Source organism: Azospirillum doebereinerae, assembly GCF_003989665.1.
Lineage (GTDB): Bacteria > Pseudomonadota > Alphaproteobacteria > Azospirillales > Azospirillaceae > Azospirillum > Azospirillum doebereinerae.
Genome location: NZ_RZIJ01000008.1, coordinates 57,672 through 168,387, shown reverse-complemented (window position 1 = coordinate 168,387; position 110,716 = coordinate 57,672). Strand labels below are relative to the sequence as shown.

110 protein-coding genes (2 of these 110 only partly in view) are annotated in these 110,716 nt (G+C 69.5%); 52 read left to right on the top strand and 58 right to left on the bottom strand.

Features of this window, described 5'->3' with window-relative positions:
- On the top strand, positions 1–1,085 hold the 3' portion of the coding sequence (locus EJ913_RS12465; RefSeq protein ID WP_126998241.1) for a TRAP transporter large permease. 199 nt of this gene lie to the left of the window's left edge; 1,085 of the gene's 1,284 nt are visible here — the last part of the coding sequence; its start codon lies beyond the left edge, outside the window; its stop codon occupies positions 1,083–1,085.
- Positions 1,086–1,182: 97 nt separating this feature from the next.
- The gene (locus EJ913_RS12460) at positions 1,183–1,515 is read left to right on the top strand and encodes a cupin domain-containing protein (RefSeq protein WP_126998239.1); all 333 of its coding nucleotides are present in this window, start codon (positions 1,183–1,185) and stop codon (positions 1,513–1,515) included.
- Positions 1,516–1,705: 190 nt separating this feature from the next.
- On the opposite strand, the gene EJ913_RS12455 is transcribed toward EJ913_RS12460, so the two are convergent.
- The 12 genes from EJ913_RS12455 to kduI all read right to left on the bottom strand — a co-directional run bounded on the left by EJ913_RS12455 (position 1,706) and on the right by kduI (position 11,709).
- Positions 1,706–2,422 (bottom strand): FadR/GntR family transcriptional regulator, encoded by a 717-nt coding sequence (locus tag EJ913_RS12455; protein ID WP_126998237.1) that lies wholly within the window; start codon positions 2,420–2,422, stop codon positions 1,706–1,708.
- Between the two features lie 160 nt (positions 2,423–2,582).
- Complete coding sequence (locus EJ913_RS12450) at positions 2,583–3,338, bottom strand: GntR family transcriptional regulator (protein ID WP_126998235.1); 756 nt, start codon at positions 3,336–3,338, stop codon at positions 2,583–2,585.
- The gene (locus EJ913_RS12445) at positions 3,338–4,267 is read right to left on the bottom strand and encodes a sugar kinase (RefSeq protein WP_126998233.1); all 930 of its coding nucleotides are present in this window, start codon (positions 4,265–4,267) and stop codon (positions 3,338–3,340) included. Before EJ913_RS12445 ends, EJ913_RS12450 begins: the two co-directional genes overlap by 1 nt.
- 4 nt (positions 4,268–4,271) lie before the next feature.
- Positions 4,272–5,198, bottom strand: a complete 927-nt coding sequence (locus tag EJ913_RS12440) for a 2-hydroxyacid dehydrogenase (protein ID WP_126998231.1) — start codon at positions 5,196–5,198, stop codon at positions 4,272–4,274.
- Between the two features lie 4 nt (positions 5,199–5,202).
- Complete coding sequence (locus tag EJ913_RS12435; protein ID WP_126998229.1) at positions 5,203–6,045, bottom strand: fumarylacetoacetate hydrolase family protein; 843 nt, start codon at positions 6,043–6,045, stop codon at positions 5,203–5,205.
- Between the two features lie 35 nt (positions 6,046–6,080).
- Positions 6,081–6,821 carry an SDR family oxidoreductase gene (locus tag EJ913_RS12430; protein WP_126998227.1) on the bottom strand — a complete coding sequence of 247 codons (741 nt, stop codon included), beginning with the start codon at positions 6,819–6,821 and terminating at the stop codon, positions 6,081–6,083.
- A 156-nt stretch (positions 6,822–6,977) separates the two neighbouring features.
- Positions 6,978–7,778, bottom strand: coding sequence for a transporter substrate-binding domain-containing protein (locus EJ913_RS12425; RefSeq protein ID WP_126998225.1), 801 nt, complete (start codon positions 7,776–7,778; stop codon positions 6,978–6,980).
- A gap of 47 nt (positions 7,779–7,825) precedes the next feature.
- Positions 7,826–8,554 (bottom strand): amino acid ABC transporter ATP-binding protein, encoded by a 729-nt coding sequence (locus EJ913_RS12420; protein WP_126998223.1) that lies wholly within the window; start codon positions 8,552–8,554, stop codon positions 7,826–7,828.
- Entirely contained in the window at positions 8,529–9,194 is a 666-nt protein-coding gene (locus tag EJ913_RS12415; protein WP_338019092.1) for an amino acid ABC transporter permease, read from the bottom strand. The genes EJ913_RS12420 and EJ913_RS12415 overlap by 26 nt, the downstream gene beginning before the upstream one ends.
- A 14-nt stretch (positions 9,195–9,208) precedes the next feature.
- The gene (locus EJ913_RS12410; RefSeq protein ID WP_126998221.1) at positions 9,209–9,892 is read right to left on the bottom strand and encodes an amino acid ABC transporter permease; all 684 of its coding nucleotides are present in this window, start codon (positions 9,890–9,892) and stop codon (positions 9,209–9,211) included.
- A 204-nt stretch (positions 9,893–10,096) separates the two neighbouring features.
- Entirely contained in the window at positions 10,097–10,876 is a 780-nt protein-coding gene (kduD, locus tag EJ913_RS12405; RefSeq protein WP_126998220.1) for a 2-dehydro-3-deoxy-D-gluconate 5-dehydrogenase KduD, read from the bottom strand.
- Positions 10,873–11,709, bottom strand: coding sequence for a 5-dehydro-4-deoxy-D-glucuronate isomerase (gene kduI, locus EJ913_RS12400; protein ID WP_126998218.1), 837 nt, complete (start codon positions 11,707–11,709; stop codon positions 10,873–10,875). Before kduI ends, kduD begins: the two co-directional genes overlap by 4 nt.
- 248 nt (positions 11,710–11,957) lie before the next feature.
- Here kduI and EJ913_RS12395 point away from each other — a divergent pair, with 248 nt between their 5' ends.
- Positions 11,958–12,857, top strand: coding sequence for an SIS domain-containing protein (locus EJ913_RS12395; protein ID WP_126998216.1), 900 nt, complete (start codon positions 11,958–11,960; stop codon positions 12,855–12,857).
- Complete coding sequence (locus EJ913_RS12390; protein WP_126998214.1) at positions 12,857–13,513, top strand: bifunctional 4-hydroxy-2-oxoglutarate aldolase/2-dehydro-3-deoxy-phosphogluconate aldolase; 657 nt, start codon at positions 12,857–12,859, stop codon at positions 13,511–13,513. The genes EJ913_RS12395 and EJ913_RS12390 overlap by 1 nt, the downstream gene beginning before the upstream one ends.
- 77 nt (positions 13,514–13,590) lie before the next feature.
- Here EJ913_RS12390 and EJ913_RS12385 read toward each other — a convergent pair whose 3' ends face one another.
- From EJ913_RS12385 to EJ913_RS12350, 8 genes are all read right to left on the bottom strand, one after another.
- The gene (locus EJ913_RS12385) at positions 13,591–14,271 is read right to left on the bottom strand and encodes a Fe2+-dependent dioxygenase (protein ID WP_126998212.1); all 681 of its coding nucleotides are present in this window, start codon (positions 14,269–14,271) and stop codon (positions 13,591–13,593) included.
- A 131-nt stretch (positions 14,272–14,402) separates the two neighbouring features.
- Positions 14,403–16,529, bottom strand: a complete 2,127-nt coding sequence (locus EJ913_RS12380; protein ID WP_185909761.1) for a TonB-dependent receptor — start codon at positions 16,527–16,529, stop codon at positions 14,403–14,405.
- A gap of 197 nt (positions 16,530–16,726) precedes the next feature.
- The gene (locus EJ913_RS12375) at positions 16,727–17,578 is read right to left on the bottom strand and encodes an energy transducer TonB (RefSeq protein WP_126998208.1); all 852 of its coding nucleotides are present in this window, start codon (positions 17,576–17,578) and stop codon (positions 16,727–16,729) included.
- Positions 17,575–18,003, bottom strand: coding sequence for a TonB system transport protein ExbD (gene exbD, locus EJ913_RS12370; RefSeq protein ID WP_126998206.1), 429 nt, complete (start codon positions 18,001–18,003; stop codon positions 17,575–17,577). The genes EJ913_RS12375 and exbD overlap by 4 nt, the downstream gene beginning before the upstream one ends.
- A gap of 6 nt (positions 18,004–18,009) precedes the next feature.
- Positions 18,010–18,957, bottom strand: coding sequence for a tonB-system energizer ExbB (gene exbB, locus EJ913_RS12365; RefSeq protein WP_126998204.1), 948 nt, complete (start codon positions 18,955–18,957; stop codon positions 18,010–18,012).
- Between the two features lie 407 nt (positions 18,958–19,364).
- A complete protein-coding gene (locus EJ913_RS12360; RefSeq protein WP_126998202.1) occupies positions 19,365–19,826 on the bottom strand; it encodes a hemerythrin domain-containing protein in 462 nt (153 codons plus the stop codon).
- A 70-nt stretch (positions 19,827–19,896) separates the two neighbouring features.
- Positions 19,897–20,166, bottom strand: coding sequence for a hypothetical protein (locus EJ913_RS12355; protein ID WP_126998200.1), 270 nt, complete (start codon positions 20,164–20,166; stop codon positions 19,897–19,899).
- A gap of 106 nt (positions 20,167–20,272) precedes the next feature.
- Complete coding sequence (locus EJ913_RS12350) at positions 20,273–21,139, bottom strand: universal stress protein (RefSeq protein WP_126998198.1); 867 nt, start codon at positions 21,137–21,139, stop codon at positions 20,273–20,275.
- A 480-nt stretch (positions 21,140–21,619) separates the two neighbouring features.
- Here EJ913_RS12350 and EJ913_RS12345 point away from each other — a divergent pair, with 480 nt between their 5' ends.
- The 3 genes from EJ913_RS12345 to EJ913_RS12335 all read left to right on the top strand — a co-directional run bounded on the left by EJ913_RS12345 (position 21,620) and on the right by EJ913_RS12335 (position 23,928).
- Positions 21,620–22,192: an acyloxyacyl hydrolase gene (locus EJ913_RS12345; RefSeq protein ID WP_244939338.1), complete on the top strand. Its 573-nt coding sequence runs from the start codon at positions 21,620–21,622 to the stop codon at positions 22,190–22,192.
- Positions 22,193–22,310: 118 nt separating this feature from the next.
- Positions 22,311–22,877 (top strand): DUF2934 domain-containing protein, encoded by a 567-nt coding sequence (locus EJ913_RS12340; protein ID WP_126998196.1) that lies wholly within the window; start codon positions 22,311–22,313, stop codon positions 22,875–22,877.
- Between the two features lie 154 nt (positions 22,878–23,031).
- Positions 23,032–23,928 (top strand): DMT family transporter, encoded by an 897-nt coding sequence (locus EJ913_RS12335; RefSeq protein WP_244939337.1) that lies wholly within the window; start codon positions 23,032–23,034, stop codon positions 23,926–23,928.
- Between the two features lie 89 nt (positions 23,929–24,017).
- Here the strand turns inward: EJ913_RS12335 and EJ913_RS12330 are convergent, their stop codons facing one another.
- On the bottom strand, positions 24,018–25,187 hold the full coding sequence (locus EJ913_RS12330; RefSeq protein WP_274390034.1) for an acyl-CoA dehydrogenase: 1,170 nt from the start codon (positions 25,185–25,187) through the stop codon (positions 24,018–24,020).
- 332 nt (positions 25,188–25,519) lie between these two features.
- Here EJ913_RS12330 and EJ913_RS12325 point away from each other — a divergent pair, with 332 nt between their 5' ends.
- The 10 genes from EJ913_RS12325 (at position 25,520) to EJ913_RS12275 (ending at position 39,019) form a co-directional block, all read left to right on the top strand.
- The gene (locus tag EJ913_RS12325; protein WP_244939336.1) at positions 25,520–27,163 is read left to right on the top strand and encodes a VTT domain-containing protein; all 1,644 of its coding nucleotides are present in this window, start codon (positions 25,520–25,522) and stop codon (positions 27,161–27,163) included.
- Between the two features lie 16 nt (positions 27,164–27,179).
- The gene (locus EJ913_RS12320; RefSeq protein WP_126998191.1) at positions 27,180–27,830 is read left to right on the top strand and encodes a DUF1345 domain-containing protein; all 651 of its coding nucleotides are present in this window, start codon (positions 27,180–27,182) and stop codon (positions 27,828–27,830) included.
- A gap of 38 nt (positions 27,831–27,868) precedes the next feature.
- Positions 27,869–28,966 carry a serine hydrolase domain-containing protein gene (locus tag EJ913_RS12315; RefSeq protein WP_126998189.1) on the top strand — a complete coding sequence of 366 codons (1,098 nt, stop codon included), beginning with the start codon at positions 27,869–27,871 and terminating at the stop codon, positions 28,964–28,966.
- A gap of 121 nt (positions 28,967–29,087) precedes the next feature.
- Complete coding sequence (locus EJ913_RS12310) at positions 29,088–30,578, top strand: efflux RND transporter periplasmic adaptor subunit (protein WP_280531377.1); 1,491 nt, start codon at positions 29,088–29,090, stop codon at positions 30,576–30,578.
- Positions 30,575–33,691: a multidrug efflux RND transporter permease subunit gene (locus EJ913_RS12305; protein ID WP_126998187.1), complete on the top strand. Its 3,117-nt coding sequence runs from the start codon at positions 30,575–30,577 to the stop codon at positions 33,689–33,691. The genes EJ913_RS12310 and EJ913_RS12305 overlap by 4 nt, the downstream gene beginning before the upstream one ends.
- Before the next feature lie 6 nt (positions 33,692–33,697).
- Positions 33,698–36,787 (top strand): efflux RND transporter permease subunit, encoded by a 3,090-nt coding sequence (locus tag EJ913_RS12300; protein WP_126998185.1) that lies wholly within the window; start codon positions 33,698–33,700, stop codon positions 36,785–36,787.
- 234 nt (positions 36,788–37,021) lie between these two features.
- The gene (locus tag EJ913_RS12290; RefSeq protein WP_126998181.1) at positions 37,022–37,573 is read left to right on the top strand and encodes an RNA polymerase sigma factor; all 552 of its coding nucleotides are present in this window, start codon (positions 37,022–37,024) and stop codon (positions 37,571–37,573) included.
- Entirely contained in the window at positions 37,570–38,013 is a 444-nt protein-coding gene (locus EJ913_RS12285; RefSeq protein WP_126998179.1) for a hypothetical protein, read from the top strand. The genes EJ913_RS12290 and EJ913_RS12285 overlap by 4 nt, the downstream gene beginning before the upstream one ends.
- Positions 38,010–38,489, top strand: coding sequence for a periplasmic heavy metal sensor (locus EJ913_RS12280; RefSeq protein WP_126998177.1), 480 nt, complete (start codon positions 38,010–38,012; stop codon positions 38,487–38,489). The genes EJ913_RS12285 and EJ913_RS12280 overlap by 4 nt, the downstream gene beginning before the upstream one ends.
- A 275-nt stretch (positions 38,490–38,764) precedes the next feature.
- A complete protein-coding gene (locus tag EJ913_RS12275; RefSeq protein ID WP_126998175.1) occupies positions 38,765–39,019 on the top strand; it encodes a hypothetical protein in 255 nt (84 codons plus the stop codon).
- A gap of 7 nt (positions 39,020–39,026) precedes the next feature.
- Here EJ913_RS12275 and qhpR read toward each other — a convergent pair whose 3' ends face one another.
- The 4 genes from qhpR to EJ913_RS12255 all read right to left on the bottom strand — a co-directional run bounded on the left by qhpR (position 39,027) and on the right by EJ913_RS12255 (position 43,903).
- The gene (qhpR, locus tag EJ913_RS12270) at positions 39,027–40,022 is read right to left on the bottom strand and encodes an AraC-like transcriptional regulator QhpR (RefSeq protein WP_126998173.1); all 996 of its coding nucleotides are present in this window, start codon (positions 40,020–40,022) and stop codon (positions 39,027–39,029) included.
- Positions 40,023–40,295: 273 nt separating this feature from the next.
- Entirely contained in the window at positions 40,296–41,702 is a 1,407-nt protein-coding gene (gene eat, locus EJ913_RS12265; RefSeq protein WP_126998171.1) for an ethanolamine permease, read from the bottom strand.
- A 33-nt stretch (positions 41,703–41,735) separates the two neighbouring features.
- Positions 41,736–42,512 carry an ethanolamine ammonia-lyase subunit EutC gene (gene eutC, locus EJ913_RS12260; RefSeq protein WP_126998169.1) on the bottom strand — a complete coding sequence of 259 codons (777 nt, stop codon included), beginning with the start codon at positions 42,510–42,512 and terminating at the stop codon, positions 41,736–41,738.
- On the bottom strand, positions 42,509–43,903 hold the full coding sequence (locus EJ913_RS12255) for an ethanolamine ammonia-lyase subunit EutB (protein ID WP_126998167.1): 1,395 nt from the start codon (positions 43,901–43,903) through the stop codon (positions 42,509–42,511). Before EJ913_RS12255 ends, eutC begins: the two co-directional genes overlap by 4 nt.
- 262 nt (positions 43,904–44,165) lie before the next feature.
- Here EJ913_RS12255 and EJ913_RS12250 point away from each other — a divergent pair, with 262 nt between their 5' ends.
- The gene (locus EJ913_RS12250; protein WP_126998165.1) at positions 44,166–44,354 is read left to right on the top strand and encodes a hypothetical protein; all 189 of its coding nucleotides are present in this window, start codon (positions 44,166–44,168) and stop codon (positions 44,352–44,354) included.
- Positions 44,355–44,360: 6 nt separating this feature from the next.
- Here EJ913_RS12250 and EJ913_RS12245 read toward each other — a convergent pair whose 3' ends face one another.
- Positions 44,361–44,804 carry a hypothetical protein gene (locus EJ913_RS12245; protein WP_126998163.1) on the bottom strand — a complete coding sequence of 148 codons (444 nt, stop codon included), beginning with the start codon at positions 44,802–44,804 and terminating at the stop codon, positions 44,361–44,363.
- A gap of 43 nt (positions 44,805–44,847) precedes the next feature.
- Positions 44,848–45,594 (bottom strand): DUF1194 domain-containing protein, encoded by a 747-nt coding sequence (locus EJ913_RS12240; RefSeq protein ID WP_238521571.1) that lies wholly within the window; start codon positions 45,592–45,594, stop codon positions 44,848–44,850.
- Positions 45,595–45,875: 281 nt separating this feature from the next.
- Here EJ913_RS12240 and EJ913_RS12235 point away from each other — a divergent pair, with 281 nt between their 5' ends.
- Positions 45,876–46,511 (top strand): LysE family translocator, encoded by a 636-nt coding sequence (locus tag EJ913_RS12235; protein ID WP_126998159.1) that lies wholly within the window; start codon positions 45,876–45,878, stop codon positions 46,509–46,511.
- A 19-nt stretch (positions 46,512–46,530) separates the two neighbouring features.
- On the opposite strand, the gene EJ913_RS12230 is transcribed toward EJ913_RS12235, so the two are convergent.
- The 7 genes from EJ913_RS12230 to EJ913_RS12200 all read right to left on the bottom strand — a co-directional run bounded on the left by EJ913_RS12230 (position 46,531) and on the right by EJ913_RS12200 (position 54,723).
- Positions 46,531–47,973, bottom strand: coding sequence for an aldehyde dehydrogenase family protein (locus tag EJ913_RS12230; protein WP_126998158.1), 1,443 nt, complete (start codon positions 47,971–47,973; stop codon positions 46,531–46,533).
- Between the two features lie 169 nt (positions 47,974–48,142).
- On the bottom strand, positions 48,143–49,753 hold the full coding sequence (locus EJ913_RS12225) for a 5-guanidino-2-oxopentanoate decarboxylase (RefSeq protein ID WP_126998156.1): 1,611 nt from the start codon (positions 49,751–49,753) through the stop codon (positions 48,143–48,145).
- Positions 49,750–50,805 (bottom strand): agmatinase, encoded by a 1,056-nt coding sequence (gene speB / locus EJ913_RS12220; RefSeq protein ID WP_126998154.1) that lies wholly within the window; start codon positions 50,803–50,805, stop codon positions 49,750–49,752. The genes EJ913_RS12225 and speB overlap by 4 nt, the downstream gene beginning before the upstream one ends.
- Before the next feature lie 20 nt (positions 50,806–50,825).
- Entirely contained in the window at positions 50,826–51,641 is an 816-nt protein-coding gene (locus EJ913_RS12215) for an ABC transporter permease (protein ID WP_244939335.1), read from the bottom strand.
- Positions 51,638–52,492: an ABC transporter permease gene (locus tag EJ913_RS12210; protein ID WP_126998152.1), complete on the bottom strand. Its 855-nt coding sequence runs from the start codon at positions 52,490–52,492 to the stop codon at positions 51,638–51,640. The genes EJ913_RS12215 and EJ913_RS12210 overlap by 4 nt, the downstream gene beginning before the upstream one ends.
- A complete protein-coding gene (locus tag EJ913_RS12205) occupies positions 52,489–53,526 on the bottom strand; it encodes an ABC transporter ATP-binding protein (RefSeq protein WP_126998150.1) in 1,038 nt (345 codons plus the stop codon). Before EJ913_RS12205 ends, EJ913_RS12210 begins: the two co-directional genes overlap by 4 nt.
- Positions 53,527–53,628: 102 nt before the next feature.
- Entirely contained in the window at positions 53,629–54,723 is a 1,095-nt protein-coding gene (locus tag EJ913_RS12200) for an ABC transporter substrate-binding protein (protein WP_211098939.1), read from the bottom strand.
- A gap of 241 nt (positions 54,724–54,964) precedes the next feature.
- Here EJ913_RS12200 and tenA point away from each other — a divergent pair, with 241 nt between their 5' ends.
- On the top strand, positions 54,965–55,648 hold the full coding sequence (gene tenA, locus EJ913_RS12195) for a thiaminase II (protein ID WP_126998148.1): 684 nt from the start codon (positions 54,965–54,967) through the stop codon (positions 55,646–55,648).
- A 23-nt stretch (positions 55,649–55,671) separates the two neighbouring features.
- On the opposite strand, the gene EJ913_RS12190 is transcribed toward tenA, so the two are convergent.
- The 10 genes from EJ913_RS12190 to EJ913_RS12145 form a co-directional block, all read right to left on the bottom strand.
- A complete protein-coding gene (locus EJ913_RS12190; protein ID WP_126998146.1) occupies positions 55,672–55,908 on the bottom strand; it encodes a hypothetical protein in 237 nt (78 codons plus the stop codon).
- Complete coding sequence (locus tag EJ913_RS12185) at positions 55,908–58,082, bottom strand: chemotaxis protein CheA (protein WP_126998144.1); 2,175 nt, start codon at positions 58,080–58,082, stop codon at positions 55,908–55,910. The genes EJ913_RS12190 and EJ913_RS12185 overlap by 1 nt, the downstream gene beginning before the upstream one ends.
- Entirely contained in the window at positions 58,079–58,501 is a 423-nt protein-coding gene (locus EJ913_RS12180) for a response regulator (RefSeq protein ID WP_126998142.1), read from the bottom strand. The genes EJ913_RS12185 and EJ913_RS12180 overlap by 4 nt, the downstream gene beginning before the upstream one ends.
- Positions 58,498–59,373 (bottom strand): CheR family methyltransferase, encoded by an 876-nt coding sequence (locus EJ913_RS12175; protein WP_126998140.1) that lies wholly within the window; start codon positions 59,371–59,373, stop codon positions 58,498–58,500. The genes EJ913_RS12180 and EJ913_RS12175 overlap by 4 nt, the downstream gene beginning before the upstream one ends.
- 8 nt (positions 59,374–59,381) lie before the next feature.
- Positions 59,382–60,026 (bottom strand): HEAT repeat domain-containing protein, encoded by a 645-nt coding sequence (locus tag EJ913_RS12170; protein WP_126998138.1) that lies wholly within the window; start codon positions 60,024–60,026, stop codon positions 59,382–59,384.
- Positions 60,027–60,060: 34 nt separating this feature from the next.
- The gene (gene cheB, locus EJ913_RS12165; RefSeq protein WP_126998136.1) at positions 60,061–61,197 is read right to left on the bottom strand and encodes a chemotaxis-specific protein-glutamate methyltransferase CheB; all 1,137 of its coding nucleotides are present in this window, start codon (positions 61,195–61,197) and stop codon (positions 60,061–60,063) included.
- Between the two features lie 20 nt (positions 61,198–61,217).
- The gene (locus tag EJ913_RS12160) at positions 61,218–62,843 is read right to left on the bottom strand and encodes a chemotaxis protein CheW (RefSeq protein WP_244939334.1); all 1,626 of its coding nucleotides are present in this window, start codon (positions 62,841–62,843) and stop codon (positions 61,218–61,220) included.
- Entirely contained in the window at positions 62,840–64,822 is a 1,983-nt protein-coding gene (locus tag EJ913_RS12155) for a methyl-accepting chemotaxis protein (protein WP_126998134.1), read from the bottom strand. Before EJ913_RS12155 ends, EJ913_RS12160 begins: the two co-directional genes overlap by 4 nt.
- 99 nt (positions 64,823–64,921) lie before the next feature.
- Positions 64,922–65,587, bottom strand: coding sequence for a chemotaxis protein CheC (locus tag EJ913_RS12150; RefSeq protein ID WP_238521307.1), 666 nt, complete (start codon positions 65,585–65,587; stop codon positions 64,922–64,924).
- Positions 65,588–65,594: 7 nt separating this feature from the next.
- Positions 65,595–65,981: a response regulator transcription factor gene (locus EJ913_RS12145; RefSeq protein ID WP_126998132.1), complete on the bottom strand. Its 387-nt coding sequence runs from the start codon at positions 65,979–65,981 to the stop codon at positions 65,595–65,597.
- Positions 65,982–66,191: 210 nt separating this feature from the next.
- Here EJ913_RS12145 and EJ913_RS12140 point away from each other — a divergent pair, with 210 nt between their 5' ends.
- Positions 66,192–69,929: a tetratricopeptide repeat protein gene (locus EJ913_RS12140; RefSeq protein ID WP_126998130.1), complete on the top strand. Its 3,738-nt coding sequence runs from the start codon at positions 66,192–66,194 to the stop codon at positions 69,927–69,929.
- Here the strand turns inward: EJ913_RS12140 and EJ913_RS12135 are convergent.
- The 5 genes from EJ913_RS12135 to EJ913_RS12115 all read right to left on the bottom strand — a co-directional run bounded on the left by EJ913_RS12135 (position 69,901) and on the right by EJ913_RS12115 (position 73,496).
- Positions 69,901–70,692, bottom strand: coding sequence for a MetQ/NlpA family ABC transporter substrate-binding protein (locus EJ913_RS12135; RefSeq protein WP_126998127.1), 792 nt, complete (start codon positions 70,690–70,692; stop codon positions 69,901–69,903). The two genes, EJ913_RS12140 and EJ913_RS12135, sit on opposite strands and share 29 nt — an antisense overlap.
- Before the next feature lie 12 nt (positions 70,693–70,704).
- Positions 70,705–71,370 carry a methionine ABC transporter permease gene (locus EJ913_RS12130; RefSeq protein WP_126998125.1) on the bottom strand — a complete coding sequence of 222 codons (666 nt, stop codon included), beginning with the start codon at positions 71,368–71,370 and terminating at the stop codon, positions 70,705–70,707.
- Positions 71,351–72,400: a methionine ABC transporter ATP-binding protein gene (locus EJ913_RS12125; RefSeq protein WP_126998123.1), complete on the bottom strand. Its 1,050-nt coding sequence runs from the start codon at positions 72,398–72,400 to the stop codon at positions 71,351–71,353. The genes EJ913_RS12130 and EJ913_RS12125 overlap by 20 nt, the downstream gene beginning before the upstream one ends.
- A gap of 43 nt (positions 72,401–72,443) precedes the next feature.
- On the bottom strand, positions 72,444–73,226 hold the full coding sequence (locus EJ913_RS12120) for a MetQ/NlpA family ABC transporter substrate-binding protein (RefSeq protein ID WP_126998121.1): 783 nt from the start codon (positions 73,224–73,226) through the stop codon (positions 72,444–72,446).
- Between the two features lie 66 nt (positions 73,227–73,292).
- Positions 73,293–73,496, bottom strand: coding sequence for a hypothetical protein (locus EJ913_RS12115; protein WP_126998119.1), 204 nt, complete (start codon positions 73,494–73,496; stop codon positions 73,293–73,295).
- Positions 73,497–73,995: 499 nt separating this feature from the next.
- On the opposite strand from EJ913_RS12115, the gene hisG reads away from it, so the two are divergent.
- From hisG to EJ913_RS12070, 9 genes are all read left to right on the top strand, one after another.
- Positions 73,996–74,718: an ATP phosphoribosyltransferase gene (hisG, locus tag EJ913_RS12110; RefSeq protein WP_425321110.1), complete on the top strand. Its 723-nt coding sequence runs from the start codon at positions 73,996–73,998 to the stop codon at positions 74,716–74,718.
- Complete coding sequence (hisD, locus tag EJ913_RS12105; protein WP_126998117.1) at positions 74,702–76,027, top strand: histidinol dehydrogenase; 1,326 nt, start codon at positions 74,702–74,704, stop codon at positions 76,025–76,027. The genes hisG and hisD overlap by 17 nt, the downstream gene beginning before the upstream one ends.
- A complete protein-coding gene (locus tag EJ913_RS12100) occupies positions 76,024–76,506 on the top strand; it encodes a UPF0262 family protein (RefSeq protein WP_126998115.1) in 483 nt (160 codons plus the stop codon). The genes hisD and EJ913_RS12100 overlap by 4 nt, the downstream gene beginning before the upstream one ends.
- 16 nt (positions 76,507–76,522) lie before the next feature.
- Entirely contained in the window at positions 76,523–76,996 is a 474-nt protein-coding gene (locus EJ913_RS12095; RefSeq protein ID WP_238521312.1) for an arsenate-mycothiol transferase ArsC, read from the top strand.
- A 189-nt stretch (positions 76,997–77,185) separates the two neighbouring features.
- Complete coding sequence (locus EJ913_RS12090) at positions 77,186–79,498, top strand: hybrid sensor histidine kinase/response regulator (RefSeq protein ID WP_126998113.1); 2,313 nt, start codon at positions 77,186–77,188, stop codon at positions 79,496–79,498.
- 72 nt (positions 79,499–79,570) lie between these two features.
- The gene (locus tag EJ913_RS12085; protein ID WP_238521313.1) at positions 79,571–80,629 is read left to right on the top strand and encodes a lysozyme family protein; all 1,059 of its coding nucleotides are present in this window, start codon (positions 79,571–79,573) and stop codon (positions 80,627–80,629) included.
- Positions 80,630–80,741: 112 nt separating this feature from the next.
- Positions 80,742–80,960: a translation initiation factor IF-1 gene (gene infA / locus EJ913_RS12080; RefSeq protein WP_126998111.1), complete on the top strand. Its 219-nt coding sequence runs from the start codon at positions 80,742–80,744 to the stop codon at positions 80,958–80,960.
- A gap of 28 nt (positions 80,961–80,988) precedes the next feature.
- Complete coding sequence (locus tag EJ913_RS12075; protein ID WP_126998109.1) at positions 80,989–81,591, top strand: Maf family protein; 603 nt, start codon at positions 80,989–80,991, stop codon at positions 81,589–81,591.
- On the top strand, positions 81,588–82,784 hold the full coding sequence (locus tag EJ913_RS12070; protein WP_126998107.1) for a ribonuclease E/G: 1,197 nt from the start codon (positions 81,588–81,590) through the stop codon (positions 82,782–82,784). The genes EJ913_RS12075 and EJ913_RS12070 overlap by 4 nt, the downstream gene beginning before the upstream one ends.
- A gap of 10 nt (positions 82,785–82,794) precedes the next feature.
- Here the strand turns inward: EJ913_RS12070 and EJ913_RS12065 are convergent, their stop codons facing one another.
- Genes EJ913_RS12065 through ftsE form a run of 3 tightly spaced genes read right to left on the bottom strand, consistent with a single transcriptional unit; the run spans position 82,795 to position 84,983 of the window.
- The gene (locus EJ913_RS12065) at positions 82,795–83,406 is read right to left on the bottom strand and encodes a YdcF family protein (RefSeq protein WP_280531376.1); all 612 of its coding nucleotides are present in this window, start codon (positions 83,404–83,406) and stop codon (positions 82,795–82,797) included.
- On the bottom strand, positions 83,403–84,299 hold the full coding sequence (locus tag EJ913_RS12060) for a cell division protein FtsX (RefSeq protein WP_126998105.1): 897 nt from the start codon (positions 84,297–84,299) through the stop codon (positions 83,403–83,405). Before EJ913_RS12060 ends, EJ913_RS12065 begins: the two co-directional genes overlap by 4 nt.
- A gap of 3 nt (positions 84,300–84,302) precedes the next feature.
- A complete protein-coding gene (gene ftsE / locus EJ913_RS12055) occupies positions 84,303–84,983 on the bottom strand; it encodes a cell division ATP-binding protein FtsE (protein ID WP_126998103.1) in 681 nt (226 codons plus the stop codon).
- Between the two features lie 132 nt (positions 84,984–85,115).
- On the opposite strand from ftsE, the gene EJ913_RS12050 reads away from it, so the two are divergent.
- The 14 genes from EJ913_RS12050 to EJ913_RS11985 all read left to right on the top strand — a co-directional run bounded on the left by EJ913_RS12050 (position 85,116) and on the right by EJ913_RS11985 (position 96,943).
- A complete protein-coding gene (locus EJ913_RS12050) occupies positions 85,116–85,937 on the top strand; it encodes a lysophospholipid acyltransferase family protein (protein ID WP_126998101.1) in 822 nt (273 codons plus the stop codon).
- Positions 85,938–86,294: 357 nt separating this feature from the next.
- On the top strand, positions 86,295–86,915 hold the full coding sequence (locus EJ913_RS12045; RefSeq protein WP_126998099.1) for a HyaD/HybD family hydrogenase maturation endopeptidase: 621 nt from the start codon (positions 86,295–86,297) through the stop codon (positions 86,913–86,915).
- Between the two features lie 11 nt (positions 86,916–86,926).
- A complete protein-coding gene (locus EJ913_RS12040) occupies positions 86,927–87,250 on the top strand; it encodes a HypC/HybG/HupF family hydrogenase formation chaperone (RefSeq protein WP_126998097.1) in 324 nt (107 codons plus the stop codon).
- A 6-nt stretch (positions 87,251–87,256) separates the two neighbouring features.
- Entirely contained in the window at positions 87,257–87,697 is a 441-nt protein-coding gene (locus tag EJ913_RS12035; protein ID WP_126998095.1) for a thioredoxin domain-containing protein, read from the top strand.
- A 13-nt stretch (positions 87,698–87,710) separates the two neighbouring features.
- Entirely contained in the window at positions 87,711–88,583 is an 873-nt protein-coding gene (locus EJ913_RS12030; protein ID WP_126998093.1) for a hydrogenase expression/formation protein, read from the top strand.
- Entirely contained in the window at positions 88,580–89,449 is an 870-nt protein-coding gene (gene hybE, locus EJ913_RS12025; protein ID WP_126998091.1) for a [NiFe]-hydrogenase assembly chaperone HybE, read from the top strand. Before EJ913_RS12030 ends, hybE begins: the two co-directional genes overlap by 4 nt.
- Positions 89,442–89,783, top strand: coding sequence for a hydrogenase maturation nickel metallochaperone HypA (hypA, locus tag EJ913_RS12020; RefSeq protein WP_126998089.1), 342 nt, complete (start codon positions 89,442–89,444; stop codon positions 89,781–89,783). The genes hybE and hypA overlap by 8 nt, the downstream gene beginning before the upstream one ends.
- Entirely contained in the window at positions 89,783–90,763 is a 981-nt protein-coding gene (gene hypB, locus EJ913_RS12015; protein WP_126998087.1) for a hydrogenase nickel incorporation protein HypB, read from the top strand. Before hypA ends, hypB begins: the two co-directional genes overlap by 1 nt.
- A 5-nt stretch (positions 90,764–90,768) precedes the next feature.
- Complete coding sequence (locus EJ913_RS12010; RefSeq protein ID WP_126998085.1) at positions 90,769–92,253, top strand: sigma-54-dependent transcriptional regulator; 1,485 nt, start codon at positions 90,769–90,771, stop codon at positions 92,251–92,253.
- A 45-nt stretch (positions 92,254–92,298) separates the two neighbouring features.
- Complete coding sequence (hypC, locus tag EJ913_RS12005) at positions 92,299–92,577, top strand: HypC/HybG/HupF family hydrogenase formation chaperone (RefSeq protein ID WP_126998083.1); 279 nt, start codon at positions 92,299–92,301, stop codon at positions 92,575–92,577.
- Between the two features lie 187 nt (positions 92,578–92,764).
- On the top strand, positions 92,765–93,898 hold the full coding sequence (gene hypD, locus EJ913_RS12000) for a hydrogenase formation protein HypD (RefSeq protein ID WP_238521323.1): 1,134 nt from the start codon (positions 92,765–92,767) through the stop codon (positions 93,896–93,898).
- Positions 93,895–94,956, top strand: coding sequence for a hydrogenase expression/formation protein HypE (gene hypE / locus EJ913_RS11995; protein WP_126998081.1), 1,062 nt, complete (start codon positions 93,895–93,897; stop codon positions 94,954–94,956). The genes hypD and hypE overlap by 4 nt, the downstream gene beginning before the upstream one ends.
- Before the next feature lie 38 nt (positions 94,957–94,994).
- Positions 94,995–95,549 carry a HupE/UreJ family protein gene (locus EJ913_RS11990; protein WP_126998079.1) on the top strand — a complete coding sequence of 185 codons (555 nt, stop codon included), beginning with the start codon at positions 94,995–94,997 and terminating at the stop codon, positions 95,547–95,549.
- 443 nt (positions 95,550–95,992) lie between these two features.
- Complete coding sequence (locus EJ913_RS11985) at positions 95,993–96,943, top strand: hypothetical protein (RefSeq protein ID WP_126998077.1); 951 nt, start codon at positions 95,993–95,995, stop codon at positions 96,941–96,943.
- Between the two features lie 321 nt (positions 96,944–97,264).
- On the opposite strand, the gene EJ913_RS11980 is transcribed toward EJ913_RS11985, so the two are convergent.
- The 3 genes from EJ913_RS11980 to EJ913_RS11965 all read right to left on the bottom strand — a co-directional run bounded on the left by EJ913_RS11980 (position 97,265) and on the right by EJ913_RS11965 (position 100,713).
- Positions 97,265–97,936, bottom strand: a complete 672-nt coding sequence (locus tag EJ913_RS11980; RefSeq protein ID WP_126998075.1) for an MJ0042-type zinc finger domain-containing protein — start codon at positions 97,934–97,936, stop codon at positions 97,265–97,267.
- A gap of 98 nt (positions 97,937–98,034) precedes the next feature.
- The gene (locus EJ913_RS11975; protein ID WP_126998073.1) at positions 98,035–99,264 is read right to left on the bottom strand and encodes an ABC transporter substrate-binding protein; all 1,230 of its coding nucleotides are present in this window, start codon (positions 99,262–99,264) and stop codon (positions 98,035–98,037) included.
- Between the two features lie 171 nt (positions 99,265–99,435).
- Positions 99,436–100,713, bottom strand: coding sequence for a hydroxymethylglutaryl-CoA reductase, degradative (locus EJ913_RS11965; RefSeq protein ID WP_126998071.1), 1,278 nt, complete (start codon positions 100,711–100,713; stop codon positions 99,436–99,438).
- A gap of 188 nt (positions 100,714–100,901) precedes the next feature.
- Here EJ913_RS11965 and EJ913_RS11960 point away from each other — a divergent pair, with 188 nt between their 5' ends.
- Positions 100,902–102,281, top strand: a complete 1,380-nt coding sequence (locus EJ913_RS11960) for an aminotransferase-like domain-containing protein (protein ID WP_126998069.1) — start codon at positions 100,902–100,904, stop codon at positions 102,279–102,281.
- A gap of 4 nt (positions 102,282–102,285) precedes the next feature.
- Here EJ913_RS11960 and EJ913_RS11955 read toward each other — a convergent pair whose 3' ends face one another.
- Positions 102,286–103,461, bottom strand: a complete 1,176-nt coding sequence (locus EJ913_RS11955; protein WP_126998067.1) for an MFS transporter — start codon at positions 103,459–103,461, stop codon at positions 102,286–102,288.
- Positions 103,462–103,795: 334 nt separating this feature from the next.
- Here EJ913_RS11955 and hemP point away from each other — a divergent pair, with 334 nt between their 5' ends.
- Positions 103,796–103,999 (top strand): hemin uptake protein HemP, encoded by a 204-nt coding sequence (hemP, locus tag EJ913_RS11950; protein ID WP_244939333.1) that lies wholly within the window; start codon positions 103,796–103,798, stop codon positions 103,997–103,999.
- Between the two features lie 40 nt (positions 104,000–104,039).
- Here hemP and EJ913_RS11945 read toward each other — a convergent pair whose 3' ends face one another.
- Positions 104,040–104,240, bottom strand: coding sequence for a heavy-metal-associated domain-containing protein (locus EJ913_RS11945; protein WP_126998065.1), 201 nt, complete (start codon positions 104,238–104,240; stop codon positions 104,040–104,042).
- 138 nt (positions 104,241–104,378) lie between these two features.
- Here EJ913_RS11945 and EJ913_RS11940 point away from each other — a divergent pair, with 138 nt between their 5' ends.
- The gene (locus EJ913_RS11940) at positions 104,379–105,641 is read left to right on the top strand and encodes a multidrug effflux MFS transporter (protein WP_126998063.1); all 1,263 of its coding nucleotides are present in this window, start codon (positions 104,379–104,381) and stop codon (positions 105,639–105,641) included.
- 139 nt (positions 105,642–105,780) lie between these two features.
- Here EJ913_RS11940 and infC read toward each other — a convergent pair whose 3' ends face one another.
- Entirely contained in the window at positions 105,781–106,320 is a 540-nt protein-coding gene (gene infC / locus EJ913_RS11935) for a translation initiation factor IF-3 (protein ID WP_126998367.1), read from the bottom strand.
- Positions 106,321–106,783: 463 nt separating this feature from the next.
- Between infC and EJ913_RS11930 the strand changes: the two genes are divergently transcribed.
- The 5 genes in view from EJ913_RS11930 to EJ913_RS11910 are tightly spaced (at most 55 nt apart) and all read left to right on the top strand, a layout consistent with a single transcriptional unit that may run on beyond the window.
- Positions 106,784–107,197 (top strand): SRPBCC family protein, encoded by a 414-nt coding sequence (locus EJ913_RS11930; RefSeq protein ID WP_126998061.1) that lies wholly within the window; start codon positions 106,784–106,786, stop codon positions 107,195–107,197.
- 55 nt (positions 107,198–107,252) lie between these two features.
- Positions 107,253–108,644 (top strand): GntP family permease, encoded by a 1,392-nt coding sequence (locus tag EJ913_RS11925; RefSeq protein WP_126998059.1) that lies wholly within the window; start codon positions 107,253–107,255, stop codon positions 108,642–108,644.
- 2 nt (positions 108,645–108,646) lie between these two features.
- A complete protein-coding gene (locus EJ913_RS11920; RefSeq protein WP_126998057.1) occupies positions 108,647–109,306 on the top strand; it encodes a CoA transferase subunit A in 660 nt (219 codons plus the stop codon).
- 17 nt (positions 109,307–109,323) lie between these two features.
- Complete coding sequence (locus tag EJ913_RS11915; RefSeq protein ID WP_126998055.1) at positions 109,324–109,977, top strand: 3-oxoacid CoA-transferase subunit B; 654 nt, start codon at positions 109,324–109,326, stop codon at positions 109,975–109,977.
- A 5-nt stretch (positions 109,978–109,982) separates the two neighbouring features.
- A protein-coding gene (locus tag EJ913_RS11910) for a 3-hydroxybutyrate dehydrogenase (RefSeq protein ID WP_126998053.1) crosses the window boundary here: on the top strand, positions 109,983–110,716 show its 5' portion. The gene runs 55 nt beyond the window's last position; the window shows 734 of its 789 coding nt (coding positions 1–734); the start codon lies at positions 109,983–109,985; its stop codon lies beyond the right edge, outside the window.

The following is a 110,716-nucleotide window of genomic DNA, read 5'->3' as shown; positions in this document are numbered from 1 at the left end:
TGATGCTGCACGGCGGCATCGCCGACAAGATCGTGACGCTGGCCCGCAACATGGTCGGCCACATCCGGGGCGGGCTGGGCATGGCGAACGTCGTCGCCTGCACGATGTTCGGCGGCGTCTCCGGCTCGCCGGTGGCCGACGTGTCGGCCATGGGATCGGTGATGATCCCGATGATGAAGCGCGAGGGCTACCACACCGACTACGCCGTCAACGTGACGACGCACGCGGCGCTGGTGGGCGCGCTGATGCCGACCAGCCACAACCTGATCCTCTATTCGCTGGCGGCCGGCGGCAAGGTGTCGATCGGCTCGCTGATCGCCGCCGGGTTGATGCCGGTGGTGGTGATGACGGTGTGCATGCTGGCCGCGGCCTATTTCGTGGCGGTCAAGCGCGGCTATCCGGCCGGGCGCTTCCCCGGCTGGGCGGAGGTCACCCGTTCGCTGCTCGCCGCCCTGCCCGGCCTGTTCGTGGTCGCCATCATCCTCGGCGGCATCCTGCTGGGCATCTTCACGGCGACGGAGGGCGCCTCGGTCGCGGTGGTCTATTCGCTGGTGCTGACGGTCTTCCTCTACCGCACGCTGAGCTGGAAGAAGTTCGTGCTGGCGACGACCAAGGCGGTGAAGACCACCGGCGTGGTGCTGCTGCTGATCGGCGTCTCCACCATGTTCCAGTACCTGATGGCCCTCTACGGCGTCGCCGAGCTGACGGGGGAGATGATGTCCAATCTCTCCTCGAACCCGTGGGTTATCTTCCTGATGATCAACGTCATCCTGTTCGTGCTGGGCACCTTCATGGACATGGCGAGCACGATCCTGATCTGCACGCCGATCTTCCTGCCCATCGCCCAGGCCTACGGCATGGACCCGGTGCAGTTCGGCATGGTCATGCTGATCAACTGCGCGCTGGGCCTGAACACCCCGCCGGTCGGCACCACCCAGTTCGTCGGCTGCGCCATCGGCGGCATTTCGGTGGGCGAGGTGATGAAGACCATCCTGCCCTTCTACGCGGCGCTGATCCTGGCCTTGGGTCTGGTCACCTACGTGCCCGACTTCTCCATGTGGCTGCCGCATCTGCTGATCAACTGAGGTTCGGGCGCGCTTCCAAGGCGTTCCTTCCTTGGCCCGGCCCGTCGACGATGGGCCGGGCCTTCTTTTCCACCCGACTCATCGAGGATACTGTTTCATGAAGATTCTGGCCGAAGCGGCGCAAGAGACGCCGGTCGTCACGCCCGAGGGCGCCGAACGCCGCGTGCTGAGTTACGGCCCCGGCCTGATGCTGGTGGAGTTCACCTTCAAGCCCGGCATCGTCGCGCCCATGCACAGCCACCCACACGAGCAGGTCGGCTACATCGTGTCGGGCGCGCTGGAGCTGACGATGGACGGCCACGGCACCACGCGGCTGGGCGCCGGCGGCAGCTATTACGTGCCGCCGGGCACGATGCACGGCGTGACCATCCTGGAACCGACCGTGCTGGTCGACGCCTTCACCCCGGTGCGGGACGATTTTCTGGGGTGACTTTGCCGACACGCTGATTGAGCCCCTCTCCCCTTGCGGGAGAGGGGTTGGGGTGAGGGGGGCGCCGGCGTCAGCCGGCCGGGAATGTTCTCCTCCTTTTCCGCCTTTCAGGCGGAATACCCCTCATCCCAACCCTTCTCCCACAAGGGGAGAAGGGCTCTGTCAACGTCTCCGCAGCCTCTGGAAACGCTCACACATCCGACTGCTGTTCGGTGATCCGCTGGCGGGCGCGGTTGATGTGGTAACGCATCGCGAGGTTCGCGGCGTCGGAATCGCCGATGGCGATGGCCTCATAGATGCGGCCGTGCTCGTCCAGAACGCGGCGGCTGCGCTCGGCGGAGCCCTGGGCGGTGATGTTCAGCGCCAGCGTCATCGAGTTCTCGACGGCCGCGTGCAGCGTCTCCAGAATCGAGACGAACATGTCGTTGCCGCTCGCCTCGGCCACCGCGCGGTGGAAGGCGAAATCGGCGGCGGCGGCCGAGGCGGGGCTCTCCAAGGCGCGGGTCAGTTCGTCCAGCGCGGTCTTGATCCGCTCCAGCTGCTCGGGCGAGCGGCGCTTGGCGGCGAGCGCCGCCGCCTCGCCCTCCAGCGGCACGCGCAGCTCGTAGCAGCGCAGGATGCCGGCGACGTCCGACGCGCCGGCCAGCGCGATCAGCCCCTGCGGAGGGCGGCGCTGGACATAGGTGCCGGAGCCCTGGCGCGCGACGACCAGACCGTCGGCCTGGAGCAGCATCATCGCCTCCCGCACCACCGGGCGCGAGACCTCGAACATCAGGCAGAGTTCCTTTTCGGAAGGCAGCTTGTCCCCTTCCGTCAAGGCGCCGGAGACGATCTGCTCCAGGATCTGTCCGTAGAGCTGGTCGCCCAAACGTTCCTTCCGCTTGGGCAGCAACTTCAGACCGGCCATCTTCGCGATTCCTCACACCGAATTTTATCCGCCCCAAAGTCATGTTAGCAGACAAGTTGACATATGGGAAAGCCGCAATTCGGGCGCACGAACGCCGAGCGGGCCGGCGCGCTTGCGTGCGCCCGCCCGATCAAGCCAGAACCCTGCCGGAGAGGAAGCGTTATGAGGCGGGTGGCGCCCCCCGGTCGTCGATGAACCAGTCCGGCTCCCCGATGCGGAAGGCGTCGATGCCGTCCCGCAGGTTGCCCAGATGGTGCCGGATGGCGCGCGCCGCCGCGTCCGGGTCGTGCGCGGCGATGGCGGCGACCACCGCCGCGTGCTCCTCGACCACCCGCTCCATCCGGCCGGGTTCCGGCAGGGTCAGGCGGCGGTAGCGGTCGATCTGCACCTTCACCTGCTGGATCAGCGTCCAGATGCCGGGAAGCCCGGCGGCGTCCGACAGCCCGGCGTGGAACTCCTCGTCGGTGGCGTGGAAGCCCTCGCGGTCACCGGCCGCCGTCACGACGCGCTGGCGGTCGATGATGGCGGTGAGGCGGGCGATCTGGTCGGGGGTGGCGCGCTCGGCGGCGTGGCGGACGCTGGCCTCCTCCAGGGCGGAGCGGATGATGATGCTCTGCGGCAGGTCCGACAGCGGGATGCGGGCGACGAAGGTGCCGGATTGCGGGAACACCTCGACCAGCCGCTCGGCGGCGAGCTTCAGCATCGCCTCGCGCACCGGCGTGCGGCTGATGCCGTGGGCCTGGGCCAGTTCCTTCTCGCTCAGCGGCTCGCCCGGTTTGCGGCGCAGGCCGACGATCTCGGCCCGGAGCTGCTGGTAGACCTGCTGCGCGGCGGTGATGCCGCGCTCCCGGCTGGCCGACGCCGGCTTGGGCACGCGACGCCGCACGGGCGCGGAGCCGTTCGCCGGCGCCTCCATCACAGCGCCTCCTTCAAGCCGGCGGTCGCCTCGGCCGGAACGATGGCGCCGGGATGGCCGATGACGATGCCGGCCAGCCGGTGGCCCAGCTTGGCCGACGCCTCGATCCCCTGCCCGGCTCGGCGCGCGGCGAGGTAGCCGGCGCAGAAGCTGTCCCCGGCCGCCGTGGTGTCCACCACGCGCTCGACCGTCGTGGTCGGCACGCTGCGGATGGCGTCGTCGCCGCTCTCCCAGACCAGGCAGTCGTCGCCGCCGCGCTTGACCACCACCTCGGTCGCCCCGGCGTCGCGCCAGCGGGCGACGATGGCCTCCGGCGCTTCCACGCCGTAGAGCAGCGCCTCGTCCTCGACGCCCGACAGCACGATGTCCACCCGCCCGGCCAACGCCTCGTAGGCGGCGCGGGCAGCGTCCAGGCCGGGCCAGCCGCGCGGGCGCAGGTTGGTGTCGAAGGCGACCTTGGCTCCCGCGGCCCGCGCGCGGTCGAGGGCGCCGTGCAGTTGGACGCGCCCCTCCTCGCCGTACAGCGACAGCGAGATGCCGGACAGCATCAGCAGCCCGTAGTCCGGCAGCGCGTCGACCAGGGGCTTGGCGTCGGGGTGGGTGAACAGTTCCCGCGCCGGGGCGCGGTCGCGCCAGTAGGAGAAGGAGCGCTCGCCCTTGTCGTCCGTCTCGATGGCGTAGAGGCCGGGCAGCCGCCCCGGCAGCCGGACGACGCGGCCGGTGCCGACGCCCTCCGCGTCCCAGGCGGCCAGCATGTCGGCGCTGTAGGGATCGTCGCCCAGCAGCGTGACGTAATCGACCGTCTCGCCCAGCCGGGCGAGGTACAGCGCGCAGTTCAGCGTGTCGCCGCCGAAGCCGAAGCGGGCGGCGCCGAAGCCGCTGCTGCGCAGCTCCAGCATGCATTCACCGATGGCCGCGATGCGTTTCATCGTCTCAAACTTCCTTGATGCCAAAATGGGCCAGCAGGTTGTCCCGCATGACGTGGCCCATGCGCGCCCGCGTCTCGACGGTGGCGCTGCCGACATGGGGCAGCAGCACGATGTCGGGGTGGCCGATCAGCTCCGGGCGCGGGTTCGGCTCGTTCCGGCAGACGTCCAGCCCGGCCCCGCCGATGGTGCCGTCAGCCAGCGCGGCCAGCAGCGCGTCCTCGTCCACCACGCTGCCGCGCGAAACGTTGACGACCACGCCGCCGGCCCCCAGCGCGCGCAGCACCTTGGCGTCGATCAGGTTCAGCGTCTCCGGCCCGCCGGGGCAGCAGACCGCGAGAATGTCGGACTCGGCCGCCAATTCCTCGGCGGTCGCGTGGTAGGCGTAGGGCACCTCGGGCTTGGCCCGGCGGTTGTGGTAGGCGATGGACAGGCCGAACGCCGTGGCCCGCGCCGCGATGGCCTCGCCGATGTGCCCCAGCCCGACGATGCCGAGCCGCCGCCCCTTCAGGCCGCGCGCCAGCGGGAACGGCCCCTCGGCCCATTTCCCTTCCAGCACATGGCGCTCCGCCGCCGCGAAGCGGCGGACCGTCATCAGGATCAGCGCGATGGCGGTGTCGGCGACCTCCTCGTCCAGCGCGGCCGAACTGTTGGCGACCACCAGCCCCAGCCGCCGGGCGGCGTCGAGGTCGATGTTGTCCAGCCCGGCGCTGTAGGAGGAGATGATCTCCAGATTGGGCAGCGACTCCAGCAGCGCCGCGTCCACCCTGGCCGGCTCGCGGCTGGCCAGACCGCGGATGCGCGGGGCCAGCTCCGCGAAGCCGGGGGACCCGATGACCTCGGGTCCATGCAGGGTGAAATGCTGTGCCAGATCCTCGGCCAAGCCGGGCGGCATGGTCGTGGAGAGCAGGATGTCGATGCCCGATCGGTTCATGTCTTCAGCCTTGGATCACGTTCTGGCGCTGGCTGCCCAGCCCCTCGATGCCCAACGTAACCACATCGCCGGCCTTCAGGTAGACCTGAGGCTTCTGCCCCAGACCGACGCCCGGCGGCGTGCCGGTGGAGATGATGTCCCCCGGTTGCAGCGACATGAACTGCGACAGGTAGGAGACGAGATGGCGCACGCCGTACACCATCGTCGCGGTGCTGCCGTTCTGGTAGCGGTGGCCGTTGACCTCCAGCCACATCGGCAGCTTCTGCGGGTCCTCGACCTCGTCGGGGGTCACCAGCCAGGGGCCGGTCGGGCCGAAGGTGTCCGCCGACTTGCCCTTGGTCCATTGCCCTTGGCGCTCGGCCTGGAAGGCGCGCTCGGACACGTCGTTGACGACGCAATAGCCGGCGACGTGGTCCATCGCCTCGCCTTCCGAGACGTATTTGGCGGTCTTGCCGATGACCACGCCCAACTCGACCTCCCAGTCGGTCTTCTCGGAGCCGCGCGGGATCTCGATGTCGTCGTTGGGCCCGACGATGGCGCTGGTCGCCTTCATGAAGATGATCGGCTCCGGCGGCACGGTGGCCCCGGTCTCCGCCGCGTGGTCGGAGTAGTTCAGGCCGATGCAAACCATCTTGCCGGTGCCGGCGACGCAGGGGCCAAGGCGCGGATTCCCCTCGACCAGCGGCAGGGAAGCCGGATCGATGGCCTTCAGCTTGGCGATGCCGTCGGGCAGCAGGACGGCGCCCGCGATGTCGGCGACATGGGCCGACAGGTCGCGGATGCGGCCCTCAGAATCGAGGAGGCCCGGCTTTTCCTGGCCCGGCGGGCCGTAGCGAAGCAGCTTCATGGCGGATGTGTCCGTTTCGTGTGTCGTTGGCGTCTTCAGGCGGTCCAGCCGCCGTCGATCACATGGATGGCGCCGGTCGTGTAGGCCGCCGCGTCGGAGGCAAGATAGACGACCAGTTCGGCGATTTCCTCCGGCTTTCCGAAGCGGCCAACCGGCTGGCGGGCGACGAAGGCGGCGCGGGTCGCCTCGTAGTCGCCCTGGGCGCGCAGCCGCTCCTCCAGCGAGGGGGACTCGACGGTGCCGGGGCAGATGGCGTTGCAGCGGATCCCCCGCGCCACCGTGTCGGCGGCGACCGACTTGGTCAGGCCGATGACGGCGGCCTTGGTGACGCTGTAGGCGAAACGGTTGGGCACCGCCTTCACGCTGGAGGACACCGAGGACATGTTGACGATGGCGCCGCGCCCGCGCTCCAGCATGCCGGGCAGCACGGCGCGGATCATCCGGTGCATCGACTTGACGTTCAGGTCGAAGCTGAAGTCGAGCGCCTGCTCGTCGCAGTCGAGGATGCTGCCGCTGTGGACGAAGCCGGCGCAGTTGAACAGCGTGTCCACCGGGCCGATCGCCGCCACCGTCGCGGTCACGGCGGCGCCGTCCAGCACGTCGAGCCGGCGGGTGGTGATGCCGGGAAGGCCGGCGAGGTCGGCCAGCCGCTCCTCGTTGATGTCGAGCGCCCAGACCTGGGCGCCTTCCCGCGCGAAGGCCTCCGCCGTGGCGCGGCCGATGCCTTGGGCTGCGGCGGTGACGATGGCGGTCTTACCGTGAAGTCTTCCGGGCATGATGGGGTCCTGTCGATGGAGGCGCTTGCCCCCTCCCTCCCACGCTGGCGCGCGGGTCCCTCCCTCCCCCGCTGCGCGGGAGAGGGCCTGGATCCCCTCTCCCGCACAGCGGGGGAGGGTTAGGGAGGGGGCACCGGCGCGCGGCTGTTCAAACGCTCACTGGCGGGTCAGCAGGTCCTGCGGCAGGTCGCGGTCGTGGAAGGTGGCGAAGATCGCGTTCATCTTGCCGTTCTGGAAGTTGGTCTTGATCCAGGTGTTGACCCACTCCTTCAGCCGGTCCTCGCCCTGCGGCAGGGCTATGCCGAGGTTCAGCTCCTGCTGCACGAACTTCACCTTCAGCGGGCTCTGCGGGCGCTTCTCGTTCATCGCGGCCAGCACGGCGGTCTGGGTGGACACCACGTCGAGCTGGCCGGAGACCGCCGCCGTGATCAGCGTCGCGTCGTCCTCGAAGCGCACGACCTCGGCGCCCTTGGCGCCCTTGGTCACCATGCTGTCGTTCACGGTGGCGCGGGTCAGGCCGATCTTCTTGCCGTTCAGGTCGTCATAACCCTTGATGGCGTTGCCTTCGGTGCCCGCGACGATGATGTCCAGCGTCGCGTAGGGGATGGTGAAGTCCACCACCTTCTTGCGCTCCGGCGTGATCGCCAGCGTGGCGATCAGCAGGTCGGCCTTGCGGGTCTGGATGGTCGGCACGCGGGCGGCGTTGGTGATCTCCACCAGCTCCAGTTCCACGCCCATGTCCTTGGCGATCAGCCGCGCGGTCTCCACGTCCGACCCGGTCGCCTTGACCTCCTTGTCGACGAAGGCGAAGAGCGGGATGCCCATGGCGACGGCGATGCGGATCTTCTTCGCCTTCATGATGTCGTCGAGCTGGTCGGCGTGCGCCACCGGGGCGGCGGCCAGCCAGAGAGCGGCGACGGCGGTCGCGGTGGCGGCGAGAAGCTTCTTGATGCGCATGGTCCGGTTTCCTCCTGGGTTTGTTTCTTTGAAAAGCGTGGGACGCGTTACAGGCCGTTCGAGATGAAATCCCGCAGCTCCGCCGTCTTGGGGTCGGCCAGCATGTCGCCGGGGCCGGTCTCCCAGACCTTGCCCTGGTGCATGAAGATCACCCGGTTGGCGACGCGGCGGGCGAAGGCCATCTCGTGCGTCACCACCGCCATGGTCATGCCGCCTCGCGCCAGCGTCTCCATGACGCGCAGCACCTCGCCGGTCAGTTGCGGGTCGAGCGCCGAGGTGACCTCGTCGAACAGCATCACCTTGGGCTGCATGGCGAGCGACCGCGCGATGGCGACGCGCTGCTGCTGGCCGCCGGAAAGCTGTTCGGGATAGGCGTCAATCTTCTCGGCCAGCCCGACCCGTTGCAGCGATTCCAGCGCCAAGGCGCGGGCCTCGCGGTTGGGCACTCCCTTCACCCGGCGCGGCGCGAGCGTGATGTTCTGCTCCACCGTCAGGTGAGGGAACAGGTTGTAGCTCTGGAACACCATGCCGACGTCCTGGCGCAGCGCGCGCAGATCCAGGCTCTGGTCGTCGACGCGGTGGCCGCAGACCTCCAGCGTGCCGGACTGGATGGTCTCCAGTCGGTTGATGCAACGCAGCGCCGTGCTTTTGCCCGAGCCGCTGCGGCCGATGATGGCGACGACCTCGCCCTTCTCGATCTCGAAGGAGACCCCCTTCAGCACCTCGACGCTGCCGAAGGATTTGTGGATGTCATGCAGCTTGACGACGGCCGACATTGAGCTTCCTCTCAAGCGAACGGCTCCAGCGCGACAGCGGGTAGCACAGGGCGAAGTACAGGACGCCCGCGATCCCGAAGACGAGGAACGGCGTGAACAGCGAGTTGTTGACGACCTGCGCGGCGCGGGTCAGCTCGACGAAGCCGACGACCGAGGCCAGCGAGGTGCTTTTCATCACCTGGACCAGGAAGCCCACGGTGGGGGGCGTGGCGATGCGCGCGGCCTGCGGCAGGATCACGTCGACCAGCGTCTGCCAGCGAGTCAGCGCCAGGCATTCCGACGCCTCCCACTGGGTGCGCGGCACCGATTCGACGCAGCCGCGCCAGATCTCGCCCAGGAAGGCGCTGGAGTAGACCATCAGCGACACGCCGGCCGCCAGCAGCGGCGGCAGTTCGATGCCGACCACGCCCAGGCCGAAATAGACCACGAACAGCAGGATCAGCAGCGGCGTACCCTGGACTAGCTGCACGAAGACGAAGGAGATCTGCCGCAGCAGCCGGGTGCGCGCCGTGCGCATCAGCATCACGCCGAAGCCGGCGACCCCGCCCAGCACGAAGGCCAGCGCGGACAGCACGACCGTCCACATCATGCCCTGCAGCAGGTAGACGAAGTGGTTGAAGGTGAAGGCTCCGCCCATCATCGCTCAGATCCTTTTCAAAGCGGCGTGCCGAGCCGGCGGCGGCGCGGGAAGATGGCTTGGCCGAACAGGTGGAAGGCGAATTTCAGCAGCATCGCCATCGCGAAATACAGCACCGCCACGACGATGAAGGTCTCGAAGGAGCGGAAGCTCTCGGACTGGACCGAGTTGGCGACGCCGGTCAACTCCTCCGCCGAAATCTGCGAGGTGACGGACGACGACAGCATCATCAGCACGAACTGGCCGCTCAGCGACGGGTAGACCCGTTCCAGCGAGGGGCGCAGGATCACGTCCCAGTAGATCTGCGGGGTGGACAGGCCCAGCGCCTCGGCCGCCTCGATCTGGCCTGGATGGATGGTGTCCATGCCGGCGCGCACGATCTCGGCGGTGTAGGCGCCGACGTTGAACACCATGGTCAGCACGGCGGCGGCGAAGATCGGCAGCTTCAGTCCGGCGCTCGCCAGCCCGAAGAAGATGAAGAAGATCTGGATCAGGTAGGGCGTGTTGCGCACGATCTCGACGTAGGCGCCGCACAGCGTCGCCAGCCATTTGCGTTTGCCGCGCCGCCCGATGGCGCAGAACACGCCGATCACCAATCCCAGCACGCAGGCGATGACCGTCATTTCCAGCGTCATCAGCGCGCCGCGCAGGAATTCCGGCCAGTATTCCTGCAGACTGGCGAAGTCGAAGTTGTATCTCACGAGGACGCCTCCCGATGCGTTCGGCTTTTCGCCGTTTTTTGTTTGTGTGAAGTCATGGCCCGGCCGCCCCCTCCCCATCCCTCCCCCGCTTCGCGGGAGAGGGGGGCAGGACTCTTGTCGGCGTTCGGCGGCAGTCCCCTCTCCCGCCAAAGGCGGGGGAGGGTTAGGGAGGGGGCAACCGCACACCCCCTCCCCCGAAAACCCTCAGCGCGCCAGCCATCCCCCATCGACCGGCAGCACGATGCCGTGCACGTAGTCCGACGCCGCCGAGGCCAGGAACACCGCGGCGCCGCCCAATTCCTTCGGCTGGCCCCAATGGCCGGCGGGGATGCGGGCGAGGATGTCGGTGTTGCGCTTGGGATCGGCCCGCAGCGCCTCGGTGTTGTTGGTGTCGAAATAGCCGGGCGCGATGGCGTTGACGTTGATGCCCTTGCCCGCCCATTCGCAGGCCAGCAGCCGGGTCAGCCCGGCCAGCCCGCTCTTGCTGGCGGTGTAGGACGGGATGCGGATCCCCCCCTGGAAGGACAGCAGCGACGCGATGTTGATGATCTTGCCGCCAAGCCCGTCCGCGATCATCGCGCGGCCGACCGCCTGGGTCAGGAAGAAGGTCGTCTTCAGGTTGACGTTCATCACGTCGTCCCAGTCGGCCTCGGTGAAGTCGATCGCGTCGGCCCGGCGGATGATGCCGGCGTTGTTGACCAGGATGTCGATGCGCGATCCGGTCGCCGCCGCCTGCTCCATCACCGCCGGAACGGCGTCCATCCGCGACAGGTCGGCGCGGATCTCGTGGAAGGGCACGCCGGCCCCGGCGACCAGCGCCGCCGTCTCCGTCATCGCCGAGCGGCCGACCGCGACGATCCCCGCCCCGGCCTCGGCCAGGGCGACCGCGACGGCCTGCCCCAGCCCGGTGTTGGCGCCGGTGACCAGCGCCGTCCTGCCGGACAGGTCGAACAGAGCGTTGCCGCTCTTCGGCCCATTGCTCATCGCAGCGTCTCCATGGGGATCCAGTCCATGTCGGTGTAATCGACGTTGTCGCCGCCCATGCCCCAGATGAAGGCGTAGTTGCTGGTGCCGACGCCGGAATGGATCGACCAGCTCGGCGAGATCACCACCTCGTCGCTCTTCATCACCATGTGGCGGGTCTCGGTCGGCTCGCCCAGCAGGTGGAAGACGCGGGCGTTGTCGGCGAGGTCGAAGTAGAAATACACCTCGCAGCGGCGGCCGTGGCTGTGGGCCGGCATGGTGTTCCACATGCTGCCCGGCTCGAGCTGGGTCAGGCCCATCACCAGTTGGCTGGTCTCGCAGACGCCCGGCAGGATGTACTGGTAGATCACCCGCTTGTTGGAGGTGGCGGTGTCGCCGACCGCCATCGACTTGGCCTGGGCCTGGGTGATGACGCGGGTCTCGTAGCGGGCGTGGGCCGGGGTGCTCATCAGGTAGAACTTGGCCGGGTTGGCCGGGTCGGCGCTCTCGAACCGCACGTCGGCGGTGTCCTTGCCGATGTAGATGGCGTCGCGGTTGCCCAGCTCGTGGGACGTACCGTCCACCACCACGCGGCCGGGCGCGCCGATGTTGAAGACGCCCAGTTCGCGCCGCGCCAGGAAGGTCGGCGACCCGATCTCCTTCGGGGAGGTCAGCGCCACCGACTCCGTCGTCGGCAGCACGCCGCCCACCACCACCCGGTCCACCGTGCTGTAGGTCAGCACGATCTCGTTGGGCTGGAAGATGTCCTGCATCAGGAAATGCCGGCGCAGAGTCTCGGTGTCGTAATGCTTGGCGTCGTCCGGGTGCGGTGCGTAGCGGAGGTCGATCTTCATGTTCTCTCCCTGGGGACGCTCTGGTTCCCGTGGCCGTCGATCCCGTCCCTTCGGCCGGGCGGCCGGAGCGGGTTTTCGGTTGGGTGCGCGGAGGCACCGTGTCTCGGATCATCAATAGGACGTACTAGTATATCAGTCAAGCGGGAAACTGTGCGGACCGCAAACCTTTCGTAGCTCCGTTTCATCGAGGGTCGACGCGGGAGTCTTTATGTAGTAAAACTACAAAATCGTTTTTCCCGGACGCCGCCATGCTCGCCGCCATCGAAGCCTCCCTCGGCCATCTGCGCCGCGCCGAAACCGCCGTGGCGCGCGTCGTGCTGGCGGCGCCCGACGCGGTGCTGGGGGACAGCATCGGCCAGCTCGCCGCCAAGGCCGGCGTCAGCGAGCCGACCGTGCTGCGCTTCTGCCGCGCCGCCGGTTTCGCGGGTTTCCAGGACTTCAAGCTGCGCTTGGCCCAGCATCTGGCGGCGACGGCGGCGCGGGCCCAGGCGGCGCGCGGAACGGTGGCGCTCGCCCGCGACCTGGAGCCCGGCGACAGCGTCGGCGGCGCGGCGGAGAAGGTGCTGAACCGCGCCATCGACGCGCTGACCCGCCTGCGCGACACGCTGGACCCGGCGGCACTGGAGCGGGCGGCGCGCGCGCTGGTGAAAGCCGGACGGGTGGAGATCGTCGGGATGGGCGCGTCGGGCGCCGTGGCCCAGGACGCCTACCACAAGCTGTTCCGCCTGCTGCGCTCGGTCGCCGCGTCGTCGGACGCGCATCTCCAGGCGATGGCGGCGGCGACGCTCGGCCCCGGCGACGTGATGCTCGCCATCTCGAAGACCGGCACCAGCAACGAGATCCTGGAGGCCGCCGCCATCGCCCGCGAGGGCGGCGCGACGGTCATCGCCATCACCGGGGCCGGCACGCCGCTGGCGGCGCTGGCCGGCACGCTGCTGGTCGTCGACGTGGACGAGGACACCGCCGTCCACACCCCGATGGCCTCGCGGCTGGCCCAGCTGGCGCTGATCGACGCGCTGACCGTCGCGGTGGGCCTGCTGTCGCCGCCGGACCTGAACCAGCGGCTCGCCCGCATCAAGGCCGCGCTGCGCGGCCGTCACCGGACCGGGGACGCCACGCCCCCCGCCCGCCACCTTGAGGAAACCTGATGTCCACCACCGCCATCCTGGACCAGCTCGTCGCCTACGGCGTCGTCCCCGTCATCCGCAACAGCTCCGCCGATCTGGCGCGGACCGCCGTGGGCTGGCTGCGCGAGGCCGGCTACGGCACCTTCGAGATCACCATGACGACCCCCGGCGCCGTTGGCCTGATCGAGGAGCTGGCCGCCGAGGGCGGCGCCCCGTCCAACAGCATGCTGATCGGCGCCGGCACGGTGCTGACCGCCGCCGGAGTCGCCGAGGTGGTGAAGGCCGGCGCGCGCTACGTGGTGTCGCCCTGCGTGGTGCCGGAGGTGGCCGCCGCCTGCCGCGACCACGGCGTCGCCTGCCTGATGGGCGCCCTGACCCCGACCGAGGTCCACGCGGCGATGCTCGCCGGGGTGGACGCGGTGAAGGTCTTCCCGGCCTCCACCGTCGGCCCGGCGCACATCAAGGCGCTGAAGTCGGTGTTCCCCTCGGTCCGCTTCGTGCCGACCGGCGGCATCGACGCCGGCAACGTGGCGACCTACATCGCGGCTGGGGTCGCCTGTGTCGGGGCCGGCGGCAAGCTGGTGGACGAGACCTTGGTCAAGCGCGGCGACCGCGACGCCATCCTGGCCGCCGGACGCCAGCTGCTCGACGCCTACCGCGCCGCCAAGGGCGCCTGAGGGCATTCAAGCGCGCGGGCGCTCCTTCCGCCCCCCGACGGAAAAAGCGCCCGCACCGCCGCCGTGTGGGCCGCCGCTCAGGTGTCGGCCCAGTGGCGGAGCAGGTTGTGGTAGAGGCCGGTCAGCTGCACGACGCCCGGATGGTCGGGAACGTCGGCGCCGATCTTCTGGATCGCGGTGTCGAGGTCGAACATCATCGTCCGTTGCCCGTCGTCGCGGATCATGCTCTGCATCCAGAAGAAGGAGCAGACCCGCGCACCGCGCGTCACCGGACGGACCTGATGCAGGCTGGTGGACGGGTAGAGCACCATGTCGCCCGCCGGCAGCTTGACCATATGGACGCCGTAGGTGTCCTCGACCGTCAGCTCGCCGCCGTCGTACTCGTCGGGGCCGGTGAAGAACAGGGTGGCCGACAGGTCGGTGCGCACGCGGTGCGCCGTGCCGGGCACCTGCCGGATCGCGTTGTCGACGTGGACTCCGAAGGTCTGGCCCTCGGTGTAGCGGTTGAACATCGGCGGGTAGACCTTCAGCGGCAGGGCCGCCGACATGAACAGCGCGCTGCGTTCCAGCGCCGCCAGGATCATGTCGCCCAACTGCCGGGCCGCCGGGTGCTGCTCGGGAATCTGCATGTTGTGTTTGGCCCGCGCCGACTGGTGGCCGGCGGTGACCGAGCCGTCCACCCAGTCGGTCTCGTCGAGGACACGGCGCGCCTCGGCGACCTGTTCGGCCGTCAGGACGTTGGGAATGTGCAGAAGCATGCGCGTCTCCGTGCCGGCAGGGTCGGGTTTGATTAAGAAGGCTCGATGGAGAAAATGGCGCCGGAACCGCCGTTGCAAAGCGGAACGGCCCCGGCGCCGAGTTTGGATGGACCTGGGAACCAGATGCTGGCTTAGAACTTGACGCTGGTGGTCAGCAGCGCCGTGCGGCCGGCGCCCGGAACGGCGTGGCCGCCGCCGGCGTGGACGCGCTCGATGTAGAACTTGTCGGTGATGTTGTAGACGTTGAGCTGGAGATCGACGCCCGGACGGATCGTGTAGGCCGCCATGGCATCGAACACGGCGTAGTTCGGGATCTTGCCGAGGTTGGCGTCCGACCAGTAGCGGTCGGCCACCACCTGCACGCCGCCGCCGACCTTGAGGTTCCACGGCAGCTCGTAGGTGGTCCACAGGCTGAAGGTGTGCTTGGGCGTGCTCGCCAGCTCGTTGCCCTTGTTGGCCGCCGTGAAGGTCTCGACGATCTCGCTGGTCTGGTAGGTGTAGCCGCCGAAGACCTGCCACTTGCTGGTCAGCTGCCCGGCGACGCCCAGCTCGATTCCGTCCACGCGGCGGACGCCGTTGAGCACCTGGATGGTGCCGCCCGGCAGGGTCTCGCGCGCGTCGGTCTTCTCGGTGCGGAACACGGCGCCGGTCAGCGACAGCGTGTCGGCCAGCACGTCCCACTTGGCGCCGACCTCGTAGGTCATGTTCTTTTCGGGCGGGGTGTCGGCGGTGGTCGCCGACAGCGCCAGCCCCTCGGCCGACGGGTTGTAGGAGGTGGACGCGCTGACGTAGACGCTGGCGTTGGGCACCGGCTTGTAGATCAGGGCGCCGCGCCAGCTCACCAGATTGTCGGTGCGCTCGAACCGGCCGCCGGTCGAGGGGATCTTGGTCTCGGCGTTGAAGCGGTCGTAGCGCAGGCCGCCGGCGATCTCCCACTGCTCGCCGATCTTGACGGTGTCCATCAGGTAGAAGGCGACCGTGTTGCTGTCCGTCTCGGTCTTGGCGCCCAGCGTGCGGGTGCCGGTGTAGCGGGCGAACGGGTTGGGCGTGAACAGCCGGTCGGTGGTCGAGGCGTTGGCGGAGAAGGTGTAGGGCTGGTTGTCGTAGCTTTCCGCCGCCAGTTCCACGCCCGTCACCACGCTGTGGTTGAGCGCGCCGGTGGCGAATTTCAGCGTCACGTCGGTCTGGTTGTCGAGCGACTTCAGGGTGGCGTCGCGGGCCGTCGGCACCTTGGTCATGCTGTTGGCCAGCACGTTGGCGGCGCGCGGAACCGAGACGTTGGACTGGCGCCGGGCCTGGGAGGCGCGCAGGGTGTTGCGGACGGTGACGGCGTCGTTGAACTCGTGCTCGAAACGGGCGGTGCCGATGTCGACGCGCGTGTTCTCGGCGTTCAGATCCTTGAAGCCGTAGTAGTTCTCCCGCTTCACGTTCGGCAGCGAGGTCGCGCCGACGACCGGGATGCCGTAGTCCGGCATGTTGTCTTCCTGGATGTGGAAGTAGCTGAGCGTCAGCTTGGTCGGCCCGGTCACGCCGAAGGTCACCGACGGGGCGAAGGCCCAACGGTTGTTCTCGACCACGTCGCGCCCGGCGATCCCCGAGGTGTGGCCCATCACGTTCAGGCGGACGGCCGCGTTGTCCAGCCCCAGCGCGGTCAGCGGCTGGTTCAGGTCGGCGGTGATCCGCTTGGTGCGGTCGGTGCCGAGCGCCACGGTGCCGGCGGTGATCGCCTCCTTGACCGGCGCCTTGGTGACGAGGTTGACGGCGCCGCCGGTGGCCCCCCGGCCCGCCGACGTCGCCGATCCGCCCTTCACCACCTCGACCTGTTCCAGGTTGAACGAGTCGCGGCTGTACTGCCCCTGGTCGCGCATCCCGTCGATGAACAAATCGGTGTTCGCCGCGAAGCCGCGAATCTTCAGGTTGTCACCTTGCGGCCCGCCCCCCTCGCCGGCCGAAATGGTGACGCCCGGCACCGTGCGCAGAACGTCGCGCAGCGAGTTGGCGCCGCGATCCTCGATCACCTCGCGCGGGATGACCGTGATCGTCTGCGGCGTGTCGAGCAGCGGCTCGCTCGTCTTGGGCGAGGACGCGCGGTCGACCTTGTAGTCGGTCTGGGGCTTGGCGCCCTCGACCGAGATGGCCGGAAGCTGCTGCGACGGCTGGGCCGGCGTCGCGGTCTGCGCGGCGGCCGGCAGCAGCGAGGCGCAGGACAGCGCCAAGCCCAGGGCGGACGAGGTCGCGACCTGCCGGGACACTCTCATGGAAACCAGAACGGCGTTGGATGACACGTGTAACCCCCCAAAGGTCGTACGCAAAAAATCTGTGTGCGAATTGTTCTTAAAATCACTTAGGGGTTGAAGCAACGCAAAACTGCAAACGATTCTTAGTCTCATCACAACGAAAAAGGCCTGTGTCCGTTTGGACACAGGCCTTTTTCAAAGAGAGGCGAAAGTATGGTTTATTTCAGGAAAAACTGAACCGGGACAACGAGTTCGATGCGGTCCTGCGCCATGTCGTCGGGTGGGGCCGGCAGTGGCGAGGCGCGGCGCACCATCTCCACCGTCTCTTCGTCGAGCACCCCATGCCCCGACGTCTTGTCGAGTTGAACCGACAGCACGTTGCCCTGACGGTCGATGGTGAAGCGGACCTGCGACACCCCTTCCTGGCGGCGGGCCTGGGCGGAGCGCGGGTAGCGCTTGTGTCGTTCCAAGTGACCGAGGACCCGGCCCTGCCAACTGGGCATCGACCGGCTGGGCGCCACCGAGGGCGCGGGCGCCGCGGCGACGGGGGCCGGAGCCTGGGCCGGAGCCGCGGGCGCCGTCGGCGCGACCGTGGTCTGGGGGACCGGACGCGGCGGCGGGGGCTTCGGCTTCTCGGGCTTGGGCTTGGGCGGTTCCTTCTTGGGTTCCGGCTTGGGCTTCGGCGGCTCGGGCGGCGGCTTGGGGATCACCACCTCCGGCTCGACCACCGGGGGCGGTTCGGGGGGCGGGGGCGGCTCCTCGATGACCGGCTCGGGCGGGGGCGGCTCGACGATCGGTTCCGGGGGCGGGGGTTCGACCACCGGCTCGGGCGGCGGGGCTTCCACGGCCGGGGTCGGCTCGGGCGGGGCGACCGGGAGCGGGGCCAGTTCCAGCATCACGGCGGGCGGTTCGGCGTCCATCGGTTCCAGCGGCACATGCCACGCCACCATGGCGAGCGCCGCCGCCCCGTGCACGCCGAGCGCGATCAGAAAGCTGCCGCCCCACCGGGTCGCACCCGAAGGCGGAGCCTCGTCGACCTCCAGATTTGGGTCGTAGGCGGACACGCTCATGGCGACGGTGCCGATTCCAGACCGACCAGCCCGACCTTGAGATAGCCGGCGCCGCGCAGCGCGTTCATCACCTCGGTCAGTTCGCCGTAATCGACCGTCTTGTCGGCGCGCAGGAAGACGCGCGTGGCCTTGTCGCCGTGGGTCACGGCGTCGAGCGCGGCGCCCAGCCCCTCGCGCGTGGTCTTGGTCTCGCCCACCGCCAGGGTCTTGTCGGCCTGGATGGACAGGAACAGCGGCTTGTCCGGGCGCGGGGTCGGCGTCGCGGTGGAGGCCGGCAGGTCGACCGGCACGTCCACCGTGGCCAGCGGCGCCGCCACCATGAAGATGATCAGAAGGACGAGAACGACGTCGATGAAGGGCGTGACGTTGATCTCATGGGTTTCGGTGAGCTCGTCGTCACCGCCGGAACCGAGACGGGCACCCATGCTCCGTCACTCCGCCGCGCTGGACGCGCCGGTCGCGCGGGGCAGCGCGCGGCGGTCGATGTCGCGGCTCAGCAGGCGCAGCACGGCGGCCGACGCGTCGGTCAGCTGCGCCTTGTGGCCGCCGATGGCGCGGGTGCAGGCGTTGTAGACGACGACGGCGGGGATGGCCGCGACCAGACCGATGGCGGTCGCCAGCAGCGCCTCGGCGATGCCCGGCGCCACGACGGCGAGGTTGGTCGTCTGCGCCTTCGAGATGCCGATGAAGCTGGTCATGATGCCCCACACCGTGCCGAACAGGCCGACGAAGGGGCCGGTCGAGCCGATGGTGGCGAGCATGCCGGTGCCGCGCGCCATGCGCCGGCCGGCCGCCGCCTCGATCCGCTCCAGCCGCGAGGCGGCGCGGTCCATCAGGCCGTCGCGCGACGGCGCGTCGGCGGACAGGTGGGTCTCGGCGATGACCGCGCGGACCAGCGTCGCCGCCGTGCCCTGGCTGAAGCCGACCCGCTCGGCCGCCTGGCCCAGCGAACGGGCGTCCTCCAGCATGGCCAGCGCCTCACGGGCCTTGCGCTTGGCCGAGGACAGCTCGATGGCCTTGGCGATGGCGATGGTCCAGGTGGCGACCGAGGCGAGCGCCAGACCGATCATGACCGCCTGCACCACCGGGCTGGCCGCGACGAACATGCCCCAGGGGGACAGGTCGTGCGGCAGGATCGCGGCGGTCGCGGCCGCGGCGGCGGCGGCATCGGCGGCCGGCACCACCGCCGAGGCGGCGGCGCCCAGCGCCGGAGCGGCGGTCGCAGCGGCGTCGGCGGCCGGGGCGATGGCCGGAGCGGCGGGCGCGGCACCGGCGGCGGCGCCTCCCTCCTGCGCCCAGACGGCCACGGTGGTCAGCAGCGTGGCCAACCCAGCGGACGCGGCAACGGCGACGCGATGGCGGTGAAGCGGTGTCGGCATTGGCGGTCGAACTCCCCCAGAACGCGTATCCAAAACGCGCAAGATGCGAAATCCCGATGAACCCCAGAGCAAAGCCCCGAGCGGTCTTATAGTGCGAATGAATATCAATCGCATCCAAAATCGACCGAAGTCAGGGTTGATTTCTGGGGTTTCCGCTCCCTAGGGGTGCTTTTTTGTTCGTTGCACCAACTGTTTACACGGATCGTCGCGCGTTCGGCGCGGTGGAATTTTCTTGCGAGTGAGTTTCAATACCATTTCTGCGCGTGGCTGTCCCGTGGAAAAAACGCCGCACCGCCCACGCACCGTAGCGGGGAAACGCAAAAAGCCCCTCTTCCACAGGGGAGGAGAGGCTTTCCGGTCAAGGTCCCGTCATCGAACCGGCATGGGGCGCCGGCCCGGCCGGATCGTCATTTCGGCAGCGGCGCCAGACCGGCCAGGACGTGATCCTTGCGGTCGGCGTAAAAGCCGCCCAATTCGGCGGCGCGGCCGTCGTCGAGATACTCCTTGGCTTCCTCGAACAGCTCCTCCTCCTCCTCGTCGAGGTGGTGGCGGACCAGCTCGCCCAGAACCTGGAGCTTCTCCTTCCAGCCGCTGTCGGTCGTCTTCATGGCGTTCAGCTCGTCGAGCAGCCCGTTGATCAGGTGGTGCTCGTTCAGACCCTCGATGGTTTCGGACTTGGCGTCCTTGGCCTTGGAGAGCGAGGCGTAGAAAATGCCCTCCTCAACCTTTGCATGCGCCCACAGCTCGCGCTGAAGATCCTCGAAGACGGCGCGGCCGTTCCCGTTGGCCTCCTCGGCCTTGTCCAGCAGGGCGCGGATGGTGTCGTGATCGGTCTTGATGCGGGCGAAGATGTCGGTCTTCCGGGCCATCGCGGGGTCCTTCCTGATGAAATCATTGCCAGGAAAACCCCTGTGACCGGCGGGTGTTCCACCCCCCTCCTTATGCACGCCCCTCGGCGGGGTGGGTGGCGACGAAGTCGGTCAGCACCGCCACCAGATCGGCGGCGTGGCCGGTGCGGCCATGAGCGCGCGCCTCGGCGATGTCGTCGGCGAGGATTTGGACGATGCGCGCGACGCCGCCGGGGCTGTGGGCCAGGCAGCAGCCCAGTTCCACCGCAACCATTCCCGGCAGGTGCTCGTGTTCGGCGATCGCGTCGATCTGCGCTTCGGTCAGATCGGTGAAGGCGATGCAGTCGTTGATCGTCAGCATGGCGGGTTCCTCCCAGAACCGCCGGAGCCCCTTCGGCTTGGGGTCCATCCGGCCGCTCCGGGAGGCGCCCCCGCGAAAAGCGCGGCGGGGGCGCGGCCGGAACGGCCTAATGGACCATCAGCACCGGAAGCCCGGCGTGATTGAGCACATAACGGGTAACGCCGCCCAGAATCATTTCCCGCATCCGGCTGTGCCCGTAGCCTCCCATCACCAGGAGGTCGGCGCCAAGCTCCGCGGCCTTTTTGGTGACCGTCTCGCCGACGGGTTCCGATCCAGGCTTGAGAATGGTTAACTCAACATTAACTCCATGCCAAGCCAGGTATTGGGATATGCGACTTCCGGCCGCAGCGTCGGTCACCGAGGTCTCGGCGGTCAGCGCGTGGACCCGGTCGGCGCCGCGCAGGAACGGCAGGGCGGCGGCGACCGCGCGGGCGGCCTCGATCTTGCCGTTCCACGCCACGGCGACCGTGTGGCCGATGGTGGCGGGCAGCACCCGGGGCACCAGCAGCAGCGGACGGCCGGACCCGAGCAGCGCCGTCTCCATGGTCGCGTAGCCCTGGGTGTCGGAGTCGAGCGTGGTGTGGGCGAAGACGATCAGGTCGGCCAGCCGCCCCTCGGCGGGAACCACGTCCTCGACCCGGCCGACGACCTCGCGCCACGCGGCCGAGGGGGCCTCCTCGGCACCGGGAACCTCGCGCAACGCGATGCCGCCGTCGCGCACCACGTCGTCGAAATGGCGGCGGGCGACGGCGCGGTGGCTGTTCGATTCCCCCTCCGCCGCGCGCATGATCTCGTCCACCATGGCGCCGGACATTCCTTCCCCCAGCATCGGCACGGCGTCGCGCGGGTCGAGCGCGACGAAGAGCGCGACGACGTGGGCGTCGAAATCGCGCGCCACCGCCAGGGCGGCTTTCAGCGCGACAGGGTCGTTGTCGCCGCCACCGAGCGGCACGAGAATGGTCTTGTAGGTCATCGCATTCCTCCCGGACCGGATCGAGCGGTCCTCCCGGACGATGGTGGCCGGCACGGCCCGGTGCCAGGGACCGGTGCCAGGGACAGGGGGCGACGGCCACCGCCGTCATTGCCGTTCAACATCCTACCGCCCGGCGTGTCGTCCGCCGTCCGTCCACTTCGAATTACGCCAGCGTTCCCGCCGCAGCGTCCAGCACATCCGCTGCAACCCTGCCAGAATCCAGGCGCACCCGGCGCATGGCTCGAAAACCTCAGCGTTTCCGCCATTTTACGGGTTCCCGCCGGGCCGGCGGCGCCGCGTTGCGACGATCCGCCACAGCAGCGGCTGTCCGGCCAAAACCTCCGGCGCCGCTCGCGCTTTGCCGGTTGATTCGGCCCATGTCAGAACCGACATAGTTGGAGGTAGTGCGGATACACCTGCGGACGGGGGGCCGGGCCCTTCGTTATGGTGGCACCGTCACGCCGCCGGAGGGGGCCGCCCGTGAGCCGTCGATCCTTCATCTTGTGTCTGCCCGTGCTGGCCACCGCGCTTTCGGCGCTGCCGGCCAAGGCCGATTTCGTGTCGGTCGGCAACGACCGCATCGGCGACTGGACCATCGGCGGGCTGGCCTACACGGTGCAGGCGCCGCCGGAAAACACCGTGACCGGGCTGAACAGCAAGATGCGGCTCGGATCGGGTTCCCTGATTCCGCAGATCGAGTCCTTCGCCAGCGTCCGCCCGTGGATCGGGCCGGGCGCGCAGCCGGTCGACGGCGCGGCGCGCGGCGCGACCGGCACCGTCGGGCTGATGGGCGGCGTGCTGATCGACGTGCCGCTCGGCTCCTTCGTCTTCACCCCCAGCTTCGGGGCCGGCACCCTGCCGCGCACGCCGCGCGACAACGGGACGGTCACCGAGTTCCGCTCGCAGTTGGAATTGGGCTACGAGTTCGACAACAAGTCGCGCTTCAGCCTGGGCTACAGCCGCATCGCGACCGACGGCAATCCGGCGGAGGCGGGCTCCACCCCCAACAACGTCTTCGGGCTCTACTACCGGCTGCCCTTCGGCGGCCCCTGAGCGGTGCGGCGAAACGGCCCGTCGGTTGTGGGGACCGGCACCTTTCCTCACCTCTTAACCACATGTTAAACATGGGCGGCTCTAGTGGGCATGGAATAACGCTCCCGGGGAAACGACCATGGCCACCAAGCGCAAGACCGCCGCCTCCGCTCCGCCCGCCCAGATTTCCGAAAGCGCGCCCGCCACGGGGGCGTCGTCCGTGGAGTCGTCGTCCGTTCTGGCCGACACCGGCGCCGAGGTGATCCTGCGCACCAACTTCGCCGTGGTGGAGCAGGACAGCATCGCCCTGCTGCACGCCGCCAGCCTGCTGCTCGATGCCGACACGGCCGAAAAGGTCAACGTCGCGCTCGACCACAACCTGAAGCTCTGGATCGCCATCAAGGCGGTGCTGGTGAACGAGGAATGCCCGGTCGAGCCGGAAGTGAAGGCGAACCTGCGCAATCTGGCGCAATACGTCGTCAACACCACGATGGAGGCCACCGGCGGCACCATCGAGGAGCGCCGCCTGGTGTCGCTGGCGCGCATCAACATGAGCATCGCCGAGGGCCTGCTGCGCGGCCAGCAGAACAAGATGATCCAGGACCGCGCCTATGAAATCTGGGAGGCCGAGGGCCGTCCGGAGGGCCGCGAGCAGGAGCATTGGCTGCGCGCCGAGTCCGAGGTTTCGGTCTCCCTGAAAAACTGAGGCCGGACAAGCCGTTAAGGCCGCAGGGCCGCCATTCCGCCGAGACATGCCCGCCCGCGTCGCGACATCGTGACGCGGGCGGTCGCGTTTTGATAGATTGGGGTCCATCGTGACCTCCCCTCCCCCCCCGTCCAAGCCCAAGCCTCACCGGAGGGTGGACAACACCCCGCTCGGCATCGCCGCGATGTTCGGGTCGGTGTTCTTCTTCTCGCTGATGAACGTGCTGGTGAAGTTGCTGGTGGAGCGCTTCCCGGTCACCGAAGTCACGTTCTTCCGCAACCTGTTCGCGCTGATCCCGGTCTGCATCGCCATCCAGATGAGCGGCGGCTTCGCCAACGGCCTGCGCACCGCCCATCCCTGGGGCCATCTGGGCCGGGCGCTGATCGGCATGACCACCATGGTCACCATGTTCTGGTCGTTCCATCTGCTGCCGCTGGGCGACGCCATCGCGCTGAACTTCGCGGCGCCGCTGTTCCTGACCGCGCTGTCGGTGCCGCTGCTGGCCGAGAAGGTCGGCATCCACCGCTGGAGCGCCGTTCTGGTCGGCTTCCTCGGCGTGCTGATCATCGCGCGGCCGAGCGGCGACGTGTTCAACCTGGGGGCGGGGGTGGCGCTGATCGGCGCGATGGGCAACGCCTTCGCCGTCATCGCCATCCGGCAATTGAGCCGGACCGAGCCGCCCAACACCATCGTCTTCTATTTCTCCCTGCTGACCACGCTGGTGCTGGGACTGACCTTGCCCTTCGCCTGGATCACGCCGACGCTGGCCGACTGGGGCCTGCTGGTCGCCATGGGCATTCTGGGCGGCGCCGGCCAGTTGATGGTCACACGGGCCTATTCGCTGGCGCCCGCCGCCGTGGTGGCGCCGCTGAACTACACGGCGCTGCTGCTGGCGGTGCTGTTCGGCTGGCTGGTCTGGGACGAGGTGCCGACCGGGGCGATGGCCGTCGGCGCCGCCGTGGTGATGTCCAGCGGCCTTTACATCCTGCACCGCGAGACCCGCCGCAAGGCCACCCCGTCCAAGCCGGTGCCGCCCGGTTCCGACGACTGACCGCCCCGGCGCGGGCCCCAGACACGAAAAGCCCCTCTTCCCGTGAAGAAAGAGGGGCTTTTTCTTACAGCGCTACAACGCGCTCAGGCTCAATAGAACGCCTGGATGCCCGTTTGCACACGGCCCAGGATCAGGGCGTGGACGTCGTGGGTTCCCTCGTAGGTGTTCACCGTCTCCAGGTTCACCATGTGGCGGATGACCTGGAACTCGTCGGAGATGCCGTTGCCGCCGTGCATGTCGCGGGCGACGCGGGCGATGTCGAGCGCCTTGCCGCAGTTGTTGCGCTTCATCAGCGAGATGATCTCCGGCGACCAGTCGCCGTCGTCCATCATGCGGCCGGCGCGGAGGCAGCCCTGGAGGCCGAGCGCGATCTCGGTCTGCATGTCGGCCAGCTTCTTCTGGACCAGCTGGTTGGCGGCGAGCGGACGGCCGAACTGCTTGCGGTCCAGCGTGTACTGACGGGCGGCGTGCCAGCAGAACTCGGCGGCGCCCATCACGCCCCAGGCGATGCCGTAGCGCGCCTTGTTCAGGCAGCCGAACGGCCCGCCGAGGCCCGACGCGTTGGGCAGCAGGTTCTCTTCGGGGACGAAGGCCTCGTCCAGCACGATCTCGCCGGTCACCGAGGAGCGCAGGGACAGCTTGCCCTCGATCTTCGGGGTCGAGAAGCCCTTGGTCCCGCGCTCGACGACGAAGCCCTTGATCTTGTTGTCATGGGCGTCCGACTTGGCCCACACCACGGCCAGATCGGCGATCGGCGAGTTGGTGATCCACATCTTGGAGCCGCTCAGCAGATAGCCGCCGTCCACCTTGGTGGCGCGGGTCTTCATGCCGCCGGGGTCGGAACCGTGGTCCGGCTCGGTCAGGCCGAAGCAGCCGACCAGCTCGCCGGTGGCCAGACGCGGCAGCCACTTCTTCTTCTGCTCCTCGCTGCCGTAGGCGTAGATCGGGTGCATGACCAGCGAGGACTGCACCGACATCGCGGAGCGGTAGCCGCTGTCCACCCGCTCGACCTCACGCGCGACGAGGCCGTAGGCGACGTGGTTGACGCCCGGCCCGCCGTACTCCTCCGGGATGGTGGGGCCGAGCAGACCCAGCGCACCCATCTCCGTCATGATCTCGCGGTCGAAACGCTCCTCGCGGAAGGCGCCGATGACGCGGGGCTGCAACTTGTCCTGGCAGTAGGCGCGGGCGCTGTCGCGAATCAGCTTCTCGTCCTCGGAAAGCTGGGCGTCGAGAAGGAAGGGATCGTCCCACTGCATGCTCTTCACGGTGCGTCTCCTGCGGATTGGATTTGGTTCGTGTTCGAAAAGGTTGGCCGGTAAAGGCGATTGGGCGGCACTGTGCCGGGTCCTTTCCATAGTGACAAACACATATTCGCGATCCGCCCCATAACGAATTCCTATGCCCTATCCGGATCTTCCCTACGCGAACGATTCCGGAAAATTTTTAACGTGAAGCTTACCAATTCTTATGCAATTTTATCCTCATATCCTCAATTGGATACCCACTCAGACGGACTGCCAAGCTCGTGTTTGCTGCATTGCAACCAATAACGGCGTTCTCCGACCTCCCCTTGTTGTTTGGTTTGGCCTTGCTGACACTGTTGCACGAAGACGTCGCGATTGCGGCGGGGGCGAGCCTCATCAGTGTCGGCACCCTCAACATCGGCTTGGCAGCCTTCGCGTTGCTGGGTGGTATTGTTGTCGGCGACCTTATCATTTATTTCCTCGGAATGCTGTCGCTTCGGGTCGCCTGGCTGCAAAAGCGGACCGAGGGGCCGTTGCTTGAGCGGTGCCGTTCGGGATTGCAGAGGAATTTGCTGCCCGCGCTGGTGACTTGCCGTCTGGTGCCCGGTGTCCTGTTTCCCACCTATTTCGCCTGCGGCGCGATGAAGGTTCCCTTCGTTCGCTTCATCATCATCACCCTGGTCACCGCCGTCCTCCATGTCGGGCTGCTGCTGACCCTGATGACTTCGTCGCTCGAAGCGGCGGCTTTCGAGATGCAGGCCATCGGCCTCGTTCTGGTGCTGTGCATCGTCGGTCTGCGCACCAAGACGGCTCGTTCGGTCATGGCCACGGCGTTCGCGCGGCTGCGCCGGACCGTCGAACCGCATCTGCCCGACGCGCTGAAGGGCATGCCGACTCCGAACGCCATCGTGCTGCCCGGCCTGCCGGTGGTTCCGGCCGGCGCCCCCACCATCGGACTGGCCGAGCGCATCCCGCCGCTGCTGTTCTACATCCCGCTGGTGGTCCAGTGGTTCGCGCTGGGCATCCGGCACCGCAGCCTGACCCTGCCGACGGCGGCGAACCCGTCCATCGAGGCGGGCGGACTGCTGGGCGAATCCAAGATCCAGTGCATCGACCTGATCGGGCCGGAGGCGCGGCGCTGGGTCGCGCGCTCGGCCGCGTTGGTCAACCGGCCGACCTTGACCGAGGCCGATCTGGAACGGGCGGTGTCCGTCGCCGACCTGCGCTTCCCGCTGGTCGCCAAGCCGGACATCGGCTGGCGCGGCATCGGCGTGCGGCTGGTCCACGACGTGGCCGACCTCGCCGGATACCTGCGCGGCTTCCCCGAGGACTGCCGGGTGATCCTGCAGGATTACGTGCCCTACGCGGGCGAGGCCGGAATCTTCTACGTCCGGTTGCCGGGCGAGCGCAGCGGCCGCATCTTCTCGATGACCTTCCGCTATTTCCCCCATGTCGTCGGGGATGGGCGCTCCACCCTGCGCGCCCTCATCGCCCGCGACCCGCGCGCCGGCTGGAAGGCCGACCTCCATCACGAGGCGCTGGCCGACCGGCTGGACGAGGTTCCGCCGCCGGGCGAGGTGGTTCGCCTCTCGCTGGTCGGCAGCAGCCGCGTCGGCGGGCTCTACAAGGACGCCCGCGCCCATGTGACGGCGACGCTGGCGGCCCGTTTCGACGAGATCGCCGATTCGATGCCGGACTTCCATTTCGGGCGCTTCGACGTGCGCTTCCTGTCGGTGGAGCGGCTGGGCATGGGCGAGGATTTCCAGATCATCGAGGTCAACGGCGCCGGGGCGGAGGCCATCCACATGTGGGATCCGGAATTCCGCCTGACCGATGCCTACGCCGCGCTCTTCCACCAGCAGGCGCTGATGTTCGAGGTCGCCGCCGCCAACCGGGAGCGCGGGTTCAAGCCGCTGACCGCCATGGAGCTGGTCCGCTACCAACGGCGCCAGCAGGCGCTGCTGCCGCTCTACCCGGCATCGAACTGACGGCGGGAGCCTCCGGTTGCACCACAGCCTGCGCCATCTCCGCAACCGCCCCTCGCTGCTGACCGCCCTGGCCATGGCGATGGCCGGCGCGGGAGTCGCGGCGGTCTGGGTGAGTCCCCTGACCGCGTTGCTGATCGGCTGGAACGCCGGGGTGGCGCTGTACATCGTCCTCGCCTCCGCCCTGATGAGCCGGGCGACAATCGCGTCGATGCGCCGCCGCGCCCAGCGGCTCGACCCCGGCAAATGGGGGGTGCTGGTCGGAGCGGTGGCGGCGGCGCTGGCCTCCCTGGTCGCCATCGCGGTGGAGCTGATCGCCGCCAAGGGCCAGCCCCACGCCGGTCTCGCCGCCGGTCTCGCCGCCGTGACCGTGCTGCTGTCCTGGAGCTTCCTGCACGTCTTCTTCGCCCAGCATTACGCCCACGACTATTGGCTGAACGGCGAGAATTCGGATGGGAAGGGGCTGGATTTCCCCGGCAACGACCAGCCGGACTATCTGGAATTCCTGTATTTCAGCTTCACCGTCGGCATGACCGCGCAGGTCTCCGACGTGACCACCCGCGACGCCGGGATGCGGCGGCTGGTGCTGATGCACGGCGCCCTGTCCTTCCTGTTCAACACGGCGGTTCTGGCGCTGGGGGTCAATCTGGCCGCCGGACTGGTCGGCTGATCCGCGCTTGGCGGTCCGCCGCCGATTGGAGGGGTTCCATGGGTTGGTCGGCTTGGACACGCGCGTCGGGACGGCGGGTGGCGCTGCTGTGCCTGTTGGCCGGCGCCCCCGGCGCGGTCGCGGCGGAGGAGACGACCGGCGCGGCGCTCGCCGGCCTTCTGCGCCGCTACGACGCGCCGGGCGGGGTGCTGGCGCTGTCGGGTCCCGACGGCATCCTGCGCATCGCCGCCGCCGGGCTGGCCGACCGCGCCAGGGGAATCCCGGTCACGCCGGACACCCGTTTCCACATCGCGTCCACCGGCAAGATGATGACGGCGGTCGCGGTGATGCAACTGGTCCAGGCCGGACGCCTCGCGTTGAGCGACCCGGCCCTGCCGCTGGTCGACCTGCCGGGGGCGGAACGGCTCGCCAACCTGGGAACGGCGACGGTGGCGGATCTGCTCTCCCACCGCTCCGGCATTCCCGATTGCCTGCGCAACGCGGCGGCGTCGTCCGCCCGCCACCCGAGCCCGCGCTGGACGGTGGCGGAGGCGCTGACCGAGGCCCCCTGCGGCCCGCCCACCAAGCCCGGCGCCTACGTCTACTCCAACACCAACTACATGCTGCTCGGCCGCATCGTCGAGCGGATGGACGGGACCGGGCTGGCCGAGGCGCTGGAGGCGCGGATCTTCCGCCCGGCCGGGATGACCGCGACCAGCCTTGGCGCCGACCCCGCCGATCCCGCGGTCGCCCATGGCTACCGCGCGCCCAAGCCGGACGGCAGCCGCGCGGACGCCAGCCTCTACGCCTACTCCAGCCCGCTGGGCGACGCGCCGGTGACGACGACGGCCGGCGACCTGGAACGCTTCATGACCGCGCTGTTCCGCCGGTCGGGTCTGCTGCTCGACCCGGCGCTGCTGCGGGAGATGCTGGTGGACCGGGCCGGCGACGCCGAGGACGGCTATGGCTACGGCATCATGGTCGAGGACAGCGATTTCGGCCCGAAACACGGCCATCCCGGCCGGCTCGCCGGCTTCCGCACCGAGGCGTGGTACTACCCGGAGCGCGACAGCGTCGTCATCCTGATCATGAACGGCGACGAGAACACCGACGACGACGTCGGCCTGCTGCTGGCGCGCAAGCTTCTGGCCCCCTGACTTCGCGCCTTCTGAAAATATCACGCTTTTTATCCGACGACTCCTCCCCGACCGCCCGTACCAAGACATGCCAAGGAAACGCGGCCAGGAAAAACACGGGCGAGCGAGCGTCGGGACTGTCATGAAGATTCGTTGGAAACCGGTCGTCACCGGTGTGGTTCTCGCCGGTCTGGTCGGCGGCATCGGTTACGCGGTGGAGCAGAAGCTGTCGGCGCCCGCCAAGACCGCCGGTCGCGACGCCGGCCCCCCCGGTGGCCCCCCCGGTGGCCCTCCGGGTCCGGGCGGCCCTCCGGGTGCCCCCCCCGGTCCCGGCGGCAGCTCCCGCAACCCGGTCATCGCGGTGCAGGCCGGGACGGTGGCGCGCGAGGACGTCGCCATCTGGTTCGACGGCATCGGCACCGTCCAGGCCTTCAACAGCGTCACCGTGCGCGCCCGCGTGGACGGCGAGTTGCAACGGCTCGACCTGCGCGAGGGGCAGATCGTCAAGGCCGGCGACGTGCTGGCGATCATCGACTCGCGCTCGCTCCAGGCCCAGCTCGCCCAAGCCCAGGCCAAGAAGATGCAGGACGAGGCGCAGCTCGCCAACGCCAGGCGCGACCTGGAGCGCAACATGAACCTGAAGGAATTCGCCTCCAAGCAGACGGTGGACACCCAGCGCGCCCTGGTCGCCCAGTACGAGGCGCAGATCCGCGCCGACGAGGCCTCGATCGAGGCGGTGCAGGTGCAACTGAACTGGACCACCGTCACCGCCCCCATCCCCGGCCGCATCGGCCTGCGCAACATCGACACCGGCAACATCGTGCGGGCGAGCGACGCCAACGGCATCGCCACCATCACCCAGATCCAGCCGATCTCGGTCGTCTTCACCCTGCCGGAGAAGCAGCTTCCCGCCATCCTCGCCGCCCAGGAGCGTGGCGAGGTGGCGGTCCAGGCGCTCGACCGCGAGGCCAAGGCGGTGCTTGGCGCCGGCAGCCTCCAGGTGGTCGACAACCTGATCGACAGCGGCACCGGCACGATCCGCCTGAAGGCGACCCTGCCCAACGAGCCGCAGCGCCTGTGGCCCGGCCAGTTCGTGAACGTGCGTCTGCTGTCGGCGGTGCGGCGCGGCGCCACCACGGTGCCGGCCATGGTGGTGCAGCGCGGTCCGCAGGGCACCTTCGCCTACATCATCAAGGACGATCAGACCGTCGAGCAGCGCCCGATCACGGTCGGTCCCATCGAGGACAACAAGGCCATCGTCGAGGCCGGCCTCGCTCCCGGCGAGCGCGTGGTGGTGGACGGCCAGTACCGCCTGCAACCGGGCTCGCGCATCCGCATCGTCGATCCGGCCCCGGCCGGCGGCGCGCCCACCACCGGCGCTCAATCCAACGCCGTCCAGCCCAACGCCGTCCAGCCCGGCGCGGATCAGCCCAACGCCGCCGCCCCCGCCGGTCAGCCCACCCCAGTCGCCAACGGTGAACACCGGCGGGAGCGCGGTCCCCGCGACCCGAACACCCCCGACGCCCCGCGCCGTCGCCCACCGCCCGCCGAGGGCGCAGCTCCGGGGGGCAACGGCAGCGCCCCGGCCGAGACCGGCGCCGCTCCGGCGCGTGAGCGGCAGGAACGCTCATGAACATCTCCGCCCCCTTCATCCTGCGGCCGGTCGCCACCGGACTGCTGATGGCGGCGGTGGTGCTGCTGGGGCTGCTCGGCTACAGCACGCTGCCGATCTCGTCGCTGCCGACGGTCGATTTCCCGACCGTGCGCGTCACCACCCAACTGCCGGGCGCCGCGCCCGACGTCATCGCCTCGTCGGTCACCGCGCCGCTGGAGCGGCAACTGGGGCAGATCGCCGGCATCTCCTCGATGATCTCGACCAGCTCCTTCGGGCTGTCGAGCATCACCCTGCAATTCAACCTGTCGCGCAACATCGACGCCGCCTCGCAGGACGTGCAGTCGGCGATCAGCGCGGCGGCGGGCAGCCTGCCCAAGGGGCTGCCGAACCCGCCCGTCTACGACAAGGTCAACCCGGCCGACACGCCGATCATGGTGCTGGCGCTGAGTTCGGAAAGCCTGCGGATCGAGACGGTCAGCGACGCCGCCGACACGCTGCTGGGGCAGAAGCTCAGCCAGGTGGACGGCGTCGGCTATGTCGGCATCGAGGGCGGTCTGCGTCCGGCCGTGCGCGTGCAGGTCAACCCGGCGACGGTCGCCGGGCTCGGCCTGACGCTGGAGGACGTGCGCACCACCATCACCCAGGCCAACGTCAACGCGCCCAAGGGCAGCTTCGACGGGCCGCGCCAGTCCTGGACCATCGGCGTCAACGACCAGATCGAGAACGCCGCCGCCTACCGCCCGATCATCGTCACCTACAAGAACGGCGGCCCGGTGCGGCTGTCGGACATCGGCGCGGTGGTCGATTCGGTGGAGAACACGCGGCTGGCCGCGTGGCACGACGGCAAGCCGGCGGTTCTGCTCAGCGTCCAGCGCACGCCCGGCGCCAACATCATCGACACGGTGGACCGCATCCACGCCCTGCTGCCGTCCTTGAAGGAGACGCTGCCGCCGCAGATCCACATGGCGGTGCTGACCGACCGGACGGAGACGATCCGCGCCTCGGTGCTGGACGTGCAGAAGACGCTGGTGCTGACCTCGGCGCTGGTGGTGATGGTGATCTTCCTGTTCCTGCGCAAGGCGTGGGCGACGGTGATCCCGGCGGCGGTGCTGCCGCTGTCGCTGATCGGCACCTTCGGCATCATGGCGCTGTGCGGCTTCAGCCTGGACAATTTGTCGTTGATGGCGCTGACCATCGCGTCGGGCTTCGTCGTCGACGACGCCATCGTGATGATCGAGAACATCGTCCGCCACATCGAGAAGGGCGAGACACCAATGGCGGCGGCGCTGAAGGGCGCCCGCCAGATCGGCTTCACCGTGGTGTCGCTGACCTTGTCGCTGATCGCGGTGTTCATCCCGCTGCTGTTCATGAGCGGCGTGGTCGGCCGGCTGTTCCGCGAGTTCGCGCTGACGCTGTCCATCGCGGTGCTGGTGTCGATGGTGATCTCGCTGACGCTGACGCCGATGATGTGCGCCCGCCTGCTCAAGCCCGAGACCCACGACCGCCCGAACCTGCTGTTCCGCTGGAGCGAGCGCGGCTTCGACGCGCTGCTGCGCGGGTATGCCGCCTCGCTGCGGGTCGTGCTGCGCCACCAGCCGCTGACGCTGCTGTTCACCATCGCGACGCTGGTCGCCACGCTGTGGCTCTACGATTCGGTGCCCAAGGGTTTCCTGCCGCAGCAGGACACCGGCGTCATCATCGGCGTGACCGACGCCGCCCCGTCGATCTCCGTCAAGGCGATGGCCGAGCGCCAGCGCGCCGTCGCCGAGATCGTCCGCCGCGACCCCGACGTGACGGCGGTGGCGAGCTTCGTCGGCACCGGCTCGGTCAACGCCACCACCAACACCGGCAGCCTGACCATCGCGCTGAAGCCGCGCGACGAGCGTACCTCCTCGGCCGAGGAGATCATCGCCCGCCTGCGCGCCGCCACCGGCGGGCTGCACGGCGTGTCGCTGTTCATGCAGGCGGTTCAGGACGTGCAGATCGACAGCCGCGTCAGCCGCACCCAGTACCAGTACGTGTTGCAGGACGCCGACCCGCAGGAGCTGGCGAACTGGACCCCGCGCCTGATCGACGCCCTGCGCGCCCGGCCCGAGCTGACCGACGTGGCGAGCGACCAGCAGCCCGACGGCCTCCAGGTCTACCTGACCATCGACCGCGACGCGGCGTCGCGCCTGCACGTCCTGCCGCAGGCCATCGACGACACGCTCTACGACGCCTTCGGCCAGCGTCAGGTCTCGACCATCTACACCCAGACCAACCAGTACCGCGTGATCCTGGAGGTCGAGCCGTCCTTCCAGATGAACCCGGAGTCGCTGTCCAAGATCTACGTGAAGGCCAGCGGCGGCGGGGTGGTCCCGCTGAACGCGCTGGTGAGGGTGGAGCGCACCACCGCCCCGCTGGTCATCACCCACCAGGGCCAGTTCCCCTCGGTCACCTTGTCCTTCAACGTGGCGCCGGGCGTGGCGCTGGGCGACGCGGTGACGGCCATCGCCCAGGCCCGCGCCGGCATCGGCATGCCCGACACCGCCCGCTTCGCCGGCACGGCGGCCGAGTTCAACACCTCGCTGGAGACCCAGCCCTGGCTGATCCTGGCGGCGGTGGTCGCTGTCTACATCGTGTTGGGCATCCTCTACGAGAGCAACATCCACCCGATCACCATCCTCTCCACCTTGCCGTCGGCCGGCGTCGGCGCGCTGCTGGCGCTGATGGCGACCGGGCACGAGCTGTCGCTGATCGCGTTGATCGGCATCGTGCTGCTGATCGGCATCGTGAAGAAGAACGCCATCATGATGATCGACTTCGCGCTGGAGGCCGAGCGCCACCAGGGCATGGCGCCGGAGCGTTCGATCTACGAGGCCTCGCTGCTGCGCTTCCGCCCGATCATGATGACGACGATGGCGGCGCTGTTGGGTGCCCTGCCGCTGGCGCTGGAGCACGGCGCGGGGTCGGAACTGCGCCGCCCGATGGGCATCGCCATCGTCGGCGGGCTGCTGGTCAGCCAAGTGCTGACGCTCTACACGACGCCGGTGGTCTATCTCTACATGGACCGGCTGGGCCGGCTGCTGCGCCCGCGCCGCAAGACGCAAGCGCATCCGCCCGGCAACGCCGAGCCGGCGGCGGCGGAGTAGACGGCGATGTCGCTCTCCACCCCCTTCATCCACCGTCCGGTCGGCACCTCGCTGCTGATGGTGGGGTTGATGCTGCTGGGCATGGTCGCCTACCGCTTCCTGCCGGTCGCCCCGCTGCCGGCGGTGGAGTTCCCGACCATCGTCGTCTCCGCTTCGCTGCCCGGCGCCAGCCCGGAGACGATGGCGGCCTCCGTCGCCACCCCGCTGGAGCGCCGCCTCGCCCGCATCGCCGGCATTTCGGAGATGACGTCGAGCAGCACCTCGGGAAGCGCGTCGGTCGTCGTCCAGTTCGACCTGAACCGCGACATCGAGGCGGCGTCGCGCGACGTGCAGGCCGCCATCAGCGCGGCCGGGGGCGATTTGCCGGCCGACCTGCCGAGCCCGCCCCGCATGCGCCGGATGAACCCGGCCGACGCGCCGGTGATGACGCTGGCGATGACCTCCACCACCCTGCCGCCGGGGGAGGTCTTCTCGCTGGCCGAGACGGTCATCGGCCAGCGCCTGAGCCAGCTCGACGGCGTCAGCCAGGTGAGCATCAACGGCGCCGAGAAGACCGCCGTCCGCGTGCGCGCCAACGCGGCGGCGGCCGCGTCGATGGGCGTCAGCCTGGAGATGATCCGCAGCGCCATCTCGCAATCCAACGCCAACGGTCCAAAGGGCAGCTTCGACGGCGCGCACGAAACCTGGGCCATCGGCGCCAGCGACCAGATGTTCAGCGTCGATGCCTACCGCGACCTGATCGTCACCGAGAAGAACGGCCGCACCATCCGCCTGTCCGACGTGGCGGACGTGATCGAGGCGCCGGAGAACAGCCGCACCGCCGCGTGGTACGACGGCAAGCGCGCCGTCCTGATCAACATCCAGAAGCAGACCGGCGCCAACGTGGTCGACACGGTGGACCGCATCCGCGCCGAGCTGCCGGTGCTGGAAAGCTGGATGCCGCCCAGCGTCAGCATCGCCATCCGCAACGACCGCACGCCGATGATCCGCGCCTCCATCGTCGACGTGCAGAAAACGCTGGCGATCACCGTCGCGCTGGTGGTGATGGTGATGGCGCTGTTCCTGCGCCGCCTGTGGACCACCGTGATCCCGACCGCCGCCGTGCCGCTGTCGCTCGCCGGGACCTTCGCGGTGATGTGGGCGGCGGGCTACAGCCTGGACAACTTCTCGCTGATGGCGCTGACCATCTCGGTCGGTTTCGTGGTCGACGACGCCATCGTCGTCATCGAGAACGTCGTCCGCCACATCGAGAAGGGCGAGACGCCGTTGCAGGCCGCCCTGAAGGGCGCGCGGCAGGTCGCCTTCACCGTGGTGTCGATCAGCCTGTCGCTGGTCGCGGTCTTCATCCCCATCCTGTTCATGGGCGGCATCATGGGCCGCCTGTTCCGCGAGTTCGCCGTGGTGCTGTCGGTCGCCATCGTCGTCTCGGCCTTCGTGTCGCTGACGCTGACGCCGATGATGTGCGCCCACCTGCTGACGGCGGAATCCGAGCGCAAGCCGCCGGGGCGGGTCGGCCGCGCGCTGAATTGGATCGGCGACCGGCTGTTCGGGCTCTACGCCGACGGGCTGGATTGGGCGCTGGCGCATGGGCGGGTCATGCTGCTGGCGACCGTCGCCATCCTCGGCGTCAGCGTCTGGCTTTACGGGCAGGTGCCCAAGGGCTTCGTGCCGCAACAGGACACCGGCCTGCTCAACGGGTTCAGCGACCCGCCGCCCGACATCTCCTTCCAGGGGATGCTGGCGCGCCAGCGCGCCTTGCAGGACGCCATCGCGGGCGACCCGGCGGTGGAGAGCGTCGGCGCCTCCATCGGCGGCGGCGGGCCGGGCGGCACCTATTCCGGCCAGATCTTCATCGCGCTGAAGCCGCCCGCCCAGCGCGAGGACACCACCACCGTCACCCAGCGCCTGCGCATGCGGGCGGCCCGCGTGCCGGGGGTGCAGCTCTACCTCAGCCCGGTGCAGGACATCCGCATCGGCGGCTTCTCCGGGCGCAGCCAATACCGCTATTCGTTGATGGACTCCAACATCGAGGCGCTCAACACCTGGGCACCCCGGCTGGTGGACAAGCTGCGCACCCTTCCGGAACTGGTGGACGTCGCCAACGACCGCCAGAACGGCGGCGTCCAGGCCAACATCGCGGTGGACCGCGACGCCGCCTCGCGGCTGGGGGTGTCGCTGAGCGCGCTGGAGGCGACGCTCTACGACGCCTTCGGCCAACGTCAGGTCTCGACCATGTACCTGATGCAGAACCAGCACAAGGTCGTGCTGGAGGTCGCTCCCGAGAAGGCGCTCGGCCCCGACGACCTTAAAAAGATGTACATCCCCGGCCGTGAGGGACTGGTGCCGCTGTCCACCGTCGCGACTGTGACGCTCGGCAACCAGCCGACCGGCATCCGGCACCAGGACGGCTTCCCGGTCGCCAACCTGACCTTCGACCTCTCCCCCGGCGTCTCGCTGTCCCAGGCGACCGAGGTCATCGCGCGGGCGGCCGAGGACATCGGCATGCCGGCCAGCATCCGCGCCGGCTTCCAGGGTTCGGCCCGCGCCTTCCAGCAGTCGCAGTCGAGCCAGGGGCTGCTGATCCTGGCGGCGCTGATCACGATCTACGTGGTGCTGGGCGTGCTGTACGAGAGCCTGATCCACCCGCTGACCATCCTGTCCACCTTGCCCTCGGCGGGGCTGGGGGCGCTGATCGCGCTGATCCTGACCGGCTACGAGCTGTCCATCGTGGCGATGATCGGCATCATCCTGCTGATCGGCATCGTCAAGAAGAACGCCATCATGATGATCGACTTCGCCCTGGAGGCGGAGCGCACGCGCGGCCTGACGCCGCTGGAGGCGATCCGCGAGGCCGGTCTGGTGCGCTTCCGCCCGATCATGATGACGACGATGGCGGCGCTGCTGGGCGCCGTGCCGCTGGCCGTCGATTACGGTATCGGCGGCGAGCTGCGCCGGCCGTTGGGCATCGCCATCATCGGCGGGCTTCTGGTCAGCCAGATGCTGACGCTCTACACGACCCCGGTGGTCTATCTGGCGCTGGAGCGTCTGGCCCTGCGCCGCAAGCGCGGCCGCCACACGCTGGCCCCGGCGGAGTAGAGGGGTGCTTAGGCTTCAGCGATACAACCGCTCAAAGCCCCTCTCCCCTTGCGGGAGAGGGGTTGGGGTGAGGGGACCGCAAATCTTCCGCCTTCGGCGGAATACCCCTCATCCCAACCCTTCTCCCGCAAGGGGAGAAGGGCTCTTTCATTAAGGGAGGCGGCGACGGACGGGTGCATGTTCTGGCCATTTGCCGTAATCCTGCCCCATGCGGCGGCACCGGATGGAACGGCGATGAGCGACACCGACAGCGACGGCGCCCTGATGGCGCGCGTGGCCGGCGGCGACGCGGGTGCCTTCGACCGGCTGGCGGCGCGCCACATGCGGCGCGCCGTGGCGCTGGCCCAGCGGATGACCGGCAACCCGTCCGACGCCGACGAGATCGCGCAGGACGCCTTCCTGCGGGTCTGGCAGCACGCCGCCCGCTGGGACGGCGCGCGCGCGGCCTTCACGACTTGGCTGTACCGGATCGTCGTCAACCTCGCCATCGACCGGGGCCGACGGCCCGGCTGGGACCCGCTGGAGGCGGCGGGCGAGCTGCCCGATTCCGCCCCCGACGCGGTGACGCAAATCGCCGAGCGGCAGACCGCCGCCCTGGTCAACCGGGCGCTCGACGCGCTGCCCGACCGCCAGCGCGCCGCCGTCGTGCTGTTCCACCAAGAGGGCCTGAGCCTGAAACAGGCCGCCGAGATTCTGGGAATGAACGAGACCGCCTTCGCCTCGCTGCTGGCGCGGGCCAGGGCGGCGCTGAAGACGGCGCTCGCCGCCGGGAGGATGCCATCATGACCGACCGCCAATTCCTCCAGTGTATGGACGCCTACGGCGCCGATCCCGTCCGCTGGCCGCCGGAGTTGCGCGCCGCCGCCGAACAGGCGCTGGCCGCCTCCCCCGCGCTCCGCGCCGCGTTGCGCGAGGCCGAGGCGTTCGACGGCTTGCTCGGCGGCCTGCCCCCCGTGGTCGAGGAGGCCCGAGTCTCCCGCCTGCTGTCGGTCGTCGGCGAGGCGGCGCGGGCGACGCCCCAGAACGCGGCCCCGGAGACGCTGATGGTGCTGCTGCTGGGCCGTATGCCGCGTCGGATGGCGGCGACGCTGTGCGTGACGCTGGTGGCGCTGGGCTGGCTGGCGGGCAGCCTCGCTTTGCCGACGGGCCTGCCGCGCCCCCCCACGCGGGACGTCGCCCTGCTGAGCGACGACGTGGTGACGCTGTTCGATGGAGATTCGCGATGATCGGCACCCGGATCGGTTCGGCCATCGGTTCGGCGGCGGCGCGGGTCCGGCCGCGCACCAGTCTGCGCACGCTGGCCCTGCTGTCGCTCGGCCTCAACCTGTTCCTGGCGGCGGCCCTGCTGGCGACGTGGCACCATCCGCCCCCGCCGCCCTATCAGCCGATGCCCGACCGCTTCGTCGAGCGCATGGCCCCCGACCTATCCCCCGCCGACGCCGCCCGCATGCGCGCCGCCTTCGAGCCGCTGCGCCCGCGCTACGCCGCGCTGACCGAGGAGTACCGCGAGGCCGGGCAAGCGGTGCGCGCCCTGATTCAGCAGGAGCGATTCGATCCCCAGGCCCTGCGCGCCGCCACCGAGGCGGCCCGCGCCAAGCGCCGCCAGCTCGGCGAACTGACCGAGGAGACCGTTCTCGGCCTGATGCCGGAGCTGTCCCCGGCCGGGCGACTGCGGCTGATCGGCTCCGGCCGGGCGTTCTGAGCGGAACCTTTCCCATATGCCTAAAAATTAGGCAAACCCACTCATCCACAGGCGGGACAGGCCCGACGGAAGGGTGCGGCCGATCTTGTTCGGGAACTGCGCACACATCTATCCACAGATTCTGTGGAGAAGAAAACGGGTCGAAATCTTATCCACACAAATTCACATTCTATCATCCCCAGGAAATATCGATTCATGACCCGACGATCCTTGTATCCACGCCCGATCTGAAATATTCAAAAAGGACGGATCGGCAAGGATGAAAGGTATTCATCATGATCGGGGATGTGTTTCATCCAAGAAAATCGACCATTTCATTGCGTGTCGATCATCGCGTCAAAGCAGCGGCGAAGAATTACGCACGCCAACGGCAAACCCCGTTGGCCGAGGTGATGCGCGACCTGCTGGCGCGCTACGTCGCCGAATGCGCGACGGAGAACGCGTCGGCCAGCCCGGACCTGTTGAAGGACCGGCCGACCCAGTTCGTGGACTTCGCCCGCCTCCAACGGATCCTGCCCCCCGCCGAGTGAGTCCCCGTCACCGCCCCCTCATGCCAAGGGGCGATACCCCGAACCAGCGGCGGAAGGCACGGCTGAAGGCGCTGACCTCCGAATAGCCGAGCAGCGCGCCGATGTCGGCGATGGGCACGTGGCGCTGGCGGATGTAGACGGCGGCCAATTCACGCCGCACCTGTTCGACGAGGTCGGAGAAGCTCAGCCCCTCCTCGGTCAGGCGGCGTTGCAGGGTCCAACGGGCGATGCCCAGCGTGTCGGCGATGTCCTCAACATAGGGATAGCCCTCCGGCAGGCGGGCACGGACCTCCGCCTTCACGCGGTCGAGCAGGGCCGGGGCGCCGGTGTCGCCGGCGATGTCCACAAGCGTGCCGCACAGCGCGGTCAGCCGGGCCATGTCGCCGCCCGGCATGCGGCGGTCGAGGTCGCGGTCGCGCAGCACCAGCGCGTTGGTCCGCTGGCCGAAATGGGCCGGGGCCTCGAACAGGGATTCGTGCTGGCGCCAGCCTTCGGGGCGGGGATGCTCGAAATGGACCTCCTCCGGCATCCAGGAGGGCCCGAGCCCGGCGCGCACCACATTGGCGAACATCCCCATGGTCAACTCGGCGTCCTGCCGCCGCTCGACGATGCGGCCGTCGAGGATGCGGTATTCCAGCCGCAACAGCCCGCCGTCGCGAACGAAGCGCGTCTCCGTCGCCTGCTGGTGAAAGGGAAACAGCCGGGCCAGATGGTCGAGCGCCGCGCCCAGCGTCGGCGCCGACAGCGCGATGCGGCCGATCAGCCCCAGCCTCTCGGGCTGGAACTGGCGTCCGAACAGCAGGCCGAAATTGTCGTTGCCGGTGGCGCCCGCCGCGACCTCCATCATCGCCACATAGGCGCCGAGATCGAGCGCGAGGTCCGGCCGGCCCAGGGCCTTCTCCTCCACGCCCGCGCGATGGAACACGTCGTCGGGGCAGCCGCCCTGCCCGACGATGAAGCCGGCGACGCCCGACGCGGCGGCGGCCAGGATGTTGTGCTGCATAAAGGGTGGGCGTTGCCCGTAAGTCTGCCTGGAAATCGTTCCGCGCGGCGTCATGGAGCAGCCTTTCGAAACCGGTTTGCCGCAACGCAGCAAACGCCGTGCCGAAGTCGTCGCCAAGAATGCCGATTTAATTCGCCGCGCACTATTGCACGAAGGGCGGAGGTTTTCTTGGCACGCGAAAGCACCGCCACAGCGTTCGCGGTGGCGGTGCGGGTGTCGCGTCTTGTGCGGGAGCAAGCCCTTCTCCCCTTGTGGGAGAGGGGCTTCACCCCGTCACGGCGTATCGGTCATCGTGCGCGCTTCCATGTGCGCGAGGTTCAGCAGCGGGTCGCCGCTGCCGCGCAAATCGGCGGTGAAGCGGTAGAACAGGTAGCCGACCGCGAAGAGCCCGACGAACAGCCCGAAGACCAACGTGTTGAAGTAGATCATCGTCCCCAGCGCCAGCACCGCCAGCACCAACGAGATCGCCGGGAACACGGGGTAGAAGGGCGCGCGGTATGGGCGCTCCAGCTTCGGCTCGAGGACGCGCAGGCGGAACAGCGCGGCCATGCTCATGATGTACATGACGATGGCGCCGAACACCGACATGGTGACGATGTTGGCGGTCAGCGGCAGGCCGCCGATCTGGATCAGTTCGTCGGAGAAGATGGCGGCGATGCCGACCACGCCGCCGGCCAGGATCGCCCAATGCGGAGTCTTGCGCGTCGGGTGCACGGTGGCGAAGACCGGCGGCAGGAAACCGGCGCGCGACAGCGCGAAGATCTGCCGGGAATAGCCCATGATGATGCCGTGGAAGGACGCGATCAGCCCGAACAGGCCGATCCACACCAGCATGTGCAGCCAGCCGCTGGATTCGCCGACCACCGCCTTCATCGCCTGGGGCAGCGGGTCGTTGATGTTGGACAGCGCGTTCCAGTCGCCGACGCCGCCCGCGAAGATCATGGTGCCGAAGGCCAGCACCACCAGGGTCAGGATGCCGCCGATGTAGGCGCGCGGCACGGTGCGGCGCGGATCCTTGGCCTCCTCGGCCGCCATCGCGGCGCCTTCGATTGCCAGGAAGAACCAGATGGCGAAGGGGATCGCCGCGAAGATGCCGCTGAGGCTGGTGATCGAGAAGCTGTTGCTGCCGGCCCAGCCGTTGGCGGCGAAGTTGCTCCAGGCGAAGCCCGGCGACACCACACCCATGAACACGACCAGTTCGAAGATCGCCAGCACCGTCACGAACAGCTCGAAGGTCGCGGCGATGGACACCCCGGCCACGTTCAACCCCATGAAGATGACGTAGGCGCCGACCGCCGCGACCTTCGGGTCGAGCGCCGGAAACTGCACGTTCAGATAGGCGCCGATGGCCAGCGCGATGGCTGGCGGCGCGAAGACGAACTCGATCAGCGTCGCGAAGCCGGCGACGAAGCCGCCGGTCGGCCCGAAGGCGCGGTAGCTGTAGGCGAACGGCCCGCCCGCGTGCGGGATGGCGGTGGTCAGCTCGGTGAAGCTGAAGATGAAGGTGGTGTACATCGCCGCGATCAGCACGGTCGTGACGAGGAAGCCGAGCGACCCCGCCGCCGCCCAGCCGTAGCTCCAGCCGAAATACTCGCCGGAGATCACCAGCCCCACGGCGATCCCCCACAGGTGGAGCCCGGTCAGGCTCTTGCTCAATTCAGGCTTCGTGTTCCCAGACATGAAGATCCCTTCTGCCCCTGTTCAAGGCGTCGGTCACGGGTTGTGGATCAGGTCCGGTCCCTGCTTTTTCGTGTCGTTGTCCGGACCCACCAGGGACGGGGTGTCCTCCTTCAAGGCGACTCCCGTCAGTTTCAGCCGCGCCGCCTCGGTGGCGAGCCAGCACAGCTTGTCGGCCGCCGCCCCGATAGGGAGGCCGCCGGCGTGGATGTTGGAGATGCAGTTGCGCTCGGAATCGGCGCGGCCGGGCTTCGGCTCCCAGGTCAGGTAGACGCCCAGCGAGTCCGCCGCCGACAGGCCGGGCCGCTCGCCGACCAGCAGCGCCACCAGACGCGCGCCCATCGCCGCCCCGACCGCGTCGCCCAGCGCGACACGCGCCTGTTCGGCCAGCACCACCGGCCCGACGCGCAGGGTCTTGCCCAGCCGCTCGAAACAGGCATGGACCAGCGGCGCCGCGTTGACCTGCACCGCCGCCGCCGAGAGCCCGTCGGCGATCACGAACAGCAGGTCCCAGTCGCCGGCCGGCAGCCCGGAGGCGCTCGCCGGGTCCAGCCGGCGCCCCAGGTCCGGGCGGCGCAGGTAGGTGGCGCGGTCGGGAGCGGCGCTGTGGACGCGCAGGCTCGGGTGCGGCGCCAGATCGGCGGCCAACCGGTCGAGATCCACCGCGCTGTGGACCGCGTCGCGGGCGCGGGCGTGGGCGAGCTGGAACTCCAACAGGGCCGTGGTGGGCAGCGCGTCGCCGCTGCGCCCCAGCCCGATCCGCGCGCGGGTGGCTTGGCGGAAGCGCGCCCAGGGATCCTTGGAATCGTTCATACGGCGGCCCTCCCCAGCAGGGCCGAGACGACGAGGCTCCGGTCGGGCCAGGGAGGCAGGCGGCGCTGCTCGTCGAGCCAGCCGGCCTTGTCCAGCCACGCCTCGAACTCCGGGGCGGGCGGGCGCTTCAGCAGGTGCCGCAATCCCAGCACGTCGTGGTAGGACAGGCTCTGGTAGTTCAGCATGACGTCGTCGGCGCCGGGCACCGCGATCAGGAAGTTGACGCCCGCCGTCGCCAGCATCGTCATCAGGACGTCCATGTCGTCCTGGTCGGCCTCGGCGTGGTTGGTGTAGCAAGCGTCGCAGCCCATCGGCACGCCGAGCAGCTTGGCGCAGAAATGATCCTCCAGCCCGGCCCGCGTGATCTGCTTGGCGTCGTAGAGGTATTCCGGCCCGATGAAGCCGACCACCGTGTTGACCAGCAACGGGTCGAAGGCGCGGGCGACGGCGTAGGCTCGGGCCTCGACCGTCTGCTGGTCCACCCCGAAATGCGCGTCGGCCGACAGGGCGGAGCCCTGCCCCGTCTCGAAATACATCACGTTGTCGCCGACGGTGCCGCGTTTCAGGGATTTGGCGGCGTCGCGCGCCTCGGTCAGCAGCGCCAGCGACACGCCGAAGCCCCGGTTGGCCTTCTCCGTCCCGGCGATGGACTGGAACACCAGATCGACCGGAGCGCCGCGCTCGATGGCCTGGATCGTCGTGGTGACGTGGGCCAGCACGCAGGACTGCACCGGGATGTCGAAGCGCGTGCGCACCGCGTCCAGCATCTCCAGCAGCGCGACGCAGGCCGGGACGTTGTCGGTCGCCGGGTTGATGCCGATCACCGCGTCGCCGATGCCGTAGAGCAGCCCGTCCAGCGTCGAGGCGGCGATGCCGGCCGGGTCGTCGGTCGGGTGGTTGGGCTGCAACCGGCTCGACAGCCGCCCCGGTAGCCCGATGGTGGTGCGGAACCGCGTGACCACCGAGCATTTCGCCGCAACGCAGACCAGATCGTGGTTGCGCATCAGCTTGGACACCGCCGCGACCATCTCCGGCGTCAGGCCGGGGGCGAGGGACGCCAGCGCCGCCGTGTCGGCCGCGTAGGACAGCAGCCAGTCGCGGAACTCCCCCACCGTCATGTGGGCGACCGGGCGGAAGGCCTCGGCGTCGTGGCTGTCGACGATCAGCCGGGTGACCTCGTCGGTTTCGTAGGGGATCAGGGTCTCGTTCAGGAAGGTCTTCAGCGGCAAATCGGCCAGCACCATGCGGGCCGCGACCCGGCGCTCGTCGCTGTCGGCGGCGATGCCCGCCAGCTCGTCGCCCGACCGGCGCGGCGAGGCGCAGGCCATCACCGCCTTGAGGTCGTCGAACCGGTGGCGATGCCGCCCCAGATCCCGCGTGTGGACCGCCATGGCCGTCCTCCCTGCTCTGCGTCACGGGATGAAGCATGGCATGGACGGCGGCGGGGTCGGTTGACATTGGAACACAAAAACCGGCGGCCATAGACCGATGGAGCGGGCCTCACACCAACGGGGCAGACAGGAGGCGCAATCGGAGAGTCGGTGGCCGACCGTGGTCCGAACGCTTGGCCAGGGCGTTCATTCGGTCATGGGGAGCGCGGCGAAATCGATATCGCCGGAACGCTCCCCCGGTTTTTGACGATTGGAGATCGACATGCTGACGCTTCTGCGCACCGCCGCCCTGGTTCTGCCCCTGATCGCCGTCGCCGCCTGCGACCGAGAAGGCCCGGCCGAGCGCGCCGGCAAGTCTCTCGACAACGCCGGCCAGAGCGTCAAGGACGCCATCGACCCGCCGGGTCCGGCCGAAAAGGCCGGCCGCGCGGTCGACAGGGCGGTGAAGTAACCAGCGTTACAAGGTCGTCCGCAGCTCGCCCGTCAGCAGGCGCGTCACGCCGGCCGGCAGGGCGAGGTGCCGGACGCTGCGGTCCTGCATCACCAGTTCCAGCGCCAGGGCGTTCGTCGCCGCCAGCGCGCGGATGGTGTCGACGACGCGGGAATCGTCGTCGCGCACCGCCCAGTCGGACTCCTCGACGCGCGGGCGCTTCAACGAGAAGCGAAGCGCGAGGCTGGGGTCCTCGGCCATCCGGCCGTTCGCCTTGGCGAAGGCGCGCAACGCGTCGCCCAGCGATTCCACCACGCCGCTGATGAACAGCAGGGAGAGCGGCGGCTGCTTGTCGCGGGCGAACTTGATCAGCGCGCCGCCCTCCCCGCCCGTGTTCCGCGCCACCGCCGCGCTGGCGACGATGCAGTCGGGGCCAAGCTTCAACAGATGCGCCAGCGGGGTGTCGGTCATGGGGAGCGGTTCCATCGGGTCCGGTTCCCCACGACGGTAGCCGCTAACCGCCGGATTGTCGCCGGTCGCTTGCCTGTTTTTCCACATCCCGGATCGCCAGTTCATGATCCCCCGGCATGGGATTTGGCGTGAGACCCGACACCTCCAGCAGCAGCTTGCTGAGGATCGCGTCGGCGAAGGAGTTGAAGTCCGTCGCCGGCACCAGGAAGGCGCCGGGGCCGCCGATGACGTGGTCGCGGTAATAACGGTCCAATTCGGTGGAGGGCGAGCCGCCCCACGGGTTGGGCCGGTCGTTGAGGATCGGCAGGCCGTTGATGGTGATCCCCCGCGCCACCGCCGCATCGCGCGCCGCGTCCACCGGACGGCCCCGGTTGTTCTCGCCGTCGCCCGACACGTCGATGACGCGGCGGGTGCCCTCGACCCCGTTGTTGTCGAACAGGGGAACGGCGTAGTCGATGGCCGCGCTGATCGAGGTCCATTGCGCCGAGGTGATCGGCGCCTCCGCCACCGCCAGCGCGAAGCTGCGCACGCTGGCGGGGTCGCTCAACAGCGTCCAGTCGACGATCGTGTATTGGTGGTTGTCGCCGGCCCATTCGACGTAGGTGGCGGCGATGCGGCCGAAGGGACCGCCCCGGATCGCCCGCTGCACCTTGTCGTTCAGGAAAGCCTGGACGTAGCCGTCGCGCTGGAGCTTCGCCTCCTCCGGATCGACGCTGCCGGACACGTCGACCGCCAGGACCAGTTCCAGATCGACCGGCTGCTGGGCGCGCGCGCCGCCGGGTAAGAGCAAGGATAAGGGGAATGTCAGCGCGAGACCGAGGAGCAAGATCGAACGACGGCACACAGGCATTGCGCGTCCCCCTTCCGCTGTCCAGACCGACTTAGGGCAAGAAGCACACATGGAACCCGCAAGGCCGGCTGTCCATCGTCCGATTCGGAACCACCCGTTCGCGCCGCGAACCCGGTCTTAAGGACCGGTCCCATGGCAGCATGGCAGCGCTACCTCCGGCGCCGGTTGTGAAGCGCGAAGGTTCATGGTCCTCTGGACTCCTGATCATCCGGAGCCGCATCATGAGCTGGCAGACGCTCGCCTTCTTCTTCGCCACCGCCTTCGTCATCTCGGCGACCCCCGGCCCCAACATGCTGCTGGCGATGAGCCTCGGCCTGCGCTTCGGCGCGCGGCGCGCGGCCTGGGGCGGAATCGGCATGTGCGTGGCGCTGGCGATCATGGCCGCGCTGTCGGCCTTCGGGCTGGGCGCCCTGCTCTCCACCTCGGTGCTGGCCTTCGAGATCGTGCGCTGGGCCGGCGTCGCCTATCTGACCTGGCTCGGCATCGCCGCGTGGCGGGCGCCGGTCGAACCGGCCGGGGAGCGCGACAGCGTTGCGGCGGCCGGCGGCGAGGCCTCGCCAATCCGCCTGTTCCTGCGCGGCCTGCTGGTGGCGTTCAGCAACCCGAAGGCCCTGGTCTTCATGGGGGCGCTGTTCCCGCAGTTCATCGACGCCGCCGCCCCGCTGGCACCGCAGTTGATGGCGCTGGTCGCCACCATGATCGTCATCGAGTTCGGCTGGATCATGGCCTACGCCACCGGCGGCGACCGTCTGGCGAGCAAGCTGACCAGCGTGACCGCCGCCCGCAGCCTGAACCGGCTGACCGGCGGGCTGATGATCGGGGCCGGCGGGCTGCTGGCGCTGGCCCGCCGGGTCTGAGAACCGGCTCCGAAGCGGCTCAAGCCCTCTTCGGGCGGACGACGTGCTTGATCTCCTGGAAGGCCTCCAGCCCCCAGGGACCGAGCTCCCGCCCGATGCCGCTGCGGCGGTAGCCGCCCCAGGACGCCTCGACGAACACCATCTGCGGGCAGTCGATCCAGGCGACGCCGACCTCCAGCGCCGCCGCGACCCGTTCGGCGCGGGCGTCGTCGCCGGTGACCACCGTGGCGACCAGCCCGAACTCGCTGTCGTTGGCGAGGCGGACCGCCTCGGCCTCGTCGCGGAAGGGGTGGACGCACAGCACCGGGCCGAAGATCTCCTCCCGCCACAGCGCGCTGTCGAGGGGGACGTCGGTGAAGACGGTCGGCTCGACGAACCAGCCCTCGGCCTTGTCGGCCGGAACCCCGCCGCCGGTCACCAGCGTGGCGCCATCGGCGACGCCCCGGCGGATGGCGGACAGGACCTTGCGGTGTTGGGCCTCGGTGGTCATCGGCCCCATGGTGGTTTCGGGATCGAGGCCCGGCCCGAGCCGCAGCCCGCGCGCCGACGTCACCAGCCGGTCGAGCAGCGGCTGGTAGACCGACTCCTCCACCAGCAGCCGGCCGGTCGCCGAGCACATCTGCCCGGCGTTGGTGAACAGGCCCGACACCACCAGATCCGCCGCGTGGTCGAGATCGGAATCGGCGAAGACCAGGATGGCGGACTTGCCGCCCAACTCCAGCGAGACGCGCTTGGTCCCGGTCGCGGCGGCGGCCATGATGCGTTCGCCCACCGCGTTGGAGCCGGTGAAGGAAATCTTGGCGATCTTCGGGTGCGCGCAGAGCGCCGCGCCGACCGTCTCGCCGCCCCCCGGCACGATGTTCAGCACGCCCGGCGGCAAGCCGGCGGCCTCGGCCAGCGCGCCCAGTTCGAGGTCGAGCGGGGCGGTGAACTCCGAGGGTTTCAGCACGACGGTGCAGCCGGCGGCCAGCGCCGGGGCGACCTTCCAGGCCGAAGTCACCAGCGGAAAGTTCCACGGCGTGATCAGCGCCGCGACGCCGACCGGTTCACGGCGCAGATGGGCCTGGAAGCCGGGATGGGCCAGCGGCACCGGCGCGTCCTGCCGCGCGTCGAGGGCGCGGGCGAGGGTCGCGTAATAGGCGAAAGTGGCGGCGGAATCGGCCAGATCGACCTCGGCCTCGGCCAGCGGCTTCCCGTTGATCCCCGCGGACAGGCGCGCGAGATCGTCGGCACGGGCTTGGAGGCCCTCGGCGATGGCGTCGAGGAAGGTGGCGCGGTGTTCGCCGGTGGTGCTCGACCAAGTCGGGAAAGCAGCGGCGGCGGCTTTCACCGCTGCATCGACGTCGTCCGGGCTGCCCGCCGCGATGTGATGGATCACTTGGCCGGTTGAGGGATCGGAGACGGGAAGCGCACCGCCGTTGCCCGCAGCCCAGCGTCCGTCGATGAAGAGTTGATCACGCATGGTGGCTGTCCTTTGGTCGGCGCAGGGGAGGAACGTTTTTTATTGTCCACAGATGAACACAGATAAACACAGATGAATTTTGACGAGTGCCGGCCATTCTGCAGAATCCAGGCTCATTCGACTATTTTTATCTATCTGTATTCATCTGTGTTCATCTGTGGACAAATATTTACCCCAACCCAAACCCCGCGCGTTCGTCGATCTCCAGCAACGTCGGCACCGCCCGTCCCGCCGCTTCGCTCAATTCCCGGCGCAGGTCGGCCACACTCCCGACCCGCCGACCCTCGCAGCCGAAGCCCTTCGCGAGCGTCACGAAATCCGGCACCACCAGATCCACGCCGATGGGCTCGATCCCCCGGTCCACCATGTAGCCGCGGATCTCGCCGTACCCGCCGTTGTTCCACAGCAGGACGACGACCGGAGCCCGCGCCTCCACGGCGGCGGCCAGCTCGGTCAGGGTGAACAGAACGCCGCCGTCGCCGACCAACGCCACCACCGGCCGGTCCGGGGCTGCGACCTTGGCGCCGATGGCGGCGGGAAGGCCGTAACCGAGCGTTCCGTACCCCGTGCTCGCGTTGAAGAAGGACCGCGCGGCCTCCGGACGGAAGAACTGGTTGGACGCGTAGACCGGCTGCGTGGAATCGCCGACGACGATGGCGCCCGGCAAGGCCGCGTCGACCGCCTCCATCAGTCGCTGGTGCGGCACCGTCCAATCCGGCAACTGCTGGGCCACAGCCTCGCGCAAGCTCGCGGCCCGCTCCGCCCCATCGCTCGCCGGAACGGCACCGTCCAGCACGCCGAGCAGCGCCGACAGGGCCAGCCGCGCGTCGGCCAGGATCGGCACGGCGGCGCGGAACTGCCGCACCAGCTGTTCGGGGTCCAGGTCGATGCGGATCAGGGCGCCGCCGATCTCCAGCGGCACCGGGCCGGGGAAGAGTTCGGTCTCGCCGAACTCGGTGCCCACCGCCAGCACCACGTCGGCCGCGCGCAGCGCCGCGCGCAGAGGCTCCGCCGCCATGTTCTCGCCCGCCGCCAGCGGGTGGCCGCGCGGAACCAGCCCCTTGGCGTTGATCGTGTTGATGACCGGCAGCCCCAGCAGCTCCGCCACCGCCAACGCCACGGGTCCGGCCTCCACCGCGCCGCCGCCCAGCACCATCAGCGGCTTCGCCGCACCGCGCAGCAGGACCGCCGCGCGCTCCACCGAGACCGGATCGGGGGCGGGTCGGCCGGGCAGCGGCCACGCCTCGGCGCGGAGGTCCCCGGCGGGCCGCGCGATGACGTCCACCGGGATCTCCAGATGCACCGGGCGCGGCCGGGCGCTGGCGAACAGGGCGAAGGCGCGGGCCAGCGCCTCGGGCAGTTGGTCGGGGTGCAGGATGGTCTGGCTGAACGCCGCCACCCCGGCCGCCATGTTGCGCTGGCTCGGCAACTCGTGCAGGCGGCCCTGGCCGGTACCGAGATGCGCCAGTTGGTTCACGCTGGAGATCACCAGCATCGGAACGCTGTCGGCGTAGGCCTGCCCCATCGCCGTCAGGATGTTGGTCAGCCCCGGCCCGGTGATGGTGAAGCACACGCCGGGCTTGCCGGTGACCCGCGCGTAGCCGTCGGCCATGAAGCCGGCGCCCTGCTCGTGCCGGGGGGTGACGTGGCGGATGCCGGTGGCGGGCAGGCCCCGGTAAAGCTCCACGTTGTGGACGCCGGGGATGCCGAAGACGGTGTCCACCCCGTAGGCTTCCAACAGGCGGGGCAGCAACTCCCCGACGGTCAGGGCGCCGCTCATGACCCGCGCCGCCGCTTGAGAGCGTCGGTGGCGAGGCAGAGGATCTCGAACAGCATCTGCGCCCCGGCCTGCGCCGTGTTGCTGGTGGCGTCGTATTGCGGCGCGACCTCCATCACGTCGCCGCCGATCACGTCGATCCCGATCAGGCCGCGCAGCAGCTCCAGCGCCTCGCGCGTCGTCAGCCCACCGATCTCCGGTGTGCCGGTGCCGGGCGCAAAGGCCGGGTCCAGACCGTCCACGTCGAAGCTGACATAGACCGGCCCGTCGCCGACCACGCGGCGCGCCGTTTCGAGGGCGGCGGCGATGCCCTTCTGCTGGACCTCCTCGGCGTGGATCACGGTCATGCCGCTCTCGTAGGAGAACTCCCACAGGAACTCGGCGTTGCCGCGGATGCCGATCTGCACCGTGCGCTCCGGGTCGAGCACCCCGGCCAGCACCGCCTGCCGGAACGGACCGCCATGGTGGAACTTGGCGCCCTCGTAATCGCCGCTGGTGTCGCAATGGGCGTCGATGTGGACCATGCCGACCGGCTTGTCGCGGCCCAGCGCCCGCAGGATCGAGTAGGTGATCGAATGGTCGCCGCCCACCGTCAGCGGGACGACGCCGGCGTCCTTGATCTTCGAATAGAAGTCGAACAGGTCGGCGTGGCACTGGTCGAGGCTGAAGCGGCTGCTGAACGGCACGTCGCCGATGTCGGCCAGCTTGCACTCCGCCGCCGGCACCATGCGCAGCGCGTGCTCGTAGGGGCCGATGCGCTCCACCGCGCGGACGGCGCGCGGCCCCAGACGGGCGCCGGCCCGGTTGGTGACGCCCAGATCCATCGGCGCGCCGAGCAGCGCGATCTCAAGCCCGCCGAAATCGGCAAGGTCCGCCGCGTCGGGCCGGTAGGGCGCGTCAAGCAGCGTCGGCGCCCCGGCGTAGGGCAGCGCCCGCTTGTTGCCATCGGTGAATTGCAGCGCCGCGACGCGGGCGAACTCGGGATCGAAGATGTCGCCGCCCGATGCGTTGGCGTAGCGGTCGCGCAGGCGCTGAAGCTTGGTGGCGTCGAACATGGAAACGTCCTCTCCTAAAATCAGCGCTCGTCCGAGGACCAGGCGCCAAGCAGCTTGGGAAGATCGCCGAAGCGGGCGATCAGGCCGAAGACCAGGGCGGCGACAGCGACGAACAGCACGGCGATGGCGGCCATCGTCGGGGTGTAGCCGTAGCGCAGCGAGTTGAAGATCTTGACCGGCAGCGTCTCCATCGTGAAACCGACGGTCATGTAGGTGATGATGTACTCGTTGAGCGACAGCACGAAGGCGAAGGCGAAGCCCGAGATCACGTAGGGCCGGATCAGCGGCATCACCACGGTGCGCAGCACCGTGCGGTCGTCGGCCCCCATGGTGGATGCCGCCTCGACCAGCGTCGGGTCGATGGCGGAGAAGCCCAGCGTCACCGTCACCAGCGGCAGGGTGACGAAGAAAATGCCGTGGCTCACCACCACCGTCCACGCCTCGCCGTAGAAGCCGGTCGAGGTCCAGAACCCCAGGAACCCCAGCGCCGTGATGACCGGCGGCAGCACGAAGGGCATCAGCCCCAACGCGTGGATCACCTTGGCCCAGGGCGCGTGGTAGCGCCACAGGAACCACGCCAGCGGAAAGGCGACCAGCACCGACAGCGCCGCCGACACGGTGGCGACGATCAGGCTGGCCTCCAGCGCCGCGCGCCAACCGCTATCGGCGAAGATCTCCAAGTACCAGTTCAGCGAGAAGCCCTGCGGCGGAAAGGTCAGCGCCTTCTTGGCGTTCACCGACACGCCGGCCACGACGACCAGCGGCAGGGCCAGGAACAGCGCGACGGCCGACAGGAACAGGCGGTTGACCCAGGGAAACAACGAGGGGCCGCTCACGACGCGTTCTCCTTCTTGCCGACCAGCAGCGACAGCCCGACCAGCGCGAGGCTGACCAGCACCAGGAACACCGCCATCGCCGCCGCGAAGGGCATGTTGGCCTGGAACAGCGCCTGGTCGGTAATGAGCACCGACAGCGTCCAGTGCTGCGGCCGTCCCAGCAACTGCGGCAGCAGATAGGATCCGAGCGCGAAGACGAACACCATGATCAGCGTCGCCACGACGGTGTTGCGCAGCGCCGGGACCACCACGGTGAAGAAGCTGTTGAGCGGCGAGGCGCCCAACGTCCGCGCCGCCTCGGTCAAGGTCGGGTCGAGCCGCGACAGCGCCGGGTAGAGCACCAGCACCGTGTAGGGGAAGGCCTGATAGACGATGCCGGTCAGCACCGCCCCCAGGCTGGGCGACAGCGAGGTCGGCGCGTCCAGCAGCCCGACCATCACCAGCAGGTTGGAGATCCCGGCGTTGGCCGAGAACAGCGTCGCCCAGGCGAAGCCGATGATGACCTCCGACAGCGACAGCACCGACAGCAGGAAGACCAGCCAGACCACCTGCGCGCGCCGCCGCAGCCGGGTCAGCAGGAAGGTGAAGGGAAAGGCCAGCGTCACCGACAGCACCGCGACGCCCGCCGCCAGCATCATCGAAAAGCTCAACACCCGCCCGAAGAAGACCGAGAGGAAGCGCGCGTAGTTCGACCAGACGAAGGCCGGCTCGTAGAATCCGCCCTCGATCCGCTGGAAGAAGGACACCGCGATCATCAGCCCGAAGGGCACGGCGAAGAACAGCAGCAGCATCGCCGCCGGAAAGGCGATGGGACCGTAATCGAGGATCCGCCGGGGGGGATGGCGGGTCATGATTCCAGCACCACGCAGGAGGCGGGCGGAAGCTCCACCCCGACCGGCTGGCCCGGCTGCACGTCGGGGCGGTCCTGCGGGGTGGCGACGGCGATCATCTCGCGGCCGGCCACGTCGATGCGCAGCTCGACATGCGAACCGAGATCGCGCACGAAGGACACGGTGCCGGCCAGCCGGTTCGGCCCGGCGGCGTCGCGGTGGACGCGCAACTCCTCCGGCCGGACGGAGATCGTCGCCTCGCCGGCCGGCGGCAGGCCGGGCAGCGCCAGCGTGCCGCCGTCGACCGCCAGCGCCCCGGCCGCGATCCGGCCGCGCAGCAGGTTGGTCATGCCGATGAAGTCGGCGACGAAGCTGTCGGCCGGACGGCGGTAGACCTCGATGGGCGAGGCCGCCTGACGCACGCGGCCCTGCGACATGACGACGACCAGATCGGCCATGGTCATGGCTTCCCGCTGGTCGTGGGTGACGACGATGGTGGTGATGCCCAGGCGTTCCTGAAGCAGCTTCAGCTCGATCTGCATCTGCTCGCGCAGCTTGGCGTCGAGCGCGGAGAGCGGCTCGTCGAGCAGGAACAGCTTGGGCGACAGGGCCAGCGCGCGCGCGATGGCGACGCGCTGGCGCTGGCCGCCGGAAATCTGCGAGACGGCGCGGTCGGCGACTCCCGGCAGCCGGACCAGCGCCAGCAGGCGCTCGACCTCGCGCCCTTGATCGGCCTTGGACACACCACGGATGCGGAGCGGGTAGGCGATGTTTTCGCCGACCGTCAGGTGGGGGAACAGCGCCAGCGACTGGAAGACCATGCCGAAATTGCGCTGGTGCGCCGGCGTTTGGGTGATGTCGGCGCCGTCCAGAAGGATGCGCCCCTCGGTGGGGTTGTCGAGCCCGGCGACCATGCGCAGCAGCGTGGTCTTGCCGCAGCCGGACGGTCCCAGCAGGCAGACGAATTGGCCGTGCGGGATGGACAGTTCGGTGCGTTGCAGGGCGGTGAAGGAACCATAACGCTTGACGAGACCGTCGAGGACGAGACCGGACATGGCGGATTCCCGGAGTGAGAAGGGACGGGAAATACGACGTCTTGCCCCCTCCCCATCCCTCTCCCGCCAGGCGGGGGAGGGTTAGGGAGGGGGCAAAGCCCCTTACCCGACGATCAGCTCCGTCCACTTCTGGTTCAGCCAGTCCGCCTTGGTCTGGTAGAGGTCGTAGCGCGGCACGATCGGCGCGATGTCGCTCGACACGCCCGCGAACTCCTTGTCGGTCAGGTCGGTCAGCTTGCGGTCGATGGTGGGCGCGGTGCCGACCTTGCGCGACAGCAGCGCCTGGATCTGCGGCTGGCACATGTAGTTGATGAAGGTGTGCGCCAGTTCGGCCTTCTTCGACGCCCGGCTCACCGCCCAGCTTCCCGAATCGTTGATGCCGCCCTCCTTCGGGAAGGTCGAGCGCACCGGATGGCCGTCGGCCACCGCAAGCCCGGTCACGTCGTGGTAATACTCGCCCATCGGCACCTCGCCGGCCTTCAGCGCGGACTCGAACTGGGCCTCGTCGCGGTACCAGAGCTTCACGTTGGGCTTCAGCTCGCTCAGCTTCTTGAAGCAGTCGAGCTGCCCGGCCTCGGTGTCGAGATGCTTGGTGCCGCCGAAGAAGGTCGCCGCCGTCACCTCCAGCAGGAAGCTGTTCGACACCAGCGCCATCAGCCCCAACTGATCCTTCAGCTTGGGATCCCACAGCGCCGCCCAGGAGGCCGGAGCCTCGGGGAAGGTCTTGGTGTTGGACACCAGCGTGATGTACCACGACACGGCGCCGAGCCCGGCGACCTTGCCGTCGGGATACTTGTTGACCAGATGCGGCAGGATCGCCGCCGCGTTCGGGATCTTGGCGAGGTCGAGCGGCGTCCACAGCTTGGACGCGATGCCCTTCAGCATGCCGACCTGAGCGATCATCGACACGTCGGCCGGGGCCTGGTTGGCGCGGGCGGCCTGTTCGAGTTGCACCAGCCACGCGTCGCCTGTCGGCTCGGCCACCGATTCGATGGCAATGCCGGTCGCCTTGGTGAAATCGGGGAAGATGTGCTTGTCGAAGCTGTCCTTGAAGTAGCCGCCATAGACGCCGACCTTCAGCGTCTCGGCCGCGCGGACGATGTTGGGCGCGGCCATCAGCCCGGCCACGGCGGCGCCGCCGGCCAGAACGGTGCGGCGGGACAGGCTCAGGCTGCCGATGCTGCTTTTCTTGTCCATTGTCGTGAAACTCCCCGTGAGTGCTCCCGTGTCGCCCGTCCGGCGGCCGTTTTAGTTGGATTACGCTCGATCGGCGTTCCGGCCTTGGGAGGGCATGTTCCTGAGTAACCGGCGGCGCATCGGGGAAGAATAGCGATTCCCGGAAATTCGCTTTGGTCCCCGTCGAAGTGATGGGCCGCGCGGCGGGCTCCCCTGTAGAGTGGCACCCTCGAAAGCGGCCGCCAATATGGGAGAGACGCCTATGCCGAACGACCAAAGCAACGACCTGTTCGACCGTCTCGCCAGCGGCGCGGCGGCGGAATGGAGCCGCTACGTCGACCACGCCTTCGTGCGAGGGATGGGCGACGGATCGCTGCCGGAGCCCGCCTTCCGCCATTATCTGGCGCAGGATTACCTGTTCCTGACCCACTTCGCGCGAGCCTACGCGCTGGCGGTCTACAAGGGGCGGAACCTCGCGGACATGCGGGCCTCGCTGAACGGGCTGAAGGCGATCCTGGACGTCGAAATGGACCTGCACGTCAGCCTGTGCGCCGGCTGGGGCATTGCGGAGGACGAGTTGGAGCGGACACCGGAATCCAAGGCGACCATGGCCTACACGCGCTACGTCCTGGAGACGGGGCTGCGCGGTGATTTGCTGGACCTGCATGTGGCGCTCAGCCCCTGCGTGATCGGCTACGCCGAGATCGGCAAGCGGCTGGCCGCGACGCCAGGCGCGCTGGACGACGCCAACCCCTACCGCGTCTGGATCGCCGAATACGCGGGCGAGGCGTACCAGTCGGTCGCGGCGTCCGCGCGCGCGACGCTGAACCGCCTCGCCGCCGACAGCCTGACGCCGGCACGCTTCCCCCGTCTGCTGACGATCTTCGCCCAAGCCAGCCGGTTGGAGGCGGATTTCTGGGATATGGGGCTGACGCTGACCGACTGACGCAATCGACTGACGGCGCGCGCCTACCCCGCCAGCAGCGGCGCCACCCAGCGCCGCAGGAAGGCGTCCTCCGGCGGGGCGGCCAGCGCCGGACGGGCGGCCAGCAGCAGTTGCAGCAGCGCCGTGTGCAGCTCCGTGCAGGCGGCCAGATCGACGCGCGCGGCCTCCGTCGCCTCCAGCCACTCGGCGAGCGGCAACGCCTCGTCCACCGCGCAGAGGCCCTCGAAACGGGCCAGCCCGTCCTCGTACCGGATCGGCATCACAGAAGCTCCCGCAGATCGAGCACCAGCAGCAACCGCCCGTCGCCCAGCGCCGCCGTGCCGCTGTAGCCGCGCAAACCGCGCAACACCCCGTGCATCGGGCGCAGCATCACGTCGGCCCGCTCGCGCACGTCGTCCACCACCAACGCCACGCCGGTGCCGCCGAGGTCGGCGACCAGCACGTATTCGGCGCTCCGCTCGCGCGGGTCGTCGGGGAAGCCCAGCAGGCGGCGCAGCCGAACCACCGGCACCACGCGATCGCCCAGCACGACGCTTTCCGCCCGCTTGACCGCGCGGATGTCGGCGCAGGGCACCCGCCGCATGCCGCCGACCAGCGTGACCGGAACGCCGAACAGCTCGCCCGCCGCCTCGATCACCACGACCCGCGTGATGCTCAGCGTCAGCGGCAGCACCAGCCGGATCCGCGTGCCCTCGCCGGGGGTGGAGGCGATCTCCACCCGGCCGCCGGCACGCTCCACGGCGGCGCGCACCGCGTCCATGCCGACGCCGCGCCCCGACAGGTCGGAGACGCCGGACGCCGTGCTGAAACCGGGGGCGAAGACCAGCCGCACCGCCTCGTCGTCGCCGAGCGCCTCGGCGGCGGCCGCGTCGAGCAGACCCTTGCGAATCGCGGCGGCGCGCATTTTGGCTGGATCGATTCCGGCGCCGTCGTCGGAGACCTCGACCACCACCCCGTCCTTCTCTTGGAAGGCATGGACTCGGATGACCCCGCTTGGCGGCTTGCCGGCGGCGGCGCGGCGGTCGGGCGGCTCGATGCCATGGTCCAGGCTGTTCCGCACCAGATGCAGCAGCGGCTCGCCCAGCACGTCGAGGATGTCCTTGTCGGCCTCGGTGTCGCCGCCGCCGAGCGCCAGTTCCACCGTCTTGTCGAGCCTCCGCGCGGTGTCGCGCACCAGCCGGGGCAGCGGTTCGAACACGCGCGACAACGGCAGCAGGCGCAGGCGCAGGGCGGCGTGCTGCAACTCGCCGACCAGCGCGTCGAAGCGCGCGGAGACCGCCTTCAAGCCCTGCCCCAGCGAATCGGCCCCGGCCTGCCGGGCCAATGCGGGAAGCTGGCTCTTGGCGACGGTCAACTCGCCGATCAGGGCCATCAGCTGGTCCACCCGCTCCGGCTCGATCCGCAGCAGGGCGCGGCGTCCGGACGGGGTCGCGACCGGCGCTGCTTCCACGGGCGGAGCAACGGGCCGCGCGGCGTCGAGGAAGCGGCGCAACGCCCCGGCGTCGGCGCAGGCGGTGTCCAGGGCGGCGCGGTCCACCGCGTGGCCCTGCGCGCCCAGGATGTTGGCGACCGCGCGCGCCACCGCGGCACGGCGCCCGTCACGGTCCAGGGAGTCGCCGGGCAAGGTCAGGATGCGGAGCTGCTCACGCAGGATCGCGCCGGCCAGCCCGTCCTCCGGACCGCCCGCTTCTCCGGGCAGGGCCCTCAGCGTCACCGGAGCGATCCGCACCTGATCGGGGACCGCGCGGAACACCGACGCCACCTCCGTCGCGGCGGCGCCGCTCAGCGCGTGGAAGCGCAGCAAGCAGCGGTAGGGATCGAGCCCGGCCAATAGCGGCAGCGGTTCGGCCGGCTCGATGGCGAGGAGGCGCAGATCCGGGATCTTCCGGCACAGCGCCAGAGGGTCGTCGCCAGTGAAGAAGCATTCCGGATCGGGGGCGTAGACCAGCGCGGTCAGCGTGGCCGCGTCGATCAGCCCGGCGGCGCGGCGTGCCGCGTCGTCCAGAGCCTCCACCCATTCCAGCCCGGCGACCGGCGCGACGGCGGGGGCCGCGTCTGGCGTGCCGGTCAGCCCGGCGCTCAAGCGACGCGCCGTCTCGTCCGCGTCGCCCGGCAGCGTGCCGTCGCTTTCCAGCGCGTCCACCCAGCGGGCACCCTGGTCCAGCGCGCGGAACAGCCGGTCGGCCAGCTCCGCGTCCAGCCGTCGGCGGCCGTCGCGGAGCGCGGACAGCGCGTCCTCCCCGGCGTGAACCAGCCGGGTGAAGGGCGCCATGTCGAACAGGCCGGTGGCGCCCTTCAGAGTGTGGAAGGCGCGGAACAGCTCGTTGATCGCCGCCCGGTCGGCGGGGTCGCGCTCCAGCGCCAGCAGGCTGGCTCCGGCCGTGTCCAGAAGCTCGCGCGCTTCGCCGACGAACTGGTCGAACAGGGCGCTCATGGCGCGGCCTCCCCTTTGGCGGGCTCCTTCGCGGGCCCCTTGACCGGTTGTCCGGTCAGAAGGCGGGCGGCGGCGGTCAGCGCGTCCGGGCGGGCGGGCTTCACGATGTACCAGTTGGCGCCCGCCAGCAGCGCCTGCTCGCGGTCGCGGTCCTTGGCTTCGGTGCTGACCATGATCGCCGGCACGTCGCGCAGCACCGGATCCCGGCGCAGCACCCGCAGCATGGCGTAGCCGTCCATCTTAACCATGTTCACGTCCACGATCAGCAAGTCGGGCGGCCGGGCCAAGGCGCGTTCCAGCCCCTCGATGCCGTTCACCGCCTCCTCCACCGTGAAGCCGTCGCTTTCCAGCACTTGGCGGGTGTAGGCGCGGACGGTGGCGGCGTCGTCCACCACCAGGACATGAGGCTGCTGTGTCATGGCGCGGTCCCTCCCGCCGGCTTCTGGTAGAGGATGGCGTCGGGGAAACGCCGGGGAACGAACAGGGAGGACATGCGGCTCATGCTCTCCGAATGCCCGAGGCAGACGAAGCCGTTGGGCGCCAGCGCATCGTGGAACATCGAGGCGGCCTCCCGTCGGCCAATGTCGTCGAAATAGATCAGCAGATTGCGGCAGAAGATCACGTCGATCCCGCGAAAGGCGCGGACCTGCTGGGGGTCGGTGATGTTGACGCGCGAGAACTCGATGGAGTCGCGCAGCTCCTCCATGATCTGCCAGCGGTCGGGTGCGGAGCCCACCTTCTGAAAATACTTGGCCCGCAGATGCGCCGGCAAGCCCTGGAGCGAGCGTTCCTCGTAGATTCCGGCCTGCGCGCGCTCCAGCACCGTCGAATCGATGTCGGAGGCGTGAAGCTCGATCTCGAAATCATCGACCCGCCGCCAATGCTCCAGCAGCATGATGGCGATGGAGTACGCCTCCTCCCCGGTCGAGCAGCCGGCCGACCAGATGCGCACCCGCGACCCCGGCGGCCGTCCACGCACCACCTCGTCCAACGCCGCGTTGACGAGGCAGTCGAACTGGTACTTCTCGCGGAAGAAATAGGTCTCGTTCACCGTCATCACATTGACGAGACGTTGCAGCTCCTCCCCCGACGCCTGGAATCGCAGCAGGTTCATGTAGTCGCGGATGTCACGCGCGCCCACCGCCGCCATGCGGGCGGCGACGCGGCGGTCCACGAAATAGCGCTTGGCCTCGGTGAAGGACAGACCGGTCCGTTCCCGCAGGAAATCGCAGAGGATCGCGTAATCGGCCGGCGGCAGGCCCGCGTCCGAATCGTCGGAAAAACTCTCCATGCCGTGGATCACCCGCCCTGAAAACGGCGGCGCGCCGCGTCGACGGAAAAGCCGACCATGGGATCGCCGGGAAAGCGCAGCGCCAGCCGCTCCAGGCTGGGCAAGGCGGCGGGATCGCCGGTTTCGGCCAGCGCCTCGGCGGCGGCGAGGCAGACGTTGACGTGGGCATCGCGCTCCACCACGCCGGACAGCCAGCCCAGGCGTTCGGGGTGGCTCATCGCGCCCAGAAGCTGGACCGCGAAGATCCGCAGATCGGAATCGGGATGGTCGAGCAGCGGCAGCACCGCCGGGGCGGCGGCGGCCGCCGGCATCTGCTGGACGCTTTCCAGCACGGCGTTGCGCAGGCCCGCGTCCTCGCGGTCGAGCAAGGGCAGCAGGGCGGCGGCGGCCTCGCCCGTGCCGATGCGGACCAGGGCGGTCAGGATCGCCTCGCGCACGCCGGGGTCGTCCTCCACCACCAGCCGGCCCGCGAGCGCCGGCACGGCGCCGGGGGCGGGGGATTGCGCCAGCGCGCGCGCCGCCTGCCGCCGCGCCGCCGGATCGGCGTCGGTCAGCCCGGTGTGCGGGCCGGTGGACGGATTGGCGGCCGGATCGGCCGCCGGGCCCGGCTCCGAGGGGGTCGTGGTGTTCTTCTTGGCTTTCACCAGCGCCATGTCGGTTCCTCCCTCAAAGCCTTTTCATGGGGCGTCATCCCGCCCGCTTCGCCGCTGCGGCGACCATGCGGTTCATATGCCCGGCGATCCGCTCCGACGGCAGCACGACCCCGGCACCGCCCAGTTGGATCAGCGCCTGCGGCATGCCGAAGACGACCGCGCTCTCTTCCGATTCGGCGATGGTGCGGCCACCCTGCCGGTGAAGCTCGGCCATCGTCTCGGCCCCGTCGTTGCCCATCCCGGTCAGCAGAACGCCGATCAGCCGGCTGGCCGGGAGTTGGCGCAGGGCGCTGCGCATCAGCCGGTTGGCGTTGGGGTGCCACAGAGCGTCGGGCGCCGGCGGAACCGGCGTCACCACCAGCCGCCCGCCCCGCCGAACCAGTTCGACGTCGGCGCCGCCGCGCGCGATGTAGACGGTCCCCGGTTCCACCGCCGTGGGAAGGGTGGCCTCCACGATCCGCACGGCGCTGATCTCGTCGAGCCGCCGCGCCAGCGTCGCCGTGAAGGCGACCGGCATGTGCTGCGCCACCACGACCGCCCAGGGGAAATCGGCCGGCAGGAGCGGCAGGATGTCCTCCAGCGTGCTCGGCCCCCCGGTGGAGACGCCGACCACCACGATCCCCGGTTCGTCCGTCTCGGACGGCACGGCCGCGAGCGGTGCCACGGGCGGAGCCGCCGATCCTCCGGCCGGCGACGCGGCGGGCGGCGACCCGGAGGCCGCGAAATCCTCCCCGGCGATGCGGGCGCGGGCCAGCCGCAACCGTTCGCGCAGGCCCCGCGCCCGGCGCGGGCGCGATCCGGCGGCGGCGCGCACGGTGTCGACCAGCGTCTCGCCGATGGCGCCGATGGACGAGGCCGAGGGCTTCTGCACCGCCTCCACCGCGCCCAGCCGCAGCGCCTCCAGCGTCGCCGAGGCCCCGGCGGCGGTCAGGCTGGAGACCATCACCACCGGCTTGGGGTGCTCCACCATGATGCGGCCGAGGCAGGTCAGCCCGTCCATGCCGGGCATGGTGACGTCCAGCGTCACCACGTCGGGGTCGAAGACCGGCAGGCGCGCCAGCGCCTCCTCGCCGTTCGGCGCGGTTTCCACGGCGAAGCCCGCCGCCCCCAGCAACTCGGCGATCCTCCGGCGCATCAGCGCCGAGTCGTCCACCACCAGAACCTTGATCATGCCCCCGTCCGCTCCACCGCTCACACGGACGCCAACAGGGCGGAAAGGCGGTCCATGTCGAGCAGGGCGGCCGGATCCATCAACAGGATCAGCCGGGCGGCCCCCTGCCCGACCGGCGGGGTCGCGACCCGGCGGATCAGGCGCCGCTGCGCCTCCGACACCGCCGGAGCGGGACCGATGCAGGAGTCCGGCACCGCCAGCAGGCCGGACAGCCCGTCGACCAGCAGGCCGACGCGCGCCTCGCCCTGGGCGACCACGACGACGCGGCCCCGATCCACGCCCGCGCCGCCCCCCTCGCCGACCGCCGGCAGATGCAGCAGCCGGCGCTGGTCGATCAGCGGCAGCACGGCGCCGCGCAGGGTCACCACCCCGGTCACGAAATCGGGCGCGTTGGGCAGCGACGTCGTGGCGTCGGGCCGGCGCAGCACCTCCTGCACGGCGGCGACCGGCAAACCGTATTCCGCCCCGGCCAGCCGGAACACCACGAACCGCTCCACCGCCTCGCCGGCGCCAGCGTTGGTCCGGGCCCCGGTACCGTCCATCGTCGCCACCTCAGCCTCCCCGCCCAACGACACGCCGTGGCGGAACATGCGCGCCGCCGACAGCACCGAGACCAGACGGCGCCCGCCATCGGCCCGTGCGATGCCGTCGAGATCCTCGAATTCGGCTTCGCGCGCCAGCAGCGGCGGCACCGGGTCGATCAGCGAACGGGCGATGCGCAGGATGTCGCGCACCTCGTCCACCACCACCCCGACCGAGGCGTCGGCCCCATCGGTCTGCACCACCACCACCCGTCGCCCGGCGTCCGCGCCGCCCTCACCGGCCTCGCCCAACCCGAACAGCGCGCGCAAGCCCACCAGCGGCAGCAGCCGGTCGCGCAGGGGCATGACGCCCAGCAGATGCGCCTTGGCCTTCGCCATGCGGGTGACGCTGTCCGGCTTCGGCAGGATCTCCCGCACGCGCTCCACCGGCAGGGCGAATTCCTGGCCGGCGACCTCGAACACCACCAGCTGGGCCTCGTCGGCGGCCGACATCGCCATGGAGGACGCCGCACCGCCCGACGATTCGAGAGCCGCCGCGCGCGGCGCCGCCGCGCGCCAGCCCGCGCCGAACTGGCGGTCGATCAGCGCGCCGGCGTCGAGGATGGTCACCGCGCCGTCGCGCAGCACCCCGGCCAGCAGGCCGGAATCCACCTCTAGACCCTCTTCGTCGGTCAACGCGTCGATGCGGTCGGCCGTGCTGCGAATCATGCCGGCCATGCCGTCGACCAGCAGCCCGACCGGCTGCCCCTGGTGCCGCACGACCACCACCCGAGCGGCAACGCCGCCGCCGTCCGTCCGGCCATCCGCCCCGTCGCCGCCCGCGCGGCCGAGCGCCCGGCTCAGATCGAGCACCGGCGTGGGCGTTCCATGCCATTGGGCCAACCCCACCAGCCCCGGCGGACCCAGCGGAACACGGACGAGGGCCGGCGGCCGGACGACCTCCAGCACATCGGCCAGCGGCAGGGCGAAGCCGAGCCCGCCGACCATCACCGTGACGAAGGCCAGAACGGTGTCCCCAACCCCCTGGCCGGCGCCCCGGCGCTCCGCCTGCCCCCCCTCTCCGGGCGACGGGTCCGCCGTCCTTGCGGTCCCGGCGCGGGTCAAGCCACGCCCGCCAGACTGTCGGCCATCGCGGCGATCTCCTCGATGGCGGCGGCCAGCTCCTCGGCGCCCTTGGCCTGCTCGCGCGCGGCCTTGGAGGCTTCGGCCACCGAGACGGTGGCGGCGGCGGCGGCGGTCGCCACCTGATCCACCCCCGTCCGGGTTTCGCGCAGGGCCGTCGCCACCTCGGCCGAGGCATCGACGATCTCACGGCTGCCGGCCGTCACCACCCGCAGTTCCTGCGTGGCGGCGACCAGCGTCACGGCGAAGGCGCGGTGGCGCGCGGTTTCGGCGGTGGCGGCGGTGGCGACCTCCTCGATGTCGCGGCGGACGCGCAGGACCTGATCCTGGATGTCGCGGACGATGTCCTTGACCCGTTCGGCGTTCTCCGCGCTGTCGCGGGCGAGGTTGCGGATGTCGGTGCTGACCACGGTGAAGCCGCGCCCGTATTCCCCGGCCCGCGCCGCCTCGATGGAGCCGCTGACCGCCAGCATGCCGGTCTGGATCGAGATGACGGAGATCGCGTCCACCACCTTGTCGATGCGCCGCCCCAGCCGGTCCAGCGCGTCCATGCGGGCGACGGCGTTGCGAGCGGTCTCCACCGCGCCGGCCACCCCGTCGGCGAACTGCCCGATGGTCGTGCGCGTGTCGCCCAGCAGCGCCTCCAGCGTGGTGCAGCGGTTGAACGCGTCCTCCGCCCGCCCCGCCCCGAGCCGGGCGGCGGCGTCGATCTCCGTGATGGCGGAGGCAAGCTGATGGGTGGCGGCGCTCTGCGACTGGGCGCCGCTGCCGATCTGGCCGATGGCGGTCATGACCTGGGCGGCGGCGCGGTTGATCTCCTCGATGGCGGCGGACAGCTCCTCGGCGGCCGAGGCCAGCTCGTCGGCGGCGGTGGCGAGGTTGGCCGAGCCCTCCAGCTCGTCGGCGATCTCGGCCAACTGGCTGGCGGCGCGCTCGCTCTGGCCAAGGGCGCGGGTCTGCTCGTCCACCGTCTTCAGCGCCTCCTCGGCGGCGGCGGACTGTTCCTCGGCGCTGGCGGCGATGGTCTCGGCGCCCCGCTGGGCCTCGCGCGCGGCCTGGTCGGCCTCCAGCGCGGCGCGGATGGTCTCCTGCGCGCCGTCGGCGATGCTCGCCATGTCGGCGCGCACCGTCCCCAACTGCTCCACGACCGCGCGGCCGCGCACCACCTCGGCCTTGGCGGCGTCCGACGAGGCGACGATGCCCGCGGCGATGGCGCTCACCGCCTCCTGGATGTCGGCGACCATCGTCTTGATGTCGTTGGCGCTGCGCTCCGACCGGTCGGCCAGCCCCTGCACCTCGTCGGCGACGACGGCGAATCCGCGCCCGGATTCCCCGGCCCGCGCGGCCTCGATGGCGGCGTTCAGCGCCAGCAGGTTGGTCTGGTCGGCGATGACCGCGACGCCCTGGACGATCGTCCCGATCTCCGCCGCGTGGCGTTCCAGGTCGCGCACCAGCCGTACCGAGTCCTCCTGCCGTTCGGAGGTCTGCACGATGGCGCCGATGGAGGTCAGGATCTGCTCGCTGACCTCCTTCAAGGTGGCCTGCAGACCCTCGACCCGGATGACCGCCTGTTCGGCGTTGACCCGCGACTTGCCGACCAGCGCGACGGCCCGCGCGATCATGCGCTGGGACTGCTGGGTGGCGCCCGCCGCCTCCTCGGCCCCGGCGGCGATCTGCTCCATCGCCTTCCCCAGCTCCTCCGCCGCCGACGAGGCCTGGGTGACGCCGCTCGCCAGCTCCCCGGCGGCCGACGCGATTTCGGTGGCGGCCTGCCGGCGCCGGGCGGTGGCGCGGGCCGTGTCGTTTCGCTTGCGCGCGGCGGAGGCCGCATTCCCGTCACCGGAACCGGTGGCGGCCGGAGAGGGCGCGGGAGCGGCGGGAACGGCGGTCGCCTTCGCGGCGCCGGTGGCGTCCTGGATGGCGCGGGCGGTGTCGATCTGCTTCTTCTTGATGAGTGCCATGTCCCTCGGTGTCCCCCGGCGCACGCGCGCCTTCTTGATCGTTCCGGCCTTGATCGTTCCGGTGCGCCTTGCCTCGTGCGCTTTCTTGAAACCGGGTCCTTAAACGCCGACGGCCCTGCTGCGCCCGATGAACCCGCCCAGCGACGCCTTCAGCCTACCCATCGAGCCGGCGTCCAGCACCAGCACGACACGCCCACCGATCGTCTGCGCGGTGGCCCTGAGGTCGATGTGCAGCAAAGGCAGATCCTCGCCGCCGACAGTACCGCCGGTGCCGCGGCAGGCCGCCAGGATCGCTCCGGCCGTTCCCCGGCGGACGACCGGCAGGCCGGTGTCGATGCCGCCGCCCAGCTGGTTGGCGACCAGGGCCAGCGCGCTGTTCAGCACGACGTTGCCCAGTTCGGCCAGCGCCTCCTCCTCCAGCAGAGCCGCGTCCTCCGCCGGCACGTCGGGCGGCAGGACCGCGCGCACCAGCGGGAGACTGTCGGCCTCGGGGAATAGGAACAGCGCGGTGCCGTCGAAGATCCCGCCCAACGACTCCGACACGCCGACCAGCGGACCGGACAGCGCCGCCTCGAGCGACGGCGCGACCTCGTCCAGCGGGAGCACGTCCACCGACGGCACCGACACCACCACCAGCTCGCCGACCATCCGCCCGAGCGCGGTCGAGGCCTTGCCCAGCCCGATGTTGCCGAGTTCCGCCAGCGCGTCGCGTTCCAAGTCGTCCAAAGCCGCCTCCGGCGGCATGCCCAAGGCCGCCCCGGTCATCGCGGCGTCACGCTTGCGGCGCGCGGCGGCGCGGCAGGGCGGTGGAGGCGAGGAAGCGGCTGACCTGCTCCTCGTCCAGCGGCTTGGGCATGAAGGCCGCGCCCAGCGCCCGGATCCCCGACACCACGGCGTCCTGCGCGTTGGCGGTGATGATGGCGATGTGGATGTCCGGATGCAGTTCGCGCAGCTTGCCCGCGGCCTCGACTCCGTTGTCGCCGGGCATGTTGTAGTCGATGATGGCGACATCCACGGTGGTTTCGCCCAACCTCTGGAAGAGTTCGTCGCCGTTCGCCGCCTCGACCACCGACCAGTCCGGCTTGTGGCGCAAAACCATCGCCCGCACATGCATTCGGGACAGCTTGCTGTCGTCAACAATGATCGCAGTCTTACTCACGTTATATGCCCTTAGGTGGTAGGCGGCTGTATATTTGCGTGGATTATACAGGTTGTTTACCAGGGCACCAGTCTTCTCTTGGCGTCCAAGTCTTCGGGTCCAGGTCTTCGCGTTCCGAAGACGGGAAATGGGAAGCGTTTTTTCGCGGCGGATCGCCAGCCCCGAACCGTGCTACCAAGGGTGGGCCGAGACCGCAACCCAGCCGACCGCATGACCGCCCCCGTCCCTCCCTCCACCGCCCTGGCCGCCGCCTTGGCCGACGCGCTGGCCCGCCACCGCGCGGGCGATTTCGCGGGGGCCGAGCGGGGCTACCGCGCCATCCTGGACTCCCATCCGGGCCAGCCCGACGCACTTCACCTGCTGGGTGTGCTGGCGCACCAGTGCGGCCATCACGGGGAGGCGGCGCGGCTGATCGGCGAGGCGCTGACCCGCCGCGACGGAATCGCCGACTACCACGCCAATCTGGGCCTCGCCCTACACGCGCAGGGGCGCGCGACGGAGGCGGAAGCCGCCTACCGCCGCGCGCTGGCGCTGCGCGAGGCCTATCCGGAGGCGCACAACAGCCTCGGCAGCGCCTTGCAGGAGCGTGGCCGGCTGGACGAAGCCATCGTCCATTACCGGCGCGCGCTGGACCTGCGCGACGGTTACGCCGAAGCCTGGACCAACCTCGGCACCGCCCTGCACGCCGCCGACCGTCACGCCGGGGCGGAAGAGGCGCTGCGTCGCGCCCTGCGGCTCGACTCCGGCGACGCGGTGGCGTGGACCAACCTCGGCGTCGTGCTGAAGGAGGCCGGGCGACTCGCCGAGGCCGAGGCCGCGCACGCCGAGGCCCTGCGACTGGCTCCCGGCGACCCGGAAACGCTGGTGAACATGGCCCTGCTGCGCAGCGCGCAAGGCCATTTGGCGGAGGCCGAGGCGCTCTATCTCCAGGCCGTGGCCGTCGATCCGGCTTTCCCGTTGGCGCGCTGGAACCTCGCGCTGCTGCGGCTGGGCCAGGGACGGCTGCCCGAGGGACAGGCGCTGTACGAGGCGCGCTTCGCCTCCCGCCGGGTGCAGGGGGGACGCGACGACCTGACCCTGCCGCGCTGGGACGGACGCGATCCCGTGACCTCGCGAATCCTGGTTTGGCGCGAACAGGGCTTGGGCGACGAATTGCTGTTCGGGTCGGTGCTGCCCGATCTGGTGGCGCGCGCCGGCCATGTCACCGTCGAGTGCGACGCCCGCTTGGTCGGCCTGCTCGCCCGCTCCCTGCCCGGCGCCACCGTGCGGGCGCCGACCCGGGCTCCCACCGATGCCGACGCGCAGATCGCCATGGGGTCGCTTCCCGGCGTGCTGCGGCGGAGGCTGGCCGATTTCCCGACGGCGGCAGGCTGGCTGCGCCCCGATCCGGCCCGCGCGGCGCCGTGGCGCGACCGGCTGGCGGCGCTGGGGCCGGGGCTGCGGGTGGGAATTTGCTGGCGCAGCCAGCACCGGGCCGGCGAGCGGAAACACGCCTACACCGCGCTAAAGGATTGGGCGCCGCTGTTCGCCGTGCCGGGCCTGACGCTGGTCAGCCTGCAATACGACGACGCCGGCACGGAGATCGCCGAAGCCGAGGCGCGGTTCGGGGTGCGGTTGCACCGCTGGGCCGACACCGACCTGAAACACGATTTGGAAGCGGCGGCGGCGTTGACGGCGGCGCTCGACCTCGTGGTGACGGTGGCGACCTCGGTGGGCGAGATGGCCGGGGCGCTCGGCGTGCCGGTCTGGCGCTTCGGGGGACCGGGAGACTGGACCGCCCTGGGCACGGCGGTGCGCCCCTGGTTCCCGGCCATGCGGCTGTGGAGCGCTCGCCCTGGCGAGGATTTGGCCGGCGTGCTCGGGCGGATCGCCGGGGAGCTGCGCCGCCTGACGCCGCCGGTTCCCGCTCTGGCCCCCTCCCCTGTGCCCGGCCTTCTGGCCGAAGCGCGCCGGCTGCACGACGGCGGGCAGTGGCCGGAGGCGGAGAAGATCTACCAGCGCATCCTCGATCTCGACGTCGAAAACGCCGAGGCGCTGGAGGGCTATGGCTGGCTCGGCCAGCAGGCCGGACGGCCGGACATCGCCGTCACCCTGCTGACCCGCGCCCTCGCGGCGGAGGCGACGGCCGGACGCCACAAACGACGGGCGCTCGCGCATCAAATCCTTGGCGATCTGGCCGCCGCCGAGGCCGACTGGCGCGCCGCCGCCGCTCTGGCCCCCGGTGATGTGGAGGTTCTGGGCAGCCTGGGCGGTCTTCTACTGGGGCGGGGGGACGCCGAAGGATCGGCCTTGGCGACCACGGAGGCGCTGCGCCACGCCCCCGCCCACGCGGGTCTGCACGCGAATCTCGGGCTGGCGCTCCAGGCGGCGGGGCGGGACGGCGGAAGGGGACTGCGGCGCGCGCTGGCGCTCGACCCGGCGCTGGCCGAGGGGTGGAACGGGCTGGCGGCGCTGGGGGTTCCGGAAACGGCGGAACGCGACGCGCGGCGGGCGCTGATTCTGCGGCCCGGCTACCCGGAGGCGCTCGGCAACCATGGCGTCGCCCTGCTGGCGCTCGACCGGACTGGCGAGGCGGTGGCGAGCCTGCGCGCGGCGCTGCGCGCGCGCGCCGAGGATGGCGGGACTCTCGCCAACCTCGCCTTGGCGCTGGAGCGGAGCGGCGACGGCAACGCCGCCGGGCTGGTCTGGTGGCGGACGATCCTGCTTTCTCCCGGCGGCGGGACCGGCTGGGCCGGGCTGGCCGACCTGCGGCAGCGGCAGGGCCGGCTGGACGCCGCGATGAAGGCGTGGAGCCGGGCGCTGGCGGTGGCTCCGGGTCGGGCGGATTGGCGCTACAACGCCGGCAACGCGCTGCACGCCGCCGGGCGGATGGCCGAGGCCGACGCCGCCTATCGCCTTGCGGTGGAGACGGACCCGTCGCTGACCTTGGCGGCGTTCAACCGGGGTTACGCGGCGCTGGCGCGCGGTGATTTGGAAGCGGGCTGGGCCGGGCTGGAGGCGCGATTCGCCTCGGGGCAGGCGGTGCCCGACCGGCGCTTCCGCATCCCGGCCTGGGACGGCGGCGATCTGGCGGGACGAACCGTTCTGGTCTGGCGGGAGCAGGGGGTTGGGGACGAGCTGATGCACAGCGCCTGCTACGCCGACCTGATCGCGCGGGCGGGGCGGGTGATCGTCGAATGCGAGCCACGGCTGGTGGCGCTGTTCGCGCGCTCCTTCCCCACGGCGCTGGTGCGCGCGGCGACGGCGGATCCGGTGGACGCCGACTGCCACGTCGCGGCGGGGTCGCTGCCGCTGCGCCTGCGCGGGCGGTTGGCCGATTTTCCGGCGCGGAAGGGATGGTTGCGGGCGGATGCGGGGGCGGTGGAGGCGTGGCGGCGGGTGGTTGCCGCTCCCTTCTCCTCCCCCCAAGACGATCCCCCTCTCCCCGGGGGGGAGAGGGGGCAAGGCGCGGGAGGCGGAAACGTGCACCCCCTCACCATCGGCCTGTGCTGGCGCAGCCGCTTCCAGACCGCCGGGCGGTCGGCCAACTACACCACGCTCGACCGTTGGGGGCCGATCCTGACCCTGCCCGGCCTGCGCTTCGTCAATCTGCAATACGACGACTGCGAGGCCGAACTCGCCGAGGCCGAGTCCCGGTGCGGGATCGCCATCCTGCGCCCCGGCCTCGATCTGCTGGACGACCTCGACGGCGCGGCGGCGCTGACCGCCGCGCTCGACCTCGTCATCTCCGCCGGAACCTCGGTGGCGGAGATGGCCGGCGCGCTGGGGGTGCCGGTCTGGCGGATCGGTCACGCCGGGGAGTGGACGGCGCTCGGCACCGGGTGCCGCCCGTGGTTCCCGTCGATGCGGCTGTTCAGCCCGCCGCCCGGCGGCACGCTCGACGACGCGCTCAGCGCCGCCGGGCGTGCGCTGGCTCACATCACCAGGCCGGAACGACCGCGTCCTTGAACTTGGCGAGGACGAACTCCTTCACCTCGGGGCTCTGGTAGATCTTCACCAGCTTGGCGACCCAGGGCTTGTCCTTGTCGGCCTTGCGGACGACCAGCACGTTGGCGTAGGGGCTTTCCGCCGCCTCGCGGGCGATGGCGTCCTTCACCGGGTCCATGCCGGCTTCGATGGCGTAGTTGCCGTTGATCGCCGCCACCGTCACATCGTCCAGCGAGCGCGGCAGCTGCGCCGCGTCCAGCTCGACGATCTGCAGCTTCTTCGGGTTCTCGACGATGTCGACCGGCGAGGCCTTCAGGGTGCCGCCGTCCTTCAGTTTGATCAGCCCCTTGGCCTGCAGCAGCAGCAGCACGCGGCCGCCGTTGGTGGGATCGTTGGGGATGGCGACCTTGGAGCCGGGGGTCAGCTCGTCCAGGTTCTTGATCTTCTTGGAGAACAGGCCGATCGGGAACACCACGGTCTTGGCGACGGTGACGATCTCGTAGCCCCGGTCCTTCACCTGGTTGTCCAGATAGGGCTGATGCTGGAACGAGTTCACGTCCAGATCGCCCTGCGACAGCGCCTGGTTGGGGATCACGTAGTCGGAGAACTCCAGCACCTGGAGGTCCAGCCCTTCCTTGGCGGCGAGCGGCTTCACCGCCTCGAAGATCTGGGCGTGCGGGCCGGGGGTGACGCCGACCTTCAGGCTTTCCGCCGACGCGCCGAAGGCGATGGCGACGGTGGCGACGCCGGCCAGCAGGGCGGCCAGGGGACGGATACGCGGCATCTCGAACACTCCTCAGACTTTCAAATTGCGTTTGTTGACGCGGCGGGCGATCCAGTCGCCCGTCGATTGCACGAGCTGCACCAGCACGATCAGCACCACGACCACCGCCAGCATCACCTCCGGCAGGAAGCGCTGGTAGCCGTAGCGGATGCCGAGATCGCCCAGCCCCCCGCCGCCGACCGCGCCGACCATGGCGGAATAGCCGATCAGGCTGACCGCCGACAGGGTCAGGCCCATGGCGATGGCCGGCATGGCTTCGGGCAGCAGCACCTTGCGGACGATCTGGAAGGGCGTAGCCCCCATCGCCTGCGCCGCCTCGATCAGGCCGCGGTCCACCTCGCGGATGGCGTTCTCGACCACCCGCGCGATGAAGGGCGCCGCCGCGACGGTCAGCGGCACGATGGCGGCGCTGGTCCCGATGGAGGTGCCGGCGACCAGCCGGGTGAAGGGAATGATCGCCACCACCAGGATGATGAAGGGGGTGGAGCGCGTCATGTTGACGACCGCCCCGATGATCCGGTTGAAGGTGAGGTTCTGCAACAGCTCGCCCCGCCCGGTGACGGCCAGCAGCACGCCCAGCGGCAGCCCGATCAGCGTTCCGATGGCGCCCGACACCGCCACCATGTGCAGCGTGTCGATCAGCCCCTTGATCAGCAGGTCAATGATTTGCGGGGACATGGCCCAGAACCTCGACGCCCAGATGGTTGCTCTTCAGGAATTCGACCGCCGAGGCGACCTTGGCCTCGTCGCCCAGCGCCTCGACCACCAGCGTGCCGAAGGGCGCGCCCTGGATCTCGTCGACCTGCCCGTGCCAGATGTTCAGGTCCAGCCCAAGATCCCGGCTGATGGCGCTGATGACCGGGCTGGTCGCCTTCTCGCCGGTGAAGGTGATGCGCAGCACCGGGTTGGTGCCGGGCTGCGGCGCCGGGGACAGGCGCTCCTTCAAGCTGTCCGGCATGCCCCGGTTGATGACCGGGTCGACGAAGCTGCGGGTCGTCGGGTGGGCCGGGTGGGCGAAGATGCCGAAGACCGGCCCCTGCTCGATGACGCGCCCGCCCTCCATCACCGCCACCTTGTGGCAGATCTCCTTGATGACGCCGATCTCGTGCGTGATCAGCACGATGGTCAGCCCCAGCCGCCGGTTGATGTCGGCCAGCAGATGCAGGATCTGCGTCGTCGTCTCGGGGTCGAGCGCGGAGGTCGCCTCGTCCGACAGCAGCACCTTGGGCTTGCTGGCCAGCGCGCGGGCGATGCCGACGCGCTGCTTCTGCCCGCCCGACAGCTCCGCCGGGTAGCGGTCGCGCTTGTCGGACAGCCCGACGAGGTCGAGCAGCGGCTCCACCGCCGTGCGGATTTCGGCCTTGGGCACCCCCGCCAGTTCCAGCGGCAGCGCGACGTTGTCGAACACGGTGCGCGAGGACAGCAGGTTGAAGTGCTGGAAGATCATGCCGATGGAATGGCGCGCCTGCCGCAGTTCGGCGGCGGACAGGCCGGTCATCTCGACCCCGTCCACGGTCACGCTGCCGGTGGTCGGCTTTTCCAGCAGGTTGATGGTGCGCAGCAGGGTGGACTTGCCGGCGCCGGAGCGGCCGATGATGCCGAAGATCTCGCCGCGACCGATGGTGAGGTCGATGTCGGCCAGGGCCTGGACCGGAACGCCCGAACCGCGGGCGGGGAAGGTCTTCTGAAGATTTGTTAGCGTTATCATCTTTTGATCGGCGAAAGGGGGAGGCACGCCTCCCCCAGCCCCATTACCACGTCGGGATGATGGTGCCGTTGAAGCGCGTCTGGATAAACTGCCGCACTTCGGGCGAACGATACAGCGCGATGAAGCGCTTGATCGCCGGATCCTCGGCGCGGTCCTTGCGGACGGCCCAGACCAAGTGCCATTTCGACTGGTCGTCCTCCAGCACCAGGGCCTTGGTCGGCTCCAGCCCGGCGAGCACGGCGTAGTTCAGCGTGATGACCGAGGCGTCCACGTCGTCCAGCGAGCGCGGCAGCTGGGCGGCGTCCAGCTCGACGAACTTGACGTTCTTCGGGTTGCTGGCGATGTCGGCGATGGTGGTGGAGATGCCGGCGTCCGGCTTCAGGCCGATCAGCCCGGCCTTGGCCAGCAGGAACAGCGCGCGGGCGGCGTTGGTCGGGTCGTTGGGGATCGACACGGTGGCGCCGGACTTCAGCTCGTCGAGCTTCTGGACCTTCTTGGCGTAGATGCCCATGGGCACGACGACGCTCTTGGCGACTGACACGATGTCGTAGTTGCGCTGCTTGATCTGGTTGTCCAGGAAGGGCTGGTGCTGGAAGTTGTTGGCGTCGATGCTGCCGTCCTGGAGCGCCGCGTTCAGCATGTTCCAGTCGGTGAACTCGATCACCTTGGCCTCGATGCCTTCCTTGGCGGCGAGCTTGGAGGTGAATTCGAGGATCTCGCCGTAGGGGCCGGCGGAGACGCCGAGCTTCAGCGGGTCGGCGAAAGCGGCGGTGGCGGCGGAGAAAAGCCCGGCGGCCAGGACCACCGACGTCAGGAAACGCTTCACGGCAGACGTCCTTCGTTCTTCTTGGGGATGGTATAGCGGATCGTGTGGATCGGTGAAAACCGGGATTCAGCGGCGGCGGGTGTCGGGCAGCCGGCTGTAATGCTGGTGCGCGGCGCGCTGGGCCTGCCCGACGTTGCGGAAGGTCCGGCGGTCGAGGTCGCGGAACGCCCAGTCGGACACGAAGAAGGTGAAGCCGCCGCGCTCGGCGACGACGATGCCGGCGGAGCGACCCTGGACTTCGATGGCGTAGGCGGTGTTGGCGTGGGACATGGAAAAACACTCCTCTCGGCCCACGGCGATCCGCTCATGCTCTTCTGAGTCATGGGGTCAGCGGCGCGGGCGATGTCTCTCTGCGGTCGGCGATGGGAACGGCGCTGGGGTTCAGCGGCGACACATTCGGACGGGAGAGCGGCGACAGGAGTGCCGGAGATCGGGAGGGGCGTCGATTCGCTGGGTCATTCCGGTCTCTCCTTCATCAGGTCCACGACCGGTATCGTGGCGCTTTAGCGTTTGGTGACGCGGCGCAAGCTGCTGGGTTCAAATTGCCGCGGGAGCCCGCCATCGGGCGTCCGATGACACTTATCTATTCGATAGGTCGGGATAGTGTCAACGTGCTTTTTTCGTGGAAAGTGTGGAATGTGATATTAAACAAAAAAATCTTGTTTTTTATCCACTTTCCAGGGCGGAAAAGCGCCACCCTCACCACAGAGGTGACGCGCGCGTGGAATGTGCTATCTATCCCGTCTGCGGTTCACCCGAGGAGAGTGTTTTGTCCGCCGATACCAGCGCACCGGGGACTCCGGCGAATTCGGCCCCGGCCCCAACACCGGCCGATGACCAGTTGGTGCTGGCCTTGCCCAAGGGCCGGATCCTGAAGGAACTGCGCCCGCTGCTGTCGCACGCCGGGATCGAGCCCGAGCCGGCCTTCGACGACGACAACAGCCGTCTTCTGCGCTTTGCCACCAACGTGCCGAATCTCAGCATCATCCGCGTCCGCTCCTTCGACGTGGCGACCTTCGTCGCCTTCGGCGCGGCGCATCTGGGCGTCGCCGGCAACGACGTGCTGATGGAGTTCGACTACCCCGAGATCTACGCGCCGCTCGATCTGGGCATCGGCAAATGCCGCCTGTCGGTCGCCGAGCCGGTGGAACTGGGGGAGAGCGACGATCCGTCGCGGTGGAGCCACGTCCGCGTCGCGACAAAATACCCCGAGGTGACCAAGCGGCATTTCGCCGCGCGCGGAGTCCAGGCCGAATGCGTCAAGCTGAACGGCGCGATGGAGCTGGCGCCGACGCTGGGCCTGTGCCGCCGCATCGTCGATCTGGTCTCCACCGGCTCGACGCTGAAGGCCAACGGGCTGGTCGAGGTGGAGCACATCGCCGACGTGACCTCGCGCCTCATCGTCAACCGCGCCGCCTTCAAGACGCGGCCGGACGAGATTTCACAGTGGATCGACCGCATGCGGGAGGCGACCGATGCCCGTCAGGCTTGACATCCGGGACGCCGGCTTCGCGGACGACTTCGAAAAGCTGCTCCACGCCAAGCGCGAGGCCAGCGAGGACGTGCAGACGCTGGTCGCCGGGGTGATCGGGGAGGTCAAGGCGCGCGGCGACGCGGCGCTGATCGACTTCACCGCCCGCTGGGACCGCCAGACGCTGACGCCCGAGACCCTGCGGATCGCGCCGGAGGAAATCGACGCCGCCACCGCCAAGTGCAGCCCTGAAACGCTGGAGGCGCTCGACCTCGCCGCCGCGCGGATCGAGGACTTCCACCGCCGGCAGGTGCCGGAAGTGGTGGACTACCGCGACGCCCAGGGCGTGCGGCTGGGCGCCCGCTGGACGCCGGTGGGCGCGGTCGGGCTCTACGTGCCGGGCGGCACCGCCTCCTACCCGTCCTCGGTGCTGATGAACGCCCTGCCCGCCAAGGTCGCGGGCGTGGAGCGCATCGTCATGGTGGTGCCGACGCCGGACGGGGTCATCAACCCGCTGGTTCTGGCCGCCGCCAAGCGCTGCGGCATCACCGAGCTGTACCGCGTCGGCGGCGCCCAGGCGGTCGCGGCGCTGGCCCACGGCACGGCGACGATCCGCCCGGTGGACAAGATCGTCGGCCCCGGCAACGCCTTCGTCGCCGCCGCCAAGCGGCAGGTCTACGGGCTGGTCGGCATCGACAGCATCGCCGGCCCCTCGGAGATCCTGGTGGTCGCCGACGCCGCGAACGACCCGGCCTGGATCGCCATGGACCTGCTCTCGCAGGCCGAGCACGACACGTCCGCCCAGTCTATCCTGATCACCGACGACGCCGATTTCGCCGACGCGGTGGCCGCCGCCGTGGACAAGCATCTGGAAACCCTGCCGCGAACCGCCATCGCCGGTGAGAGCTGGCGCAAGCACGGCGCCATCGTCCTGGTGGGCGATCTGTCGGCCGACGCCCCCGCACTGGTCGACCGGCTGGCGCCCGAGCATCTGGAGCTGGCCGTCGCCGACCCCGACGCGCTGGCGGCGAAAATCCGCAACGCCGGAGCCATCTTCCTCGGCCGCTACACGCCCGAAGCCATCGGCGATTACGTCGCCGGGCCGAACCACGTGCTGCCGACGGCGCGCAGCGCGCGCTTCTCGTCGGGGCTCAACGTGCTGGACTTCATGAAGCGGACGACCTTCGTCGGCTGCGACGCCGACAGCCTGCGCGCCATCGGCCCGGCGGCGGTGACGCTGGCCCGCGCCGAGGGGCTGGATGCCCACGCCCTGTCGGTGGCCCTGCGCCTGCCCGGCGGAGACCACTTACCCAAGGGAGGGCGGGCGTGACCGCGAAAAGCAACCGCCGCATCACCCACGTCGCGCTCGACGAGCGCACCGTCGTCCGCCGCAAACCGGAGGTCGAGCACGAGCGCGCCGTCGCCATCTTCGACCTGCTGGAAGACAACGAGTTCTGCCCCTGCGACCACCCGGACGCCGGCCCCTTCCACCTCCACCTGTCCATCGAGGACAACCGGCTGCTGCTGGACCTTCGGCGCGAGGACGACAGCGAGTTGGACAAGATCGCCCTTCCGGTCACCGGCTTCCGGTCGATCGTGAAGGACTATTTCCTGATCTGCGAAAGCTACTACGCGGCGATCAAGCGCTCGACGCCGTCGCAGATCGAGGCCATCGACATGGGCCGGCGCGGCCTGCACAACGAGGGGTCGGAGATGCTGCGGGAACGGCTGGCCGGCAAGATCGACATGGATCTCCAGACCGCGCGCCGGCTGTTCACCCTGATCTGCGTTCTCCACATTCGCGGCTGAGGGGGGCGGACGGCGCATGGTCATGCCGATGGCCCCGGCCTTCCAGACCCTTCCGGTCACCAGCGTGCTGTTCGCCTGCACCTACAACATGATCCGTTCGCCGATGGCGGCGGCGATGATGCGGCATTTCCACGGCTCGCGCGTCTACGTCGATTCGGTCGGCGTGCGCGAGGGGGACGAGGTCGACCCCTTCGCCGTCGCGGTGATGGAGGAGATGGGCATCGACCTGTCCAAGCACCGCTGCCGCACCTTCGAGGATCTGGAAGACACCAACTTCGACCTGATCGTCTCGCTGTCGCCCGAGGCCCAGCACCGCGCCATCGAGATGACGCGCACCATGGCCTGCGACGTGGAGTTCTGGAACACCTTCGACCCGACCCTGGTCGACGGGTCGCGCGACGCGATGCTGGACGCCTACCGGCAGGTCCGGGACAGCCTGCTCGTGAAACTGAAGCAACGCTTCCCGCTGTCGCGCGGCCCCTCCATCTGACACGCGCGACCGGCGCGGCGCCTTGGGACATTTTCAACCCATTGCGCCCGGCCGGTTTCCAGAACGGCGTTCCCGGTGCTATTGAGCTGTGTCATGGAGGCGCGACATGCCGCATCCTAAGGTCGGCCCGAATTCAAGGCCGGCCTGACGCCGTTCCACCAACCCGCCGCGACGGAGAGCCGCCTGACCATGCCCGCCGCCGGTCCGCTGTCCCGCCTGCTCCGCGCCGCCAACCCGCGCAGCCTGCGCGTGCGCCTGATGGGCGTCGTGTTGGCGTCGCTGGCCCTGCCGCTGCTGGGCGCGCTGTACCTGTTCGACCAGCAGCTCGAAGACCGCCTCGACGCCGCCCGCGAACTGGCGGTCCATCTGGCCGAGGACGGAACGGAGCGGCAGCGCGACCTGATCGGCGAGGCGCGGAACCTGCTGGGCGTGCTGTCGCTGGTGCCGGCGCTGCGCGACGCGACCTTCGCGGACACCGATTCCTGCGTCGCCACCCTGGCCCCGATGCCGCGCCAGCACCGCTGGACCACCGGCGTCTGGCTGACCGACGCCGAGGGCCGGATCATCTGCGACACCAGCGGGCCCGGCGGCGGCATCAGCCTGCACGAGCGCGAGTATTTCCAGCGCGCCCTCGACACCAAAGGTCCGGTGGTCAGCGACTTCATCATCGGCAAGCGCTCGCTCAAGCCGCTGATCATCGTCGCCGCCCCGATCATGGAGAACGGCGTGGTCCGGCGCGTGATCGGCGTCGCCGTGGACCTGACCTGGCTGACCGACCTCGTGAAGGTGCTCAAACAGCCCGACGCGCGCGTCCTGGTGCTCGACCGCGACGGCGTCATCGTCGCCCGCCAGCCGGACCCCGAGGGCTGGCTGAACCGCAACATCGCCGACCAGCCCTACATCCGGCAGATGCTGACGCAGCGCAACGGCACGATCGACGGGGTCAGCGCCGATGGGCGGAACCGGCTGTGGGCCTTCCAGCATTCGCCCGAGACCGGCACCATCTTCGCCGTCGGCATGCCGACCGAGCCGATCATGAGCGAGGCGCGGCGCGACCTGCTCCAGGGGCTGGGGCTGCTGGGCGCCGCCGGTCTGGTCAGCGTCGCCGCGCTGTGGGCGCTGCTGCGCGCCTCGGTGCTGCGCTGGGTCTGGGAGCTGTCGGGCGCCGCCAAGCGGATCGGGGCCGGCGGCGGCGGCACCGTCATCGAGGCCGACCGCGCCCCCCATGAGTTCGCCATCGTCTCCCACGCCTTCAACGACATGTCCCGCCGCCTGCAACAGCGCGAGCAGGAGCTGCGCGGCGCGATGGAGGAGGCGCGGGCCGGCAGCCGCGCCAAGGAGGAGTTCCTGGCGACCATGAGCCATGAGATTCGCACGCCCATGAACGGGGTGATCGGATTCGCGGAGATGCTGCTGGAGACCCCGCTGACCGCCGAGCAGCGCCGCTACGCCTCGCAGGTGCGCGAGGCCGGGCGGTCGCTGCTGACCGTCATCAACGACGTGCTGGACCTCTCCAAGCTGGAGGCCGAGCGGGTGGATCTGGTCAGCGTGCCGTTCCGGCTCGACGATCTGGCCGACCGCTGCGTCGCCATCGTCCGCCTGACCGCCGAGCAGAAGGGTCTGGAGTTGCAGACCACCATTTCCACGACGGCGCGCGGCTTCGTCATGGGCGACCCGGACCGGGTGCGGCAGATCCTGCTGAACCTGCTGGGCAACGCGGTGAAGTTCACCGACCGCGGCTCCGTCCGGCTCAGCGTGAAGGCGGCGGACAACGGCCAGGGCTGCCGGCGCTGCACCTTCACCGTGACCGACACCGGCATCGGCATCCCGGCGGAGCGTCAGGCCGACCTGTTCCAGCGCTTCAGCCAGGTGGATCGCGGGCGCGGCGGCACCGGTCTGGGGCTGGCGATCTGCCGACGGCTGGTGGAGCTGATGGGGGGCGAGATCGGGGTGGAGAGCGTGGCGGGCGCCGGCAGCAGCTTCTGGTTCGCGTTGCCGCTGCTGCCCGCCGGCAGCGCCGCGATCCAGCCGGAAAGCGCCGCCCCCTCCCGGATCGAGCCGAGCGGCCCCGGCGTCCGCGTGCTGCTGGCCGAGGATCTGGCGATGAACCGCGACCTCGCGGTGACCATGCTGACCAAGGCCGGGCACCGGGTCGATGCGGTGGAGGACGGCGCCGCCGCCGTCGTGGCGGTGCAGGAGACCATCTACGACATCGTGCTGATGGACGTGCAGATGCCGGTGATGGACGGGCTGGAGGCCGCCCGCGCCATCCGCGCCCTGCCCGGCCCCGCCGCCCGCGTGCCGATCCTGGCCTTGTCGGCCGGCGTGCTGGCGGTGGAGGTCGAGCGCTGCCTGCAAGCGGGCATGAACGCCCATCTGCCCAAGCCCCTGGACAAGGCGAAACTGCTGGCCGCCATCGCCCACTGGGCGACTCCGCTGAACCAGGACGCGGTTCTGGAGATCGACCCGCCGTCGGACTCGCACTTCCTCACCCACGGCTGACGAGTCGGTGCTATACTGGTCCGTCCGCGGCCGCCGTCGGGTGGCCGCTGTGTCGATCGTGCCCGGTGGTTCATGAAGGTTGCGCAGCCCCCCCTCGCCCCCATTCCGGAGCGGAAGCCCGATCCGCCCCCGGCCAACCCGGCCGCCGATGGCGACGACGCGTCCTTTCTCGACGTCATGGCGCGGTCGCAACCCCTGCCGCGCGGCCGCCTCGCCAACGGGCAGAAGGCGCCGGGCGTGCCCGACGCCAAGCCCGAGCCGCCGATGCAGCTCGCCGACGGCACGCTGGTGCCGCTGCCCGACCGCAAGCCGTCCGCGCCCCAGGCCGCGCCGCAGGGCAGGATGGGGCGCGCCACCGCCCTTGCGACCGCCGACAACCCCACCGCCGCGCGGGTCACGCTGGCCTCCCAGCAGGTCGCCGGGCTGTCGGGCCACAGCTTCACCGCCATCCTGGCGCAGGCGACCCAGGAAAGCGGCCTGAACACCGCCGCGAAGAATTCCAACAGTTCCGCCGCCGGCCCCTTCCAGTTCCTGGAGAGCACGTGGCTCGACCTGTTCCGCCGCCACGGCGCCGCCTACGGCCAGGGCGAACTGGCCAGCCAGATCCAGAGCAAGGGCGGCGTCTCCTCGGTCAAGGACCCGGCGGTGCGCCGGAAGATCCTCGACCTGCGCCACGACGTGGACGTGTCGGCCGGCATGGCCGCCCGCTACCTGTCGGAGGGCCGGGAGCGGCTGGAGAAGCGGCTGGGCCGTCCGGCCAGCGAATCCGAAAGCCGAATCGCTTACGTCATGGGCGTCGGCGGGGCCGCGAAACTGATCCGCGCCGCCGAATCGGCCCCCCAGACCGTCGCGGCGGAGCTGCTGCCGAGCGCCGCCAAGGCAAACCACAATCTGTTTCACGACCGCGCGTCGGGCCGGGCGCTGGGCGCCGGAGAGACGGTGGCGCGGCTGACCCGGCGCATGGAAATCGACCAGAGGGAGATGTTCGCCGCCATCTCGAAGGCCTCGGAACCGTTGCAAAGGCTGGACGGCGGGAACCAATCGCCGCTCAGCCCGTTCCGCACGGTGGGTGTGTCCGACGAGCAATCCGGTGACCCGGCCGACAACGATCCGGCGAACGCGCAGGGCTGACCCGCATCGCAAAGCTGCGACCGAACGCACCGGGAATGGGAATCCCCCTTGACCCGGCGGCTTCGGAAGGCCAGTTATTGCCGCGAAACTTTACGCACGGACTAAAGGTCATATGGCAAAAGAAGATCTGATCGAGTTCTCGGGGTCCGTCGTCGAATTGCTTCCGAACGCGATGTTCCGGGTCAAGCTCGACAACGATCACGAGGTCCTCGCGCACACCTCCGGGAAAATGCGCAAGAACCGGATCCGGGTTCTGGCGGGCGACCGCGTCAACGTTGAGATGACGCCGTACGACCTGACCAAGGGCCGGATCACCTTCCGGTTCAAGTAATTCCCACCCGACGACGCCGTCCCGCGTGATGAGCATGCCCAAGGCGCCCCGGCTGGTCCTGGCTTCGGCCTCGCCCCGCCGGCTCGACCTGTTGCGCCAGATCGGCATCGTGCCCGACGCGGTGGATCCGGCCGATCTCGACGAAACTCCACTGCCGCGCGAATTGCCGCCCCAGCACGCCTTGCGCCTTGCCGGGGAAAAGGCGGCCTGCGTCGCCGCGCGGCATCCCGATTCCTGGATCCTCGCCGCCGACACCGTGGTGGCCTGCGGCCGCCGAATCCTGCCCAAGGCCGAACAGGACGGCGAGGCGCGGAAATGCCTGGCCCTGCTGTCGGGCCGACGGCACCGGGTGTACGGCGGCGTGGTCCTTCTGGTCCCCGACGCCGAGGGCGGCCACCGCCGCCTGGAGCGTCTGGTCCGCACCGACGTGACCTTCAAGGCCCTGTCCGATCCGGAGACGCGGGATTACCTCGCCTCGGGCGAATGGCGGGGCAAGGCCGGCGGTTACGCCATCCAGGGCCGGGCCGCCGCCCTGATCCGCTGGATCGGCGGCTCCTACAGCAACGTGGTCGGCCTGCCGCTGCACGAGGTGGCCGGGCTGCTGCACGGTTCCGGCTTCCCTCCGTCGTGAGCGGGGCCGGCCCCCTCATCGAAATCCTCATCGACCGCGACGGCCCGCTGACGCGGGCGGCGGTGGTGAGCGACGGGCGCCTGACCGACCTCCACATCGACCACGCCGACCACCCCTCGCTGCTCGGCCGGATGTTCCTGGGCCGGGTCGAGCGGATCGTCACCGCCATGGACGCGGCCTTCGTCGATCTCGGCGAGGGCCTGTCCGGCTTCCTGGCCGCCGCCGACGTGCGGCGCGCGGACGGAAAGCCCAAACAGGGCAACGACCGGATCGGCACCCTGCTGCGAACCGGCCAGCCCGTCCTCGTCCAGGTGAAGGCCGACCCGGTCGGCGCCAAGGGTCCCTCCCTGACGATGGACGTGACCCTGCCCGGCCGCTTCCTGATCCACGCCCCCTTCGGCCGCGACATCGCGGTGTCCAAGCGCTTGGGCGCCGGTCCGGCGCGGGCCGAGTTGACCAAGCGGATTCAAAGCCTCGTCACCGGCTCCGGCTGGATCGTCCGGGCGGGCGCGGCCCAAGCCGGCGACGACCGGCTGGCCGCCGAATCCGAAGCCCTGCATCTGGCGTGGCGCGGCATCCGCGACGCCGCCGCCAGCGCGCCGGTGCCGTCCCTGCTGTATTCCGGCGCCGATGCGACGGCCCGGCTCCTGACCGAGCTGGGCGGCACCGTCCCGGCCCGCATCCTCGTGGACGGTCCGGACCTCGCCAAGCCCCTGTCCGCGTGGTGCGCCGACCGGACGCCCGACCTGCTGCCGCTGATCGAGCAGCACAAGGACCCGCGCCGCCTCTTCGACCTGCGCGACCTCGACGGCGCCATCGCCGAATTGCTCGGCACGCGGGTTGCCCTGCCCCGTGGCGGGTCGCTGGTGATCGAGCCGACCGAGGCGCTGACCGTCGTCGACGTGAACGCCGGGGAGCGCGGCAACCCGCTTGAGGTCAACCTCGAAGCGGCGGCGGAGATCGCCCGGCAGCTGCGCCTGCGCAACGTCGGCGGGATCGTCGTGGTCGATTTCGTCAACATGCGCGCGCGGAGCGATGCCGAGCGCGTCCTGAACGCCCTGACCGAGGCGGTCGAGTCCGATCCGGTGCAGACCCAGGTCTACGGCATGTCCAAGCTGGGGCTGGTCGAGGTCACCCGCGCCCGCCGGGGCTCGCCGCTCTCGGCCCTGCTGCGCGTGGCCCATCGTCCCTGACCAGAGCCGCTCAGCGCTCCACCGCCAGATAGATCAGGTAGCGCCCGTAGGCCAACAGCAGCTTGTTGTATTCGTTGACCAGCAGGTTGGCGGTGCCCGGCCATTTCCACCAGTCGGCCAGATGCACCGTGGGCGCCACCACCGGGTGCGGCACCAGTTCCACCTCCGGCATCGCCATGCCCAGCTCCAGCAGGCTGCGGCGGATGTGGTAGTTGGCGGTCACCACCCGCAGCGAGCGGAACCCCTGGTCGCGCATCCAGTCCGCGGTCTCGTAGGCGTTGCCGATGGTGCTGTCGGCGGAATAGCCCAGCGCGATGCAGCACTCCATCTCCGTCGGCGCGCGGCGGGACAGCTTCAGCAGCTCCTGCACATCGACCCCGTCGTAGACGCCCGAGACGAACAGCTTGCGCGCCCGCCCGGCGGCCAGCAGTTCCAGACCGGTGCCCAGGCGGTTGCTGCCGCCGGTCAGCACGACGATGGCGTCGGTCGCCCGGTTCGCCACCGGGTCGGCCGGGTTGGGACCGACGCGCGGCACCCCGGCGGCGAACCAGACCAGCCCCAGCCCCCAGGCCACCGCCACCAGCAGCGCCGCCACCAGCAGCCGGCCGATAACCCGCGTCACGGCAGCGACCCCAGCGTGCGCAGCACCGTCCAGCGCGCCGTCGCCATCGCCAGCAGCACCGCCGCCATCGGCACCAGCCCCAGCGCCGCCCACTGCCAGGGCGCCAGCGTCAGGTCGGGCAGCAGGCTGGCGCGCAGCCCGCTGGAGACGTGCAGGATTCCCCCCAGCACCGCCACCGCCAGCGCCAGCCCGGCCAAGCCACCGCGCAAGCTCAACCCCGCCACATGCGTCTCGAACTGCCGCGAGACGTAGCGGTCGGTCGCCCCCATCAGATGCAGCAACTCCACCACGTTCCGGTGGATCGCCAGCCCGGTCCGCACCGAGAACACCACCGACATCACCCCAGCCCCGCCGATCAGCGCCACCACGCCCAGCGCCGCCAGATGGACGGCGCCGGTGAAGGCGCGGAGATCGGCCAGCCAGACCGCATGGTCGTCCAACGTCGCGCCGGGCGCCGCCGATTTCAGCCGCAGCGTCAGCCCGGCCACGTCGACCGGCCCGTCGGTGGCGACGTCGATCAGGCGCGGCATCGGCAGCAGCGGGTCCGCCGCCTCCGGCCCCAGCCAGGGCTCCAGCAGCCGCGCGGTGTCCGACGCGGTCAGCGCGGTCGCCGACTTCACGCCAGGGGCGGAGCGCAGCACGGTCAGCGCCGCCTCGACCCGTTCGTCGAGCGGCGGCGCGCCGGCGGCGCCCGGCAACGGCGCGATCTGCACCGTCAGCCCGCCGGCCAGCCCGCTGTCCCAGCGCCGCGCCATGTCGGACACCACCATCGCCCCGGCCAGCGCCAGCGCCGCCAGGAACACCATCAGCGCCGTGATCCAGGCGAGGAAGCGCGAGGACGGATCCCGCGCCAGCGGCAGGTCGGAGGGCCGCCCCCCGAAGAACAGCGCCATGCCCTAGCCCCACTTCGCGTTGCGGGCCGGCATGACGTGCAGCCGCCCGTTGTCGAGGTGCAGGCGCGGGTGGTCGAAGCGGCGGATCAACGCCTCGTTGTGGGTGGCAATGACGACGGTGGTGCCCAGCTTGTGCAGTTCCTCGAACAGATAGAGCAGCCGCATGCCGATGCCGTCGTCGACGTTGCCGGTCGGCTCGTCGGCCAGCAGCAGGCGCGGCCGGTTGATGACCGATCGGGCGATGGCGACGCGCTGCTGCTGCCCGCCCGACAGGGTCGATGGCTTGGCGTGCAGGTGGTTTCCCAGCCCCACCCAACGCAGGATCTCGGTGCAATGGGCGACCGCGTCGGCGTCGGGCGTGCCGCCCATGCGCAGCGGCAGCCCGACGTTGTCGAGCGCCGACAGGTGGTCGAGCAGCGCGAAATCCTGAAAGACGACGCCGATCTGGCGGCGCATCTCCGGCAGCTCGGCGCGGGTGACCCGCGCCATGTCGCGGCCGAACAGGGTGATCAGGCCGCGCGAGGGGCGGTGCGCCAGATACATCAGCTTGAGCAGCGACGATTTCCCCGCCCCGCTCGCCCCCGTCATGAAATGGAAGGAGCCGGGTTGAAGCGTGAAGCTGATGTCGCGCAGCACCTCCGATTCGGTGCCGTAGCGCAGTCCGACGTTTTCGAAACGGATCACGGTCCCACCAAAGCCTGGCCCTCAGCAACGGCAACCGACAATGCACCGGGGCGCGGCCCGGAGTCCACAGGCGACACCCGCGACACGCGACCGCTCTTGAGAAGCCCGACGAATCCTGACAAGTTGCCGGCCATGATCTGGCTCCGGTCCCTCGCCTTCAACATCGCGTTCCATGTGTGGACCGCGCTGATGTGTTTCGCCCTGCTGTGGATGCTGCTGCTGCCGCGCCCACAAATGGTCGCCGTCGTCATCTGGTATCTGCGCAGCGTCGGCTGGCTGGAACGGGTGCTCGCCGGCATCACCTACGAGGTTCGCGGGCGGGAGAACCTGCCCGCGGGCTCCTTCCTGCTGGCGGCCAAGCACCAGTCGGCGTGGGAGACGATGAAGCTCCACCTGTTGGTGGACGACCCGGCGATCATCCTGAAGCGCGAGCTGATGTGGATCCCGATCTGGGGCTGGTACGCGGCGAAGGCCAAGATGATCCCGGTCGACCGGGGGGCCGGCGGCGCGGCGATCAAGTCGCTGATCCGCAACTCCCGCCCGGTGCGCGACGAGGGCCGCCCCATCGTGATCTTCCCGCAGGGCACGCGGGTCGCGCCCGGCACCTACAAGCCCTACCGGATCGGCGTCGGCGTGCTCTACGAGAGCCTGAAGATTCCCATCGTGCCGATGGCGCTGAACGCCGGGGTCTACTGGCCGCGCCAGAGCTTCCTCAAGCGTCCCGGCACCATCGTGGTCGAGTTCCTGCCGCCGATCCCGCCGGGTCTCCCGCGCGCGGACGCGATGCGCGAGCTGGAAGACCGCCTGGAAGCCGCCAGCGACCGCTTGGTGACCGCCGCCGGCGGCCCGGCGACGCTCAAGCCGGTGGCCGATCCCGTTGCCGCCGTTCCGGCGCCCGCCACCGTCGCCCCTGCGCCCACAAGCCCTCTCCCCCCCGGGGAGAGGGTTGGGTGAGGGGGACCCACGGCGACCGGCAAGCATCGGCAGCAACCCCGCGTTTTCTCCCGACCTGACGGTCTCCACCCCGGCCGCCACCGCGCACATCCCTGCAACTTGCTAGCCGAAAACTGGCAATCCCTCGGCCATGCCCGTGCCATGGAGCGGCAAGCCCCCGGCCAAACTGGCAAGTAACTTGCCAATTTGCCGGCGCGCTGCAATGTTGATATCCACAATCGCTTCCCGAACAAATCATGTCGCAAAATTTTCCCTGACATTTCATACGCTTACCAAAGGTCTTATTCCTGGCACGCCCTTTGAAAAGGAAAGCGTCGACGGCACGGCGCCGCGCATGACGAGGAAGGGGAGACAGGCATGGTCCAAGACGACCGCATCCTAGTGCTGGGCATTGGCAACATCCTGTGGGCCGACGAGGGCTTCGGCGTCCGCGCGGTGGAGCGCCTGGCGGAGGAATGGTCCTTCCCGCCCAACGTCACGCTGATGGACGGCGGCACCCAGGGTCTCTACCTGCTGCCCCATCTGGAGGAGGCGGACGTCCTGATCGTGGTGGACGCCATCGACTACGGCCTGGCCCCCGGCAGTCGGCGCGAGATCCGCGACGACGACGTGCCGGCCTTCCTCGGCGCCAAGAAGATGAGCCTGCACCAGACCGGCTTCCAGGAGGTGCTGGCCAGCGCCATGCTGCTCGACCGCTGCCCCGCCCGGCTGATCCTGTTCGGCGTCCAGCCGGAGAACCTGAAGGATTACGGCGGCGGCCTGACCGCCACCGTCGCCGCCCAGGTGGCGCCGACCCTCGCCGACATCCGGCGCGTCCTGCGCGACGAGTTCGGCGTCGAAGGCGAGCCCCGGACGGCCGAAGCGACGCTCTCCACCGCCGCGATCACCCGCCACGCCTACGAGAGCGGGCGCCCGAGCGCGCAGGACGCCTGCCGCGTCGGCGACGCCCGCGTGCTGGCCGTCCACCTCGCCGGTTAGGGGCTTCCGCCATGTGCATCGGCATTCCCCTGCGGATCCGGACGGTGGACGGCATCGCGGCGACCTGCGACGACGGGTCGGGCTCCCCCACCATCATCGACCTGTCCTTGCTGCCGGAGGCTGTGCCCGGCGACTGGGTGCTGACCTTCCTCGGCGCCGCGCGCCGCCGGCTCGACCCCGACGAGGCGGCGCTGCTGAACGACGCGCTGTCGGCGATGACCGCCGCGCTGCGGGGCGAGCGGGACGACGACGCCTTCGCCGACCTGACCGGCCGCACGCCCACCCTTCCCCCCCATCTGGAGGCGGCCCGCGCCGCCGGACGCTCCGAGGGCTGACGCCGCATGACCGACGATCTTCCGCCCGCCGCCAAGCCGGCCAAGCCCAGCTTCCCGCTGCCGCCGCTGGTGGACCAACTGACCGACACCCATGGCTACCCCCGGCTCGACGGCGCCGACGACCAGCCCTGGCGCGGCGACAGCGACACCTGGGTCGTCTTCCTCCCCGGCCATGGCAAGGGTAACGGCGAGACCGCCGACGTCGCGGTGATCCTGCCGGAGCTGGTGCGCGTCCTGTCGCCCCACCTCAAGCCCGCCGTCGCCGGCCCGGCCGCCGAACAGGCGCTGCTGGCCCGCGCCGGTATGATGAGCCTGCCGGCCCTGCTTTTCCTGCGCGGCGACTCCGTGCTGGGCAGCATCCCCCGCGTGCGCGACTGGACCGATTACCTGGAGCGCATCGCCGCGATCCTGATCGGCCCCGAAGCCCCCGCCAGCCGCTTGCAGTAAGGACCGCGCGCCCATGGACCCGATGTTCGGCATGACCCGCCCGCCGGTCGGCTTCGGCCCCGGCAGCCAGCCCGAGGCCGACGAGGAGGGCTTGGCCTATCTTCCCATGCCGTCGGGCATGCGGACCTACGACCACCACCTGCCGGAGATCGCCGACCCCGCCCGCGCCGCCGCCGCCCGCGCGCTGCTGGAGCGGGTGCGGACGGCGCTGGCCGGCTGGACCGAGGGCGAGGAGATCCGCATTCCAGTGGACCGGCTCGACGCCCCCGCCCTGTCGCTGATCGACGAGGCTCTGGGCGAGGGCGAGGTCGCCGTGCGGGTCGAGCGCGCCGCCGACCGGCTGGAAATCCAGGAGGCGACTCTGGCCGGGGTGTGGCGGGTCCGCTCCTACGAGGCGGGCGACGACGCCCCGCGCGAGACCGTGCTGGTCGGCGCCTTCCCGCGCGTGGCCCTGACCCGCGCCTTTCCGGCCGCGCCGCCCGCCGCCGAAACGCCCGCCCGGTTGCCGGAGGGCCTGATGAACGGCCTGCCGATCCTGACGGAGCTGCTGGACCGCAGCGCCGGCTGGACGCGCGGCGACGCCGTCCACGCGGTGAACTTCAGCCTCCTCCCCCACACACCGGAGGATCTCGCCTTCGTCGAGGCCCGGCTGGGGGTGGGCGCGACCACCATCCTGTCGCGCGGCTACGGCAACTGCCGGGTCACCGCCACGGCGACGCCCAACGTCTGGTGGGTGCGCTACTACAACTCGGTCGACACGCTGATCCTGAACACGGTGGAGGTCACCCTTGTCCCCGCCGTGGTCTGCGCGGCGGCGGAGGACATCGCCGACAGCGCCGAACGGCTGGCCGAGATCCTCGACGCCATCGGCGGAGACGCGCCATGACCGCCTTCGCCGTGCCGGGCCGGTTCGAGGGCTCCTACCTCGGCGACGCCTCGCGCATCTCCGCGACGGCGCGGATGGAATGCAAGATCTGCTGGCACGTCTACGACCCGGCCGAGGGCTGCGAGCTGTGGCAGGTCCCCGCCGGAACCGCCTTCGCGGCCCTGCCGGACGATTGGCGCTGCCCGGTCTGCGACGGCGCCCGCGACCAGTTCATGACGCTGGATGTGGGAGCCGATCCGGCGCCCGACACTCCCGCGCGTCCCGTCGCCATACCGCCGGCCGCGCCGCCCGGCCTGCCGGTCGAAACCATCCGGAGGCTGGAGCGCGCCTTCCGCGAGATCCACACCGCGCAGATGCGCGGCGTCCCCATCGTCAACGACGCGCTGGCGGTCAAGGCGGTCGGCTTCCGCGCCTGGGAGGGCCGCTGGCTGGGCGCGCTGGTGACGCCGTGGTTCCTGAACCTCGTGCTGCTGCCGGGCGCGGAGGACGACTGGTCGGGCTTGATCCCCGGCGCCAAGGAACTGGTGGAGTTCCCCTCCGGCCGCTACGAATACGTCCACGCGCTGCGCAAGGACGTCGGCCCTTACAAGGCGTGCTCGCTGTTCTCGCCGATGTTCGAGTTCACCACCATGCTGCACGCGACGGAAACCGCGTCGGCGGCCCTGGTCGCCCTGTTCGACCCCGCCAACCGCGAGGACGGCACCCGCAGCGCCGAGATCCGCCGCCTGCGCGAGGCCGAACTGGCCCCGCCGCCCGAGGCGGTGGAAACCGTGGAACCGGCCCCCGCACCGGAGCCGCCGCGCCCGTCGCGGCGCGCCCTGCTGCTGGGCATGGGCGCCACGGAGCGGGACGCGCCCGATGCATGAGATGGCGCTCTGCGAAAGCCTGCTGCTGGCGATGGAGGAGTCCGGCCGGGCCAACGCCTTCACCCGCGTGCGCCGGGTCCGGCTGGAGATCGGCCGCTTCGCCGGGGTGGAGATCGAGGCGTTGCGCTTCGGCTTCGACGTGGTGACGCGCGGCTCGCTGGCCGAGGGGGCGGAGCTGGTGATCCAGGAGGTACCGGGCCGGGGCTGGTGCTTCACCTGCAACGAAACGGTGTCGCTGGACCACCGGCTGGCCTCCTGCCCATCCTGCGGCGGCGACCGGATCCAGCCCAGCGGCGGGACCGAGATGACGATCAAAGATTTGGAGGTCGAGTGATGTGCACGGTCTGCGGCTGTTCGGGTGCCACGGTCGGTGGCGAGGATCACCAGCATGGGCACGGCCATGGGCACGATCACGGCCATGGGCACGATCATACACACGATCATGACCATGGGCACGACCATCCTCACGGCCACGGCGGCCATTCCCACAGCCACGACCACGGCGATCACGGCCACGGCGACCACCACCACGCCGCCCCCGGCCTGCTCGACTACGGCGCCGGCCCGGCCCGCGCGCACGCGCCGGGCCTGACGCAGACCCGCATGATCGAGATCGAGCGCGGCATCCTGTCGAAGAACGACGGCTACGCCGCCGCCAACCGGGCGCGCTTCGGGCGCGACGGGGTGTTCGCGGTCAACCTGCTGTCCAGCCCCGGCGCCGGCAAGACCACCTTGCTGGTCGCGACGCTGACGGCGTTGGCCGGGCGCTGGCCGGTGGCGGTGATCGAGGGCGACCAGCAGACCTCCAACGACGCCGAGCGCATCCGCGCCACCGGCGCCCCGGCCGTCCAGATCAACACCGGCAAGGGCTGCCACCTCGACGCCCACATGGTCGGCCACGCGCTGGAAAGCCTGCCCGCTCTGGACGGCGGCGTGCTGTTCGTCGAGAACGTCGGGAACCTCGTCTGCCCCGCCGCCTTCGACCTCGGCGAGGCCAAGCGCGTGGTCCTGCTGTCGCTGACGGAGGGGGAGGACAAGCCCCTGAAATACCCCGACATCTTCGCCACCGCCGACCTCGTGCTGGTGACCAAGGCCGATCTGGCGCCGCATCTGGACGTGGACCGCGCCGCCATCGACCGGGCGCTGGCCCGCGTCAACCCCGCCGCCACGGTGCTCGACGTGTCGGCCCGCAGCGGCGACGGCATGGCGGCGTGGCTCGGCTGGCTGGAGGCGGAGCGCCGCGCCGCCCTGACCGCGCTCGCCGCCCAGGCCGAGGCCCGCGCCTCGGCCCTGCGCAGCGCCGTCTCCGGTTGACGCCGATGGCCGCGCCCGCCCGCCCCGGCATCCTGGTGGTCGACGACGAGCCGCGTTCGGTCGAGGTGATCGCCCGCGTCCTCGACGAGGATTTCGAGGTCCACACCGCGCTGTCGGCCGCGGACGCCATCCGCATCCTGGAGACCGAGTGGATCCAGACGGTTTTCTCGGACCAGCGCATGCCGGAGGTCAGCGGGGTCGAGTTCCTGACCCAGGTGCGCCAGCGCTGGCCCGAGGTGGTGCGCATCGTCATCACCGGCTACATCGACCCCGAGGACATCATCGGCGCGGTGAACACCGCCGGCATCCACCAGTTCATCACCAAGCCCTGGCACCCCGACCACCTGCTGCTGACCGCCCGCAACGCCGCCAAGCTGTATCAGCTTCAGCGCGAGCACGACCGCCTGTCGGGCGAACTCAAGCTGCTGACCCCGGTGGCCGAGAGCCGCCTCGTCACCCGGCGCGAGCGGGTGCGGCAGGAATACCGCTTCGACACGCTGGTCCGCGCGCCCGGCAGCCCGGTGGACGCGATCTGCCGCAAGGGCGCGCAGGTCGCGGGATTCAATGTGCCGGTGCTGGTGCTGGGCGAGACCGGCACCGGCAAGGAGCTGCTGGCCCGCGCCATCCATTACGGCAGCCCGCGCGGCGACCGCCCCTTCTACGCCGAGAACTGCGGCGCCATCCCCGACGACCTGCTGGAATCCGAGCTGTTCGGCCACAAGAAGGGCGCCTTCACCGGCGCCCACACCAGCCGGATCGGCCTGCTGGAGCAGGCGGACGGCGGCACGGTGTTCCTGGACGAGATCGGCGACATCTCCCCCGCCTTCCAGGTCAAGCTGCTGCGCTTCCTCCAGGAGGGCGAGATCCGGCCGGTCGGCTCCAACGAGGTCCGCAATGTGGACGTCCGCGTGCTGGCCGCCACCCACCGCGACCTGCCCGCCGCCGTGAAGGCCGGGCGGTTCCGCGAGGATCTCTATTACCGTCTCAGCACCCTGACGCTGACCATGCCGCCGCTGCGCGACCGCCCCGCCGACATCCCGGTGCTGGCCCGCCACCTGCTGGCGCGGCTGGGCGCCGCCCATGGCAAGCCGGTCGCGGGCTTCGCGCCGGAAACCCTGGCCTGCCTGGAGGGCTACGCTTGGCCCGGCAACGTGCGGGAGTTGCAGAACGAGATCATGCGCATGCTGGTGCTGTGCGAGGGCGACCGGCTGGGGGCGGAGCTGCTGTCCGAGCATGTGCTGCGCGGCGCCGCGATGAACGCGCGGGCGCAGCCCGACCTCAACGCCGCGACGGTGGAAGCGCTGTCCCAGGGCGGCCCGCTGAAGACCCGCATCGAGCGGATCGAGGCCGGCATCCTGCTGGAAACGCTGGTGCGTTGCCGCTGGAACAAGAGCCGGGCGGCGGACGAGCTGGGCCTGTCGCGCATGGGCTTGCGCGCCAAGTTGGAGCGCTACGGGATCGAACGCGGACCGATGACCCAGCGTCACTGACCGGGCGTCATCGATCGGGTGTTTTTTGAAGAAGGGAGCCAACCGATGTGTCTGGGCATACCGGGCCGCATCGTCGCCATCGCCGACGCGGACGCCCTGCTGGCGACGGTGGACGTGTCGGGCGTCCGCCGCGACGTGGACGTGACCTGCGTCGCCGAACCGGGCGCGCCGCTGGAGGATCTGCTGGGCCGCTGGACGCTGGTCCATGTCGGCTTCGCCATGAGCCTGATCGACGAGGACGAGGCCAAGGCGACCCTGGCCATTCTGGCCGAGATCGGCGAAGCCGACGCCGAACTCGCCGCCTTCGCGACGGAGGTGGAGTGATGGCTTTCACGCACGCATCGCCCTCTCCCGCCCCGGGAGAGGGAGGGGACCCGCCGAAGGCGGGGAGGGTGAGGGGCTATCGGAACATGGAGTCCGTACCACGCCCTGTAGCCCCTCACCCTTCCCATGCTCTGCATGGGCCCCTTCCCTCTCCCGGGGCGGGAGAGGGACCAAGGAGGCCGCTTCGATGACCGCCACCCCCATGACCACCCCCTTCCACGACCGCGACACCGGGCAGCGCCTGCTGGCCCGCATCGGCGAGAAGCTCCACGCGCTGGGCGCCACCGAGCGCGCCCCGATCCGCCTGATGGAGGTCTGCGGCGGCCACACCCACGCGATCTTCCGCCACGGCCTCGCCGGAGTCATGCCGCCGGGGATGGAGTTCCTGCACGGCCCCGGCTGCCCGGTCTGCGTGCTGCCGATGGGCCGCATCGACGACTGCGTCGCCATCGCCGAGGACCCGCGCGTCATCCTCGCCACCTTCGGCGACGCCATGCGGGTGCCGGGCTCGCGCAAGTCGCTGCTCCAGGCCAAGGCCGACGGGGCGGACATCCGCATGGTCTATTCGCCGCTCGACGCGCTGACCCTGGCCCGGCGCAACCCGGACCGCGAGGTGGTGTTCTTCGGGCTGGGCTTCGAGACCACCATGCCGTCCACCGCCCTGACCGTCCTGCGGGCCGAGCGCGAAGGGATCGCCAACTTCTCGCTGTTCTGCAACCACATCACCATCACCCCGACGATCAAGGCGGTGCTGGATTCGCCGGGCATGGCGGTGGACGGCTTCATCGGCCCCGGCCATGTCAGCATGGTGATCGGCCTGCGCCCCTACCGCTTCATCGCCGAGCGTTACGACCGCCCGCTGGTGGTGGCCGGGTTCGAGCCGCTGGACGTGCTGCAATCGGTCTGGATGCTGCTCGACCAGATCGGGCGCGGCGTCGCCCTGATCGAGAACCAGTACGGCCGCATCGTCCCGGAGGACGGCAACCCGCAGGCCCAGGCCGCCATCGCCGAGGTCTTCGAGACCCGCGCCTTCTTCGAATGGCGGGGCCTTGGCAGCATCGATGAGTCCGGCGTCGCCATCCGCGACCGCTACGCCCGCTTCGACGCCGAGCGGCGCTTCGCGGTGCGCAGCCCGACCGTCGCCGACCCGGACGGCTGCCGCTGCGGCGACGTGCTGAAGGGTGGCATCAAGCCCTGGCAATGCGGGTTGTTCGGCGGCGCCTGCACGCCGGAAACCCCGGTCGGCGCGCTGATGGTCTCCTCCGAGGGCGCCTGCGCCGCCCATCACCAGTATGGCGGCCTGCGGAAAGGTGCGGCATGACGGTCCTTCCCCTCCGTCCTCCCCGAAGGGTCCGGCACGAGACCGTGACGCTCGCCCATGGCGGCGGCGGCAGCGCCATGCGCGATCTGGTCGAGGACGTCTTCGTCTCCGCCTTTGCAGTCCATGAGGAGGGCCAGCCGCTGGAGGACCAGGCCCGCCTCTCCCTGGCCGAACTGATGGCGCGCGGCGACCGGCTGGCCTTCACCACCGACAGCTTCGTCGTCGATCCGCTGGAGTTCGCCGGCGGCGACATCGGCAAGCTGGCGGTCTGCGGCACGGTCAACGACCTCGCGGTCGGCGGGGCGGTGCCGGTGGCGCTGTCCTGCGCCGTGGTGATCGAGGAGGGCATGGCCGTCGCCACGCTCCGCCGCATCGCCGCCTCCATCGCGCGGACCGCGCGGGAAGCCGGGGTGCGCGTCGTCACCGGCGACACCAAGGTCGTGGCGCGCGGCGCCTGCGACAAGCTGTTCATCACCACCAGCGGAGTCGGCGTCATCCGCACGGGGCTGGACCTCGGCATCGCCCGCGCCCGGCCGGGCGACGTGGTGCTGATCAACGGCCCGCTCGGCGACCACGGCGCGGCGATCATGGCGGCGCGCGGCGAGCTGGCGGTCTCCGCCCCGGTGGCGAGCGACTGCGCGCCGCTGAACGGGCTGATCGGCGCGCTGCTCGACGCCGCCCCCGGCACAAGGCTGATCCGCGACGCGACGCGCGGCGGGCTGGCCGCCGTGCTGAACGAGATGGCCGAGGCGTCCAACATCGGAGTCCGCGTCGCCGAATCCGCCATCCCGATCCGGCCGGAGGTGCGCGGCTTCTGCGACCTGCTGGGCCTCGACCCGCTCTACCTCGGCAACGAGGGCGTGGCGGTCGCGGTGGTGCCGCCCGAGCAGGCCGACGCCGCGCTGGCCGCGCTGCGCGCCCACCCGCTGGGCGTCCTTGCCGCCGCCATCGGCACCGCCACCGCCGAGCGGCCCGGCCGCGTCGTCATGGACACCCCCTTCGGCGGCACCCGCATCGTCGACATGCTGGTCGGCGACCCGCTGCCCCGCATCTGCTGACCCACAAGAAACTTCCAGAACCCGAGGACGTGCCTGTCATGAACACCCCGACCGCCACCCGCACCCTGGCCGTTGCCGCCGCCCTGTCGGCCATCGCCCTGCCCGCTTTGGCCCATCCCGGCCACCTCGCCACGGCGGGCTTCCTCGACGGCGCCGAGCACCCGCTGACCGGGCTGGACCATCTGATCGCCATGGTCACCGTCGGCGTCTACGGCGCCACCATCGGTGGCCGCGCCCTGTTCGCCGTGCCGGCGAGCTTCGTGGCCGCGATGCTGGCGGGCGGGCTGCTGGCCCTGTTCGGGGTGTCGCTGCCGCTGGTCGAGCCGATGATCTACGCCTCGGTCGTGGTGCTGGTCCTGCTGTGCGTCATGCCGATGTCGCGCAACCTGTGGATCGGCGCGGTCTTCGCCGGCTGGTTCGGCGTCTTCCACGGCTTCGCCCACGGCGCCGAGATGCCGGCCGACGCCTCGGCGCTGGGCTACGCCCTGGGCTTCGTGCTGTCCACGGTTGGGCTGCACGCGGTTGGGCTGGGGGTGGGATTGGCGCTTCACCGGCTGCTGGGGCGGGGGGAAGAGGTGCGGCGGTTGGGCTGACGGGGTGTTTGGGAAGAAGGATGCCGCGAGTTGAGAAAGGGACTGCGATGGTCGGCTATGATGGCCGACCATCGCAGTTCATACGACACACACGGTGAACAGCGTCAGCTTTACACCAGTAGCGGGAACACCCCAAAAAAACCATTCAAATTGGGCGATTGACAGATTGAATGCACCCTCAGTTGTGGGAGACGTCTCAAACTGGCAAGGTAGGCCTTCGGTTTCACATTTTTCTAGCTTCTGGCCGTTTACCGTTACAACCTTGGGCGCCAACTCTGATGAACCAGGAACGGTGGGATCAGCATCCACTGCGCCGCAGCTGTACTTGGCTGAAAATGGCAGAGTATTATATTCTCAGGACTGAATGCATACTCGAATATGTATAGGTGCTTTTGAGAAATCGTCGAATTAATTATTGCATTTCATATATTGCAGATATTAGATTGATTTATCTTTTGCTGTCAACTTTATTAACTGGAGGTTTTTGTGAAATGAGTGCGTTGCCTGCTGCACGCTTTGAGCGGTATACCAGTCCTTATCCTTACTCCTTTACGTGGCAGGTTTTCAAAAACGACCTTACAAATATTAATAATTCTATATGGACATTCCTTCCATCAAGCTCGTTTATTTCATCAAATCTCGTTAGTATAAAAAATTATAATACAGGGTCAAGCTTCTCTAGTGAAGATCTATCAAGATTGAATGTATCAGGTACAGTTTGGTCCTCTAATGTAGATTCTCTTAAAAATTGGATTCTGCAGAATTCTATTATGTCGGCGGCAACAATGCTGGAGATGTTTATAAAATACGGCGCTATGACTGCTATACATTCCCGTCCAGAATTAATTGATAGAAGAATGTTGGGAATCGATGGAATTTCTATTCTAAAGGATCCAGCAAAGAAAACAAAAGAATTTGATGGTATTTTGAAGCAATCAATCAAAGGCATGACTCAAGGGGACTGGTCAAGCCGCATGCTGAATATGTCTGTGTGCCTTGGCTCCTTGCCAGAAAAAGTAGAAGAGAAACAATCTGACCTGAGAAAATTCCAAAAAATCAGGAATAAAATTGCTCATGAGCAAGGGGTTGAAGACCAGAAAATAGAATTTGTTCCTTGGAGAAATCCGGAGAAGGTAGAGATATCTCATCAGGATGTAAAGGATTTTCTGTCCATCGTTAAGCTAGTTGCTGAAGAGCTAGATAAAAATGTCTTCCAAAAACATATTGGTTGCTACGACATAATTCGCGAATATCACCATTGGATATTTAGAGAAAAAAAATCGCCCAATGAAAGATCGGCAAAAGAATACAAGGCCTACCTTGGGCAATCGTTTGGCACAATCCCTTCCTCGGAATTCTTTAAGGATATGGCGGTCTATTATAATCAATGCTAGAAACATTAATAATGTCAGCGATTGTGGGGTCAGCAGTTATCGTTTGACAGCTTCGGTGAGTAACGCGCTCGCCGGAGCAGCAAGCTCGCTACGGCCACATCACCGATTTTGAGACAGATGAGAATGCCTGTCGCGCCCACCAATTGAAGGCGAATTCGACTTCCCCAAACGTGCTTCGGCTTGAGCGGGGGGCCAAATTAGGCGGTCTTTGTTCCACAGGACCCGAGGAACCGGTTGCTCATGTCCGCTCCGGGTCATGTGCGGCCTGTTCGAATGTATAAGAATGAAGCAATGCGCGGCTGACTTCCGTTCACCCCAGTCTCACCCCCCATCCAGTGTGATCCGAACCTCCGCGACCGGCCCCGGATCGGGCTGGCTGTGATGGAAGGTCGCCACCTCGCCGGGAAGCAGTTGCTCCGGCGAGGCGCCCATGGTCCAGGCCTGCAACGGCTTCTGGTCGCCGCCGAGCGCGGTGGCGCGCAGGCGCGGGACCGGGCGGGGCGCATCGGACGTGTTGGCGATCTGCCCATCGACGATCAGCACCGCGACGCCGCCCTCCACCTTCTGCTCGGACCGGACGTTCTGCAACGTCAGCCCGGCGCCCGGCGGCTCCACGGCAAGGCCGACGGTCTCGTAGAGCAGTGCCGCCGGCGGCCATGCGCGGACCACCGCGTCGCGCGCGACGTACCCCCCCGCCAGGATACCGGCCAGAACCACGCCGAGCGCCGCGAGGCCGACCGCCGTGCGCCGGTCGGGCGGGGCGTCGGCCGTCTTCCCGGCGGGCGTCTTGCCGGTCTTGGTCTTGGCGGCGGAGCGGGACGGGCGGATTTCGGTCGGCGCGTCGGCCATCACGTCGGCGAAGTCCGGGGCGGCCTCCGGTCGCTGCCACCACATGTTGCCGCATTTCGCGCAACGCACCTTGCGCCCGTCGGCCCCGAGCGACGAGTCGGACAGGGTGTAGCGCGTCGAACAGCTCGGGCAGGAAACGATCATCGCGCCGTCCGGGAAGAGTCACCGCTTGCCTTATAGATAGCCGCGCTTCCCGGCGCAACCGGCGGCGGACCCTGAGAGCCCGCCGCAGCCTCCAACGCTCAGGATTTCTTGACGAGCGGGCAGTTTCCCTGGTCCAGCGGGCGGAAGGCCTCGGCCGCCGGGATGGTCTTCACATGGGTGTAGTAGTCCCACTCCGCCTTCGATTCGGACGGCTTCTTGACCTGGAAGAAGTGCATGTCGTGCACCGCCCGGCCGTCCACCCGGACGTTGCCCTTGCCAAACAGCGCGTCGTCGATGGGCAGGTCGCGCATGGCGCCGGCCACCGCCGCCGCGTCGGTGCTGTTGGCGGCCTTCACCGCCTTCAGGTAATGCAGGGCGCCGCTGTAGACGCCGGCCTGGTTGCCGGTCGGGCGGCGGCCCTTCATCTTGGCGGCGAAGCGGTCGGCGAAGGCGCGGGTGCCGTCGTTCAGGTCCCAGTAGAAGGCCTCGGTCAGGTACAGCCCCTGGGCCGATTGCAGGCCGACCGCGTTCACGTCGGTCAACTGCATCAGCAGCGCCGCCAGCTTCTGTTGGCCGCCGCTGGTCACGCCGAACTCGACCGCCTGCTTGACCGAGTTGATGGTGTCGCCGACCGCGTTGGCCAGACCGATGATCTGCGCCTTGCTCGCCTGCGCCTGGAGCAGGAAGGACGAGAAGTCCGAGGCGTTGGGCGGGTGGCGGACGCTGCCCAGCACGGTGCCGCCGGTGGCGGCGACGACCGCGCTGGCGTCCTTCTCCAGGGCGTGGCCGAAGGCGTAGTCGGCGGTCAGGAAGTACCAGCTCTTGCCGCCCTCCCCCACCACGGCCCGCGCGGTGCCGTTGGACAGCGCGTAGGTGTCGTAGGTCCACTGCACGGTGTTGGCCGAACATTTCGGCCCGGTCAACTCGGTCGTGCCGGGGCCGGACGCGACGAACATCGCCTTCGACCCGCGCGTGACCTCGTTCACCGCCAGCGCGACGGAGGAGAACGGCACGTCGAGGATGACGTTCACGTTCTCCTGGTCCAGCCATTGCCGGGCGATGGAGGAGCCAAGGTCCGGCTTGTTCTGGTGGTCGCCGAGCACGACCTCGATGGTGACGCCGGGCAGCTCCTTGGCGAAATCCTCCGCCGCGAGCTGCGCCGCGACGACCGAGCCGGCCCCGGTGGAATCGGCGGCGAACCCGCTCATGTCGGTCAGCACGCCCAGCTTGATCCGCTTGCCGGCGATCTCCGCCGAGGCCGGGGCCATGCCGGTGAGCAGCACCGCCGCGCACAGGGCGGATGTGCCCAGGAACCCACGCTTGGTCATCGTTTCCTCCGTTTGTGTTCTTTGTTCGATCGGGTGTGGGACTGACCTCTGAGAAAGCCCTTCTCCCCTTGCGGGAGAAGGGTTGGGATGAGGGGTATTCCGCCGGAGGCGGAAAGGTTTGCGTACCCCTCACCCCAACCCCTCTCCCGCAAGGGGAGAGGAGCTCCCGCGTCACGCCCCGCGCAGCTCGCCCAGCACCGCCTGCGCCACGTCGATCCGCACGGTGCCGCGCTCGACCAAAGCCTGCGCCACCCGCTCGATCTCCTCGCCGACGGCGCCGGCCATCATGGCAATGTTCTGGGCGTGCAGCGCCATGTGGCCCTTCTGGATGCCGGTGGTCGCCAGCGCCTTCAGCGCCGAGAAGTTCTGCGCCAGACCGACCGCCGCGATGATCCGGGCCAGCCTCTCCGCCGAGGTCACGCCGAGGATCTTCAGGCAGGTCTGCGCGGTCGGGTGCAGCTTGGTGGCGCCGCCGATCAGGCCGACCGCCATCGGCAGCTCGATGGAGCCGCTGAGATGCCCGTCCTTGGTCACCTCGAAGCGGGTCAGGCTGCCGTAGGAACCGTTGCGGGCGGCGTAGGCGTGGGCGCCGGCCTCCACCGCGCGGGTGTCGTTGCCGGTGGCGAGTACCACGGCGCTGATGCCGTTCATGATGCCCTTGTTGTGGGTGGCGGCGCGGTAGGGGTCGGCCGCCGCGAACTGGTAGGCGGCGATCATGCCGTCGCGCACCGCCTCGCCGCCGATCCGGTCGAGGTGCCAGACCGCATGGGCGCGGGCCAGACGGCGGTCGGCGAGGTTGGACAGGATGCGCAGGTAGACCCGGCCGCCGGTCCACTCCTCGATGCTGGGGGCCAGCTTCTCCGCCATGGTGTTGACGGCGTTGGCGCCCATCGCGTCGCGGGTGTCGACGATCAGGTGGGTGATCAGCATGGTGCCGCCGGCCGTCTCCAGCACCCGCACCTCGACGTCGCGGAAGCCGCCGCCCAGGCCCAGCAGGATCGGGTCGCAGCCGTCGCAGACGGCCTTGATGGCGTCGCGGCGGTCGAGAATGCGCAGCCGCGCCGCGTGGGGATCGGCGACGCCGACCGCCTGGATCTGCGCGATCATCAGCGTGCCGGACAGCGAGCTGGTGAAGCCGCCGGTCTCGTAGCACTGCCGGGCGGCGTTGCAGACCGCCGCGACGACTGAGGATTCCTCCGTCGCCATCGGGATCAGCGTGTCCTCGCCGTCGATCCGCATGTTGGTGGCGATGCCGAGCGGGATGTTCATCGTGCCGACGACGTTCTCGATCAGCCGGTCGGCGAGCCCGGCATCGAGGTTGCCGGTGTCGCCCAGCCGCTCCACGGCGGCGGCGTCGAGCCCGGCGAAGGCGGCGACCGTGTCCAGCCGTTCGCGCGGCGACATGCGGTGGAAGCCGGAGATGCGGGAATTCCGGGGCGGGGTCGACACGGGGCGTTCACTCCTCTGGAAGCCCGGCGTTCCGGTGCCGGGCGATTTTGTTTGCGTGTTTTATGGTCCGTGATACGAAGGGACGGAACAAGGGACAGTTGCCCGGTTTGTTGGCCGCACTGTCCCAGCGCATGAACCGGGACGATCACAGGAACCCAGAGCGGAGGACCTCCGATGAGCCGCACCCGATGAGCCGCACCGCCGACATCGTCGACCGCATCACCAGCCAGATCGAGCGCGGGCTGCTGAAGCCCGGCGACCGCCTGCATTCGGTGCGGGCCGGGGCGCAGGAACACGGCGTCTCCAAGAACACCATGTCGGAGGTCTACGACCGGCTGGTCGCCATGGGCCGGGTGGAGGCCAAGCAGGGCTCGGGCTATTACGTCGCCCGCGCCGCCAAGCCCCGCGTCGAGCCGCGCCCGCCGCATCTGGCCGAGGCGGTGGACCACGTCTCGCTGCTGCGCGAGCAGTTGGAGCGGCATTACAGCGTCCGGGTCGGCGACGGCCGCCCGCCGCCCTCCTGGCTGGAGCGGCTGGAGGTCGGCGCCCACGCGCGGCTGGTGCGGCCGGTGGGGGGCAGCGACCTCGACCACGGCTACGGCAATCCCTGGGGCTACGCGCCGCTGCGCGAGCGCATCGCGCTGATGCTGGCGGACCGCTCGATCACCGCGCCGCCGGAACGCATCCTGCTGACGCAGGGCGCCAACCACGCGCTGGATCTGGTGTGCCGGCAATTGCTGGAGCCGGGCGACACCGCGCTGGTCGATACGCCCGGCTACTACCCGCTGTTCGGCAAGCTGAAGTTGGCCCGCGTGACGGTGGCCGGCGTGCGGCGCCGCGCCGACGGCCCCGACCTGGAGGATTTCGCCGCCAAGATCGCCGCGCTGAAGCCGAAGGTCTTCTTCACCCAGTCGCTCGCCCACAACCCGACCGGCGGGTCGATCTCCATCGCGGTGGCGCACCGGCTGTTGCAGATCGCCGCCCAGCACGGGGTCCTCATCGTCGAGGACGACCCCTTCGCCGACGTGCTGCCCGCCTCGGCCCCGCGTCTGGCGGCGCTCGACCAGTTGGAGCGGGTGATCTACATCGGCACCTTCTCCAAGACGCTGTCGGCCAGCCTGCGGGTCGGCTACATCGCGGCGGCGCCGGCCCTGGCGCAGAGCCTGTGCGACCTGAAGATGCTGACCGTGGTCAGCACGTCCGACTACGTGGAGCGGCTGATCTTCACGCTGATCGCCGGCGGGCAGTACCTGCGCCATCTGCGCCGGCTGCGGGCGCGGATCGAGACGGCGGGCGCGCAGGCCCTGGCGGCGCTGGAGCGGGTCGGCATCGCCGTTCCGGCCGCGCCGGCCGGCGGCTATTACATCTGGGGAACCCTGCCCGCCGGGCTGGACGAGGCCGAGTTGGTCCGCGCCGCCGCCGACCGGGGCATCTTCCTGGCGCCCGGCTCGGTCTTCTCCACCGGCAAGATCGCCGACGCCGTGTCGCTGCGCATCAACATCGCCTACGCCAGCGACCCGCGCTTCCTCGACTTCATCGCGGAGCAGGTCGCCGGCATCGGCAGATAGAGGCTCAGTCGCCGGCCTCGCAGGCCAGCTCGTTTTCCCGCCTTGCGGTGGACCGCGCCGTCAGGACGAAGGCCAGCGCCAACGCCGCGAAGCCGGCCCCGACCCAGGGCAGCGCCCCATAGGCGATGCCGGCGTTCAGCGCCACCCCGCCGACCCAGGCGCCCAGCGCGTTGCCCAGGTTGAAGGCCCCCTGGTTCAGGGTGGAGGCGAGGTTCGGCGCGTCGGTCGCCGCATCGACCACCCACATCTGCAACGGCGACACCAGCGCGAAGGCCAGCGCCCCCCAGACGGCCAACGTCGCGATGGCCGGAACCGCCGAGCGGCTGGTGAAGACGAACAGCACCAGCACGGCGACGACGGCGATCAGGCTGGTGACGATGGTCGCCATGGCGCCCCTGTCGGCGAACCGGCCGCCGACCAGATTGCCCAGCGTCAGCCCGACGCCGAAGACCAGCAGCGCCCCCGTCACCCCCTGCGGGGTCAGGCCGCTGACATGCTCCAGCAGCGGGGCGATGTAGGTGAAGACCACGAACAGGCTGACCGAGCACAGCGTGCTGATCAGCATCGGCAGCAGCACCGACCAGCGTTTCAACGCCCGGAACTCCGACACCAGCCCGCCGCTCGACCCCGGCATGCCGGCCGGGACGAAGCGCAGGATCGCCAGCCACGCCACCACCCCGATGGCGACCACCGCCACGAAGGTGGAGCGCCAGCCCGCCGCCTGCCCCAGCGCGGTGCCCAGCGGCACGCCCAGGATGTTGGCGATGGTCAGGCCGGAGAAGACCAGCGCCACCGCCTGGGTGCGCTGGTGGCGCGGCACCAGATCGCTGGCGACCACCGCGCTGATCCCGAAGAAGGCGCCGTGCGCAAACGCGGTCAGCACGCGCGCCGCCATCAGCAGCCAATAGCCCGGCGCCAGCGCGCAGCCGACGTTGCCGACGATGAAGATCAGCATCAGCGCCAGCAGCGCCGTCTTGCGCGGCAGCCGCGCCGTCGCCATCGCCACCAGCGGCGCCCCCACGACCACGCCCATCGCGTAGCCGGACACCAGATAGCCGGCCTCCGGCACGCTGACGCTCAGGCTGCGGGCCACGTCGGGCAGCAGCCCCATGATGACGAATTCGGTGGTGCCGATCCCGAAGGACGCGGCGGCGAGAGCCAGAATGGGAAGCGAGACCATGCGGGTTCCTGGATGGTCGAGGGGATGTCGGTTGGAAGGGCAACAGGAAAAGGCAGCTTATGCTGCGGTGCAGCGTCGCACCCCATGAAACCTCAGGACCGACGTCTTGCCCAGCCCTCCGACCGCAAGACAGCCCTGCGGCCACCGCGCGTCCTGCTCACGCCCTGATCAAATGAACGGTCCGTGATCAAATGATTTTGAGAATGACTTGCAATCGCACGAAAGCCTTTGTAGGTTGGACTCATGGCGGGGCGGACGGCGCGACAGCGCGAACGTCCGGCCCGCCGCCCTTCACCCCGCGTCCGAAACGACTTTCCAGCCAGAGAGCAAGGCCATGCAGCAAAACGCCGTCACCGCCTCCCCCGCCGGTCCCGCCGCTTCGCAAGCCATGCCGTGGCAGGGCGTCGCCGCCCTGTCCCTGCCCGTGGTCGAATCGGCCCGCCTGATGGCGGGCGGGCGCGAGATCGTGATCCAGCATGCCGGGCAGAGCTATCGCCTGCGGGTCACCCGCGCGAACAAGCTGATCCTCACCAAGTAACGGCCGGGGACGCGGGGCGCCGCCCGGCCGACTTCCCCGGTCAGGCGGCGTCCCGCACCTCGTATCCGGCGTCCTCGATGGCCTTGCGGATCGCCCCCGGCTCGGCGCTCCCCTCGACCACGACCTCGCCGGTCTTGAGATCGACCAGCGCACGCTCCACCGCCGGCAGCGCCTCCAGCGCCTTGGTCACCGTCTGGGCGCAGTGGCCGCAGGTCATTCCGTCCACTTTCACCGTCTGCATGTCGTCCTCCGATCACGATTGGGGGTACCGATAAACGTCGATGACCGCCAGCGTGGGGCTTCCAGCCGCTGGAAGGTCAAGCCTGGGTTGACGGATCATGCGCTTGCCCAAGGGCACGCGCTGCCGCAGACTTCAACCATGGCAAACACCGCTCCTCCCCCGTCACGATCGCGCGACATCCATTTCGCCGAGTTCGTTACCCTCATCGCCGTGATGATGGCGCTCACGGCGCTCTCCATCGACATCATGCTGGTCGCCCTGCCCGACATCGCCCACGCGCTGGGCGGCGACGGCCCCAACGACCGTCAGCTCATCATCACCGCCTACATGCTCGGCTTCGCCGCCGGACAGCCCTTCGTCGGCCCGCTCTCCGACCGCTTCGGCCGCAAGCCGGTGCTGGCGGTGGGGCTGGTCGTCTTCGCGCTGGCCTCTCTGACGGCGGTCTTCGCCCCCAGCTTCGGAGCGATGCTGGCCGCGCGCGCGGTCCAGGGCTTCGGCGCCGCCGCCCCGCGCATCGTCGCCGTCGCCATCGTCCGCGACCGCTTCGCCGGGCGCGGCATGGCGCGGGTGATGTCCTTCGCCATGATGGTCTTCATCATCGTGCCGGTCGTCGCCCCGGCCATCGGCGAGCTGATCCTGCACCTCGGCTCCTGGCCGTGGATCTTCGCCGCGCTGTTCCTGGCCGCCTGCGCCGTCCTGACCTGGGCGGGCCTGCGCCTGCCGGAGACCCGCCACGCCGAGGACCGCATGCCGCTGTCGGCGGCGGCGCTGGGGGCCGCCTTCCGCACGGTGGTCACCACGCGGCAGACGGTCGGCTACACCCTCGCCATGGGCTTCATGTTCGGCAGCCTGCTGAGCTACATCGGCAGCGCCCAGCAGATCTTCGTCGACGTCTACGGGTTGGGCGACCTGTTCCCCTTCGTGTTCGGGGCCATCGCCGCGGCCATGGCGGGGGCGTCGCTGACCAACGCGCATCTGGTCGGGCGGCTGGGCATGCACCGCGTGTCGCACGCGGCGCTGCTGGGCTTTCTGGCCGCCTGCGCCGCGATGGCGGTCTTCGGCTTCCCCGAGCGTCCGCCGCTGTGGGCGCTGGCCGCCTTCCTGGCCACGACCTTCTATTGCTTCGGCCTGATCGCGCCGAACTTCAACGCGATGGCGATGGAGCCGCTGGGCCACATCGCCGGCATGGGATCGTCCTTCACCGGCTTCTACTCCACGGCGGCCGGCGCCCTGTTCGGCTGGGGCATCGGGCAGGCCTTCGACGGCACCGTCCGCCCGATGACCGTCGGCTTCACCGTGCTGGCCGTGCTGGCCTTCCTGACCGTGCTGAAGACCGAGGGCGGCGTCCTGTTCCGCAGCCGCAACGCGGCGCCGGTGGCTCAACCGGCGGCGGGGGAGTGAGAGCCTGTCCGATTTGATCGTGCCCCCTCCCCTTGTGGGGAGAAGGGCTGACGCCCCCAAACGAAAAGGCCCATCCCTCACGGGACGGGCCTTTTTCATGCAACGCCGGACGAAGTCCGGTCCACGCCAGACGCGGTTTTCAGCGCGGCGAGAGGACCATGATCATCTGACGCCCTTCGAGGCGGGGCATCTGCTCGACCTTCGCCATCGGCTCCAGCTCGTCGCGGACGCGCATCAGCACGTTCATGCCGATGTCCTGGTGGGCCATTTCACGGCCACGGAAGCGCATGGTCATCTTGACCTTGTCGCCTTCCTCCAGGAAGCGGCGCGCGGCGCGCATCTTCACCTCGTAGTCGTTGTCGTCGATGTTCGGACGGAGCTTCAGCTCCTTGATCTCGACGATCTTCTGCTTCTTGCGCGCCTCGTTGGCCTTCTTCGCTTCTTCGAAGCGGAACTTGCCGTAATCGAGGATCTTGCAGACAGGCGGATCGGCGTTCGGCACGATCTCGACAAGGTCGAGATCGGCATCGGCGGCCATCGTGAATGCCTGATGCAGCGGGACGATGCCCACCATCTCGCCATCGGCGTTGATGAGGCGCACCTGCCGGGCCGTGATCTCGCGATTGAGTCGCGGGCCTTCGCGAACCGGGTCTTGATCGTAAAGCTTTGCTATGACCATCTCCTTGGATGCGCCGACCGGAAGCCCATCCCCCGACCAGCAACGACGGCGCCGAACGCAACCGATACCATGGCGCCCATTAACAGCAACCATGATGCGGGTGCAAGAATTTCTCGGTTCCATAACCATGAAACCGGCGGTCGTGACGCCCAGCGCTGCCGCTTCGGCGGGACACCCCCGCTCCGGCAACAAAAATACGGTCGCGGGGACGATAAATCCAGGGCTTTCCGCGGGGTCCACCAGCGAATCCAAATGTCTCTAATTTGATAATTTTATCGTTTTATAGACAAATATTCATGGTTAATCTCATTATCGAGAAATTTTCGGCGCGGCCGCCCCATCAAAACCCCTGAAAAACCTGAGGTTTCCCGTGTCGCAGCGCTCCGACGTTTCTGGCACGACGCTTGCTCATACAGGGGTAATCCCCCGCCAGGGGTAACCCCTCGGTCCAAGCGCGACTCCGATGATCACCACCTCCATCCTGCTGCCCGACCCCGCGCGCCGTTTGTGGCCGCTGGTCCGTTGGGACGGCCGGCTGTGCGACTGGTATCCCGGCGCCGTCGCCCTGACGGTCGAGGGGACCGGAAAAGGCGCCCTCCGTCAGCTTCTGCTGAAGGACGGCACTCGTCTGGTGCAGCGACTCGAGCACACCAGCCGAATCGACGAGGCCTACACCTACGCCGTGGTCGAGAGCCCCTACCCGGTCGCGGACCTGCTGGCGCAGATCCGGGTCCAGCCGGAGGCCGACGGGCACGCGACGCTGATCTGGACCGCCACGTTCAAGCCCACCGGCCTGAGCGAAGCCAGGACCGAGCTTTTCGTCCGCGATCTCTACGACGCGGGCGTGGAACGGCTGCGCGGCCTTTTAACCCGCTGAACACGGCGCCCTGACCAACCGACGCCCAAAAGAACAACGAGGGAGCACCCGTCCAATGAGTTTGCTGATCTGCGTGGGAGCGCTTGCGTTCCTGATGTTCGTCGCCTACCGAGGCTTCAGCGTCATCCTCTTCGCGCCCGTGGCCGCCCTGGCCGCCGTGCTGCTGACCGACCCGGCCGCCGTGCCCCCCATCTTCACCGGCCTCTTCATGGACAAGATGGTCGGCTTCGTGAAGCTGTACTTCCCGGTCTTCCTGCTGGGCGCCGTCTTCGGCAAGGTGATCGAGCTGTCGGGCTTCTCCAAATCCATCGTCTCGGCGGTCATCAAGCTGATCGGGCGCGAGCGGGCGGTGACCTCCATCGTGCTGGTCTGCCTGCTGCTGACCTACGGCGGCGTGTCGCTGTTCGTCGTGGTCTTCGCGGTCTATCCCTTCGCCGCCGAGATGTTCCGCCAGGGCGACATCCCCAAGCGCCTGATCCCCGGCGTGATCGCGCTGGGCGCCTTCACCATCACGATGGACGCGCTGCCGGGCACCCCGCAGATCCAGAACATCATCCCGACCACCTTCTTCAAGACCGACGCCTACGCCGCCCCCTGGCTGGGCATCATCGGCTCGATCTTCATCATGGTCGTCGGCCTGGCCTATCTGGAATGGCGCGTCCGCTCGGCCATCGCTAGGGGGGAGGGCTACGGCACCGGCCACAGCAACGAGCCCGAGGCCGTTTCCGCCGAAAGCCTGCCGAACCCGATCGTCGCGCTGCTGCCGCTGGTCATCGTCGGCGTGCTGAACAAGGTCTTCACCCTGGCGATCCCCAAGGTCTACGGCTCCAGCTACGAGGTCGCGCTGACCCCCGGCGCCAAGCCGCTGGTCACGGCGGTGTCGTCGGTCGCCGGCATCTGGGCGGTCGAGGGCGCGCTGCTCTGCGGCATCCTGACCGTGCTGGTCTTCGCCTGGAAGCCGGTGACCCAGCGCTTCGCCGAGGGCACCAAGGCCGCCATCGGCGGTTCGCTGCTGGCCGCGATGAACACCGCCTCGGAATACGGCTTCGGCGCGGTGATCGCGGCGCTGCCGGGCTTCCTGGTGATCGCCGGCGTGCTCCAGTCCATCCCCAACCCGCTGGTCAACGAGGCCGTCACCGTCACCGCGCTGGCCGGCATCACCGGCTCGGCGTCGGGCGGCATGAGCATCGCGCTGGCCGCGATGGCCGACCAGTTCATCGCCGCCGCCAACGCGTCCGGCATCCCGATGGAGGTCCTGCACCGCGTCGCCTCGATGGCCAGCGGCGGCATGGACACCTTGCCGCACAACGGCGCCGTCATCACCCTGCTGGGCGTTACGGGCTTGACGCACCGTCAATCCTACGGCGACATCTTCGCCATCACCTGCATCAAGACGCTGGCGGTCTTCTTCGTGATCGCCGTCTATTACCTGACCGGGATCGTCTGATCATGAAGAACAAGCTCATCTCCCTGGAGGACGCGGTCGCGCGGATACCCGACGGCGCCTCGATCCTGTTCGGCGGCTTCATGGCCGTCGGCGGCCCGAGCCGGCTGGTGGACGAGATCATCCGCCAGCGCAAGACCGGCCTGACCATCATCGCCAACGACACCGCCCGCCCGCACCAGGGCATCGGCAAGCTGGTGGTGGAGAAGCTGGTCGCCAAGGTCATCACCAGCCACATCGGCCTCAACCCCGACACCCAGAAGCAGATGATCGCCGGTGACATCGAGGTGGAACTGGTGCCGCAGGGCACGCTGGCCGAGCGCATCCGCGCCGGCGGCGTCGGCCTGGGCGGCGTGCTGACGCCGACCGGCGTCGGCACCTCGGTCGAGGAGGGCAAGCGCACGGTCGAGATCGACGGCAAGACCTTCCTGCTGGAGACGCCGATCAAGGCCGACTTCGCGCTGCTGGCGGCCAAGCAGGCCGATCTCTACGGCAACCTGACCTACGCGTTGACCGCGCGGAACTTCAACCCGATCATGGCGCTGGCCGGCGCCACCGTGATCGCCGAGGCCGAGGACATCCTGCCCGTCGGCTGCATCGCGCCGGACGCGGTGATGACGCCCTCGGTCCTGGTGGACCACATCGTCACCGCCAAGCCGCGCTGAGACGGGAGACCATAGCCATGGACGAAAAGACCCTGATCGCCAAGCGCGTCGCGCTGGAGCTTCTGGACGGCGACCTCGTGAACCTGGGCATCGGCCTGCCGACGCTGGTCGCCCGATACGTGCCCGCCGGTCGCCACGTGTTCTTCCAGTCGGAGAACGGCATCGTCGGCATGTCGGGACCGATCAACGGCGCCGAGAACCACGACCTGACCGACGCCGGCGGCTCGCCGATCTCGGCGCTGCCGGGCGCCGCGTCCTTCGACAGCGCCATGTCCTTCGGCCTGATTCGCGGCGGCCATCTGGACGTGACCGTGCTGGGCGGCCTCCAGGTCGACCAGGAGGGCAAGCTCGCCAACTGGATGGTGCCCGGCAAGATGGTGCCCGGCATGGGCGGCGCGATGGATCTGGTCACCGGCGCCCGCCGGGTGATCGTCGCCATGCAGCACAGCGCCAAGGGCGAATCCAAGATCGTCAAGCGCTGCACCCTGCCGCTGACCTCGGTCCGCCGGGTCGATCTGGTGGTGACGGACCTCGCCGTTCTCGAGCCGACCGACGCCGGTCTGGTCTTGAAGGAGACCGCGCCGGGTGTCACCGTGGAGCAGGTGATCGCCAACACCGGGGCCGAGCTGATCGTGTCGCCGGATCTCCGTACCATGCCGCTGGAAGGTTGAAGACCATGACTTCGTTGAAAGGCAAGATCGCCCTCGTCACCGGCTCGACCAGCGGGATCGGGCTCGGCATCGCCCGCCAGCTGGCGGCGCAGGGCACCGACCTGATGCTGAACGGCTTCGGCGACGCCGCCTACATCAACGACCTGTGCGCCTCGCTGGCCGAGGAGTTCAAGGTCCGCGTCGCCCACAACGGCGCCGACATGTCCAAGCCCGCCGAGATCGAGGCGATGGTCGCCGCCGCCGAGGCCGAGTTCGGCCGCGTCGACATCCTCGTCAACAACGCCGGCATCCAGCACGTCTCGCCGGTGGAGAGCTTCCCGGTCGAGCGCTGGGACGCGGTGATCGCCATCAACCTGTCGGCGGTCTTCCACGGCACCCGCGCGGCGCTGCCGGGCATGAAGGCGCGCGGCTGGGGCCGCATCATCAACATCGCCTCGGTGCACGGGCTGATCGCCTCGGTCAACAAGTCGGCCTATGTGGCGGCCAAGCACGGCGTCATCGGCCTGACCAAGGTGACCGCGCTGGAGAACGCCGAGGGCGGCATCACCTGCAACGCCATCTGCCCCGGCTGGGTCCTGACCCCGCTGGTCCAGAAGCAGATCGACGCGCTGGCCGCCAACAAGGGCCTGTCCATCGAGGACGCCGGCCGCGAGCTGCTGAGCGAGAAGCAGCCGTCGAAGTCCTTCGTCACGCCCGAGCAACTGGGCGAGCTGGCGGTGTTCCTGTGCTCCGACGCGGC

What these genes read in the sequence shown, in the direction of transcription:
- EJ913_RS12460 (WP_126998239.1), top strand. Translation starts at nt 1,183, where the DNA reads ATGAAGATTCTGGCCGAAGCGGCGCAAGAGACGCCGGTCGTCACGCCC.
- EJ913_RS12455 (WP_126998237.1), bottom strand. Translation starts at nt 2,422, where the DNA reads ATGGCCGGTCTGAAGTTGCTGCCCAAGCGGAAGGAACGTTTGGGCGAC.
- EJ913_RS12450 (WP_126998235.1), bottom strand. Translation starts at nt 3,338, where the DNA reads ATGGAGGCGCCGGCGAACGGCTCCGCGCCCGTGCGGCGTCGCGTGCCC.
- EJ913_RS12445 (WP_126998233.1), bottom strand. Translation starts at nt 4,267, where the DNA reads ATGAAACGCATCGCGGCCATCGGTGAATGCATGCTGGAGCTGCGCAGC.
- EJ913_RS12440 (WP_126998231.1), bottom strand. Translation starts at nt 5,198, where the DNA reads ATGAACCGATCGGGCATCGACATCCTGCTCTCCACGACCATGCCGCCC.
- EJ913_RS12435 (WP_126998229.1), bottom strand. Translation starts at nt 6,045, where the DNA reads ATGAAGCTGCTTCGCTACGGCCCGCCGGGCCAGGAAAAGCCGGGCCTC.
- EJ913_RS12430 (WP_126998227.1), bottom strand. Translation starts at nt 6,821, where the DNA reads ATGCCCGGAAGACTTCACGGTAAGACCGCCATCGTCACCGCCGCAGCC.
- EJ913_RS12425 (WP_126998225.1), bottom strand. Translation starts at nt 7,778, where the DNA reads ATGCGCATCAAGAAGCTTCTCGCCGCCACCGCGACCGCCGTCGCCGCT.
- EJ913_RS12420 (WP_126998223.1), bottom strand. Translation starts at nt 8,554, where the DNA reads ATGTCGGCCGTCGTCAAGCTGCATGACATCCACAAATCCTTCGGCAGC.
- EJ913_RS12415 (WP_338019092.1), bottom strand. Translation starts at nt 9,194, where the DNA reads ATGATGGGCGGAGCCTTCACCTTCAACCACTTCGTCTACCTGCTGCAG.
- kduD (WP_126998220.1), bottom strand. Translation starts at nt 10,876, where the DNA reads ATGAGCAATGGGCCGAAGAGCGGCAACGCTCTGTTCGACCTGTCCGGC.
- kduI (WP_126998218.1), bottom strand. Translation starts at nt 11,709, where the DNA reads ATGAAGATCGACCTCCGCTACGCACCGCACCCGGACGACGCCAAGCAT.
- EJ913_RS12395 (WP_126998216.1), top strand. Translation starts at nt 11,958, where the DNA reads ATGCTCGCCGCCATCGAAGCCTCCCTCGGCCATCTGCGCCGCGCCGAA.
- EJ913_RS12390 (WP_126998214.1), top strand. Translation starts at nt 12,857, where the DNA reads ATGTCCACCACCGCCATCCTGGACCAGCTCGTCGCCTACGGCGTCGTC.
- EJ913_RS12385 (WP_126998212.1), bottom strand. Translation starts at nt 14,271, where the DNA reads ATGCTTCTGCACATTCCCAACGTCCTGACGGCCGAACAGGTCGCCGAG.
- EJ913_RS12380 (WP_185909761.1), bottom strand. Translation starts at nt 16,529, where the DNA reads ATGAGAGTGTCCCGGCAGGTCGCGACCTCGTCCGCCCTGGGCTTGGCG.
- EJ913_RS12375 (WP_126998208.1), bottom strand. Translation starts at nt 17,578, where the DNA reads ATGAGCGTGTCCGCCTACGACCCAAATCTGGAGGTCGACGAGGCTCCG.
- exbD (WP_126998206.1), bottom strand. Translation starts at nt 18,003, where the DNA reads ATGGGTGCCCGTCTCGGTTCCGGCGGTGACGACGAGCTCACCGAAACC.
- exbB (WP_126998204.1), bottom strand. Translation starts at nt 18,957, where the DNA reads ATGCCGACACCGCTTCACCGCCATCGCGTCGCCGTTGCCGCGTCCGCT.
- EJ913_RS12360 (WP_126998202.1), bottom strand. Translation starts at nt 19,826, where the DNA reads ATGGCCCGGAAGACCGACATCTTCGCCCGCATCAAGACCGATCACGAC.
- EJ913_RS12355 (WP_126998200.1), bottom strand. Translation starts at nt 20,166, where the DNA reads ATGCTGACGATCAACGACTGCATCGCCTTCACCGATCTGACCGAAGCG.
- EJ913_RS12350 (WP_126998198.1), bottom strand. Translation starts at nt 21,139, where the DNA reads ATGACCTACAAGACCATTCTCGTGCCGCTCGGTGGCGGCGACAACGAC.
- EJ913_RS12340 (WP_126998196.1), top strand. Translation starts at nt 22,311, where the DNA reads ATGGCCACCAAGCGCAAGACCGCCGCCTCCGCTCCGCCCGCCCAGATT.
- EJ913_RS12330 (WP_274390034.1), bottom strand. Translation starts at nt 25,187, where the DNA reads ATGCAGTGGGACGATCCCTTCCTTCTCGACGCCCAGCTTTCCGAGGAC.
- EJ913_RS12315 (WP_126998189.1), top strand. Translation starts at nt 27,869, where the DNA reads ATGGGTTGGTCGGCTTGGACACGCGCGTCGGGACGGCGGGTGGCGCTG.
- EJ913_RS12310 (WP_280531377.1), top strand. Translation starts at nt 29,088, where the DNA reads ATGAAGATTCGTTGGAAACCGGTCGTCACCGGTGTGGTTCTCGCCGGT.
- EJ913_RS12305 (WP_126998187.1), top strand. Translation starts at nt 30,575, where the DNA reads ATGAACATCTCCGCCCCCTTCATCCTGCGGCCGGTCGCCACCGGACTG.
- EJ913_RS12300 (WP_126998185.1), top strand. Translation starts at nt 33,698, where the DNA reads ATGTCGCTCTCCACCCCCTTCATCCACCGTCCGGTCGGCACCTCGCTG.
- EJ913_RS12290 (WP_126998181.1), top strand. Translation starts at nt 37,022, where the DNA reads ATGAGCGACACCGACAGCGACGGCGCCCTGATGGCGCGCGTGGCCGGC.
- EJ913_RS12285 (WP_126998179.1), top strand. Translation starts at nt 37,570, where the DNA reads ATGACCGACCGCCAATTCCTCCAGTGTATGGACGCCTACGGCGCCGAT.
- EJ913_RS12280 (WP_126998177.1), top strand. Translation starts at nt 38,010, where the DNA reads ATGATCGGCACCCGGATCGGTTCGGCCATCGGTTCGGCGGCGGCGCGG.
- EJ913_RS12275 (WP_126998175.1), top strand. Translation starts at nt 38,765, where the DNA reads ATGATCGGGGATGTGTTTCATCCAAGAAAATCGACCATTTCATTGCGT.
- qhpR (WP_126998173.1), bottom strand. Translation starts at nt 40,022, where the DNA reads ATGCAGCACAACATCCTGGCCGCCGCCGCGTCGGGCGTCGCCGGCTTC.
- eat (WP_126998171.1), bottom strand. Translation starts at nt 41,702, where the DNA reads ATGTCTGGGAACACGAAGCCTGAATTGAGCAAGAGCCTGACCGGGCTC.
- eutC (WP_126998169.1), bottom strand. Translation starts at nt 42,512, where the DNA reads ATGAACGATTCCAAGGATCCCTGGGCGCGCTTCCGCCAAGCCACCCGC.
- EJ913_RS12255 (WP_126998167.1), bottom strand. Translation starts at nt 43,903, where the DNA reads ATGGCGGTCCACACGCGGGATCTGGGGCGGCATCGCCACCGGTTCGAC.
- EJ913_RS12250 (WP_126998165.1), top strand. Translation starts at nt 44,166, where the DNA reads ATGCTGACGCTTCTGCGCACCGCCGCCCTGGTTCTGCCCCTGATCGCC.
- EJ913_RS12245 (WP_126998163.1), bottom strand. Translation starts at nt 44,804, where the DNA reads ATGACCGACACCCCGCTGGCGCATCTGTTGAAGCTTGGCCCCGACTGC.
- EJ913_RS12235 (WP_126998159.1), top strand. Translation starts at nt 45,876, where the DNA reads ATGAGCTGGCAGACGCTCGCCTTCTTCTTCGCCACCGCCTTCGTCATC.
- EJ913_RS12230 (WP_126998158.1), bottom strand. Translation starts at nt 47,973, where the DNA reads ATGCGTGATCAACTCTTCATCGACGGACGCTGGGCTGCGGGCAACGGC.
- EJ913_RS12225 (WP_126998156.1), bottom strand. Translation starts at nt 49,753, where the DNA reads ATGAGCGGCGCCCTGACCGTCGGGGAGTTGCTGCCCCGCCTGTTGGAA.
- speB (WP_126998154.1), bottom strand. Translation starts at nt 50,805, where the DNA reads ATGTTCGACGCCACCAAGCTTCAGCGCCTGCGCGACCGCTACGCCAAC.
- EJ913_RS12210 (WP_126998152.1), bottom strand. Translation starts at nt 52,492, where the DNA reads ATGACCCGCCATCCCCCCCGGCGGATCCTCGATTACGGTCCCATCGCC.
- EJ913_RS12205 (WP_126998150.1), bottom strand. Translation starts at nt 53,526, where the DNA reads ATGTCCGGTCTCGTCCTCGACGGTCTCGTCAAGCGTTATGGTTCCTTC.
- EJ913_RS12200 (WP_211098939.1), bottom strand. Translation starts at nt 54,723, where the DNA reads ATGGACAAGAAAAGCAGCATCGGCAGCCTGAGCCTGTCCCGCCGCACC.
- tenA (WP_126998148.1), top strand. Translation starts at nt 54,965, where the DNA reads ATGCCGAACGACCAAAGCAACGACCTGTTCGACCGTCTCGCCAGCGGC.
- EJ913_RS12190 (WP_126998146.1), bottom strand. Translation starts at nt 55,908, where the DNA reads ATGCCGATCCGGTACGAGGACGGGCTGGCCCGTTTCGAGGGCCTCTGC.
- EJ913_RS12185 (WP_126998144.1), bottom strand. Translation starts at nt 58,082, where the DNA reads ATGAGCGCCCTGTTCGACCAGTTCGTCGGCGAAGCGCGCGAGCTTCTG.
- EJ913_RS12180 (WP_126998142.1), bottom strand. Translation starts at nt 58,501, where the DNA reads ATGACACAGCAGCCTCATGTCCTGGTGGTGGACGACGCCGCCACCGTC.
- EJ913_RS12175 (WP_126998140.1), bottom strand. Translation starts at nt 59,373, where the DNA reads ATGGAGAGTTTTTCCGACGATTCGGACGCGGGCCTGCCGCCGGCCGAT.
- EJ913_RS12170 (WP_126998138.1), bottom strand. Translation starts at nt 60,026, where the DNA reads ATGGCGCTGGTGAAAGCCAAGAAGAACACCACGACCCCCTCGGAGCCG.
- cheB (WP_126998136.1), bottom strand. Translation starts at nt 61,197, where the DNA reads ATGATCAAGGTTCTGGTGGTGGACGACTCGGCGCTGATGCGCCGGAGG.
- EJ913_RS12155 (WP_126998134.1), bottom strand. Translation starts at nt 64,822, where the DNA reads ATGGCACTCATCAAGAAGAAGCAGATCGACACCGCCCGCGCCATCCAG.
- EJ913_RS12150 (WP_238521307.1), bottom strand. Translation starts at nt 65,587, where the DNA reads ATGACCGGGGCGGCCTTGGGCATGCCGCCGGAGGCGGCTTTGGACGAC.
- EJ913_RS12140 (WP_126998130.1), top strand. Translation starts at nt 66,192, where the DNA reads ATGACCGCCCCCGTCCCTCCCTCCACCGCCCTGGCCGCCGCCTTGGCC.
- EJ913_RS12135 (WP_126998127.1), bottom strand. Translation starts at nt 70,692, where the DNA reads ATGCCGCGTATCCGTCCCCTGGCCGCCCTGCTGGCCGGCGTCGCCACC.
- EJ913_RS12130 (WP_126998125.1), bottom strand. Translation starts at nt 71,370, where the DNA reads ATGTCCCCGCAAATCATTGACCTGCTGATCAAGGGGCTGATCGACACG.
- EJ913_RS12125 (WP_126998123.1), bottom strand. Translation starts at nt 72,400, where the DNA reads ATGATAACGCTAACAAATCTTCAGAAGACCTTCCCCGCCCGCGGTTCG.
- EJ913_RS12115 (WP_126998119.1), bottom strand. Translation starts at nt 73,496, where the DNA reads ATGTCCCACGCCAACACCGCCTACGCCATCGAAGTCCAGGGTCGCTCC.
- hisD (WP_126998117.1), top strand. Translation starts at nt 74,702, where the DNA reads ATGCCCGTCAGGCTTGACATCCGGGACGCCGGCTTCGCGGACGACTTC.
- EJ913_RS12095 (WP_238521312.1), top strand. Translation starts at nt 76,523, where the DNA reads ATGGTCATGCCGATGGCCCCGGCCTTCCAGACCCTTCCGGTCACCAGC.
- EJ913_RS12090 (WP_126998113.1), top strand. Translation starts at nt 77,186, where the DNA reads ATGCCCGCCGCCGGTCCGCTGTCCCGCCTGCTCCGCGCCGCCAACCCG.
- EJ913_RS12085 (WP_238521313.1), top strand. Translation starts at nt 79,571, where the DNA reads ATGAAGGTTGCGCAGCCCCCCCTCGCCCCCATTCCGGAGCGGAAGCCC.
- infA (WP_126998111.1), top strand. Translation starts at nt 80,742, where the DNA reads ATGGCAAAAGAAGATCTGATCGAGTTCTCGGGGTCCGTCGTCGAATTG.
- EJ913_RS12075 (WP_126998109.1), top strand. Translation starts at nt 80,989, where the DNA reads ATGAGCATGCCCAAGGCGCCCCGGCTGGTCCTGGCTTCGGCCTCGCCC.
- EJ913_RS12060 (WP_126998105.1), bottom strand. Translation starts at nt 84,299, where the DNA reads ATGGCGCTGTTCTTCGGGGGGCGGCCCTCCGACCTGCCGCTGGCGCGG.
- EJ913_RS12050 (WP_126998101.1), top strand. Translation starts at nt 85,116, where the DNA reads ATGATCTGGCTCCGGTCCCTCGCCTTCAACATCGCGTTCCATGTGTGG.
- EJ913_RS12045 (WP_126998099.1), top strand. Translation starts at nt 86,295, where the DNA reads ATGGTCCAAGACGACCGCATCCTAGTGCTGGGCATTGGCAACATCCTG.
- EJ913_RS12040 (WP_126998097.1), top strand. Translation starts at nt 86,927, where the DNA reads ATGTGCATCGGCATTCCCCTGCGGATCCGGACGGTGGACGGCATCGCG.
- EJ913_RS12035 (WP_126998095.1), top strand. Translation starts at nt 87,257, where the DNA reads ATGACCGACGATCTTCCGCCCGCCGCCAAGCCGGCCAAGCCCAGCTTC.
- EJ913_RS12030 (WP_126998093.1), top strand. Translation starts at nt 87,711, where the DNA reads ATGGACCCGATGTTCGGCATGACCCGCCCGCCGGTCGGCTTCGGCCCC.
- hybE (WP_126998091.1), top strand. Translation starts at nt 88,580, where the DNA reads ATGACCGCCTTCGCCGTGCCGGGCCGGTTCGAGGGCTCCTACCTCGGC.
- hypA (WP_126998089.1), top strand. Translation starts at nt 89,442, where the DNA reads ATGCATGAGATGGCGCTCTGCGAAAGCCTGCTGCTGGCGATGGAGGAG.
- hypB (WP_126998087.1), top strand. Translation starts at nt 89,783, where the DNA reads ATGTGCACGGTCTGCGGCTGTTCGGGTGCCACGGTCGGTGGCGAGGAT.
- EJ913_RS12010 (WP_126998085.1), top strand. Translation starts at nt 90,769, where the DNA reads ATGGCCGCGCCCGCCCGCCCCGGCATCCTGGTGGTCGACGACGAGCCG.
- hypC (WP_126998083.1), top strand. Translation starts at nt 92,299, where the DNA reads ATGTGTCTGGGCATACCGGGCCGCATCGTCGCCATCGCCGACGCGGAC.
- hypD (WP_238521323.1), top strand. Translation starts at nt 92,765, where the DNA reads ATGACCGCCACCCCCATGACCACCCCCTTCCACGACCGCGACACCGGG.
- hypE (WP_126998081.1), top strand. Translation starts at nt 93,895, where the DNA reads ATGACGGTCCTTCCCCTCCGTCCTCCCCGAAGGGTCCGGCACGAGACC.
- EJ913_RS11990 (WP_126998079.1), top strand. Translation starts at nt 94,995, where the DNA reads ATGAACACCCCGACCGCCACCCGCACCCTGGCCGTTGCCGCCGCCCTG.
- EJ913_RS11980 (WP_126998075.1), bottom strand. Translation starts at nt 97,936, where the DNA reads ATGATCGTTTCCTGCCCGAGCTGTTCGACGCGCTACACCCTGTCCGAC.
- EJ913_RS11975 (WP_126998073.1), bottom strand. Translation starts at nt 99,264, where the DNA reads ATGACCAAGCGTGGGTTCCTGGGCACATCCGCCCTGTGCGCGGCGGTG.
- EJ913_RS11960 (WP_126998069.1), top strand. Translation starts at nt 100,902, where the DNA reads ATGAGCCGCACCGCCGACATCGTCGACCGCATCACCAGCCAGATCGAG.
- EJ913_RS11955 (WP_126998067.1), bottom strand. Translation starts at nt 103,461, where the DNA reads ATGGTCTCGCTTCCCATTCTGGCTCTCGCCGCCGCGTCCTTCGGGATC.
- hemP (WP_244939333.1), top strand. Translation starts at nt 103,796, where the DNA reads ATGCAGCAAAACGCCGTCACCGCCTCCCCCGCCGGTCCCGCCGCTTCG.
- EJ913_RS11945 (WP_126998065.1), bottom strand. Translation starts at nt 104,240, where the DNA reads ATGCAGACGGTGAAAGTGGACGGAATGACCTGCGGCCACTGCGCCCAG.
- EJ913_RS11940 (WP_126998063.1), top strand. Translation starts at nt 104,379, where the DNA reads ATGGCAAACACCGCTCCTCCCCCGTCACGATCGCGCGACATCCATTTC.
- infC (WP_126998367.1), bottom strand. Translation starts at nt 106,320, where the DNA reads ATGGTCATAGCAAAGCTTTACGATCAAGACCCGGTTCGCGAAGGCCCG.
- EJ913_RS11930 (WP_126998061.1), top strand. Translation starts at nt 106,784, where the DNA reads ATGATCACCACCTCCATCCTGCTGCCCGACCCCGCGCGCCGTTTGTGG.
- EJ913_RS11925 (WP_126998059.1), top strand. Translation starts at nt 107,253, where the DNA reads ATGAGTTTGCTGATCTGCGTGGGAGCGCTTGCGTTCCTGATGTTCGTC.
- EJ913_RS11920 (WP_126998057.1), top strand. Translation starts at nt 108,647, where the DNA reads ATGAAGAACAAGCTCATCTCCCTGGAGGACGCGGTCGCGCGGATACCC.
- EJ913_RS11915 (WP_126998055.1), top strand. Translation starts at nt 109,324, where the DNA reads ATGGACGAAAAGACCCTGATCGCCAAGCGCGTCGCGCTGGAGCTTCTG.